Consider the following 115,343-nt stretch of genomic DNA (forward strand, 5'->3'; position numbering starts at 1 on the left):
TGTCCTGTTTTCATGATTGTAGGTTCATTGGGATTGCCTAGAACATAAAAACGGAACTCTTTATCAGTTCGCTTACACTTAATACGAATTGCACCATGTCCACGGAGATAGCCGCCATTAGGGATCAGATCAGTCAACACAACGAATGTGGACTCAATTTTGTCCCACGGGTTATATCCATGAAATTCTTCTTTTTCATTCCGATCAAGAATCTTTTTATATACATCCATACTTCCTTCATCAAAAGTCACAGGTGTATAAATTGGAGTATCAAAAAAGAATTCACTTAATGTCACTTTCATTTTTATCTCATTATTGCGATGGATTCATAACAGCTGTATAGTGCGCATGCGCGTTTTAGTCCTCGGAGGAGTGTAAACACGCATAGCTATCTATTTGTATTGGCTGGATATAATACCATTTAGTCCAAATATCCCTTGCAGCTAAACGCGCATGCGCGGTTTCCAAACCTATTATCTACCAGCTGTATTTTTTAACTTTATGAATTTAAATCTATTTTCTAAAATGTTACAGAAATAACGCGCAAGCTTAGCTGCAAATTCCCGGCATTTTGTCGAGAAGAACAATAATACTGTATAAAAAATCAGTTCTGAGGTGTTTGTCATGAGCGCGCCAAGCCGTACAACCGAGAGCCCTACAACCCAGGCCTTACAAAAAAAGTTAAGTAAAGCCATAGCTACCGCACAAGTCCAAACTCTGCTCATCCCTGAATTCCGCTGAAAACGGAAAAATGCCACTGCCGCCGACTTTGAGCCGCTGAGCTTAAGGAAGCGCTAAAGCTAAGCGGTTGAATTAGTTATACAATACCCAGTACTGAATGTTAAAACAATTAGCCAAAGGTCAAGTTTTTGACAAAGGCCACAAAACCCTGATTTGGCTGATTTTTGCAACAGAATTGACTGACTTTTAAGGCTTGAATCACTTTCTGTGTTAATGGGCCTGATTCAGTCGCGCTGGCTGGTGTCGAGCACACTGGTATTATGGCCTGGAACTTTAGCCTTTAAGCCCGATACGGGCGAAATAGATGGCGGTTTTGCCCTCATGGCTTGAGTAGTACACCAGCTTGAGTTCATCGCCGTCCAGCTCGATACCGGCGTAGCTGGTATCGCCGCCGGATGGCAGGGTTAAGAGCTCGGTGACCTTGGCTGTGGCGCTATCGATTTCCACCAGCGAGGTGCGCACCTTATTGTCATAGAGGCGCACCACGGCCAGCAGGCGGTCGTTATAGAAAAAGGCCACCGGGCCACCGATACGGCAACTGAGCTGCTGCCAGTGCCAGATTTTGAAAGGTGCCTTGGCCTTGCCGAGCAGCCCGGTTTCTTGTGCGTCCCACACAGGATCGCGCCTAAGCAGGCAAAGCACTTCTGTATCTGAAGAGGTTTGAGCAGAGCGAGTCTGCTCGCCGCCCCGAAACAACAGTGATGATTCATTGACATAACCGTCATTTTGCAAGGGGGCCACCCAGGGCGTAAATTGCAGCATGCCGGATTGTGATGCTTGCAGGCGCTCACTGCGATAGAGCCTGACATCACCATCTGCGCCTGGGCGATAACCCACGCCATAGAGGCCATCTTCAGCCTCGGTCACCCGCCATAGCCAGTATCCGGTATCGGCGACTTTTTCGGGGGCCGACCAGTTGATGCCATCCAGCGAGTGCCACATCAAGGACTGCAGCGGCGCCTTGCCATGTTTGGAGGCTGCGCCAAAAAGCCATAAACGGCCGGCATGGGCGAGCAGTTTGCCGTCGCGCAGATCGCCAAGCTCGCTTTGAATAAGCGCCTCGGCCTGCCAGCTTTGGCCATCGTCGGTGGATTTAAGCACTCTCAGCGCACCATCATCAGACACATGGGCCTGGCCCTCCCGAAAGACACAGTAGAGCGCCCCCTGCCAGCGGCATAGATCGCAAAAGGCGTTGTGTTCGCCTTGGTCCCAAATTTTTGTGTGTGAGATCAGCTGCATGCCTTGGCTCCCTGAGTTGCTGTTCCTTTATCTTATACCATTACTTAACTGCGCCAAGGTAAGTGGACTTTTTATCGTAAAAAGTGATGGCAAAAAACTTTGGTAAAAAGCTATGGCAAAAACAACGACAAAAACTATGCAAAAACTATGCAAAAAAGCAGCGAGAAACAGTGCCAAAAAGCTTAGAAAAAGGCCGCCGCGGCGACCTTTCATTGCATTGGAATCACATCTTTAGATGGGATTAGATAGGCTATCGACAAGCTGTAACACACTGCCGATAAAGCCTTGGCAGTATCAGCTGCGCTGCCGGGTTGGCTTGGGCTTGCCCGCCGCCGTCTTGTGTTTACGCACGGCGCGGCGCACCTTGGCACTGCGCACCTTGTTACGGGCCACGCTGTGTTTGTCGGCGCCCAGCATGGAGCGGGTTTCCGGATCCATGCCCGCCAGTTGGCGCAGGTAGTTGACCTGCTCCAGCGGCAGTTCGATCCAGCCGCCACGAGGCAGGCTCTTGGGCAGTTCTATTATGCCGTAACGCACCCGAATAAGGCGGCTCACCTGCACTTCCTGGGATTCCCACAGACGACGCACTTCACGGTTACGCCCTTCGCGTAGGGTAACATGCCACCATTGGTTGATGCCTTCGCCACCGGCGGCCTTGATGTGGTCAAACTGGGCCGGGCCATCTTCCAGCATAACGCCGCTGCGCAGACGCTGCAGCGCCGCTTCCGGCACTTCACCGAAGGTACGCACGGCGTACTCACGCTCCACTTCATTGGAAGGGTGCATCAGGCGGTTGGCCAGCTCACCATCTGAGGTGAACAGCAACAAACCCGAGGTGTTGATATCCAAACGTCCCACTGCAACCCAGCGGCTGTCGCGGGTGCGGGGCAGACGATCGAATACTGTGGGCCGGCCTTCGGGATCTTTGCGCGAGCAGATCTCCCCTTCCGGCTTGTGGTAGGCCAGTACCCGGCAGATCACATCATCGGCAGATTTCAGCGATACCGCACGGCCATCGATACGTACCTTGGCGTCGGCTTCGATGCGATCACCCAGTTTGGCGATTTCTCCGTCAATACTCACGCGACCTGCAGCAATCCATGCCTCCATCTCACGACGGGAGCCATGGCCTGCACGGGCCAAGACTTTCTGCAATTTTTCGCTCATTCAAGTTGACTCTTCTAAGGGTTCCGGCGGTGTTTTCATCCCCGAAAATACCGCCTCTAATGATTCGGCGTCAGACAGAGGCGGCAGATCCGCTATGCTGTCCAGACCGAAGTAAGCCAGAAACTCTGTAGTGGTGGCGTATAACGAAGGCCTTCCCGGCACCTCTTTGTGCCCCACAACGCGGATCCAGCGTCTGTCTGTTAAATTCTTGATAATCTGGCTGCCGACAGCCACCCCTCTGACCAGCTCAATTTCGCCGCGGGTCACAGGCTGACGGTAGGCGATAACCGCCAGGGTTTCCAATGTTGCCCTGGAGTACTTGGGCGCCTGCTCCTGCCACAGAGGTTGCAGCAAGGGGCTGAGGCTGTCGCGGGTCTGAAACCGATAACCGCCGGCAACCTTGACCAGTTGTACTCCACGCTCCTGATAATCCAGGGTCAATTCATCCACCGCGGCGCGAATACGCTCGCGGGAGACACTGAAATCGGCCAGCACGGTTTCTCTCAGCGCCTTCAAGGTCATGGGCTTGGCCAGCACAAACAGGCTGGCTTCGATCAGTTGTTTCAGCTGAAGGTCGTTAATCTTCGCCAAGTCGGCTCCCGTCAGTACGCCTTGAGATAAATTCGCGATAAAGGTTCGGCCTGGATCAGTTCCACCAGCAGTTCCTTTACCAATTCCATCAACGCCAGAAAGCTGACCACCACTCCGGCGCGCCCCTCTTCCACCTTGAACAGGGCTTCAAAAGGGGTGTAATGCTCACTGGAGAGCATGGCCAGAATTTGGCTCATCCGCTCCCGGGTAGAGAGCTGCTCGCGCTGCACCTGGTGAGAAGTGCCGGCTTCCACCCGCTTGAGTACCTCGCCAAAGGCCCGGGCCAGTTCGGCCAAAGACACATCCGGCGGCACCAGCAAGGGCTTGATATCCGGCGCCTTGCCCGCCTTGGCCTGGAATACGTCCCGCTCGAGCCGGGGCAGTTCATCCAGCCGCACCGCCGCCTCTTTGATGGCTTCATAAGCCTTGAGTTGGCGGATCAACACGGCTCTGGGGTCTTCCTCTTCCTCGGCTTCCAGCTCCGGCCTTGGCAACAGCAAGCGCGACTTGATTTCCGCCAATGTTGCCGCCATCACCAGATAGTCGGCCGCCAGCTCTACCCTGGCGCCCTGCAGCAGCTCGATATATTCAAGATACTGGGCGGTGATCCTGTGAATGGGCAGATCTACCACATCCATTTTTTGCTTGCGGATCAGGTACAAAAGCAAGTCGAGCGGCCCTTCAAACGCCTCAAGAAACACCTCAAGCGCCTCGGGAGGAATAAAGAGATCGGCAGGCAGCTCTCTGAGCGCCTCACCCCGCACTACGGCAAGCGGCAGACTCTGTTGAACGCCTTCACTCAAGCCGTTTTCTCTCCTCTGGCAGCATCCTTAAGGCGGCATAGGCCGACCAAACGCGCGATTATACCTTTATTGAGCGGTTAAAGAAATGGGCTGATATCGCCACTGCCTTCACGGACTATGACCATTTCGCCTTCAGACATGTCTATCACTGTGGTGGGCTTTTCGCCCAGGTAACCGCCGTGGAGAATGGCATCTACCTGATGTTCGAGAATATCGCGGATATGCTCGGGATCCGACTCGGTAAAGTCGTTGCCGGGCAGAATAAGACTGGTGGACATCAAGGGTTCACCCAGAGCTTCCAGCAGCGCCAGGGCGATAACATTGTTCGGTACCCGAATGCCTATGGTGCGTTTCTTTTCATTCTGCAGCCTTCTTGGCACCTCTTTGGTGGCCTTGAAGATGAAGGTGTAACAACCCGGCGTGTTGTTCTTCAGAATGCGAAACGCCTGATTATCGACTCTGGCATAGGTCGACAGCTCAGATAAGTCGCGGCACATCAGCGAAAAGTTATGATCATTGTCTATCTGGCGAATTCTGGCGATACGGCTCATGGCGTCTTTATCGCCAATCATACAACCCAGCGCATAGCCGGAATCTGTGGGGTAAACTATGACCCCGCCGCTTTTCAGAATGCTCACCGCCTGGCTTATCAGACGGGTTTGAGGATTCACCTCATGTACGTAGAAAAATTGACTCATTTAGTTATTGTCCATTGCTTGCATTGCCAGACCCAGTTCAATCCCTGGGGCCGATACAGATTCTTGCCCAGTTCCAGCCAGCGGCCGGGAAAGTGGAAATCGGATCCCACCGAGGCGTAGAGGCCGTTGAGAGTGGCCAGCGCCCCTAAATTATTTCTGTCGTCTGTGGTTTGCTGCCCGAGCACCACCTCCATGGCATCACCACCGGCGGCCTTGAACTCACGCACCAGGCGTTTGAGCCACTTGGCCGACAGTTGATAGCCACTGGGGTGGGCCAACACGGCCACTCCACCTGCGTTGTGAATTACCTCTATGGCCGTCGCCATCTCGCCCCAGTTGTTGGGCACATAGCCCGTCTTGCCGCGGCCGAGAAACTTCTTGAACACGCTGGCGCTATCCGGCGCGTGCCCCTGCTCGGCCAGGAAACGGGCGTAATGGCCACGGCTCAGCGCCGCATCACCGGCGAGCGCCCTGGCGCCTTCGTAGGCCCCTGGAATACCGGCCTTTTCAAGCCTTGCGCCTATTTCGCGAGCCCGCTCTTCCCTGAGCTCACGTTGACGCTCAAGAAAGACAAGCAGGTTTTCGTCGTGACGGTCGATATCCAGTGCCACAATATGAATATCATAGGCGTGCCAACGGGTAGAGATCTCAACCCCGTCCACCAGGGTCAAAGGCGCGCTCTGCCCGGCATTGAAGGCATGGGCCTCATCCAGCCCGGCGACTGTGTCGTGATCGGTAATCGCCAGCAGCTCAACCCCCTTTTCCAGGGCGCGTTCGAGCAGCAAAGACGGTGTCAGTTGGCCATCTGAGGCTGTGGTATGGCTGTGAAGATCGGCCAAAGTATTTTCAGTTATCATAGCGCTATTCTACTTGGTTTTGTTGGCAAAATGCGATTTATCTCCGCTGGGCGACGGCAAATTGGCAGAAATTTATCTAAATTAAAAATATTCAATTGACATTGGCGGGCAGCTGGGTTTTTCTATAGGTCAAACGTCGAGAGGACAAATTTTCAATGACACACTTCAACGCTTCACTCAACATCATCTGGTGGTGGCACTTCCCTTAACGCGGGTAGTGTGAAGCGCTGTGCACGATTGAAAATAACGCAGCCAAATTCAACAAAAAGCCCGCAAGAGATTGCGGGCTTTTTTGTGCTTAACGGTCAGGAAAACCCCGCAGCCAGGCTAAACAGCGGAACAACAGGAAGGACAGATGAACAGAATCGAGCCAATCGCCAGAGTACACCGCCAGACGCGGTCACTGCCCTATTACGACGATCCCCTGAAACTGTATCAGCAACTGACGCGGGACAAGCCTCACAGCATGTTGCTGGAGTCGGCCGAAATCGACAGCAAGGATCACCTGAAAAGCATTATCCTCAGCCACGCGGCGCTGGCCATTCGCTGTGACGGGTCGACCTTAAGCTTCGAGGCTTTGACAGACAACGGCGCCGGACTGCTACCCGCCATTCACGACTTCTTTAACTCGCGCGGTGAGGTCAGCCTGGAGCAGCAGAGCCTCAAGGTCGTGCTGCGCCCGATCACTGCCGAGCTGGATGAAGATGCCAGACTCAAGGCAGGCTCGCCGCTCGATGGCCTGAGATTACTGCAGCAGGGTCTGGTTGATGAGAACGAGAGCCAGTTTGAAACTGGTTTTCTGGGCGGCGTTTTAGGGTACGACCTTATCGCCAGCACAGAGCCGCTGCCAAGCGTAAGCCAGGGCGCCAACCACTGCCCCGACTATCTGTTTTATCTGGCTGAAACCCTGATAACAGTAGATCACCAAAAGGGCTGCGCCGAAGCCGTGGTGATGGAGTTTAATGGCAACAGCGAGGTGCAGGCCGAGCTTGGCGCCAGACTGGATGCCATAGAAACCAACTGCCAGCTGCTGGAAGATGTCGCCCCTTTGAGCGGCGTACATGCCGAGGCCAGCGTCAATATCAGCGACGCCGATTTTTGCCGCCAGGTGAGTCGCCTCAAGGAGCATATCTGCGCCGGTGATATCTTTCAGGTTGTGCCATCACGCAGTTTCAGCCTGCCCTGCCCCAATACTCTGGGCGCCTATCGGGCACTGAGACTGACCAACCCCAGCCCCTATATGTTTTACCTGCGCAGCGCCGACTTCACCCTGTTTGGCGCCTCTCCGGAAAGCGCCCTCAAGTATGAAGCCGAGGGCAATCAGGTTGAGGTTTACCCCATCGCCGGTACCCGCAAACGCGGCAAGACCCCAGATGGCGAGATAGATTTCGATCTCGACAGCCGCATAGAGCTGGAGCTGAGACTAGATAAGAAAGAGTTGTCGGAGCACATCATGTTGGTGGACTTGGCCCGCAACGATATCGCCCGCATCAGCCAGAGTGGCAGTCGTAAAGTGGCCGAGCTGCTGAAGGTAGACAGATACTCCCATGTGATGCATCTGGTCAGCCGGGTAACCGGGCAGCTTAGGGAAGATCTCGACGCCCTGCACGCCTATCAGGCCTGCATGAACATGGGCACCCTGGTGGGCGCCCCCAAGGTGCGCGCCGCCCAACTCATTCGTGAAACCGAGCAGCAGCGCCGCGGCAGTTATGGCGGCGCCGTAGGTTATCTCAACGCCCTTGGCGATATGGACACCTGCATAGTGATCCGCTCTGCCTTCGTCAGCGAAGGCATGGCGCACATCCAGGCCGGGGCCGGAGTGGTCTATGATTCAGATCCCCAGGCCGAGGCCGACGAAACCGCGCAAAAGGCGCAGGCAGTGATCAGTGCAATCAAGATGGGAGGTGGCCTGTGAAACTCTATCTATTGGATAACTTCGACTCCTTCACCTACAACCTGGTGGATCAGTTCCGCAGCCTGGGCTTTGAAGTGCTGGTGTACCGCAATAATGTCAGTGCTCAGTTGCTCGCCGAGCGGATGTTGGCGGAGCCGGGTCAGGCGGCGCTTATTCTATCTCCCGGCCCGGGCGCCCCCAGAGAAGCCGGTTGCATGATGGAACTTATTGCGCTGCTGGCCGGCAAACTGCCGATTCTCGGTATCTGCCTTGGTCACCAGGCCCTGGTTGAACATTACGGCGGCAAGGTTGAACGCGCCCCCCAAGTGGTACACGGTAAGGCCAGCCCGGTAGAGCACAACTGCGACGGCCTGTTTGCCAACCTGCCATCTCCCTTGCCTGTGGCCCGCTATCATTCACTGGTGGCAACCAAGGTGCCCGACTGCCTGGAGGTGATTGCCACCACCGAAGGCATGCCTATGGCCATCAGCCATCGCTGTGATGCCGCCGTCGGCTTCCAGTTCCACCCCGAATCGATTCTCACCACCCTTGGCAGCACCTTGCTGGTGCAAACACTGCAATACCTGACCATGAGCCGCGAGGAAACCTGCCATGACTGAACTGCAACCTCTGTTCGACAGCCTGTACCGGGGCGAGTCTTTGAGCCGTAGCCAAGCCGCCAGCCTGTTTGCCGAGCTTATCGACGGCAAGCTCAGTGAAAGCCAGATGGCAGCCATGCTGATCGCGCTCAAGCTCAAGGGCGAAACCATAGACGAGATCAGCGGCGCCGCCGATGCCCTGCTGGCCGCCGCCAAGCCGTTTCCGCACCAATGCCAAAGGGTAGTGGATATTGTCGGCACCGGCGGTGACGGCCACAACACTATCAATATCTCTACCACAGCCGCCTTTGTTGCCGCCGCAGCCGGGGTCAATGTTGCCAAACACGGCAACCGCGGGGTGTCCAGCAAGTCGGGCTCTTCCGATCTGCTGGCACAGTTCGGCATAGACTTGACCATGTCGCCCGAGTGCGCCGCCAAACACCTTGCAGACAACGGCCTGTGTTTTCTGTTTGCACCCCATTATCACGGTGGAGTGCGGCACGCTGTGCCTGTACGCCAGGCGCTCAAGACCCGCACCCTGTTCAATGTACTCGGCCCGCTGATTAATCCGGCTCGCCCCGACTATATGCTGCTCGGGGTCTACAGCCCGAGCTTGGTTCGCCCCATCGCCGAGGTGTTGCGGGCCCTTGGCGTCAAAGGCGCCATGGTCGTTCACGGCAGCGGCCTGGATGAAGTGGCGCTGCACGGCGAAACCCAGGTGGCCGAACTCAAGGGTGCAGAGATAGTGGAATATCGCCTCACCCCGGCAGACTTTGGCGTGCCACAAGCGACGCTGGCCGAGCTGGAAGGCGGCACCCCGGCAGAAAACGCCCTTATTACCCAAGCACTGTTCGCCGGTAAAGGCAGCGCCGCCCAGCGTCACGCCGTGGCCATCAATGCCGCCTGCGTGCTCTATCTCGCCGGAAAGGCTGACAATCTCAGGCAGGCCACCCAACTGGCACTGGCCACCCTGGATGATGGCCGCGCCTGCGCCAAACTCAACGCCCTGGCGGACAAAGCCCACCAAACCCAGACTGAAAACAATGACGCCAACTCACCACAACCCAGCAAGGCAGGAGCTATATCATGAGTAACGTGCTTGAGCGTATCGTCGCCACCAAGCAGCAGCATATTGAAGCCCTCAAGCTGCGTTTTCCCGAAGAGAGCCTGACGCCCAAGACGTCGGATCGCAGCCTGTATCAGGCACTCAGAGCAAAAGGCGCCGGCTTTATTCTGGAATGCAAGAAGGCCAGCCCCTCCAAAGGGCTTATCCGCAAAGACTTCGATCCGGTTGCCATTGCCGATGTTTACAGCCGCTACGCCTCCGCGGTGTCGGTACTGACAGACGAGGCCTTCTTTCAGGGTGACTTTCGTTATTTGCCCAAGGTGCGCGCCAGAATCAAACAGCCGGTATTGTGCAAAGACTTTTTTGTTTCGCCTTATCAGGTTAAGTTGGCGGCCCATCAGGGCGCCGATGCCATCTTGCTGATGCTATCGGTACTCAGCGATGAACAATATAGATTGCTGGCGAGCGAAGCCGAGCAATATGCCCTCGACACCCTCACCGAGGTCTCCAACGAGGAAGAACTCAAGCGGGCGCTGGCTCTGGGTGCGCCGATTATTGGCATCAACAACCGCAACCTCAGGGATCTGAGTACAGATCTGGCGATGACAGAGTACTTAGCTCCCAAGATCCCCGAGGGGACACTGATCATCAGCGAATCCGGGATCTACAGCCGTGAGGATGTGCGCCGCCTCAGCCCGCTGGTCGACGGCTTTTTGGTAGGCAGCTCGCTGATGGCCGAGGCCGATTTGGATCTGGCCTGTCGCCGCCTTATCTATGGCAACAACAAGGTGTGTGGCCTGACCCGGGAGCAGGATCTGCTGGATGCGGCAAAATCCGGTGCCGTCTATGGCGGCCTCATCTTCGCCGCCAAGTCCCCCCGTTGTGTCAGCCGCGCCCACGCCGCCGAGCTGTGCCGTTATAACGCCGAGCAGCCGCGTAAACTGGCGATGGTAGGGGTATTTGTCAATGAATCACCGGCTAAGATGGCCGAGCTGGCCAATGAACTGAAACTGAGCGCGCTGCAGCTTCATGGCAGTGAATCAAGCGAAGATATTGCCAAGCTCAAGCAGCTGCTTGAGCAAAATGGGCACCAGGCCGAGATCTGGAAGGCTGTTCCGGTCAATGTCGACGGCGGCGAGCTGCCAACCTTGCCGGAAGGCGCCGACCGCTATCTCTATGACAGTAAAAGCGGCGACAGCTTTGGTGGTACCGGCAAACATTTCGATTGGCAGCAAGGGCTTGCCCAGCGTGAGCGTGCCATGCTTGCCGGTGGCCTGAGTCCGGACAACGCCGCCTTGGCTGCCACCCAGGGCTTTTTCGGGCTGGACTTTAACTCAGGGGTGGAAAGCGCCCCCGGCATCAAAGACAGAGCAGCACTGCAGGCGGTGTTTAAGCAGCTCAAAGCCTGACAAGAACAACAGTATTTGCCTGTCAGACAGGCGCAACAAGTATCCTAAGGAAAGCAGTATGAGCGAGTTAAAACTCAACCCTTATTTCGGGGAATACGGCGGCATGTATGTGCCGCAGATTTTGATGCCGGCGCTGAAGCAGTTGGAAAGTGCCTTTGTCGAAGCCCAGAATGATCCCGCCTTTCAGGCCGAGTTCACCGAGCTTTTGAAAAACTATGCCGGGCGCCCCACCGCCTTGACCCTGACCCGTAACCTGTCGCCCAATGACAAGGTGAAAATCTACCTTAAGCGTGAAGATCTGCTGCACGGCGGCGCCCACAAGACCAACCAGGTGCTGGGACAGGCGCTACTGGCAAAACGTATGGGTAAAAAAGAAATCATCGCCGAAACCGGCGCCGGTCAACACGGGGTGGCCACCGCCCTGGCCTGCGCCCTGCTGGGCCTTAAATGTAAAATTTACATGGGCGCCAAAGATGTGGAGCGCCAAAGCCCTAATGTGTTCCGCATGCGTTTGATGGGCGCCGAGGTCATTCCTGTCACCTCAGGCTCTGCCACTCTCAAAGATGCCTGCAACGAGGCGATGCGCGACTGGTCCGGCAGCTATGACAAGGCGCACTACCTGTTGGGTACCGCCGCCGGACCTCACCCCTTCCCCACCATAGTCAGGGAGTTCCAGCGCATGATAGGCGCCGAAACCAAGGCGCAGCTCCTTGAGCGTGAAGGCCGACTGCCGGACGCCGTCATTGCCTGTGTTGGCGGCGGCTCCAACGCCATAGGTATGTTTGCCGACTTCATAGATGAAGCCTCGGTGCGCCTCATAGGCGTTGAGCCGGCCGGAAAAGGCATAGATACGCCGATGCACGGCGCGCCGCTGCGGCACGGCAAGACAGGCATCTTTTTTGGCATGAAGGCGCCCTTGATGCAGGACAGCAACGGCCAGATAGAAGAATCTTACTCCATCTCTGCCGGTTTGGATTTCCCCTCTGTGGGCCCGCAACACGCCCATCTCAATGCCACCGGACGCGCCACCTATGAGTCGGCCACCGATGAGGAGGCGCTGGCGGCCTTCCAGTTACTGGCCCGCTGCGAAGGGATTATTCCGGCGCTAGAGTCGGCCCACGCGCTGGCCTATGCCATCAGGCTGGCCAAAGAGTGCCGCGAAGAAACCATACTGGTGGTTAACCTCTCCGGCCGCGGCGATAAAGACATATTTACCGTTTCCGATATCCTGGCAGAGCGCCAGGCTGCATCTGCGCAGTCAGATAAATCACAGGAGTCACAGGCATGAGTACACGTTATCAAACCACTTTTGCCCGGCTGCAGGCCGAAGGCCGCGGCGCCTTTGTTCCCTTTGTGACACTGGGCGATCCCGGCCCTGAGCTGTCGCTGCAGATTATCGACACCCTGATTGCCCATGGTGCCGACGCCCTTGAGCTGGGCTTCCCCTTTTCCGATCCGTTGGCCGATGGCCCGGTGATCCAGGGCGCCAACTTACGGGCGCTGGCTGCCGGCACTACTCCAGCCAAGTGCTTCGAGCTTATCGCCGAGGTACGCAGCCGTTATCCCGAGTTGCCCATCGGCCTGCTGTTGTACGCCAATCTGGTATACGCCAACGGCATCGACAACTTCTATCGCCGCGCCGCCGAGGCCGGGGTGGATTCAGTGCTGATAGCCGACGTGCCGGTCGAGGAAGCCGCACCTTTTATAGAAGCCGCCAAGGCCCATGCCATAGCGCCTATCTTTATTGCGCCACCCAATGCCGATGATGATACCCTCAAGGCGGTGAGTGAAGCCGCTGAAGGCTACACCTATCTGCTGTCCCGCGCCGGGGTAACAGGCGCCGACAATAAGGCCGGTATGCCGGTGGATGAGGTACTGGCCAAGCTCAAAGCCTTCGATGCGCCGCCTCCACTGTTGGGGTTCGGTATTGCCGAGCCGGCTCAGGTCAGCGCCGCAATTGCCGCCGGCGCCGCCGGTGCCATTTCAGGCTCTGCCGTGGTCAGGATCATTGAGCAACACCAAAATGCACCCGATATGCTACTGAGCACTCTGGCCGACTTTACCCGTGCCATGAAGGACGCCAGCTAATCTCAGCCCTCTTTAATCCTCCAGCCAGGGTATTCCCTGGCTTTTTTATGCTTGCCTTACAATGACTTTGCGCTTGCTGCTTGTGTTGGCACAGGGTAACAAGATACCCTTGAATCATTCTCTATGCGGTTGCAAAGAGAAGCATGTAAAACCGAGCCCCTTGTATCAAGCTAATCATCTCGGCTTCAGGGACGAAAGGGACTTTCGGCCGTGCGGTAGCTATTGTCTTAATGCACTATTTTCATGCACTGTTTTAAAGCTGTATTTAAGGCAATAGCTTGGGATAGAGCCGCGCAGCACTCAGATACGCTTCAGGAGCCCAGTCTCAAACCGCGACTGACAACCAACTACACCAAGCGGAACTCAAGTATGAAAAGACTGTTTTGCCTCCCGATAATTCTATTCTCGACTGCCGCTATGGCCTAAACACTGGAAACGGATGGTTATAAAATAGAGATAGAAATCAACTGTGAAAGTGAAATGTTATGTGACGTATATAGGCCAGTCCAAAAAGTCGGGGAATCAAATAAGATTAACCGGCAGAACAGTACACACTATGTGCAATGATGGTGTTACTCCCTGCACCTTCCTGGGCTATGAGTTTCAAAACGGCTCAATCAATTACTTTGTTTCTGTCTTTGGCGAGCTTAGCGTCACCAATCAACATGGCGAGTTGATCCTGGAACAATCCGGGCAATGGCTCGATTAGCATGCTCATCAGCAAATCCAAATTCACTATCAGACTTGATTGTATAAAGGACAGGGAAAGAATAATGATAAAAAGGATGTTAGCTGTTTTTGGGATAAGCTTTTTTATTGTCGGTTGTGCCAATATTCCACTTGGCACCATGCTCAGTCTAAGTTCCTTCGATGAGCAGGATTTTGTTCAATTAAACCCGCAAGTCATCAGATCGCAGATCCTTATCGATGCGCCGGGCAAACTCGACCTTGATACCACTGAACTGACCCTGGAGCTGGATAGCAGTAAGGGAATATCCAGTTATCGTTTCCCGCTCAGACTGGAATCGACTGAGATTATCCCCCAAAACGAGGGACTGTTCAGCACCAGCCCTATGAAACACCATTACCAATTGGCACTCTCTGAAACGGCAATAAGCAGTTTCAGGCAAGTGCAGGCGTTGGTAAATACCGAGACACCCACAGAGTACAGCTTTTCCATCGACGCGGGCCTTGCTGATACAAGCGAACCGTTAAGGGAAGTCACCTTGTCGGTTTTGCTCAAACTGACCGAAGAGCAGGGATATCTGACCTTGATAGATAACGCAACACTCAACCTTGAGCATTAGCCTTGATCTTGGGCCTTGAGCATAAAACGACAGCAGCCTTAACCCCTGATTTGATTAAGACTGGATCCAAAACAACCAACAACAACTGAAGGAAATCGGTATGCAGATTGACCTTTTACAGCAAGTTGATGATGACCTGCAAAATGAGCTTATCGACAAGCTCAGAACCTATAATCACAGCTATATAAACGAAACTAGCCAACCTCTGGCCGCCATAGCCCGCGATTCCGAGGGGCAACTCATTGGTGGCGTGAGTGGCCGCAGCATCTATCGCCAGTTGCTGATTGAGGTGGTTTGGGTCGCGAAGGAGCATAGAGGTTCAGGTCTTGGCAGCCGCTTAATGGCTCTGTGCGAGCAAGAGGCAATCAAACGGGGGTGCCTGGCTGCGCAACTCGACACTTTGTCGTTTCAGGCGCCGGCATTTTATGCCAAACAAGGGTTTGAAGTTGTCGGCTCGGTCAGCGGAATTCCCGGCAGTCCGGACAGGTATTTTATGTGTAAACGCTTCAATGGCTGAAGGCCTGGCCAGGCTGCAATATGCCTTTTCTCCTGAGAGCGTGTTTGCGCCTTGTTCAATTTAGAGACTTGTTTCCATGCACGGACTCATGAGTAACACCAAGTGGCGCAAGGTATTGACTGTTCTGGCCAAGTACCCCGTCTATCTACAGCTCAAACGCTTGCAGGATGAAGACTTTCCACTGGATGTCGAACGCGCCGATCTGATTCTATCTGAGCTGGATGCGACACACTTTACTTATGTCAGATGTTCAGTCAGCTACAACGAGATAGACAAGTTGAAAGTAAAACGTCCAGCCAGAATATCGGCTTGGGGAGCAAACGAGATGACAGATTTATTTTCAGAGCTGAGCACGGAACTGAAAACCCTAGGTCAGCTCCCTTGCCAATTTGGGACCGATACGCTTGTCCTGTTCGGTTATCAACAAAACGTCGACTGAAGAGATATTATTATACTCCCTCCAAAATGACAGAGAACGCCATGACACTGACACAACTCAAGAAACTGTTACAGCAATGCCCCAACGCCACTGCCGACTATCCTTTTGGTCCTGAGGCCAGAGTCTATAAGGTCATGGGTAAGATGTTTGCTCTGCTGGCCGAGCAAGAAACGCCCTCTAGGGTGACACTCAAGGCCAAACCTGCCGACGTGCAGGCACTGATCGATAGCTTTGAGGCGATAGTGCCCGGCTATTACATGAATAAGCAGCATTGGTTCACGCTAACCTTGAATGGTGAGGTCAGCGAGGATATGCTCCGTGACCTGATTGAGGCATCCTACGCTCTGGTTGTCAGTAAACTGACCAAGGCGCAACAAGCCCAGTTGCAACAGCAAAACACCTAAAAATGACTTTTCAGATTGAGGGAACAATCGAGATGCGTGCCAGCCTGCGACAAAAAGTTATCCATGTCTGCCAGCAAAAAATCGCCCAGAAGGGCGAGAATGTTGGCGTCTCCTTCTATGCCTTCTTTGCCAACAAGAATGATGATCCCGAGTTGCTCATGGAGGCCGCTACCTGGTGGATCCAGACCCACAAACTGGATCACTTTGAGAAGGCCCGCAAAATTCTGCAAATGGTGCAAGCCGGGCAATAACCTCAGGGGCTGAGTAGCGCTAACCAGAGCCTAATTAAGCCCATGGATATAAACCATGCAACTGCAGGAAGCGCCGGGGAAAGATGAGCGCATCCTGCTCGGCCTGGCTCTCAAAGAGCACCACAACCCGACCCAGGATTGGAAAACCACAAGATATGAACATTGAAACCCCATCCAGTGCCGACTTTGCTGAGCTGCTGCAAGTCTGGGAAGATTCAGTGCGCGCCACCCACGACTTTATCAGCGAAGCCGATATCGCCTTTTTCAAGCCGCTGATCCTCGATAAGGCCTTCCCGGCGGTGACGCTCAGATGTATACGAGATGAGGCCAAAGCCATTGTCGGCTTTCTGGGCGTAGCAGACGACAAGATAGAGATGCTGTTTGTTCACAGCCGGGCTCGCGGCCAAGGCGTAGGCAGTGCCCTGCTCAAGCATGCCATCGAAGACCTCGGCGCCAACTTGGTCGATGTCAATGAGCAAAACCCACAGGCGGTCGGATTCTACCGGCATCAAGGCTTTAAACAGATCTCCCGCTCGGCACTCGATGCCATGGGTAAGCCCTTCCCTATTTTGCATCTGGCGCTTGATACTTCAGCAAAAAGGATAACTGATTGATGTCCAAGGAAGATGAGTTAAACAAAAAATATCGCGCTCTGCCCCGCGGCGCTCGTTGGCACTTAAAGCTGGATGCCCATGGACGAGCCTACTTTATTGGCAGACAGCAAACCCTGGCTACAATCTGGGGCTTTATCATGCTGGTTCCCCTGTCGGCCTCAAGTTTAATGGCTGTGGTGCTGACAGGAAAATCACAGGTATTTCATGCCGTCTCGGCCTTGCTGTTGTTAACTCTGGCAACTGGCTGTTTGGGGGTAAGAAGGCGTTGGCTGTTTGACCCCAAAAGCGCTGAGATTAAAGAATACACTGGCTGGTGGCGTATAAAAGCCAAACCCAGTAAAACCCTGCCCTACAGTCAACTCTCTATTCATATTACCCCACTGGCGCAAACGCCCAATGGGGTACAGCTGGTGCTGCTCGGACAGCGCCACACCCTGACAGATATGGCTGAGGCGCTGGCATTGATAGGCTTTTTGCGCGGCTGCGCCGGCCCGCTTGCAGTCAATGAACTTGAAGTCTATGAAAAAGTCACTGCCTGGCCCGAGTTGAAAGCCGTGCCCTTTGACACAGCTCCAAGCGACTCGGCGCCGGAGGCCGAGAGCCAGGCCGCAAAATCCCCCCATACCGAAACCAAGCCTCTGAAAGCCGCGACTCAAACTGGCCAATCCATCAGTCAGTACCGGCCCATTTGGGAGCAACACCTGATGTGGAAACTGGCGCTGCCGCTGCCGCTTTTTACCCTGCTCGGACTGCTACTGACACGCTTAGGGAGCTGAGCCATGGCGCACTGGAACAAGTACTCCTCACAAAGGGCCGAGTTGGTGTTTGGCCGCTGGACCTGGTTAATCGGCCTGCCGCTGGCGGCGCTGACTCTGGCACAGGTGTATTTCGGGCTTAACCCTGAATTGCTGCTCGGTTGGGCCATGGGGGCAACACTCGGCTGGCACGCGTTGTTCTGTCGCCATAAAATCTTGATAGACAAAGATACCTGTGTGCTGGTGCACAGTATTCGCAGTATCTACCCCATAGGGCAACTCAAGGTGCCACTGGCCGAAATCAGCGGATTTTGCCTCTGCCCCCATTTCGGCGAACCCAGATACTGGGACTTGATCTTGATGCTCAAGGATGGTCAGAGAGTGACCCTGCTGAAACGTAAGGGCAAGGCCGCAATGCAGGAGCTGGGTAAAGAGCTGGCCGATGTCAGCGGCCTGGCCTATGACGAAGAGTTCAGAGACTGAATCCCGGCTTGCATTAGCATTGAATAACATTCCTAAAGAATCCAATTGTCAAACTGATACCAGACAAGGAGGCTGTATGTCTGTTTATACTTCACCAAACGCCCAAACTCCGAGCGCCAGCTATGGCGCGGCGGACAAGAAACCCACTATCGCCATAGTGGCTTTCGATGAATTTACCGATATCGATCTGTTTTTGATGTGGGACATAGTGGGCCGCATCCAGAATGATTGGCAGGTCAAGCTGCTCGGCAGCAGCAAAAGTCACAAATCGGCATTGGGTCTTGAGATTGAGATGCAGGGCCATATTCGCGAAGCCAACCAGGCTGATGCCGTGCTGTTTATCAGCGGCAAACAGGGGATCCCGCTGGCGCTGCAAGATCCGGACTTTATCAATACTTTTGAGTTGGATCCCAACAAGCAACTGCTCGGCTCTATCTGCGCCGGTTCCTTTATCCTGCAAAGATTGGGGTTACTGGATTGCCGCGCGGCCACCACGCATCCGGATGCCAAAACGGCATTGCAAAAGACAGGTGCCGAAGTACTGGATGAACCTTTGGTGATAAGAGGCAACATAGCTACCGCCGGTGGCTGCCTGTCGGCCATGTATCTGTGTGCCTGGCTGGCCGAACGCCTGCTAGGCGAAGAGAAGCGCCGGGAAATGCTAAGGGAGCTGTTGCCCGCCGGACAACAGCCACAGTTTGAGGCCATTATTGATGCCAGCCTGCAAAGTGCTGCCGAGGCTGCAATCCAAACCGCATGCCAATAACTATTGAGAATAATCGCCTATAGAGGTTCTGTGGCAATAACAGCTTGAGAAATCCGTAGCGCTCCAGTAATTTGGGCCAAGTTTCATTGCTTGGTGCCGTTACCTAGCTTAAGGAGTCGAGATGCAATCTGCACTGGTAAGCAGCGAGTGGTTGGCCGCTCATCTTTCTGATCCCAAGTTGGTCATTTTGGATGCCAGCATGGACAAGGTGATAGGCCGCGAGCCGATAGTCTACGATGAGCCCTGCTTTATTGCCGGTGCCCGGCGGCTGGATCTGGAGCGGGAGTGCACAGATCTGCAATCCAGTGAGTTACACGCCCTGCCGAGTCAGGCCCAATTTACCGAGCTGGTGCAGCGGCTCGGCATCGACCAGGACAGCACTGTCGTCATCTATGACAACCAGGGTATCTACTCATCGCCCCGGGGCTGGTGGTGTTTCAAGGTCATGGGCTTTGAGCAGGTGTTTGTTCTCGACGGCGGTCTGCCCAAATGGCTCAAAGAGCTGCGCCCCTGTGCCGGCAAGTTAGCGACCGAGTTTCAGCGCGGTAACGCCTGTGGGCAATATCAAGCGGAAAAGGTCTGTAACGCCCCCCAGGTATTGGATACCCTGGCAGGCAAGCAGGCCATGATACTGGATGCCAGGGCCAGTTCACGCTTTCTCGGCCAGAGTCCCGAACCCAGAGAAGGCGTGCGCAGCGGCCATATTCCCGGCGCCGTGAATCTGCCGTTTGCCGAAGTGCTGGATGGCGACAGCCTGAAACCTCAGCCGGCACTGGAGCAGATTTTTCTGCATCTGGGTGCCATGGACGCCAGACGCAGCGGCAAACCTTTAATCTTCAGTTGCGGCTCAGGGATCACCGCCTGTATTTTGATCCTGGCGGCCTATCAGGTACGCCTCGACGCCCTGATACTCTACGATGGCTCCTGGGCCGACTGGGGCAGCAAGGCCCATCTGCCGCTGGCAACAAGTTAAGACCAAAGCCGTTATAAACCAAAGCGGTAAAAAATCAGGGCTGTTAAAAACCGGCTCTCGCTTTCAGCACAACGGAAGACGAGCAGCAAACGGTTCTCTAGCTTCACCCTCGAGCTCAATCTCAAGCCTGCTTCCCCAAGCGGGCTTTTTAACATCATAGCCGCCCACCAGCTTGCCCCGCCAAGGCTGCTGCTTATGCTTGTCTAAAGAACAGCCTTAAGCCCTTTCCTTAAGGCGCCGCAATCTTTCAACCTACATGCTTTTCTTTTGAACCCACAAAGTATACGATTCATATATGTTTTATATATAAAGTGTATTTTTGGCATATGGGAATTATCAAGATCTCCGATGAACTCCATGAGGAGCTGCGCAAGGCCAGCGGCCTGATGGCGCGCTCCATCAACGCCCAGGCGGAATTTTGGATCAAGATGGGCATGCTGGCCGAGCTTAACCCCGACCGGAGTTTTAATGAGCTGATGGCCGAGCTGTATCAGCGGGAAGCCATCAAGGTACCAGGAGTGCAAAATGCTTGAACAAAAAAGAAAAATTCATTTAAAAACTGCAGCTGAAGCCGAGCTGATGCGCCGCTCAGGCGCCCTGCTTGCCAAGGTATTTGCCATGTTGGACGACTTTGTTGTTCCCGGCATCTCGACCATGGCCATCAACGACAGAGTAGAAGACTTTATCGTCAACGAGCTTAAGGCGCGCCCGGCCAGCAAGGGCCAATACGGCTATGCCTATGTGCTCAACAGTTCGGTCAATGAAGTCGTGTGTCACGGGGTTCCGTCGGAGCAGCAGTTGCTGAAGGCCAGCGATATTGTCAATCTGGATATCACCCTCGAAAAGGATGGTTTTATTGCCGACTCCAGCAAGATGTACCTGATGCCACAGGCATCGCCTTTGGCCAAACGCCTGGTACAGGCCACTTATGAAGCCATGTGGCGAGGGATCAAGATGGTCAGGCCCGGTGCCCGCCTCGGGGATATTGGCCATGCGATTCAACAGTATGCCGAATCCCAGGGCTACAGTGTGGTCAGGGAATACTGTGGTCATGGCATAGGGCGCGAGATGCACGAAGAGCCCCAGGTGCTGCACTATGGCCGCGCTGCCAGCGGCCTGGAACTGCGAGCCGGTATGTGTTTTACCATAGAGCCGATGATCAACCAGGGCGGCGCCAAAATAAAGACCAAGAAAGATGGCTGGACAGTAGTGACCCGGGATAAAAAACTCTCGGCCCAGTGGGAGCACACCATACTGGTGACAGATACCGGCTATGAAGTGTTGACCCTCAGAGATGAAGAGCGCTGAACCACAGCGCTCATCCCAAACGCTTACGGAACCTCAATGAAGCGAGCAACACGCCTCCCAGGGTGAACGCCCCCAGCCAAAAGGCATCTTTAGCCAACATCAGGATATCGGCCTCACGCAGGACTATGGCGCGCACCATACGCATAAAGTGGGTCGCCGGCAGCGCTTCGGCTATCCACTGCGCCGCAATTGGCATAGCTTCGTAAGGAAACATAAAGCCTGACAACAGAATAGAGGGCAACAGGATAAATACCGTCAGCTGCATCGCCTGCAATTGGGTCTTGGCAATAGTGCTGATCACCAGGCCCAGGCTGAGGCTGGCAAAGATAAACAGCAAAGAGGCCAGCAACAAGCTGTCCAGACCTCCGCGCACAGGCACACCGAACAGGAAGTGGCCCACGCTGAGAATAATACTCACCTGAATAAGCCCCACCAGCACATAGGGGATGATTTTCCCCACCATCAGCTCCATGGGTTTAACCGGGGTGGTGATCAGAAACTCCATATTGCCCTGCTCTCTTTCCCTGACAATGGCAGCAGAGGTGAACATGATCATTGTCATGGTCAAAATCACCGCCAGCAAGCCGGGCACTATGTTAACCACTGTGCGCTGCTCCGGGTTGAAATACTGCACCACCTCAAAGCTTGGCACCCGGTTTTGGCTGCTGAAACCGGCCACCTCATCCAGCGGCATGCTTCTCAGGCTACGAATCGCGGCGGCGATAACCGTATCCGAGCCATCCACCAGCCACTGGGCCACGGGCCGGGTAAGCTGGCTGTCGCTTTGACGACGGTCGAAGGCTGGATGATTCACCAGACGGGCATTGAGATCCGCCGGCAAATAGAGCACGGCGCGCACTTCTCCCGAGGTGATGGCCGCCTCGGCCTGTTCGATAGAGGCGTATGTTGCCTTGAAGTCCACCACCTGGGTGGCCTTTACCGCCTGCACCAAGGCCCGGCTGTAGCTGCTGGCGGACATATCCACCAATCCGGCGGGCAGATGCCTGGCATCGGTATTGATGGCGTAGCCGAACAGCAACAGCTGCACCAGAGGGATCATCACTATCATGCCGAAGGTCATCCTATCCCGCGACAGCTGCCTGAGCTCCTTGAGCATGATTGCCAATATCCTAGCCCACATGTCGACCTCCGGTGCAGGATACAAACACATCTTCGAGACTGGGGCGCGCCATGGCGAGCTTGTGCCCATCGCAATAGGGGCTGAGAAAGGCGATGGGATCTGTGTCATCACGCCGCACCAACACCCTGAGCCGGGTGCCTACCTGAGCGGCAGAAACAACCTCAGGTAAGGCCACCAGCTGCTGCTTGAGCGCCCTTAGCTGCTCACCGCTCACTTCCACCACGCTGGCGCCCATCTGCTGCATCAATTCGGCCGGGGAGCCATCGGCCCGCTTGGCGCCGCGCTCCAGGATTGCCAATGCATGGCAGCGCTCCGCCTCGTCCATGTAGTGGGTTGAAACCAAAATAGTGGTCCCGGCGGCGCAGAGATCGAACAGCCGCTCCCAAAACTCGCGGCGGTTTTCCGGATCGACCGCCGAGGTGGGTTCATCGAGAAACAAGAGCTCGGGGGAGTGCAGTGTGGCGCAGGCCAGTGCCAGACGCTGCTTCTGGCCACCACTCATGGAGCCGGCCAACTGAGACTCCCTGCCCTCTAGGCTATACAGATGCAGTAGCTCTTCAATGCGCGCCTTGCCGCGGCGGCCGAACAGGCCATAAATACTGGCGACAAATCTGAGGTTCTCCAGCACAGACAGATTATCGTAGAGAGAGAACTTCTGGGTCATATAACCTATACGTTGCTTGAGCGCCTCTTCGTTACCGGCAAGCGGCTCTCCCAATACGGTCACCTCACCGGCATCCGGCAACAACAGGCCGGTAAGCAGCCGGATCGCAGTGGACTTGCCGCAACCGTTGGGACCAAGAAAACCGTAAATGCTGCCACGGGGGATGGCAAGACTGAGATTATCCACCGCGGTCAACTCACCAAAGCGCCGGGTCAGTCCGTGAGCTTCAATGGCTAGGGGAGCTTCAATGGCCAGGGAAGAATCAATGGACAAGGTGGCTTGAATGGCCGAAGAAGCACAGGCATCAGCTGACTGAGTCATGGCAGTCGTACCTCCAGCGCCAGCCCTGAGGGCAGAGACTCGGCGCCCTCGACATCGATATCTGTCAGATACATCAATCTGGCACGATCGCGCTCATTAAGGGCATAAAACGGAGTAAAGGCAGGTTGAGAACGGATATTTCTGACAGTGCCGTTGAGCGGCTGCTCCACCCCATCGACCCAGACCTCCAGCTTGTCGCCGCGGGAAAGCTTACTGATGGCCGTTTGCGGCAGATAGACTCTGGCATAGGGTTTATCCAGCGCCAAAAGCGCGACAAGTTGAGTGCCCTGAGCCACTCGATCGCCCCTCTTCCAGGGCAATATGTCCACCTCTGATGCCAGCGGCGCCCTGAGACTGAGGTCGTCCAAGGCTTTCTCCTCGGCCTTGAGCGCCGCTGCTGCGGCAGCCACTCTGGCTTCGGCCTGGACCAGTTGTTCGCTGCGGGTACCGTTTTCCAGTTGCAGCCATTGTTCATTGGCCTGCTCGACCAAGGCCTTGGTGTGATCCCGCTCGGCGATGGCCGCATCCAACTCCGCCTGCCCCACCACTTTGGCGGCAAACAGCTCGCGGGTACGCTGATATCTGAGTCTGGCTTCGGTCGCGGCTGCCGTTGCCGCCTCTATGGCGGCTCTGGCCGCCCGCCGCTCTTCTACCCTGGCACCTTGTTGCAGCTCATCGAGCCTGGCGCCGGCCTCAGCCAGTTCGGCGCGGCGCTGTGCCACTCTGGCTGCCGCGCTGCGGCTGTCCAATTGCAGCAACAACTGCCCCGCCTCGACCTTGTCACCCTCGGCCACATGGATATCGGCTATCTGCTCGGCAACGGGGGCTGAAAGCTGGATACGATCCCGCTCCAGTGTGCCCATGGCGCGGCTTTTGTCGCTGTCGCCACAAGCTTGCAACAGCAATAGTGTCGCTGTCAGTATCAGGGATATCTTGTTCATTGGGGTTCCTCACTGCCTGGGTTGGCGGCAATATCCTGGCGCAATAAGCCTTGATGCAGGACTTTGGCATTGTGCTCTGCCAGCTGTTTGAGCCAGGTTTCGTTCAATTCGACACCGAAGTCCCGCATCAGATGGGCCGGGGCGATCAGCGGAAACACCATCAGGCTGACAAAACTCAGCCGCGCCAAGGTAGGGTCCAGGTTGGGATTAAGGCCTTGATGTTGCCCAAGCTGGCGGATCCACAGCCTCGAGCGGCTGAGCATGTCACTGAATACGCTGGCAAGGGCATCGAAGGCTTCACTGCCTTCTCTGTGATTCAACACCTGGATGATAAGCCCGGGCAAGGCCGGGTTGGCAGCCATGGCGCGGTAATAGACCTGCATCAGCTCAAATGGCCCGCCAAAACCTGGCTCGGGTCTTTTCTTGCTCGAATCAAGACTCATCTTGCTGGGCTCAAGGCTGTTATTACCAAGCTCAAGGCGGCTATTGCTGGGCTCAGGGCTGTTTGCAGAGCCCTCACTGGCAGATTGATGACTTTGCGCGGCATTGTAATGTTTGAAGGCTTCCAGCACTGGAGCGATTGTGTCTCTGACCATGGCCTCAAACAGGCCTGCCTTGGAGCCGAAGTAATAACGGATCATCGCCGCATCCACTCCCGCCTTGCGCGCCAACTCTCGGGTGGAAACCCGCTCATACCCCTTCAGGGTAAAGCAACTGCGCGCGGCTTCTATCAAAGCATCCCTGGCCCCTGAATGGCCTTTAGGACGACCGGCTGTGGCTTTCATCCCCTGCTCCTCAAAAATTCCTCTTGTGATGAATATACTCAGTTTAGTGCTTATATGGCAGTGAGTTAATTCTCCATTCGTGCCTATGTTGGGGAATTTAGTCGGCCCAGTTAAGAGGATATTTGAGCAAGCTTGCTCCACCGTCTTCGACTCCCGTCCTTTACCTCTCCGCCGACGGAGCCAATGGGAATTCCGTCACTCTTGAGCAAATCGCTCTCAACTCAGCCACTCTCAAATCAGTCGCTCCCAATGCTGTAAATGCCGTCTTTATCCGACCAATTTATGGTTATCGGTACAGGCTTCTAATCAGACCAGTTACATCTTTACATAAATCAATTGAGAATCATTTGCATTTGTATTTGAGTGCATGCTAATTTGTCGCCGCTGTCGTTGAGAAACGGATGACAGCAAAAAAGGAATGGCCCAGGGAAAGGCCGAAGTAGTTCCTGTCCCTGGGTGACTTGTCATTGATGACTGACCTCATGTCAGTCGCAAAGGAGGCAAAAGTGACACACCCCAGCATGGAGCCTGAACAGGCGAGCAATGACCCGAGCTATGATGCCGCCGGCCACCTGCCGTTCGCTCCCCACACTGAACTCTTTGGTATCGCACCCGAACACCACTACTCCCGCTTGATGCAACTGGGCATGGATACCCTGAAACACCGCCTTGAACGGCTGGATGGCCCCAGCAGTGGCATTCGCCCCGAAGAGCTGCAAAGCGCATTTTCCGATATCAATCTCGACCGCCCCCTCGGGGACATGAAGCAAGTTCTGGCCGAACTGGACAAGCTCTATCTCAGCCACGCCATCTACTTCCAACACCCTGATTATCTGGCCCACCTCAACTGCCCTGTAATGCTCACATCCTTGTTGGCCGAGCAGTTGAGTTCTGCCATCAATACTGCGGTGGAAACTTGGGATCAGAGCGCCGGCGGGACTCTGATTGAACAGAAGGTTATCGACTGGGCCTGCGAGCGCGTGGGATATCAAGGATTTGCCGACGGTGTCTTCACTACCGGCGGCACCCAGTCCAACCTGATGGCGCTGCTGCTTGCCAGAGAGTTGGCCGGCAGCCTTGAGCCGGGTCACAGAGGCAATGTTCTGGCCGGCCTGGCTGCCAATGCCCGCCGCTACCGCATTCTCTGCTCTGAATTCAGCCATTTCAGCATTCAAAAAGCAGCCGCACTTTTAGGGTTGGGACACGAGGCGGTTGTGAGTGTCGGTTGTGATGCCAATCGGCGCATGGATCCCAAGGCACTGGCGGGCAAACTCAGGCAGCTCAAAGCGGCAGGACTGATCCCCATCGCCGTGGTCGCTACCGCTGGGACCACTGACTTTGGCGCCATAGATCCCATAGCGCCCATTGCTGCCCTTTGCCGCGAGTTCGGCTGTTATCTGCATGTGGATGCGGCCTACGGCGGCGCCTTGTTGCTGTCACGCACTCAGCGCCAACGCCTCGAAGGCATAGAGTTGGCCGACTCTGTCAGCCTGGATTTCCATAAGTCCTTCTTCCAGCCCGTGTGCTGCTCGGCGCTGTTGGTCAAGGACAAAGGCGTGCTCGGTTACCTCACCTACCATGCCGATTACCTCAACCCTGAGTCCCAGGCCCAGGCCGGAGTGCCGGATCTGGTCAATAAGAGCCTGCAAACCACCCGCAGGTTTGATGCCCTCAAGCTGTGGCTGAGCCTGAGAGCCGCCGGGCCGGATGCCATAGGCGAAATGTTCGACACCCTGATTGCCACCACAGCCGAGCTTTATGAAAGCTTTAGCCGTTTCCCCGAGTTGCAGACGGCGCAGCGCCCGTCGCTGACTACCCTGGTGTTTCGCTTCAACGACCCGGCACTCGGCAGCGCCGAATTGGATGAATGCAATCGCCATATCCGTGCCCGTCTGGCCCGTGAAGGCCGCGCCATGATTGCAGCGACCAAGGTGGCCGGCAGCCAATATCTCAAGTTTACCCTGCTCAACCCTCACACCCGTCTCGAGGATATCGAAGCCGTATTAACCGACATCTGCAAAATCGGTCGCGAGCAGGCCCGTCACTACAAGACCAGCGCGCTTTGCAGCGCCTGAGGAGGAACTGATGCAAACCAAAGTCTACGATATCCTGGGCATAGGGATAGGCCCCTTTAACCTGAGCCTGGCGGCCCTGGCCGAGCCGCTTGACGGTCTTGAGTGTCTGTTTGTCGATGCCGGCGCCGGTTTCGACTGGCATCCCGGCATGTTGCTGGAATCGTCCAGATTGCAGACCCCTGTCATGTCGGATCTGGTGACCATGGCCGATCCCACCAGCCGCTACAGCTATTTGAACTTCGCCAAACAAACCGGCCGACTCTACAGTTTCTATATTCGCGAAAGCTTCTTCCTGCCGCGGCAGGAATATAATCTCTACTGCCAATGGGTCTGCGCCGAGCTGAGTAACCTTAAATTCAATTTCAAGGTCACCCGGGTCAGTTTCGATGCCGAAACCGACACTTATCTGGTCAAAGGGCAGGACAGAGTCAGTGGCCAAGAGCAGAGCCTGCGCGCCCGTCACCTGGTGCTGGGAACCGGTACCCAGCCCTGGATGCCCCACTTCTGCCCCGGCGCCGACAAGCGAGTACTGCACTCGGCCAACTATCTGCACCGTAAACAGGCGCTGCAGAGCCAAAATGACATCACCATAGTCGGCAGTGGCCAGAGCGCGGCAGAGATCTTCGAAGATCTGCTGCTGGATATCGACAAATACGGTTATCGCCTGCGCTGGCTCACCCGCTCGCCAAGATTCTTCCCGCTTGAGTACACCAAGCTGACTCTGGAGATGACCTCGCCGGAATATATCGACTATTTCCACGCCCTGCCCGAGGCGCAGCGCCGCGAACTTATCGGCTCACAGAAGAGCCTCTATAAGGGGATCAACGCCGATCTGATCAACAGCATCTATGATCTGCTTTACCAAAAACGCCTGCACTGTGATTTTGATGTACAGCTGCTGACCAACACGGCACTGCAAAGCGTTCACAGCGACGGACAGCAACTGCTGCTGGGTTGCAGACATACAGAACTTGAGCAGGAGTTCGAGCTGACCAGTTCGGCACTGGTGATGGCCACCGGCTACTGCTACCGATTGCCGGACTTTCTCGAGCCGCTCCACTCGCAGCTGCTGTTCGATCAAAAGGGCGATCCCGATGTCCAGCGTCATTATCACATAGACAAGGCCGGGCGAATTTTTGTTCAGAACCTGGGGCTGCACACCCACGGGCTGTGTTCGCCGGATCTGGGAATGGGCTGCTATCGCAACGCCACCATATTGCGGCAGATCCTGGGCAAAGCACCTTACGAGATAGAGCAGCAAATTGCCTTCCAGAGCTTTGGTATTCCCAAGCAAGACGCCAGTGCGCCCAAACGCCGGCACAGCAGCAATCAAGCTCTGCAGCGGGAGGCCAGCTGATGGCCTCTCAAACAGCAGTTAATCCGGCTGCCGACACAGCCGGCTTCAGCGCCAGATACGGCTTTGCGCCGGGCAAGCGCCTCAAGGTCAACGACTTTGATTTTTGTGCCTATCGGGAAAGCGAACACTTTGACACCCTGAGCGACTGGCTCGGCCGCGACTATGCCGCCTTCTGGGGCATGCAATCCTTAACGCCCACCGAGCGCCGCGTTGAGCTCGCCCCCACTGCAGATAAGTTTGGCCTGATGGCCTATCGCGACGCAGAGCCTGTGCTCTATACCGAGCTGTACGATCCCCGCTTTGATGAAGTGGGCCAACACTTTGACTGCCAGCACGGCGATTGCGGCATGCATTTGCTGCTGGCTCCTCCCACTAAGCCGCAGCGCGGTTTCAGCCGCCAGGCCATCACGGCTGTGGTGTCTCTGATACTGCAGCATCTGGGCTTTGCCCGCCTGGTGGTAGAGCCGGATATCAACAACCAAAAGATTCACCCGCTGAACCGTGCGGTAGGCATCTGCTACAGCCACGCCATTCAACTCGAAAACAAACAAGCCATGCTGGGTTTTTGCACCCTGCCTGGGTTCAGTGCCGCACTGGCAACAGGAGCCACACAATGACAGCATCCATTATCGAACAGACTCGTCTCAGCCATCTGACGCCTGCCATCTGGAACCAGGCGAGCCGCCATCTGCTGGCGAAAATTCTCAGTGAATTCAGTCATGAAAAGCTAATAGCGCCAGAGCTGTTATTGCCAGCAGAGGCAGAGCAAGAGGCCTGTTGGCAGCTCAAGCTGGATACCCGGGATGGTCAGCTCTGCTACCGCTTCAGCGGTCGCCGTTATCAGCTGGATCACCTGCAGATAGCGCCGGATTCCATCGAGTGTTTCAAAGATGGCGAGCAGCAACAGCCGGACGCCATGCTGCTTATCATCGCCCTCAAGGAGAGACTCGGCATAAGCGATGCATTGCTGCCCACTTATCTTGAAGAGATCACCAGCACCCTCTACAGCAAGGCCTTCAAACTTCTGTGGCAGGCAAAGCCGGTGCAGGAGCTGGTGGATTGCGACTATCAGCAGATAGAAGCGGCCATGACCGAAGGCCATCCTGTGTTTGTCGCCAACAACGGCCGCATAGGTTTTGATGTCGATGACTGGCGGGCCTTTACGCCGGAGAGCGGTCAACCGTTGCAACTCGAGTGGCTGGCGGTCAGCAGTGAACATACCAGCCTGGCGCTGATAGCCGGGCTCGACTATCGCCAACTGCTGCAAGATGAGTTGGGCGATGCTTTGTTGCTCAGATTTGAGCAGAAGATCCGGCAACAGGGCAAAAACCCGGACGATTATTTTCTGATGCCCGTTCATCCATGGCAGTGGCGCGAAAAGATCAGCCGCATATTTGCCGCCGATCTGGCCCGTGACCGCCTCATTCACCTGGGACAAGGCCGTGATGAATATCAGGTGCAGCAATCCATCCGCACCTTCTTCAACCTGAGCCAACCCAAGCGCTGTTACGTGAAGACGGCGCTGTCGATTCTCAATATGGGCTTTATGCGGGGTTTATCGCCCTACTACATGAGCCGAACCCCGGAGATCAATGCCTTTGTCGCCGAGCTTATCGACAGCGACCCTTTCTTTGCCAATCAAAGATTTGTGCTGCTCAGGGAAATCGCCGCCATAGGCTATCACCACAGATACTATGAGCAGGCGCTGGAGAAAGACACCCCCTACAAGAAGATGCTCTCGGCACTGTGGCGTGAAAGCCCTTATGCTCTCAGCTTCCAGGGCGAGCCTTTGGTAAAACCCGGACAGCAACTGATGACCCTGGCGGCCCTGCTGCACCAGGACAATCAGCAGCAGAGCCTGCTGGCGGCGCTTATCGAGGCTTCCCCCCTGAGTGCCCACGACTGGATGAGCCGGCTGCTGGATCTTTACCTTACCCCCTTGCTGCACGCCTTCTTTGCCTACGATCTAGTGTTTATGCCCCATGGCGAGAACCTTATTCTGGTGCTGGATGACAAGGTGCCTGTCACCATATTGATGAAGGACATAGGCGAAGAAGTCGCAATTCTCAACGGCAGTGCGCCGCTGCCGGGACGGGTGGCGCAACTGGCGGTCTCGCTCGAAGAGGAGATGAAGCTCAACTACATACTGCTGGATATTTTCGACTGCATCTTCCGCTTTATGGCGCCGCTGCTCGATAGCCACACCAGCCTGAGTGAACAGGGATTCTGGAGCCTGGTGGCCGGAAAGGTCCGTGATTATCAGGCTTCCCACCCCCAGTTTGCCGATAAGTATCGCCGCTACGATCTGTTCCAGCCGACCTTTGTCCGCACCTGCCTGAACCGGATCCAGCTCAACAACAACCAGCAGATGATAGATCTCGAAGACAGGGAGAAGAACCTGCGCTTTGCCGGCGATATCGACAATCCGCTGCACCCCTTTGCCGCCAGCCACAGCTTTGGCGTGACACCCACCCAGGCCGAGTGTCTTGCAGACCCGGCCTTGTAAACCTTCCAGGAAGTAACAGGAAAATGGACACAAATATGCAAACCCTTAATGGCTTCAGGCCGACCCCCATCGCCCTTCTCTGTTCTGTGCTATTGAGCGCCCCGGTGTTCGCTGCCGACAAGAGCGAAACACAGGAGAAAGAGATGGAGGTACTGACAGTGGTCGGTGCCAAGAGCCAGCCCATGAGCTACAAGGCAAGTGACATGAGCACGGCCACCGGCATGAAGCTCTCGTTTCTCGAGACGCCGCAGTCTGTCACAGCCGTCACCGCCAAGGCCATTGAAGATCAGCAGCTCAACTCTGTCATTGATGTCATGACCAGTGTCGCCGGAATAAATGCCCGCCCCTCGGACAACGACAGATACTCCATCAGCGCCCGCGGGATCTCGGTCAGCAGCATTCTCTATGATGGCGTGGCAACCACCTATGACACCCGCTTCAACTATGGCGATAACCTGATGGACAGCGCCCTATACGAGCGCATTGAAGTGGTGCGCGGCGCCACCGGCTTGATGCTGGGTGCCGGTAGCCCTTCTGCCGCCATCAATTTGGTGCGAAAACGGCCCACTGCCGAGTTTCAGGGCAGTGTCAGCCTGAGCAGCGGCTCCTGGGACATGCTGCGCGGCGTGGTCGATCTCTCCGGCGGCCTCAATCAGGATGCCAGCATCCGTGGCCGGGTGGTGCTGGCCTATCAGGACAGGGAAAACTGGCAACACAGATATGAGCAGCAGCGGCAAACCCTGTATGGCATCCTGGAAGCGGATCTGGGAACCAATACTCTGCTGACCCTGGGCAGTGATTTCCAGCATACCAGGCCGGAAGGCACCATGTCCGGCGGCTTGCCGCTGTTTGACAGTGACGGCAACCGCACCAATTACGACCGTCATGTATCCACCGCCCCCAGTTGGGCCTCCGCCAAGACAGATGCGCTCAACGGCTTCGTGACTCTGGAGCACCACTTCAACCCGGATTGGAGCCTAAAAGGCAGCTATATCTATGGTGACAACAGCCTGGAGTTTGATGTGCTCTGGCCAACAGGGAACCCGGATCCTGTCACCAATGAGGGCATGGTCCCCGGCTCTTTGGCCTTTATCGACGGCAGTCGCACTCAGCACACCTTTGATCTCAAGCTGAGCGGCAACTTCAACGCCTTTGGCCGTAACCACCAACTGGTGGCCGGTGCCAATCAACAAAAACAGGATTTTGCCAACCCCTACTATGGCGCTCTCGGTGCCAAACCGCCTCTGGGAGACTTCCGCCAGCCCGGCTTTGATTACCCAAAGCCGCAATGGAGCGATCAGGTGCTCTACGGCTCCTGGGGCGAAACCAAGCAACAGTCTGTCTATATCGCTTCCCAGCTTGAGCTGACCGATGCCCTGTCCATGGTACTCGGTGGCCGCCTGGATAACTGGGAAACAGATCAGGATAACTTTGGTGCCAAACATGACTATAAGGTCGATGGTGAGTTCACCGGTTATCTGGGGCTGACCTATGCCCTGAGCGACGAATATGCCCTGTATGCCAACTACACGGACATTTTTACCCCGCAAAGCAAAGTTCAGGCCGATGGTCGTTACCTGGACCCCATCAAGGGCAGCAACTATGAGGCCGGGATCAAAGCCAGCCTGTTCGATGAGGCGCTGGACTTGTCGTTGGCTGCCTTTGAGATCCGTCAGGACAATGTCGGTGAGCAAACCGGCGAAAACCTGCCCAACAGCACTATCCCCATTTACCGCAGTGTCGACGGTACCAAGACTCGCGGCTTTGAGTTTGAGGTCAACGGTTCCATCAATGACAACTGGGATCTTTACCTGGGCTACACCCAGTTTGATACCGAAGATCCCAAAGGGCAAAAGATCAACACCACCAACCCGGAGCGGCAACTCAAGCTCTTTACCACTTATGAATTCGATGGCTGGCTTCACGGATTGCAGCTGGGCGCCGGGGTCAACTGGCAGAGTCGCATCTATAGCCAAGTCTCAAAACCGGACAAGAGTAAAGTCGAAGTGGAACAAGGCAGCTACGCCCTGGTGAAGCTGATGGCGAGATACAAGTTCAATGAACAGTTGAGTCTGAGAGCCAATCTGGATAACGCGCTCGACAAGAGCTATTACAGCCAGCTCGGCTTCTATAACCAATTCCAGTATGGCGCGCCGCGTAACTTCAGCGTCACCCTGGACTACCGTTTCTGAGCCGCGTTATGCCGTGAAACTATCCATAATAAGGAGCGCCCCGCACTGCGGGGCGAATAACAAGTATGTTGTGTGAAGCAAGGCGCCTGTTGGCGCTTGTCGTGTTTCTGAGCCTGGGGCTGACGGGCTGTTATGACCATCCGCAAACCAAAGCCCAAACACCGCCGCAAGACGGTTATCCGGTTTGCATTACCACGGCCCACGGGACCAGCTGCATCGAGTCGCCGCCCAAGCGCGTGGTGACCCTGGGAGCCGGGGCCGAAGACTGGACCCTATCCTTAGGGGTTGTCCCCATAGCCATTGAACCCCATTACTGGGGCGGCGATGCAGAGGGTTATCTACCCTGGTTTCGCCAGGCATTGGAAGCGCAAGAGCTGCCGCTGCCCGCCATCATCAGCAGTTACCCCGAGCTGGATGTGGAGCGATTATTGGCGTTGAAACCGGATCTTATTCTGGCGCCCCAGTCCGGTATCACCCGCGAAAGCTTTTTGCAGCTGAGCGCTCTGGCCCCCGTCATCGCCTATCCGGACAAACCCTGGCTGACACCGGTTAAGCAGCAGGTGGAACTGATAGCCAAGGCACTCGGTAAAGAACTGCAGGCCGAAGCGCTTTTGAAACAGCAACGGGCCTATATCGCCCGAGTCGCCGCCGAAAATCCTGAGTTCAATGGCGTGCGCCTGGCCTATATCAATGCCGCCAGTCGAGTTGGCAATCTCTCGGTTTATGTCACAGGCGATCCCAGAGTGGATCTGCTGTTGGCGCTGGGGTTTGTATTGCCGCCACAACTTTCCGGGCTCAATGCCAGCCGAGGCCACTTCGCCGCCCACATAGGACTGGAGCGCGCCGACATGCTGGACGATGCCGAGCTGCTGCTCAGCTGGTACAGCTCGGACAAGGCCAGAGCCGAGGTAGAAGCCATGGCGGTTATCCGTCGTCTGCCCGCCATGCGCCGCGGTCGGTATCTGGCAATAACCGACCCGGCGCTGGTGATGGCCAGCTCCTACGGCTCGCTGCTAAGCGTTAAATGGGCTATTCCCAAGCTGGTGCCGCAACTGCAACAAACCCTGGCAGAGCAAAAAGAAAACCCTCGCCAATACCGGCATCAAGACACACAGACAGACGCAGATACAGGCGCGCCATCGAATAAAAATGGGAGGCCGGGATGACACACCCAAAAATCTTTCTGCAACATGGAGCTACCCAGTCCCAGAACCGTCTTGGACGTAACGCGGTAACCCTGCTTGGGCTGCTGACGATACTGGCGCTGCTGGTATTGGCCAACCTGCTCTTTGGCGCCCGCACACTACCGCTGACTATGCTGGGCAAGCTCTGGCAACCGGCCGCAGACGATCATCTGTCGCTGGTGTTACAGGCAAGGCTGCCAAGATTGCTGTGCGGCATGTTGGCCGGCATGGCATTGGCAATGGCCGGTTGCGTTATCCAGGCGCTGTGCCGCAACCCCTTGGCGGATCCCGGCCTGCTCGGCGTCAATGCCGGCGCCAGCGCCTCTCTGGTCACTCTGGGGCTATGGAGCGCAACAGCGGGTTTGAGTCTCTTCTGGCAGGCCTTGCCCGGAGCGCTGCTGGCCAGCGCCTTGGTGTATATGATGTCCAGGGCGCAGCAATCCCAGGGGCAATCCGCGGCGGTCAGGCTGATCCTGGCCGGCGCCGCCATCAGCGCCGTGCTCGGGGCCTATGTCCAGGCCAGAGTGTTGCTGAACCCGCAGCTATTTGATGGTTTCAGGTATTGGATGGCGGGCTCCCTGTCCGGGCTGGGCTGGCCGGAGTTTCATGCGCTCTGGCCCTATCTGCTGCCCGCCGCGGTACTCTTGTGGCTGCTGGCGCCGGCGCTGAATCTGATGCTGCTGGATAATCATACCGCCAAAGCGCTCGGTGCCTCCCAGGGCTGGCAGGGGCTGCTCGCCTGGCTGGGTGCCACCTTGCTGTGCGCCGCAGCCACCGCCATTGTCGGCCCGCTGGCCTTTGTCGGCCTGGCCAGTGCCCATCTGGCCAGGCGTTATCTGACACTCAATTTCCGCCTGCTATTACCGGGAGCCGCTTTGATAGGCGGCGCCATGGTGTTATTGGCAGATCTGTTGGCGCGGGTATTGATGCCGCCGGCCGAGCTGCTGACCGGTATCATGGTCGCCCTGCTGGGAGCGCCGTTTCTGTACCTGATGGCCCGAGGGCAAAACCTGAAGGAGGCGTCATGAACCACACCCGTTTTCCCATCTGGCAATGGGGCCCGATAACCTTAAGAGCCCCCTCATCCGGCGCCATTGGAGCCGCCTTGCTGGCCGTAGTCCTGCTTGGCGCTGCACTGCTACTTAGCCTGATGCTGGGACATCAGGGCCTGGCGCCGGTGAGCCTTGCCAAGGCCTTGTTTGCCGAAGCCTCCGACTATGAAAACTGGCTTTTGTGGCAATCACGCCTGCCAAGGGCACTGTGTGCCCTCGGCGCCGGCATGGCGCTGGGGCTCTCCGGCGCCGTGTTTCAAAGCCTGAGCCGTAACCCTCTGGGAAGCCCGGATATTCTCGGGGTCAATGCTGGTGCCAGTGCCGGCGCCGTCCTCTGGTTATTATGGCTGCCGGAACTGCCATTGCTGCCCGGCGCCCTCTTGGGCACTGGGGTTGTGCTCCTGCTGTTTTTCGCAGGGCTCGGACGCCAATGGCAGTTTTCCCGCAATCTGGTGCTGATGGGCATCGCCATCAACGCCTTTGCCATCGCCCTGGTGCAGTTTGTACTGACACTGGTGCAAAGAGAGCAGGCGCAGCAGATGCTGGGGTATCTGTCCGGCAGTCTGGCACACCGCACCTGGGGTGATGTGCTGCTGATAACCTCAGTACTACTGCTGGCATTGCCCGCTCTGTTGCTGCTCTCCCGCCGTCTGTCACTGCTGGCTTTGGGCCAGGAACTGGCTCAGGCGCTTGGTAACCCGGTGCGCCAAAGTCAAACACTGGCGCTGCTGTTTGCCACCTTGCTGGCCCTGGGAGCCGTACTCTGCGCCGGCCCCGTGGCCTTCGTCGCCTTGGTGGCGCCGCATCTGGCCCGCTTTGGCAATCGTCAATTGGCACTGCTGCGCTCGGCGCTGATAGGCGCGCTGTTGCTGCTCGGGGCCGACACCCTCACCTTATTGCTGCCGGGCAACCAAAGGCTGCCGGTGGGCGTATTGACCGCCCTCATCGGCGGCGCCTATCTGGCGCTGCTCTTGAGCCGCGAAATCCGGGGACAACCGCAACTGGCCAAGGGACTAAAAGGAGAAAGATCATGACCCAATACCCTGACTATGACATAGCCCTCAGTGGGCATGAGCTTTATCTCGAGTACGGCCAGCGGCCCATCATAAGCGCCATGAACCTGGCCATCCCCAAGGGTAAGCTGACGGTGATCCTTGGCCCCAATGGTTGTGGCAAGTCGACCCTGCTCAAGTGTTTGAGCCAGGTACTGCCGCCCACACGCGGCCAGGTCATCTTGGGTCACACCCCCTTGGCGCAGTTGAGCAACAAGGCCAGAGCCAGAGAGCTGGCACTACTGGTGCAAAAGCCTGAATTGCCGGAAGGAATAGATGTGCAGGAGCTGGTCAGTCGCGGCCGTTACCCTCATCAGAGCCTGTGGCACCAATGGTCAGAGCAAGATGAACTGGCGGTTTCCCAAGCCCTGGCTGCCACAGGGTTAACCACACTGGCACAAAGGCCGGTGGCCGAGCTCTCGGGCGGCCAGCAACAGCGTGTCTGGCTGGCGATGGTGCTGGCGCAGCAAACCGACTTGCTGCTGCTCGATGAACCCACCTCGTTTCTCGATATCCGCGCCCAGCTGGCAGTACTCGACTTTTGCCGGGCGTTGGTGGATCAGGGTCGCACCTTGGTATTGGTGCTGCACGACATCAACCAGGCTCTGCGCTACGGCGATCACTTGCTGTTGATGCGTGACGGCAAGTTGATTGCCGGCGGTGCGCCTGAATCACTGTTGACCGAGGCCCTGCTGGAACAGGTGTTCGATATCAATGCCAGCATAATCACAGATCCCGAGGCCAACTGCCCGATGATTATCCCAAGACCCAGAGCAAAGCCCAGAGCCGCCGGGCACCATGGCGGGGAGGATTCGACCAACAATGCCACCGGAGGACTGCCGTCATGGGAATGAGTATTGCCAGCGAGCTCAACCAACTATTGGCACAAAAAGCCGCCTTCTATGGCGAGCACTTCAAAGCCATAGAGAGTCTGGAGCAGTTACCCCAAGAAGCCATCAGCTTGAACTCAGTCTTGAGCCAGGCACATTACCCGGCGCTGCTGCAGCAATTTGCCCTGAGTTATCAAGCCAAGGTGTCCACGACTTGTGCCACAAAGCCCGAGATAGACGCCCGGGCACTGCACTCCATGTGGAGCCAGTGGTTTTTCGGTCTGCAACTGCCCCCCCTGCTGCTGTGGCTGTTTGCCAGTCAGCCCGGCAGCGCACTTAACCGCGCCATTGCGGCTGCAGCTTGCAGCGGCAACTGGTACCTTGAACCTTTTGATAACGGCCGGGCGGAAACCTTCTATCTGCTGCTTGATGCAGATGTCAGCCATCCGGCTCCCGCCGGGCAACTTGCCAGTTGGGAAAGCTTACTCGAGCAGTTGCTCATTCCCATTGTCGAGCGCCTGGCAGAGCTGGGCCCAGTGCCATCAAAGCTGCATTTCAGCCATCAAGCCTATATTGTGCATTGGTATCTGGGTGAGTTGTCACTGCCCGTCAGTTGGCGACAACAATTGATAAGAGAGATGTTCGAGCAAGCTGAGCTGCAGCCACGTACCTATGTTACGCCGATTGCCCATCCGTTTTGGCGAAAGCTAAGGCTCAAGCAGCAGCAAAGCCCGCGTATCGCCTGTTGCCTGCGGCACAAGCTTCCCTGCACCCAAATGTGCGCCGATTGCCCGCTGGATAAAGATGGCCGCAAAGGCAAAGGGCAAAAGGCCTGCGGTTAGATTACGGCTCAATGCCTTTTGGTGGTTATCACCTGAGCCTTTCGATGGAGAAATAAAATGTTGGCCAAAAGAAAAGCAGCGACAAGTCGCTGCTTTTCTTATTGCAATCCTGGCTATTTAAAGGATTCAGGCCGGGAGTAGGCCCAGACGCTTAGAGGCTCAGGCTGACACCGACAAAGAAGGCACGGCCTTGCAGTATCATATCGCTGTTGGTGTCTTCCTCGGCCGGTTGCTCGTCGGTAAAGTTGGTTACCCCTGCGCGTAGTTTCAGGTGATCGTTCACCCGATAACTGCTGCCGATATCGAAGCGGCTGTAGCCATCCTGACGCACGGCACTGCTATCCAAATATGAACCGAAATAGTTACCGGCAACATACAGCTGCCAATCGTCGGTGAGATACCAATCCAGTTGCACATTGGCACTCTGGCGTGGACGACCAGTGAGTTCATCACCGTCACCTGTCTCGGTATCGAGATAACTGTAGTTTGCCTTGAGACCGAGATCCGCCGTGATATCCACGCTGGCGGTCAGCTCTACCCCTTGCAAAGTCACCTTGGATTCGTTGTAGTAAGTACGGGTTGGGCTGGAGCCATCCCAAGCCGAAACCGTGATCAGATCTTCCACCTTGTTATGGAACAAGGTTGCAGACAGCTCATAGGAAGGCTGACTCCACAAGGCTGCCAGCTCATAGTTGACACTGGTTTCGGGCTCAAGATCTGCATTGCCCACTACAGTACAAGCGCCGCGGCAACTGACTGAAGAGAAAGTCGGAGATGATTCAAACAGTGCCGGAGCCCTGAATGCCGTGCCGACACCACCTTTGAGCACCAGTGAATCCGAAGCACGGTAAACCAGATACGCCCTGGGGCTGAAATGGCTGCCGTACTTTTCGTTGTCTTCGTAGCGGCCGCCGAGGGTCAGGGTGAAATCATCCAGGAAATCGAACTGATCCTGAATAAACAGCGAGTATTGTTCAACACTGTCACCACCGGTAAGTGGATATTGCACAGGATCGTCGACTTCAGTTTCAAAGTACTCGGCGCCGACTGTCCAGTCCTGCTGCCACAGGTTAAAGAAGGCTGAGCCTCTGAAGGTAGTGTTTTTCTCTTCGATGTCGCGTCCCAGAGGGGGCTGCAGCGAATAGCGACTGTTGTAGTCGTAGATATCCGACTTTTCCAGGTTGGCCAAAAGCTCGGTGCCACCCCAGCTCCACTCGCCTCTGTGAGTCAGAGCAAAGGTGTTGCGCTCTATCTTCTGCTCGCGTTTTGAATTGGCAGCAAAAGTGGTCAAGGGCACCTTGTCATTATCGTATTGATAATCCAAGTCCAGCGATTGATTGTCTGCCAACTGCCAGGTGAGCGAGCCATAGAGCTTGCGGGTCTTGCGCTCTTCTATGGTGTCCTGATTCGGGGTCAGTTCGGGCATCAACCAGGCGTCCTGCTCGGCCACCTCTGCGGTGAACATCAGCCCCAGATTATCTGTGAGTTTGCCCGAGCCAAACAGGTTGGTACGACTGCGATCACCGCCCTCGCCGTCCTGCATCCAACTGTACTCGCTGTCGAGTACCAGTTGCCAGTCATCATCTGGCGCCTTGGTGATCACGTTGATGACCCCGCCAACCGCATCTGAACCATAGAGAGCCGACATGGGGCCGCGGACAATCTCCACCCGGGAGATGGCGTCGATGGGGATAGCGGTCAAGTCAAAGTTACCGCCGCGCCACAGACCATTGGAAGAAGAAACCCGCTTGCCGTTGATCAACATCAGTACATAGTCTTCATCCATACCACGGATATAGATGCTGTTTCGGCCCGAGTCGTTGGTCACCACATTCACACCGACGCTGTTTCTCAGCACATCCCCCAGATCTTTGACCGGCATCAGCTTAATCGCTTCGGCATCGATCACCGAGATTGAGGCAGGTGCAGTGCTGAGTTGCTGATCCTTGGCACTGGCAGTAACGACCATATGCTCCATTTCACCTTCATCTGCCTGGGTATAACCACTGACAGCCATGGCGACCAGGCTCAAGGTAAGCAGTTTGCGGCACTTATCCAGTTTCATTCTATTCCCCCGATTATCGCGGCGACGATTGCGCCTTGTAAGTTATTGCTTTTGGGTAAATCCAGGTAAAGCCCCTGGTTCCATGGCGCGAAAAAGTAGCATAATCTTTACAACATAGGAATGATATTGGTTATCATTTACAATGTAATGATACGAATGTGAGCCAGGCCACTCAAAAGCCCATCAGGGCTGAATTTCAAGCTGAAAATGTCACCTTTACCGAGTAAAAATTTCCATGAAAAAATCACTGTTTATCTCTCTGACGCTATTGTTCGGTCTGCTGGTAGGCTGCAGCGCCCAAAGCCTGGATAAAGAAGCCGCCGGGAAACAACAGCGACTGACGCTGAACTCCAATATATTGGGAGAATCGCGGGAAGTATTGCTGCGTCTTCCCAAACACTGGGACGCCAGGCACAGCAAGAGCTTTGCCCGTTATGTGATCCTGGATGCCGAGCAGCAGTTTGAGCATCTTGCACCCATGCTGGACTATCTGGCTTCCGGGGTTAATCCTGCGATACCTGAAGGCGTCATAGTCGGCATCATCAACCGTAACCGTATTCGTGACTTCACGCCGGTGAAACTGGAAACACTACCCGGTGGTAGACCCGCAGGGCCGCTTTATCAGCAATCGGGCAATGCCGGCGCTTTTCTCGACTTTCTCGACCAGGAACTTAACCCCTGGCTGAATACCAGGCTTGGGCAGCCCGGCCCTACTGTGCTTATCGGTCACTCTTTTGGGGGCTTGTTGGCACTGGAGGCGCTGCGCCGGCAACAGCCTATGTTCAATGCTTACCTGGTGCTGGATGCCAGTCTCTGGTACGACAGCCCGACTTATGCAAATGAGCTCGAGCAGGCACTCACTCAGGGCAAGCTAACAGGCAAGCCCCTGTACATGGCGATAAGTAACCAGGCCACCACCCCCGGACTTGGCCGCAATGACTACCACAAACAGCGAAATCTGGCGCTGGCCAAACATCTGTCGGCGCTGCCGTCTCAGCAACTTATATTTCACAGCGAGTTCTTCAGTGACGAAGATCATCACTCCCTGCCTCACATAGGTGTCTATCAAGGTATTCGCTGGCTGATGCACTCGCAACAGTTGGATATATACGCCGAGGATTTCAGCGTGACTGAAGTGGTCAGTCGCTTCACGCACTTGAGCGAGAGCCAGGGTATTGAAATCAAGCCTCAGTATCATGCACTCAAAGGCTTGCTGCGCCAGGCACAAAGACAAAAGCTTGCTCAACAGCAGCGGATATTGACCCAGCTTATCGAGCATTATTACCCCGGCTCCACCCTCGAATGACTCATCCATCATTCAATGGCAACAAAAAAGCGGCAACCCTGAGGTTGCCGCTTTTTCAAGATTTGAGCTGCCTGGCTGAGGCTTAATCCAAAAACGCTTCTTCGTCTTTCTCTACCGGAAGTGATTCAATCACTTCATCCTGCAGTTGGTAGTAAGCATCTTGGTACTCATGAATTTCCATAACAACTCCAGTCTATTCTGTAGGGTACGGGGCGTATCTTTTTCTTGGATTCCTGTTAAGTTCAGGTTCCGACGACACTTTATGCCCGATTCCGGCTTTTCGGAGCCTTAGGTGTTTCCCCTAAGGCGGCGCCAGTATAACAGGGCTAGAGAAGGAATTACAGAAAACTTTCACTTTCGTTACCCCAAACTGGTAAAACCACCTTCAAAAGCTCAAATACCCACCGGTTATGTAGGAAGCGCTGAAAGACTTTCAGTTTGATATGCCCCTGGGTTCTGAGGCGAAATTTTTTAAACACATTGGGTCTAGCGGCGGGCGCTGCAACTGCTATTGCTTAAAGGAGGCCTCCCCGGCCCGTAAATCAGCAAGAGGACGACGCCATGAATCATATTGTCGACTTTGAAGCACGAACCCTCGCCACCCTGCTGGCCAGTGGCGATATATTGGGAATGCGCATGTTTATGGAAAGGATGCAGATGCCCTTGGATGTCCAGGACAGGCTACTGCATCAGGCATCCGGCTTGAGCAGTTTTGATGTTGAAGGCATAGCCGCCCTGTTGGAAGAAGGCGGCCAATCCCTGATCTCTGAACGCCTCAGTTATTGAGTATCCGAGCCCGGTTCTCCCTCATAGCGATACAGCAACACCTTCAATGCCCTGTCAGGATCCCGGTCTGCAAAGGCCGGTGGGTTATCCAGCTGTTTGACAAACTCAAGTTCTGGTGCGGCGTCACTGACCTGGCTCTGCAAAAACGCTCTGTCCAGCTCAGGCGCATTGAGACAGAGCAACAGCTCGGCGCCCGGGTTCAAGAGTTGCGGCAGATGACGCAGCAATCGCAGATAGTCTTTGGTTGCCACAAAGCTGCCCTTTTGGTTGCTGGGCGGATCGACAATCAGCAAGTCATAGGGCCCGAGTTTTTTAAGTTTGCCCCAGGATTTGAATATATCATGCCCCAGAAAGCGGGCGCCGGCAGTAAGCCCATTGAGCAAATGGTTTTGCTTGCCGATGGCGAGCGCCCCTTTACTCATATCCATATTGACCACCTCATCGGCGCCGCCCTTGAGAGCCGCCACCGAAAACGCACAGGTATAGGCAAACAGATTCAGTACTTTCCGCTGAGCACTGTTGGCCATCACCCACTCGCGGCCGTTTCGCATGTCCAGGAACAAACCATGATTCTGGCCCCGTAACAGATGCAATTGATAACGGCAGCCAAGCTCGCTGGCCAGATGTGGCTCGGGTATCTCGCCGGCAATGAGCTCGGTGCGGGTCTGCCCGGCGGCGCGGTATTGATAGACCAGATTCAGTGCCAGCCCCAAGGCTTGCCAGCGTAATTGCAGACGCTCGGTAACCAGCGCCAGTTCTTCCGGCGTCAGGGGTTTAAAGGCGGTCAGCAACACCACAGGCGCAAACCAATCCAGGCATAAGTGCTCAACGCCTGGATAACGGCCACCGCGACCATGAAACAAACGGCCACACTCATCGCCTGGTGTCAGGTCGATGATGGCTTCCAAAAATAACTGCATGAAATCCTCAACTTCTTATTTCTGCCTTTATTCGGCATCGGATGCCGCTTCTTTATCGGCATTTTCCCGCACGGCAATACTGGCATCGTCCGAGAGCAAGATTGCCAGCCAACTGCCACTCTGGCTCGATTCCAGAGCTATCTTGACTATCATGGTCAGCGGTACGGACAGCAACATGCCGACCGAGCCCAAGAGCCAGCCCCAGAAGATCAACGACAGGAATACCACCAGGGTGGACAGCCCGAGGCCGCGCCCCATGAATCTGGGTTCTACCAGATTGCCCATTACCATATTGGTTGCCAGATACAGGGCGGCAACCCCGCCGGCACCCGCTGTGCCCAGCTGCACAAAGGCCAGCAGTACGGCCGGGATGGCGGCGATGATAGAACCGATATTGGGAATATAATTAAACAAAAAAGCCACTACGCCCCAGAGCAGCGCATAATCCACCCCCATCAGCGCCAGACCGACACCGACAATAACACCGGTTGCCAGGCTGACCAGGGTCTTGATCACCATGTATTGGTTCACTGATTGCAAGAAGCGCTCAATCTGGGATAAACGCATCTCGGGGTCATCCAGCGCCAGATGCACCTTACGCGGCAAAGATTGTGCCTCAAACAGCATAAAGACTATGGTCAGCACGATCAGAAACAGGTTGGCCATGACATTGCCCACGCCGGAAAGCGTATTGGTGGTCAAAGACAAGGCCATGCCGGGGTCCAGATAGGCCAGCACCTTCTCTTTGGAGATGTGAATATTCAGCTCCTTGAGCTTGTCCAATATCCAGGCAAATTGCTCCACCAACTGCGCCCGGTATTGAGGCAATTGCTGGGAAAACTCATTGATGGAACTGCCCACCACAGAGGCCAGCCAAAGCCCAAGTAACAAAATGATCGCCACCAACACAAATACAGCCAGGGCTCGAGGCACGCGGTAACGACTCAGGGCATTGATGGCCGGGCTGCAGATAACCGCAATAAAGGCTGACAACACAAAAGGCACCACTATGGCGCTGGCGGCCTTAATTCCCGCCAGCACTATGACCAGGCAGGCCATGACAGCAAATCCTTTCAACGCCATGGACGGACGATAGGCTGATGACATAATTGAAATTCCTTGTTGATCTCTGTCACAATCAGCCGTTGCATCAACAACAAAAAGTAGTGACATGATGAAACCCGAATTAGCTATTATACGCATTAAAAACCTGCGCTTGCGCACTTTTATCGGTATCAAGGAAGAGGAAATCAACAATCGCCAGGATGTGATCATCAATGTCTGCATCCATTACTGTGCCGACAAGGCGCGTAGAAGTGATGACATGGAGCACGCGCTCAATTATCGCACCATCACCAAGGCGATCATTAACCTGGTGGAAGACAACCGCTTCTCCCTGCTTGAGCACCTCACAGGGAAAGTACTGGAACTGGCCAGCGAGCATGAATGGGTAGAGCACGCCAGCGTGGAAATCGACAAGCCCCACGCCTTGAGATATGCCGACTCGGTTTCACTGCAACTGAGCTACCGTAAGCCGGTGTAAGTCAGTCTATACTCTGGAGAAACCTTCAGTGATTCAGGGAGAAAGCATGAATATTTTGCTCACAGGTGCAACCGGGTTTGTCGGTTCAGAACTGGCGCAGCGGCTGGCAAAACACCATAGGCTGACTATTTTGAGCCGCAACCCCGCGGCGGCCGAACAAAAGCTGGCGTTGGCACAGACTCGTTACATAGATTCGCTGCAAACACCCGGACTGCTTGAGGAGATAGATGCCATCATCAACCTTGCCGGTGAACCCATAGTTGCCAAACGCTGGAGCGATGAGCAGAAACAGCGGATCTGCCACAGCCGCTGGGACATCACAGAGCAGTTGGCCACACTTGTCCGCAACAGCCAAAAGAAACCCCAAGTCTTTCTCAGCGCCTCGGCGGTGGGTTTTTACGGCTGTCAGGGGCCGGAGCCCATAGACGAAAACGCCACGCCCCATGATGAGTTCAGCCACAGGGTCTGTGCCCAATGGGAGCAAAAAGCCCTGGCGGTTGCCGATCTCACTCGGGTTTGTATCTTTCGTATCGGCATAGTGCTTGGCAAAGATGGCGGCGCCTTGGCCAAAATGCTGCCTGCCTTCAAACTGGGCCTTGGCGGCCCGATTGGCCATGGCCGTCAGGGAATGAGTTGGATAATGCGCGAAGACTTGCTGCGCCTTATTGAATTTCTGCTGGAAAATGAAGCCTGCCGCGGCATATACAATGCTACTGCGCCTCAGCCCGTCAGCAATCGCGACTTCAGCAAGGCCCTCGGCAAAGCGCTGCACCGCCCCGCTTGTCTGCCGGCACCGGCATTGGCCCTGCAACTGGCCATGGGTGAGATGTCGACCCTGCTGACCGAGGGTCAGTTTGTATTGCCGGTTCATGCCCAGGCCGACGGCTTTGAATTCAACTATCCGGAAATCAACCACGCCATGAGGACCTTATTCGATAAAGACTAAAAGGTGTGAATAAGTCCCCGTGGTACTCTGGCTACGAGCAATGGCGCTGACCAGGTTTATTACCTGCATAAGCCTGTCATCCGGGGACCAGCGTCCTGAATCTACTTTCGGCGTGACATTGGTCATTTCAATCTCCTCTGACGCTCAAATTTGTTATCGAAGCATCCCAACTTAATGGCAATTCGGTTTATACTCTTAATCCTGCTAATCGTTCTTTCGGGAGAAAACCAATGAAAATCAGTGCACGTAATTGTCTTGGCGGCACCATCAAAGCCATCGAAGAAGGCTCTGTAAACAACGAAGTCATCATTGAACTGGCTCCGGGTGTCGAATTGACTTCCGTGGTCACCAAGGCCTCCTGTGAGCGTTTGGGGCTAAAAGTGGGTGACAGTGCATACGCACTGATCAAAGCCAGCAGTGTGATGCTGGGTGTGGACGAGTAATAGATGAGCAGCGCCGCAAGGCGCTGCTTTTTTAGTTATGCATAAGGACATCAGTTGGGCCGAAGTGCTGGGCCCGGAAAAACAACAAGCCTACTTTCGGGATACTCTGGCCTATATCGACGCCGAGCGCGCCCGGGGAAAGGCCATCTATCCTCCCAAAAACGATACCTTCAACGCCTTGCGTTATACACCACTATCGGCAGTCAAAGTGGTGATCCTGGGGCAAGATCCCTATCATGGTCCAGGGCAGGCCCACGGCCTGTGCTTCTCAGTGCCCAAAGGGGTGATGCCACCGCCATCATTGCAGAACATGTTTCAGGAGCTGGCCAATACAGTCCCAGGCTTCAGCTATCCAAGCCATGGCAATCTTTGCAGCTGGGCCAGTCAGGGCGTGTTGCTGCTCAATACTGTGCTCAGTGTCGAACGTGGTCAGGCACATTCCCACGCCCATCTCGGCTGGGAGCAGTTTACCGACAGAGTGATAGAGGCCATAGATAAATACACAGAAGGCGTAGTGTTTCTGCTTTGGGGTAAGCATGCCGGACTCAAGGCCCAGCGGGTTGACGGCAACAAACACCTTATCTTAAAGGCCCCTCACCCATCTCCGCTCTCGGCTCATAGAGGATTCTTTGGCTGCAATCATTTCAATCAGGCCAACGATTACCTCATAGCCAAAGGCAAGCCCCCCATAGACTGGCGCTTGCCGGATTAACCCGTTTTATCCGCAAGTTCCAGCAGCCAAGTTAACCGCTGGACATAAACGCTGGAGATAAAAAAACCGGTCACTTGGACCGGTTTTTTAACGTTAAATCAATGAGTCAAGTTACTCATCACCTTCTGGATAAATGATCTCGGCCTTGGCCTTCAGCATATCGATAACGGCGCGATAGTCATTCTCACCAAACTGGCTGTTGAGACGTTGCTTGATGGCCGCGACCTGATCGGCAGGTGCGCTTTCAGTGTCATGGATTGCATCCAGTACCACTACCGCATAACCGGTTGCCAGAGACACGGTATCAACACTCAAGCCTTCTTTAGCCTTGGCCATCTGGAATGCCTTACTCACCAAAGCGGAATCTACATCCTGGGTGAAACGTCCCAGGTTGGCGCGGCTTTGCAGCGCAATGTCGGCATTGCCTTCTTTGAGCTTAACCATGTATTCCTGTGCCTTGTCACGGGCAATCTCATTGGCTTTTTGCTGTTTGAGACGCGCTTCAATGGCAGGCTTAACCTCGGCGAATTCCAGCGTACCGGCTTGCTGATGCTCTTTAACGCGAACAACTACGACATGGTTGCGATCCACTTCAAGCAGCTCACTGTTCATGCCCCCCAGTACATCACTGGAGAAGGCTGCCTTGGACAGCTCAGGCTTATCGAAAGGTGCGGGCGCGTTGTCACGACCAAACAGTCGGGTAGTCTTGATCTCTGCACCAACGGCCTTGGCCGCTTCCTGCAGGTTATCAGGAATTTCATAGCTGGTATCGGCCAGTTTCTGCTGCAGGCCATAGAACTGTTTTACAGCTTCTTCCTGCTTGATCTGCTCAACTATCTTGTCTTTCACTTCAGCGAAAGGCGCAGTTTGACCGCTCTGAATATCCAGCAGTTTGATGATATGGAAACCGAAAGGTGTCTTGACCACTTTAGAGATATCACCCTTGTTCAGTGCAAACAGGGCTTCATCGAAAGCGGGATCCATCACACCAGGCTCAAACCAACCCAATTCGCCACCCTTCTCACCGCTCAGGGTATCCTGGGAATCAGACTTGGCCAGCGCAGCGAAATCGGCGCCGTTTTCCAGTTGCTTATGGATATCCTCTGCCTTGGCTTCGGCATTGTCGGTCGAGGCGTCGATCAGAATATGGGCTGCCAAACGCTTTTCTGCGGTCTGGTATTGATTCTGATGCTCATCATAGTAAGTCTTGGCTAGCTCGTCACTGACCTCGATACCATCGACCAGATCGTTGGCGTTAAGCTCGACATATTCCAGGCTGAGCATCTCCGGACGTTCAAATTGAGCCGGATTGGTGTCGTAGAATGACTTGGCTTCCTCTTCGGTCACTGTCGCTTGGCCCAGGAAAGGCTCGGCATCAACCAAGAGATAGCGAATATCACGGGTTTGTCCCTGCAGCTTGGCCAAAGATTCTGCCTCACCATTGAGAACAAACTCACTGCCAATCAAGGCGCTGATCAGCTGACGACGAGTCATGTCCACCCGCATGCTTTCACGGAAAGCAGCTTGCTGATAGCCTAATTGGCGCAGAATGGCCTCGAAGCGATCATTGTCAAACTTGCCTTCAGTCTGGAAAGCAGGCTCTTGTCTAATTGCTTCTATGATTTGGGCATTGGACACTCTCAAGCCCATTTCAGCGGCAGCTTGATCCAGCAACTTTTGCGCTACCAGACGTTCAAGCACGCCTTTTTTGATACTGGCCAGGTAAGCATCATTGGCCGCCAGGGCGTCAAACATCTCACCCAGCTGTTGTTCCAGACGGGCACGCTCGCTTTGATAGGCCTGGTCCAGTTCGGTTGTGGAAATCTCTTCACCATTGACTGTGGCGGCCGGAGCCACTGAGGAGGAACCCAGGTAACTGCTTACACCAGCAAATGCAAAGGAAAGTATCACCAGTACCAAAATACCTTTGGCAATTACGCCCTGTGACCCTTCGCGAATCTTCTCTAACATCAGACGTCTCGCTTATGCGATTAATAGTAAAAAAAGGCGCATCTCTTGTGGGATGCGCCTATCTGTAACATGAATGGAGTCTGCAGACGCTACTTCAGCTTATCCTCACACTCCGAAACGTCGGTTAACCCGGCGCTTCCCAATCCGTAAAAAGCACTGCCAGGCAGTGCTTAGTCTTTACGAAAGCCCTACAAAGGCTGCGATGTTAATTAGTTAACAGCGTCTTTCAGAGCTTTACCTGCTTTGAATGCAGGGATCTTAGCTGCAGCGATTTTGATCTCTTTCCCAGTCTGTGGGTTACGACCAGTACGCTCAGCGCGCTCACGCACTTCAAAAGTACCGAAACCAACAAGAGAAATTTTGTCGCCTTCTTTCAGACCATCAGTCACAGCTGCGATGAAAGAATCCAGTGCACGGCCGGCAGCGGCTTTAGAAATGTCAGCACCAGAAGCGATTTTCTCGATTAGTTCAGATTTGTTCATGTCATCCCCTTGAATGTAGTTTTCGCGCCGCAACCAAATCCTTCTCTAGAGCGGTCTGCGGAGGCTTTTATAACAAGCTTGATACCAAAGTTCAAGCTCAGTTGGAAAACCAAAGAATTTAAATTGGATACAGCTCAAAGCCAGTTGCCCCAAGGGCTTGGCACAACTGGCTCTCCACAGACCTAGGCTACCACAGGTCTGGGTTTTGTTAAGCCCCTTTTTTCACTTTTTTTAGTGGCATAGGACATTTTCTTGCGTTAGCCCAAATTTTTAACCACTTCAAAGCCCTCGACTGGTCGCTCAAGCGCCAGTTGCAGTACTTCATCTATCCAGCGAACCGGACGAATATCCAAGTCTGCCACTACGTTAGCCGGAATTTCTTCCAGATCCCGTTCGTTCTCCTTGGGTATCAACACCAGTTTGATACCACCGCGGTGGGCCGCCAGCAGTTTTTCTTTCAGGCCACCGATTGGCAGCACCTCGCCTCTGAGGGTAATTTCGCCTGTCATGGCAACTTCACCCTTGACCGGGTTACCCGTCAGGCTGGAAACCAACGCGGTACACATGGCGGCACCGGCTGATGGACCATCTTTCGGGGTTGCCCCTTCGGGTACGTGCACATGGATATCACGCTTCTCGTAGAAGTCAGGGTTGATCCCCAACTGCTCGGCGCGCGCCCGAACCACTGTCATTGCGGCCTGGATAGACTCCTGCATCACATCACCCAAAGAACCTGTATAGGTGAGCTTGCCCTTACCGGCCACTGAGGTGGCTTCAATAGTCAGCAAGTCACCGCCCACTTCAGTCCAGGCCAAACCTGTCACCTGACCAATCTGATTCTTGGACTCTGCCTTGCCATAGTCAAAGCGCTGTACCCCCAGGAAAGACTTGAGGTTGTCCTGATTGACATCCACGTGCTTGGTGTCTTTCTCCAGCATGATCTGCTTGACCACTTTACGGCAAATCTTCGACAGCTCACGCTCCAGCGCCCGCACCCCGGCTTCGCGGGTGTAATAACGGATCACCCCGAGAATGGCACTGTCATCAACAGTGATTTCATTCTTCTTCAGGCCGTTACGCTCAATCTGTTTCGGCAGCAAGTGCTGCTTGGCAATATTGAGTTTCTCATCTTCGGTGTAACCGCTAAGACGGATGACTTCCATCCGATCCAGCAAGGGGCCCGGAATATTCATCGAGTTGGAGGTGGCCACAAACATCACATCGGACAGATCGTAATCCACTTCCAGGTAGTGATCGTTAAAGGTCGCATTCTGCTCTGGATCCAACACCTCCAGCAGAGCCGAGGCCGGATCGCCGCGCATGTCCGAACTCATTTTGTCGATTTCATCGAGCAGGAACAGCGGGTTCTTCACCCCGACTTTGGCCATTTTCTGAATAATCTTGCCCGGCATAGAACCTATATAGGTCCGGCGGTGACCACGGATTTCCGCCTCATCACGCACGCCGCCCAGCGCTACCCGCACATATTTACGGCCGGTCGCTTTGGCAATAGATTGCCCCAGGGATGTCTTACCTACCCCTGGCGGGCCAACCAGACACAGGATAGGCCCCTTGAGCTGTTTCACCCGGCTCTGTACCGCCAGATACTCGAGGATACGTTCCTTAACCTTCTCCAGGCCATAGTGATCTGTATCCAGCACCTGTTCGGCCTTGGAGAGGTCACGCTTAATCTTGGAGCGCTGTTTCCAGGGCACAGAGGTCATCCAGTCAACATAGCTACGCACCACAGTGGCTTCGGCCGACATGGGTGACATCATTCTCAGCTTGTTGAGCTCGGCAGACGCCTTGTCTTTGGCCTCTTCCGGCATGCCGGCTTCTTCAATCTTACGGCTCAGACTTTCAAATTCGTCGTGGCCTTCATCGAGATCGCCAAGCTCCTTCTGGATAGCCTTCATCTGCTCGTTGAGATAGTACTCACGCTGGCTCTTTTCCATCTGCTTTTTGACCCGGGAGCGGATACGCTTTTCAACCTGCAGCAGGTCGATTTCCGCTTCCATCATGGCCATCAGATATTCAAGCCGCTCACCGACCTTGACCATCTCCAGCACAGACTGTTTGTCTGCCAGCTTGAGAGGCATATGGGCTGCCATGGTGTCGGCCAGCCGGTCGGCTTCTTCGATACCTGTGAGCGAAGTGAGCACCTCGGGAGGAATTTTCTTGTTCAGCTTGATATAGCCTTCAAACTGACTGATAGCGCTGCGAACCAGCACCTCTTCTTCCCTGTCGTCCAGCGCTTCGGACTCCAGGTAGTGTGCGGTAGCAACAAAGAACTCTTCTTCCTGGGTATAGCGTTCGATGCGGGCGCGCTTGCCGCCTTCGACCAATACCTTGACTGTGCCATCGGGCAGCTTCAGCAGCTGCAAAATGGAAGCGACTGTACCTACGTCGAAAATATCGTCTATGCCAGGCTCGTCCAGATCCGCATCCCGCTGCGCCACAAGAATGATCTGTTTATCCTGCGCCATGGCAGTTTCCAAACAACGGATGGACTTTTCACGTCCTACGAATAACGGAATTACCATATGGGGATAGACCACCACGTCTCTCAGTGGCAGCACGGGCAATTCGATTCGCGCTTCACGCTCTAGGGTCATAGTTCGATTCCGTTTCAGTTAAAGATTACAGAGAGTATATTGGGACGCTTTCCCGGCTTTCAATGGTAAAGACAAAAAAAGGAGCCCTAGTGGACTCCTTAATTTTCAACTTGATAGCTTGTTGCTCAGTTATTGGTCACCGGCAGCAGCCTGGGAGTCATTATTCTCGTAAATAAGAATAGGCGCTGACTCACCTTTCACCACGGATTCATCAATAACCACCTTGACCACGTTATCCATGGACGGCAGGTCATACATGGTATCCAACAGTATCGCTTCAACGATGGAGCGCAGACCACGGGCCCCTGTCTTACGGGACATGGCTTTTTGTGCTATCGCCTTAAGGGCGTCATCGCGAAACTCGAGTTCGACATTTTCCATCTCGAACAAAGTGGCAAACTGCTTGGTGATGGCGTTCTTGGGCTGGGACAGAATCTGAACCAGAGCCGCTTCGTCCAGTTCACCCAAGGTCGCAACCACAGGCAAACGCCCGATAAACTCGGGAATAAGGCCGTATTTGACCAAATCTTCCGGCTCAACCTGCAGCAGAGTATCGGTAATGGTGGCCTTTTCGGCCTGGCCTTTAACCTGGGCGCCAAAACCTATGCCGCTGCCCACATGGGAGCGCTGCTCAATCACCTTCTCAAGGCCTGCAAAGGCACCACCACAGATGAAGAGTATCTTGGAGGTGTCAACCTGCAGGAACTCCTGCTGAGGGTGTTTACGGCCGCCCTGAGGAGGTACGGCGGCAACAGTGCCTTCAATCAGCTTCAGCAGTGCCTGCTGCACCCCTTCACCGGACACATCCCGGGTGATGGAAGGGTTATCTGACTTACGGCTGATTTTGTCAATCTCATCGATATAGACAATACCACGCTGCGCCTTGTCGACATCATAGTCGCACTTCTGCAGCAGCTTCTGAATGATGTTTTCAACGTCTTCCCCCACATAACCGGCTTCGGTCAATGTGGTGGCATCCGCCATGGTGAAAGGCACATTCAGGAACCGCGCCAGGGTCTCTGCCAGCAAGGTTTTACCACTACCGGTTGGACCGATAAGCAGAATATTACTCTTGCCCAGCTCCACACCATCTTTGGGAGTACTGTTTTTCAGTCGTTTGTAGTGGTTATAAACCGCTACAGACAACACCTTCTTGGCCTGCTCCTGGCCGATAACATAATCATCCAGATGAGCACGCAGTTCGTGGGGAGTTGGCAGCTTGTCCTGATCCCGGTTGGGCGAAATCTCTTTTATCTCTTCGCGAATGATGTCATTACACAACTCGACACATTCATCACATACATACACAGATGGCCCGGCGATCAGCTTGCGAACTTCATGCTGGCTTTTTCCGCAGAAAGAGCAATACAGCAATTTGCCGCTATCACCGTTGCCTTTGTTGTCACCCATTACTCTACCTCTTTTGCAGTCTGCTCTACTGCCATACACTTAAGCGTCTTCAATCTGAGCATAGCCCAGCCAAAAGCAAAAATCAGCCTTAACGTTTGGTCAGAACCGAATCCACCAAACCGTATTCCATGGCCTGAGAAGCGCTCATAAAGTTATCTCGGTCGGTATCCCGCTCGATGATTTCCAGCGGTTGACCAGTGTGATCGGCCAACATCTGGTTCAGCTTCTGTTTGATCCCCAGGATCTCTTGGGCGTGGATAGCGATATCCGATGCCTGTCCCTGGAAGCCCCCTAAAGGCTGATGGATCATCACCCGCGAGTTAGGCAGACAGTGACGCTTACCCTTGGCACCACCGGCCAACAGGAAGGCGCCCATACTGGCCGCTTGCCCGATACATACAGTGCTGACATCCGGCTTGATAAACTGCATGGTGTCATAAATAGCCATACCGGCAGTGACAGAGCCGCCTGGTGAGTTGATATAAAGAGAGATCTCTTTATCCGGGTTTTCTGATTCCAAAAACAGCAACTGTGCCACGATCAGATTGGCCATGTGCTCTTCAACCTGACCAACCAGGAAGATCACCCGCTCTTTCAACAGACGTGAATAAATATCGTAAGAGCGTTCTCCCTTGGCAGTTTGCTCAACCACCATAGGAACGAGTGCATTAAGTACTGATTCTGGCGCGTTATGCATCATTAACTTTCCCTAAATAAAAAAACGGCCCGCATGAGGGACCTCATACGAGCCATTATAAATGGCGAACAACCAAGCAAGTCAAGCTTAGGTTATGCGCGGCCGGTAGCCTTGTTCATAAATTCTTCAAAAGCGACATCTTTCTTAGTCACTTTGGCTGATTTCAGAACCGCTTCAACGGCTTGCTCTTCCAGAGCCAGGTTGCGCATGTTCTGCATCAACTCTTCGTTGCCGTTGTAGTATTCGATCACTTCTTTTGGATCTTCGTAGGCAGAAGCCATAGAAGCGATCAACGCCTGTACGCGCTCTTCTTCAGCTTTCAGCTCGTTGGACTTGATCACTTCGCCCAGCAGCAGGCCGACTTTAACGCGGCGCTCGGCTTGTTCAGTGAACAGCTCGGCTGGCAGCTCAGGCATGTTGGCACCTTGGCCACCGAAACGCTGCATGGCCTGGCGACGCAGAACGTTAACTTCACCGTCGATCAGCGCTTTTGGCAGTTCGATTTCGTTGGCAGCCAGCAGGCCGTTCAGCACTTGTTCTTTCACATTGGCTTTCAGAGCTTGTTCCAGCTCACGGCTCATGTTCTTACTGATCTCAGCTTTCAGAGCATCGATGCCACCGTCAGTGATACCGAACAGCTTGGCGAACTCGTCGTTAACTTCAGGCAGGTTGGCACCCTTGACTTCTTTCACTGTGATAGCGAACTTGGCGGCTTTGCCTTTCAGGTTTTCGGCGTGGTATTCCTCAGGGAAAGTCACGTCGATGTCGAACTCTTCACCGGCTTTGTGGCCTTTAACGCCTTCTTCAAAACCAGGGATCATACGACCGCTGCCCAGTTGCAGTTCGAAGTCTTCGGCCTTACCGCCTTCAAACTCTTCACCGTCAACACTACCCACAAAGTTGATAACGACTTTGTCACCGTCTTCGGCAGCGCGCTCAACCGCTTCGTAAGTCGCATGTTGCTTGCGCAGGGTTTCGATCATGTTGTCAACGTCTGCTTGTTGTACTTCGGCAACAGGCTGCTCAACTTCGATACCGTCCAGGCCTTTGATTTCAACTTCTGGATAAATTTCAAAGGTCGCGGTGAACTCAAACTTTTCGGCGTCAGTGGCACCTGGGGTAAAGGTAGGAGCACCGGCAGGGTTCAACTTCTCGGCAATGATGGCCTCAATGAAGTTGCGCTGCATTACTTCACCGGTAATGTCTTGGCGAATCGCTTTGCCATAACGCTTTTCAATCACGCTAGCTGGGACTTTACCTGGACGGAAACCTGGAATACGGGCACGCTTGGCTTCGCGTTGCAGGCTGTCTTTAACCAGTTGTTCGATCTGCTCTGCAGGAACAGAGATGGTCAGGCGACGCTCCAGGCCTTGGGTTGTTTCAACAGAAACTTGCATTGTTTTACCTCGAAATGTGTCTAACGTCCTTTGCAATAGCCGATTGTTTCAACTATTCAGGTATTCGTTTCTTGATCTTTAACTTGACTGAAATGCCCATCAGAAGTGAATTCCGGCACCGGTCGCACATTGTTGATTGTTATCAAGACGCAGCATTATATCGACCGTTCTTAGTGGAGTCGAGCCTCAATGCCACAGAAAAGGGCATAAAAAAAGCGACCTAAGGTCGCTTTTTTTATAAAAGAGTGGGGTGACTGATGGGGCTCGAACCCACGACAACTGGAATCACAATCCAGGGCTCTACCAACTGAGCTACAATCACCACCGAAAGTGGTACGCCCGGCAGGATTCGAACCTGCGACCATCCGCTTAGAAGGCGGATGCTCTATCCAACTGAGCTACGGGCGCAGGATCTGCAAATTCGATTTGCATCCTAAGCGGTACTGACAATGCTATCCACACTGCCCTTGAAATCTGGTCGGTGATAGAGGATTCGAACCTCTGACCCTCTGCTCCCAAAGCAGATGCGCTACCAGGCTGCGCTAATCACCGAAATACTTTCCAACTTTTACCCGACTTTAAGTCAGATAAATCAAATTTGGTCGGTGATAGAGGATTCGAACCTCTGACCCTCTGCTCCCAAAGCAGATGCGCTACCAGGCTGCGCTAATCACCGAAAATTTTCTCCAAGCGCGGTTACAACCGGCTTGCCTCGAGAACGGAGCGCATCTTAGCCCCTCACCCAACAAGCGTCAACGATTTTTTTAAGCGCTTTATCTGCTTGGCGAAATTACGTGCTGCTTTGACGAAATTCTGTGTTCTGGAGCAGGTTTGTCCATGACACTCCCAAGCCTCACTGGTAAAATAGCGCCGTTTTCAACATCGCGCCATACAAAGGATATCCTACACCCATGACAGCCCAACTAATAGATGGCAAAGCGATTGCGCAATCCATAAGACAACAGCTAAAGCAAAAAGTCGCTGCACGTCAAGCAGCGGGACAACGTATCCCAGGCTTGGCTGTTATTCTGGTGGGTGCTGATCCTGCCTCTCAGGTTTATGTCGGCAGTAAGCGTAAAGCCTGTGAAGAAGTGGGGTTCATCTCCCGCTCCTATGATCTGCCGGATTCCACCAGTGAAGAAGAACTGCTGGCCCTGATAGATTCACTCAATGAAGATGCCGCCATTGATGGCATTCTGGTGCAGCTGCCGCTGCCGGAACATATTAAAGAATCCAAGGTGATCGAGCGGATCCGTCCCGACAAAGATGTCGACGGTTTCCACCCTTATAATGTCGGCCGTCTGGCTCAACGGATCCCGGTACTGCGCTCCTGCACTCCCATGGGGATCATGACCCTTATCAAGTCTACCGGTATCGATACCTATGGTCTGGATGCGGTTGTGGTTGGCGCCTCCAATATTGTGGGCCGTCCCATGACTCTGGAGCTGCTGCTGGCCGGCTGCACCACCACGACTTGCCACAGATTCACCAAAGATCTCAAGGATAAGGTCAGCCGCGCCGATCTTCTGGTGGTTGCCGTCGGCAAACCCGGCTTTATCCCCGGTAGCTGGATCAAACCAGGTGCCATAGTCATAGATGTGGGCATTAACCGTCTCGACAGTGGCCGTTTGGTGGGCGATGTTGACTTTGATGTTGCCTGTGAGCGCGCCAGCCATATCACCCCGGTTCCCGGTGGCGTGGGCCCTATGACCATAGCCAGCTTGCTGGAAAATACCCTGTTTGCCGCGGAGCAATATCACGACTAAAGGTCGATTGAAACCAACCTCAGTTTGGTTTTCAATTTCAAGCGATAAAAAACGCCGGCTTCAACAGCCGGCGTTTTTGTTTCGATTATTGGCAAAGAAGGATTACTTCTTGCGCCAGCTGGTCCCCTGTGGGCCATCTTCCAGCACCACACCCAGCTCATTCAGCCTGTCTCGGGCAACATCAGCTGCCGGCCAATCCTTCTCGGCGCGGGCGCGGTTGCGTTCGGCAATAAGTGCTTCGATCTCAGCCACTTCATCGTCGCTGCCCTCGCCTTTGAAGAAGGCTTCAGGTGTAGAGCTGACAATCCCAAGCACTGCGGCCAGTTGTTTCAGTGACACGCCAAGGGCCGAGGCTGCCGCCATATCCACGCCCTTGAGGCGGTTGATTTCACGCACCATCTCAAACAGCACAGAGTAGGCTTCGGGGGTGTTGAAGTCATCATCCATCGCCGCCTTGAAGCGCTCAACATACTCTTCGGCAGGCGCCGCAGTAACACTCAGGTCAAGGCCTTTGAGCGCTGTGTAAATTCGCTCAAGCGCGGCTCTAGCCTGCTTGAGGTTGTCTTCCGAATAATTCAACTGGCTGCGGTAGTGGCCGGACAACAGGAAGTAACGCACGGTTTCGGCATCATAATGCGCCAACACATCGCGAATGGTGAAGAAGTTACCCAGCGACTTGGACATCTTCTCTTTGTCGACCATCACCATGCCGGTATGCATCCAATAGTTCACATAAGGCGTGTCGTGGGCGCAGCAAGACTGGGCGATTTCATTTTCATGATGCGGGAACTGCAGATCGCTGCCGCCGCCATGGATATCGAAATGTAATCCCAGGTGTTTGCTGTTCATGGCAGAGCACTCAATGTGCCAACCTGGACGCCCCGGGCCCCAAGGTGAATCCCAGGTAGGTTCACCGGGCTTGGACATCTTCCACAGCACAAAGTCCATGGGATCGCGCTTGTGCTCGTCCACTTCGACCCGGGCACCGGCCTGCAACTGCTCCAGGTTCTGCCCGGAAAGCTTGCCGTATTCAGGGAAAGAGGCGACGCTGAACAGCACATCGCCATCATCGGCCACATAGGCATGACCACGGGCGATCAGCGCCTCGACCATTTCGATAATCTCGCCAATATGCAGAGTCGCCCTTGGCTCCATATCGGGGCGCAGCATGTTCAGGGCATCAAAGTCTTGGTGCATCTGGCCGATAAGACGCTCGGTGAGGCTATCGCAGCTCTCGCCATTTTCATTGGCGCGCTTGATGATTTTGTCATCCACGTCTGTGATGTTGCGCAGGAAGTTAACCTGGTAACCCGCGTAACGCAGGTAGCGCACTATCATGTCAAAGGAAACAAAAGTCCGGCCATGACCGATATGACACAAGTCGTATATGGTGACACCACACACATACATACCCACTTTACCTGGGTTAATCGGTTTAAATTCCTCTTTTTGGCGGCTCAGACTGTTGTATATCTTCAACATCGACTTTCTCTTCAACAATATAGGATTAGTGGGTAAAACGAATCTGGCAGTTTAGCATTGCCAAAAGCTCTTGAATACTGCCCTTTATAGCCGGAGTCGGATAAGTTAGAATCCGCCAACAAAATTTATCCTGAGGATCCGATCATGATTACACTGCACACCAACCACGGCGACATCAAACTGGCGCTGGATAGTGAAAAAGCCCCCCTGACTGCGGCCAACTTTATCAAGTACGCCCAGGAAGGCTTCTATGACGGCACTATCTTCCACCGCGTTATCGATGGCTTTATGGTTCAGGGTGGTGGCTTTACCGAGCAGATGTCACAGAAACCTACCAATGCCCCAGTGCGTAACGAAGCCAACAACGGCCTGTCAAACAAAACAGGTACCATAGCCATGGCCCGCACTTCCGATCCTCATTCCGCCACGGCGCAGTTCTTTATCAACGTCAACGACAACACCTTCCTGGATTTCAAAAACGAATCCATCCAAGGCTGGGGTTACTGTGTATTCGGTGAAGTGATTGAAGGTATGGACGTGGTCAATGCCATCAAAGGCGTGAGCACGGGCAACCACGGCATGCATCAGGATGTGCCTCTGGAAGCCGTGATCATCGAGAAAGTGACCATAGCAGACTGATAACTTCTGAATGCGCACTCTCTTTATCGGCGATCTGCACCTCAGTGCCGATCGCCAAGATATCCTCAACGCCTTCTATCAATTTCTCGATACCGGTCTTGAACAGGTCGACGCCCTCTATATCTTGGGGGATCTGTTTGAGGTTTGGGTCAGTGATGATTTGGCCGAGCCCTTTGCTCTGGCGCTGGCCGAGCGTCTCTATGAAGTCAGCCGCACCCTGCCGGTGTACTTTATCCACGGCAACCGCGACTTTATGCTGGGGAAAGAATACGCCGCCAAAGCGGGGATAACCTTACTGCCCGAGGTGTATCGACTCGATCTCTATGGCCACAAGACAGTGCTGCTGCATGGCGACAGCCTCTGCACTCTGGACAAGGCATACCAGCGTTTTCGCCGTTTTCGCAATATGGCTTTGCCCCGCTGGATATACCGCCATCTGCCGAAGAAGACCCGCAGCAATATTGCCGCCAAGCTCAGGCAAAACAGCCAGATGCAGAATCAGCTGAAAAGCATTGAGATAATGGATGTTGAGCCGAGCGCGGTGGATGAACTGTTTGCCGGCACTCGCGCCGAGTTGATGATCCACGGTCACACCCATAGACCGGATATCCATCAATTGGCGGGTAATAAGCAGCGCTTGGTGGTGGGAGACTGGTATGAACAGGGAAGTGTCTTGAGCATCAGTGCCGACAACATAGCACTGACCAGCCTGCCTTTCATAGAATAAAGCCAGTAGACTCGGTTTTTATCTGTTTGGCTTGAGTCGGCTCGCATTGAACCTAGCCAGCCCTGATAACCTATAAAACCCTTCCAATCCAGCAGTTGCCGACCCTGTCGGCATCTTTATCTATGTAGGCGCAATATCGAGTAGTTTAAAGCGGCGCCCCGCTGTGAAACCTGAATTCATCATCCGGCGCTAGAATAAGCTCGGCTTCCACCTCGGCAAAATAGGCCACTCTGGCGCTGATATCCTCGCCGGCAATCGCCTCGGCCAATGAAAGATAATCCTGATAGTGGCGCGCTTCAGAGCGCAGCAGTGAAATATAGAAACGTTTAAGCTCATCATCGAGCCAAGGCGCCAGCTTGGCGAAACGTTCACAGGAGCGGGCCTCGATAAAGGCGCCCACTATGAGTTTATCTATCAGAGTCGCAGGTTCATGGGTGCGAACGTGTTTCATCATCCCCTTGGCATAACGGCCGGCGCGGATGTTGCTGTATGGGATATTGCGCGCCAACATCAGTTCCAGCACCTGTTCAAAGTGGTGGAACTCCTCTTTGATAAGGCGGATCATCTTGGCGATAAGTTCAGGGCCATGGGGGAACCCCGCCCTGGGCGTCAACTCACCAATCAACTCGTTCTTCTTCACCTCTCTGGCCAGAAATGCCGCCATATCCCTGTCGTTGTGATAAACAAACTCTTCGTAAGGCTTGGCCCAGGTTAGCAACTGCTCGCCACTTTGCTTGTCCACCGCATACTTGCGGACCAAATACATCGCCGTCTGCGCCGCCTTAAGCTCACAATTACAGTGATCTATCAGCAATTCGGCCAGTCTATGCTCCTCTTTGGCAGCTGCTATCCAGCTGTCAGGGGTTTCACAGGCCAGGAATTCTTTTACAGGGGCGAGTAACTGCTGCATTGAGGTCAAGCTTCCACAAGAGTTTTCAAGGCCGCCAAGTCTACCAGCAAGCCAATGCTATGCCCACAGCCTCTCGGAGTACAAACTTGACGGCCCGCTGTTTTTGTTCAATAAATAGACTCAGAGCGGTAAAACGCTCGTCTGCAGTTTGACGAGCAAAAGTCAAAGCGGAATAAGGATAATTATAATGGTATTGAATCACTTAATGGGGTTGTATACTCATCCCAAACAGGAATGGCAAACCATAGAACAAAACCATGAGGCACTTAAAAGCTGTCTCAGTCACCTGCTACTCATTGCGCTCATCCCTTCTGTCTGTAGTTATATCGCCGCCGTGCATATCGGCTGGAACCCAGGTGCCGGCGACCCCTTGTTTCTAACAGCCCAAAGCGGCTTCATCATGTGCGCAGGCATGTATTGCGGCCTGGTATTCGGTGTGTTCGCCCTCGCCTACCTGGCCTACTGGATGGGACAAACTTTTGATGCCCATCCGGACTTTACCCAGTGCCTGGAACTGGCGTCTTATACTGCCACCCCACTGTTTATGGTGGGACTGGCGGCGCTCTATCCAGAGCTTTGGTTCATTATGGTGATAGGACTGATAGGCCTTAGCTACTCTGTATACCTGCTGTATACCGGGGTCCCTATCATAATGAATATTCCCGAGGAAAAAGGCTTTATCTATGCCAGCTCTGTGGTAACTGCAGGTTTGGTGCTCTTGGTCGCTCTGATGGCCAGCAGCGTGATCCTCTGGAGCATGGGACTCGGCCCAATACTGCAATAATAAAAGCAGTCATCAAAACACCAGAGACGAAAAAGGCGCTCCTTGAGCGCCTTTCTTACGTCCAATTCAGCCCTAGCCATATAGCATCCCCCAACGGAACCCAGGATGTGTTGGGTAAGCAGGAGATATCCGTCATGCAGAACTGCTAAGAAGCCTTACATCTGCTCTGTACAGACTTACAGGCCAAGCCCTAGTTCAGTAATTCCTTTGCAAGCGCGTCATGGCCCAAACGGTCAAATAATGTGACCAACTCAGTTAAATCTATGCTGCTGTTCCTTAAGTCTTCAAAAGCTTGAGCAAATGCTTGCTTGAACTTTTGATCCTCAAGATAAGCTTCAATAAACTTCGCCCAAAAATCTTCCGAATTGATAATGCCGGAGTTAAATCGTTCAACGTAAAAGTGTTTAGCCGCATTGGGTGCATTAATGAAGCAATCCAAATACGCCCATCCATAATCACTGTCCGTCGTTAAGTTCACATCCACATTGAGCTTGTTTATAAACCATAAAATTATTTCGGTTTGATCGGAGTTTTCATGATAACAGGTAGTGACACTGGCATTAACCAAGTAGCCAAAGGCAAGATTAAGCTCTTCGTTGGATACTTGAATATTGGCAATCAAAAACTCAATGGTATCACGACAAATAAAGTTACAGCTCACCTGTAAAACATAACCCCAAGGTATGTCTGCCTTCATATCGAGCATTAATTTGAATAGTTCAACCCTGCCGGGGACTTGGCACATATGATAGAGAGCATCTTCATCGTCAAACTCATAGGATATTCCTTTGTCGAGCGACTTTAAGAAGTTGAGGCACTGGATGGCCGTAGGGGTGATATCAACACCGGCACTCTCGACAACAGCATTAAAAATTAGCTGCTCCATAGGTTCGGTATCTTTAAAATGATTGTAAATTATTTCGATTAGATCAAACCTGTTACTCTCAATTATCGAGGTCAATACCCTAAAGTCCAGATCGTTCCTGATTGATTCTATGTCACCATTATTTATTGCTTCTTCGACTTCATGTGCTTGTTGAATCAACATTTAGATACCTAATATACATCCAAGTTGTTAACGCTTAAATAATCCCTATCACTTCAGCATCTGTTGAAGAATGATTTTGTCTTTACGGATATCAATCGAGACAGCTTAACCAGTTATTCAAGGGAAGGTGCGAACGAGTCCCATATGTGCTCTATATCAGCTCACTGGCCTGGAAACGGTTTAAAGCGCAGAGGGAAATAAGCGGGTTTGTGAAGCCGACGGCTGACTAAGCTTGCGAAAAACAAGTCTAGTCAGCCACAGCTTTACAGAATGGTACTGACTTAAGCGAATGAATCTCTTAATGCCACAGTGCGGTTAAATACCAGCTTATCTGGGCTTGAGTCCTTGCTATCGGCACAGAAGTAACCTTCACGCTCAAACTGATAGGCCTTCTCGGCCTCCGCTTGCACCAGACCGGCTTCAACCAGACCATACTTAACCACCAAAGATTCCGGGTTCAGCACTTCGTCCACAGTTTCAGCCGCGGCCGGATTGGCATCGACAAACAGGCGATCATAGAGGCGGAACTCGGCAGGCACAGCGCTGCTGGCTTCTACCCAGTGGATCACACCCTTAACCTTGCGGCCATCGGCAGGGTTTTTACCCAGAGTCTCTGGGTCATAACTGCAGTAAATGGTGGTGACCTTACCGTCTGCGTCCTTGTCACAACGCTCGGCTTTGATCACATAGGCATTGCGCAGACGCACCTCTTTGCCCATCACCAGACGCTTGTAGTGCTTGTTGGCTTCTTCACGGAAGTCGGCCGCATCGATATATAGCTCACGGCCAAAAGCCAGCTCACGATTACCCAGCTCTTCCTTATTGGGATGCACCGGCGCACTGACATGCTCCAACTGCCCTTCAGGATAGTTCTCAATGATCACCTTAACCGGGTCGATAACCGCCATGGCTCTCGGGGCATTGTCGTTGAGCTCTTCCCGGATACAGGCTTCGAGCATACCCACTTCCACCAGGTTATCCTGCTTGGTCACACCAATGCGATCACAGAACTCACGGATGGAGGCAGGGGTGTAACCGCGGCGGCGCAAACCGGCGATAGTCGGCATGCGGGGATCATCCCAGCCATTGACCAACTGACGTACCACCAGCTCGTTGAGCTTACGCTTGGACATCAGGGTATATTCCAGATTCAGGCGTGAAAACTCATACTGACGGGTACGGTTGGGGATCTTGAAATCATCCAGATTATCCAACACCCAGTCATAGAGGCGACGGTTATCCTGGAACTCCAGCGTACAAAGGCTGTGAGTGATATTTTCCAGCGCATCAGAGATACAGTGGGTAAAGTCGTACATGGGATAGATGCACCACTTATCTCCCGTCTGATGGTGATGAGCGAACTTGATCCGATAGATCACCGGGTCGCGCATACACATGAAAGGTGATGCCATGTCTATCTTGGCCCGCAGTGAACACTCGCCTTCTTTATAACCTCCAGCACGCATTTTAAGAAAATGCACTATATTTTCTTCAACACTGGTATCACGATAAGGGCTATTCTTGCCCGGCTCTTTCAGAGTGCCGCGGTACTCGCGCATCTGCTCGCCATTGAGAAAACACACATAAGCCAGACCTTTTTCAATAAGTTCAAAAGCATAGTTGTAGAGTTTATCAAAATAGTCTGACGAGTAATGAATATCACCGGCCCACTGGAAGCCCAGCCATTGCACGTCCGCTTTAATGGAATTTACATAGTCAATGTTTTCTTTTTCCGGGTTGGTGTCATCAAAGCGCAAGTTGCACTGGCCCTGATAGTCCCTGGCAATACCGAAATTCAAGCAGATAGACTTGGCGTGACCTATGTGCAGGAAGCCATTAGGCTCTGGTGGGAAACGGGTGTGCACATTGGTGTGCTTACCGCTCGCCAAATCTTCATCTATGATATTGCGAATGAAGTTACTTGGACGTACTTCGGTGTCCACATGACTCATGAAATTCCTCTTTGCGAACAATAGCTGTCTAACGAAAAGAGGCATGATCCTACAGATCATGCCCGGTTACAATCCTTCTAGAATAAAAACTGCGGCGCACTTCGTCAAACCCGGCGCCGTGATCAAAAAAGCAGCCAAGATGGCTGCTTTTTATCTGCGACCTTACTCAGTCACTATCTTGATACCCGGAATAATCTCCTGGGTCTTGCGGCCTTTACGCTTCAGCCACATATAGAAACCAATCAGGGCGAGGACAAAGAAGCTTATCCAGGCGCTGGACTGCAATGGATGCTCGGCAAAAGTCGCACCTTGGTAGACCACAGTGGCACTGCCGTAAGCCAGTGCAAAGGTCCAGGTCGCGGCAAAGGTTGCCCAGCGACTGCCAAACTCATTCACCAGTGCACCCATAGCGGCCACACAAGGGGTGTAGAGCAGAATAAACAGCAGATAGGAGAAGGCAGCCAATTGTCCGCTGAATCCTGCCTGCAGCGCACCGAATGTGGACTGATCAACCCCCTGCTCTTCGGCAGCCAGCGTCTTATCCTCAACATGGCCCACAGACAGCTTGAGCGGATCTTCCATCACTATGCCGAACAGGTTGGCCGGAATAGTCGCCAGCGCCTCGGAGAAGCTGTCCATCAATGGAGTAAGCTCGCCATCACCGCTATCAGCCGTGCTATACAGGCTATTGAGCGTACCCACTACCGCTTCTTTGGCGAAGATACCCGTCACTATCCCAACAGTAGCCGGCCAGTTGTCTTCCTCTATCCCCATGGGCGAGAACACCGGAGTGATCTTCTGACTGGCGACACTGAGCAAAGACTCCTGACTGTCTTCATGGCCAAAACTACCATCGACCCCTATGGCATTGATAAAGTTAAGCAGAGTCACTACAACCACAATTGTCTTGCCGGCACCGAGAATAAAGCTCTTGGTACGTTTACCTGTGCGGGAAGCCACCGCTTTGAGCTTGGGCAGTTCATAGCTTGGCAGCTCCATCACTACGGCACTGCTGTTACCGGGCAGCAAGGTCTTGCGCAGCAGCAGGCCTGTGCCTATCGCAGCCAAAATACCTATGAGGTAGAGACCGAACACCAGGTTCTGACCTGAATCAGGGAAAAAGGCCGCCGCAAACAAGGCGTATACCGGCAATCTGGCACCGCAGGACATAAAGGGCGCCATCATACCCGTGACAATACGTTCACGCTCACTGCCCAGTGTGCGGGTCGCCATGATGGCAGGCACAGAGCAGCCAAAACCGACAATCATGGGCACAAAGGCCTTGCCGGGCAGGCCGATACGGCGCATCAGGCCGTCAACCACAAAGGCGGCACGGGCCATATAGCCAGAGCCTTCCAGCACAGATAAAGCCAAAAACAGCGCCGCGATAACCGGAATAAAGGTCGATACCGTCTGAATACCCTGACCTATACCACCGGCCAGCAGAGTCACCAACCAGGCAGGAGCTCCTACATTGGTCAGCAAAGCCCCGAAATGATCGACAAACAGCGCGCCGGCACTGATATCGAAGAAGTCGATAAAGGCACTGCCCACGTTGATGGCAAACATGAACATCAGGTACATCACCAGCAAAAATACCGGAATACCCAACACAGGATGCAATACCAACTTATCGAGCCTGTCACTCAAGGTCAGCTGGCCGTCGGCATTGACCGACCCCTTGTATACACGCTCAACAAAGTCAAAACGTGTGGTGGCCACCATGATCTCTATGTCTTTGCCTTCCAGTGCCAGTTTATCCGTCACTCTGGAGACCTGTTCATCGAGCAAATTGTTCTGGCAAGAACCACAGCCCAAGCCATTGGCCAACATGGCCAGCGCCCGGCCCCGGCTTAATTGACTGTCGCTGCCCATAATGGCTGTGACACCGGTTTCAATGGTGGCGTCATATTGCAGCATCAAAGGCGACTCTGAAACCCGCCCTTCCAGCAGCTCTATCACCTGTTCCTTGACCCGCTCGACGTCTTTGGCTTCTCTTGAAGTCACGCCTATTACGGGGCAACCCAGCTCTCGACTCATGGCTTGGGTATCGACCCGAATGCCGCGCTTGACCGCCGCATCCATTTTGTTGAGCACCACAACCATGGGAATACCCAGCTCACGCAGTTGCACTGTCAGATACAGGTGACGTTCGATATTGGTGGCATCCACCAAGTTGATAATGCCATCTACTTTCTGGTTGGCCAGATACTGCTGGGCAATCTGCTCATCCAGCGAGCAATCACAGTTGCTACCGGCGGGAAGAAGATCGTAAATGCCGGGTAAATCGGTTAGAAAGACATCATCGCCATTAAGCGAAAAGTGGCCGGTCTTCTTCTCGACTGTCACCCCGGACCAGTTACCTACCTGTTGATTGGCACCTGTCAGGGCGTTGAACAATGTCGACTTACCGGCATTGGGATTACCGACAGTGACACAATGGAACTGCTTAGTCATTGGCCTTTTCCACCTCTATAATCTGTGCCAGATCCTGACGCATGCACAACTTGCTGCCGCGAATGTCCAATTCCAACCCGGATCCCATGGGAGCACGGCGGATCAAAGAAAAACAGGTATTGGGGGTGATCCCCATGGACAGGAGCTTGCGTTTGACCACTGCAGGCAGATCCAGATGGCCAACTTCGGAAATCATGGCGCGATCACCGGGTTTCAATTCACTTAACTTCATTGCCTCTACCACTGAAAACAGCATGCAAGCATGCGGGTAATGATTCGATTCTACCTGAAACAGTCAAATAAGAACTTTATCTGGATCAAGCTTTTCAACTGGTAACGATAATAGTTTTCAATTGTGTTGGCTATTATGGGACAAAAGCTAGCTGGAATAAACCGTTTAACTGCAAATAAAAGTAACTGAACCGTGGCTTTTTCTGCGGCGGATCCCAAATTCGAACAAAGACACACCATACCCAAAACGAGGCATGGATCACACTTTGTTGTTTTCTTTTTTAAATCAGCCTTCTTTACCCATAAGCATCATCAAAAAGTTATCGCTTTGTCACTTTTTTGCTCTATTCTTTAACATTAGCAATTCGGTAAATTACTGATGCATGCCTAATAACTATAAATCGGCAATGAACGCGCTCAGGATGGAATGATGAAAATGGATAACTCGAGTAAACCAAGCCTTTGGGGGTTGGGTTGCGCTCTCCCCTTATTGTTATTGTTGGCCTTCCCGGCCAAAGCTACCCCGTGGGACAACCAGGACCCGGCCGAGGTTGAAGCCACACTGGACAAGAAATTTGCCGAAGGCAAATACTCCCCCAAGGGTGCTGACAGCTGCCTGATGTGTCACAAAAAGAACCAGAAGGTAATGGCGCTTTTTGATGGTGTCCACGGCAATCCCAACCTCTCTCAATCTCCTATGGCCGATCTGCAATGCGAAGCCTGCCACGGCCCCATGGGGAAACACAACCGCGGCGGCAAGGAGCCGATGATCACCTTTGGTGCCGACTCGCCGGTACCAGCTGACAAGCAAAACAGCGTCTGCCTCAGTTGCCACCAGGATGAGCAGCGTCTGGGCTGGAGTGCCAGCCACCACGACACGGCCGGAGTTGCCTGTGCCAGTTGTCACCAGGTGCATACAGGCCAGGATCCCATCCAGAGCCGTGAAACCGAAGTCGCCGTTTGCAGCAGCTGTCACTCAGAGCAACGTGCCGACATTCACAAACGTTCCGCGCACCCGATACGCACAGAGCAGATGGTCTGCAGCGACTGCCACAATCCTCACGGCAGTCTGGGGGACGCCAGCCTGAAGCAGATGACGGTCAACGAAAACTGTTACAGCTGCCACGCCGAAAAGCGCGGGCCCAAGCTGTGGGAACACGCCCCGGTTACAGACAACTGCGCCAGCTGTCACAACCCTCATGGCAGCGTCAACGATGCCATGCTGTTGGCCAAACCGCCTCAGCTGTGTCAGCAATGCCATGCTTCCGACGGCCATGCAGCCAGAGCCTACTTCCCGGCCAATGAGCAAACCGGCTTGATGCCCAACGCCTATAACGCCGGCAACTCCTGCCTGAACTGCCACACACAGGTGCATGGTTCCAACCATCCATCCGGCAAACTCTTGCAGCGATAAGGAGCTGAGTATGGTTATCGAGAAACAGACACAGATGAAACTATCACTGCTGGCGCTCACCATAGCCTGTGCACTGCCACCGGCCTGGGCCGGTGGCTATTCGCTGCAACAGGCCAATCGCGCCGAGCTCAAGCAAGACAAGTGGAGTTGCGGCCAGTGCAAGTTGCCACAGGAAAGCCGCGGCACGCTCGAAGCCGGTGTGGCCTACAATGATGGCGACAATGCGGTATTTGCCAACAGTAGTGGCACAGATGCCGATGGCGCCACGGGGCACATTGGCGGCGATGTCGTCTTTTATGGTGAACAGGGTTACCGTACTCACATTGAAGCCGACAAACTGGGCTATGACACCGGCAGCGCCAGCCTGAGTACCGGAAGACCCGGCCAATTTGATATCCGTCTGGGTTATCGCGCCTTGGCCAACTTCGGCCCGGACAATGGCATGAGCCCCTATATCAATCAGGACAACAGACTGATGTTGCCGGACAACTGGCAAGCGGCTGCCCTCACCTCACAAATGCCGGGGCTTTATGACAGCCTGACAAGCCAGCGACTGGAAATGAAGCGGGATCGCTTTACGCTGGATGCCCATTACCTGGGAAGCTTTTATAAGGCGGGGCTCAATTACCGTCACGAGCAACGCGATGGCACCCGCCAAACCAACGGCAACTTTCTTACCAACTCCATGGCATTGGCCACCCGGGTGGATGACAGTACTGACGAGCTGGAAGCCAAACTCTATTTCAAAGGAAAGGGCTGGCTGGCCGGCTTCAATTCGACCCTGAGCCAATACAGCAACGACTATCAGGCACTCTATTGGGAAAACGCCTTCTTTCCCACATTCGGCGCCGCCTATAATGGCCAACTCGCCGACAATCCGGACAACAAGGCGCTGAGGGTCGGTGCCGATCTGCAGTTATCCGAGGCCGGACATCAAATATTGATGCACACGGCATTCACCCGCATGTCTCAGGATCAGGCGCTGTTACCGGCCACCATCAATGGTCCTTCACCCCAGTTGCCCGCAATCGATGGCGACATGCAGGTTGACGTGCTGGAACTCAAACTCAAGTATGCCACCCGCCTCAGCAGAGGCTTGTCGGTTCGCGCCGGCTATGACTATCGCGACCGGGAAAACAAGACACAATTTAAAGAATGGCCACAGGTGAGCAGTGACAGCTGGCACCAGGGCAGCGCCACGCCCGCGGCCTATGACCACACCCGCCAAAGAGCCGATATCGCCTTCAACTACCGTTTTACCCGCGCCCTGTCTCTTGACGCAGGTTACGAGTATGAACACCACAGCTATAGCGATCTGGCGCGCGAATCCCTGTTCCAATCCAGCGTGTTTGCCAAGCTGAACCTGCGTGCCAGCCGCGACTGGCAGTTGTGGTTCAAAGGTGAACTCAGTGAGCGCAGTGGCGGCAGTTATCAGGCATCCGAGCTGAGCCAAAGCCCCAATAATCCCTGGATGCGTCAGTATTGGTTGGCAGATCGCAAGCAAACCCTGTTGCGACTGCAAAACGATTACCGCTTCAGCGATGCCCTGTCGTTCAGCCTGGCGCTGAATCACAAGCAGCAAGACTATGATGAGACGCTTATCGGCCTGGATGAAGTCAGCAGTTGGGGCTATGGCCTCAGTGGCAACTATCAATTCTCAGCCCAGTTTGGCCTCAATGCCTGGCTCAATCAGGACTGGCAGGATACAGATCAAACCGGCTCAGCTTCTTTCGGCCCCAGCGGTTGGTACAGCCGTGCCAGCGACAGCAGCACTGTCGCTGGCTTCGGCATCTACTATAACGAGTTGCTGAATAAACAACTGGATCTGGGCTTCGACTGGCAATACTCAAAAGGCGAAAGCGACACAGATGTCAGCCAGGGGCTCACTCTGGATTACGGCGACTATTATTCACGCCGTCATACCTTCAACGCCTTTGCCAAGTATCACTTCAGCGACAAGATGGCATTGAGGCTGGATTGGTTGTTTGAACACTATCAGGACAGTGACTGGCTCAATCAGGGATTAACCCCGGATAGCATCCCCAACGTACTCAGCTTTGGAGATCTTGGCCAGGACTATAACGCCCACTATCTGGGGCTGACACTGAGTTACTCCCTATAAGAGCAAGAGGCGAAGAGCGATGTCAAAGGAATACACCCCAAAAACTCCCCTGCTTTACCTAGGCGCGCCCCTGCTGACCGCCATGTTGGCTCTCTCAGGTTGCGGTGGTGATGATGGCAACCCGGGAACCCCAGGCGAACCGGGCGGCGAGCCGGCGATGAATATCAGTAAGCTCAATATTGAGGTCAAGGAAACGGCTCTCGAAGAGGGCATTACCCGGGTAGATTACCGGGTCACCAATCAGGATGACGAGCCGGTAGTCGGTATCCCCTCAGGACGCTTCATTGCCGCGCAGTTGTTGCCGGAAGGCACCAGTGGGGCCGGGAACAGCAGTGAGTGGCAGTATTTCACCGCTGAGACCTGCTCCAGCAGCTGCCCTGGCACCTATGTTGACCATAAAAATGGCAACTACTCCTACAGTTTCAGTGCCCCTTTCGACGGGATGAATGAGATAGCTGAAATCGCCGGAGCCACCCACAGAGTGGTGATCAAACTCGGTGGTGATACCTTGGCCGATGGCACCGCATTACCGGTAACCAATGACCATTACGACTGGCAGCCCCCAGGCGGTGCTCCGGCCTACAGCCGGAATATCGTTTCCATCGACACCTGTAACAGCTGTCACAATGACCTGGCGTTTCACGGCGGTAACTATAATCAGGTGGAAACCTGTGTTACCTGCCACAATGCCACTCGGGTCAGCAATCCGGAAAACATCTTCCCACAAATGATCCATGCCAAACACCTGGCCGGATTCCCCAAACCCTTGTCCGACTGTCAGACCTGTCATAAAGAGGATGAAACCCTCAGCGAACAGCACAACTGGTTCCGGGTGCCAACCATGGAGTCCTGTGGCAGTTGTCATAACAATATCGACTTCGTCAAAGGCGAAGGTCATCCGGCGCAAGCGGATAACAGCAATTGTGTCGCTTGCCACAATCCGGATTGGACCCGCGAAGTACATGCCAATCAGGAGAACATGGCGGCCCTCGAGCAATTCAAGGCCGAGGTCACCAACGCCAGTGTCAGCGGCAGCAGTTTGAGCTTCTCGCTCAAGCTGAGTAACCCGCAGACAGGTGCAGCCTATAACGACAGCGCCGACAAGCAGGTGTTTGTCAACGATCTCAGGGTCTATGCCAACTGGGGCACCAGCTTTGATTACGCCACCCGCTCTGCCCGCTCAATTAGGGTACATGAAGTGGTGCCGCTGTCCGGCAGTGATGGTGTCTATCAGTATCAGTTGAATGGACTGACCATTCCCGCCGGCAGTGAAGCCGATGCAGGTACCCTGGCGATTCAGGGCCGAGTCTGTGCCAGCCAAGGCATGCTGGTCGACTGCAGTGACAGCGCCGCCAGTGTGCTGGTTATCAAGTCGAGCCATCAGTCATTCAACATGGCCGGCCTCACCACGGCCGGACGGCGCCAGGTGGTCAGCAACGAAACCTGCGGCAGCTGCCATGGCGATCAACAGTTGAACTTCCACGGCTCTCGCAACGATTTGGCCGGCCAGTGCCAACTGTGCCACAACCCCAATATGCAGGCCGACGCCACTGCTGCCAATCCATCAGCGAGCAGCGCCGACTTCAAGCAGTTGATCCATGCACTGCACTCGGCCAATTTTGAAGGGTTCGAGACGCTGCAATTCCCGGGGAATATAGGCAACTGTGCTCACTGCCACAGCAAAGATGAAAATGGCGTGCTGAGTATGGCACTGCCACTCAGCCCGGCGGTGCAACCCTTGAGTCTGGATGATGGCAGCTTCACCAGCCCCACGGCGGCAGTCTGCAGTAACTGCCACCAGAGCGATAGTGCCCGCAACCATATGACGCAACAGGGAGCCGTGTTCCAAGGCACTGAAGCTGATGCCAAGGCAGGAACAGAAAGCTGCGCCACCTGTCATGGTCAGGGCGGCATGGCCGATGTCACCAAGGTGCATCCTATCGCCCAGTAACAACAATAAGCCGCCCTTTGAGGGCGGCAATTACAGGAACGGGCCGGTCTTCAAAGGCTGGCTCAGTCGTGCAATCAAAGCAATGCAGGGAAATAATGATGAAAAGCTCAAGACTGGTTAAAGGGCATACCCGCCTGGCATTGGCCACTCTGATGTCGCTGACGCTCATGGCATGTGGCAGTGACGGCAAGGATGGCGAAGACGGCAAGGACGGCGTGATCGGAGTGAATATCGATGCCACTCCCACACTCAAGGTCAAGTTTACCGACGCCAAAGTAGAAGCAGGCAAGGTCACGGTCGACTTTATGTTGACCAATGCCAATGGTGTGGCTGTGCTGGGTCTGAACAAAGATTATGACCTCAGATTTGGTATCGCTCAGCTGACCCATGTGACCGAAACCATAGGTGAAGGTGAGGAAGCCAGAGAAGCCGATTGGGGATTCCAATGGCAAGCCTATATCAATAGCCTCAAACAACCGACAACGGTTCCCGACGGGGTGGATAACCTCAGTCCATCGCCTCAGTATCAGGCCGGAGTCGAAGCCGCCAGCGCCTGCGAAACCTGTCTGGTGGACAATGGCGATGGCAGCTATAGCTATAGTTATCAGGTCAATATTGCCGAAGTCACAGAGCCGCTGGCCATAGCTTATGATGCCGATGCCACTCAAAGGGCTACACTGGAGCTGAAACTCCCCCAAGTTACCGCCAATGCCCATTATGATTGGCAACCCTCCAGCGGCAATACAGAAGGTATCCAGACCCGCAATGTGGTCACCATTGATGCCTGTTACACTTGTCACCAACCGGACAGCCTGGAGCTGCACGGCGGACGTCGAATAGCGCTGGAAAACTGCGCTTCCTGCCATACTGCGACTTCTGGAGATCCTGAGTCGGGTAACAGTGTGGAGTTCACCTATCTGATCCACGCCATTCACCGCGGCGCAGAACGGCATACCTATGATGCCGACGGCAATGAAGTGCCGGCGCCATACAAGATTGTCGGTTATGGCGGCAGCGTCCACGACTATGGTGTGGTCGGCTTCCCCCGTAAGCCAGCTTCAGACTGTAGCGTCTGTCACCAGGAAGGCAGTGGTGCTCCCGCCAATGCCGATCTGTTCAAGGCAGAGAAGAGCAATACTGCCTGTGTCGCCTGTCACACGGAAAAGCCTTCATCCCACCACTCCAGCACCGACTGTATGGCTTGCCACAACACGGACAATACCTATCACGGTACCGGCAGCGCAGCCAAGCGCCACGGTGATGTAATGCAAGCCTACACTCTGGCAGCCGAACTGAGCGTCAAGGTGTTGGAGGTCAGCAGCAACGCCGGCAAGATGACCTTTAAAGTGCAGGTGCTGGATAAAGACGGTAACGCCATGGATCAAAGCTTTATCGATCAGGGCAGCCGTATGATAGTGGGCTGGGATGTAGACAAGGACTACCCTGCCTACAACGAAGCCTCCTACAGCCAGCGCCGTATTCGTCTCAGTGAAGGCAGTTTTGACACCACCAGCAAGAGCTATACTCTGACTCCGGCGTTTGATATGCCGGCAAGTCCGGATGGCAAGAGCTTTGAAATCTGGTCGGCACTGGAAGCCTGCTTCAATAACGGCGGTTATGGTGTTGCCGATATTCAATTGACAGACTGCGCAACCGATGGTGTTCGCTCTGTGGCTATCCAGCAGGAGCCCTACCGCTTTGTCTGGGGCAACAATGGTGTCGACAGCGGTATGGATGCCGTGGCCCGCCGAGCCATCATAGATCCGACCAAGTGCCAAAGTTGTCATGGCAAGGAGATCCATCACTATGACAATGGCGTCAACTGCCAGACCTGCCATACACCGGATAAGACACTGCGTAATGACGCCGATTATCCCGGTGGCAAGATCCCCTCAAGCTTTGCCTGGAAGGCACACGAGCGTGAAGGCCACTTCCTCAAGTATGCAGGGCTCCAGTCCGGCACTGTGCTGAAAACCGATTGTGCCACCTGTCATGCCGAGTCTTCCGGCAGCGTCACAGGTATCACTCTGGGTCGTTCACCGGATCGTGTCTGGCGCTATGGTGACATCAGCAATAGCGGCGCGGATATCTGGGTATCCTCAGATGCAGGCTCCTGCTTGAGCTGCCACCAACAGTACCTCAGCGATGCGGCCAAATCGCATATTCAAGCCAACGGCGGTATTCTGGATGGCATGGATGAGACCGATGTCCGTAATCGTGCCAAAGAGGCCTGTGCCACCTGTCATACCCCGGCTCAGCTGATGACTGCACACGGCAATTAACTTGCGTTTTGCTACCAAAGGGAGGCATGTGCCTCCCTTTTTTATGCAGCAAAATTCGTTAAAAACTCTTTCAAAAAACACGTTTTTTTGATCAGGATTAACGTTTTTTGATCTAGCCGTATACCCCTAAAGAAATAGTCGGATCTTAATCACATAACCCATCTAAAGTGACTGCTTAATCCCCACCACTTGGGTAGCCTTAGCCTTGGAAAAATAATTCCACACACTTTCCATGGTTAATGAGATTTATTCTTATTTAACCTCTGGTTAGTGATGATTAAAATCACTTGCAGGGAAATATCATGATGAAACGGTTTAATTTCAATGCCGCGACTAAAGCGATGTTGGGTGCCGGTTTGCTGTCTCTGATGCTGGCCGGTTGTGGCAGCGACGGTAAGGATGGTGAGACTGGTAAGCCAGGTCCTGTCGGCACACCCATAAGCAAAGTCAACACGCTGAAATCCAAGATTAATTCAGCATCTGTAGACACCAACGGCTTCCTGACAATCAACTTCAGCTTGTCCGATGCCAACGGCGCCGCCGTCTTTGGTTTGAAAAACACTGACATAGGTGCAGTCTCCTTCGGCCGTGTCGGCAGCGAAGATGAGATTGAAGGCCTGACCAATGTAGAAGGCCAAGCGAGAGAGATCTGGCTGAGCTACTTCAACAAAGACAAAGGTGACGGCTTCTACACGGGTTCTTCCTACTTCCAGGGTAAAAACTGCGAAGACTGTCTGACCGACAATCAGGACGGCACCTATACACTGAAACTTAACAAAGCCATAGATACTCTGGGTAAATACGACTACAAGGCCGATATGGTCAATGGTATTTACCTGGGCATCAAAACAGCCAATGCGGCCAACGTTAACCTGGTTAACAACAGCTTCTTCTACTGGCAGCCCTCTTCCGATACCACTCAGGCCAAACCCAAGCCGGTTATCGCCGATGAAACCTGCCAAAGCTGTCACAGACCCGGTCATGCCGGTGAACTAGCCATGCACGGCGGCAAACACGTCACTCTGGAAAGCTGTACTTTCTGTCACACCGACTACAACAGCTACATGAAGGATGACAAGGACGAAAATGGCCAAGTGATAGGCAGCCATAAATTTGATGGTTCCATCAAGGCCATGGCCCACGAAGTGCACAGCCATGCCTTCTACAACGGCATTTTCCCGCAATCAGCCAGCAACTGTCAGACCTGTCACCAACCAGATGAAAACCTGGCTATGGCCGATGCCTGGAAAGCCGATCTGGATGCTGCAACCTGTCTGAGCTGCCACAACAGCCAGTATGCCGTACCTTCCTGGCACTGGGATGCAGAAAACAACCAGATTAAAGAAGACAAACTGAACTGTGTCTCCTGTCACAGCGATCCTGATGGCCATGGCCGTGGTGCCGAACGCGCCCACTACAGCAACAACGACAGTGCCCAGTCTGCCAAGACCAGCGTTACTTTCAACAGCATGACTTATGATGAGGCCAGCAAGACCATTAAGGCCAACATGACTGTCAAGCACGGCGACACCAATGTGACACTGGCGCAAATTGACTCCAGCCCATACTCACACGGCGGTTTCACCAGCGCCATCGTCTTCAACGGTGTGGTTAAAGACGACTTCCTGGTTAACTACCAGAAAGTGGGTTACGACCACTTCAGTGAAGGCGCCGACGGCAGCATAGATGTCACCTTCAGCGACGGCGACTTCAAAGTAGCCGAAGTCATGGGTACGCCAGAGGTTAAAGTGGCCTTGAGCAGCCAGCTGCATGTCTGCTTCGATGGCAAAGGCGCTGTAGCCGACTGTAAGCCAGTCGAAGACGGTGTTATCCCTAACTCCGGTCCTTACGTGCCATCTGACACAGCCTACTTCAATGTGGATGGCAGCAAAGTCGACAAGACACCAAGGGTTCAACATGCCGAAATGACCGCTTGTCAGCAGTGTCACACCACAGCCATCAAGCACCGTTTCTCCAACGACATCGACGGCTGTGCCTCCTGCCACAACGGTACCCGCGACAAGAAGGGTGACGGCTCATCCAACCTGGCTTACATAGTGCACTCCAAGCACTACCTGTATGACAGCTCAGGCAACGGCTTCTTCAAGAAGACAGACTGTCAGACCTGTCACGGTAAAGACGGCTTCTCACTGAAGAAAATTGCCGCCGATGCCGCTCCGGTTGCCTTCGGCAAGACTGAAGATGGCATAGAACAGACTCTGGTATCCCCCCAGACTGCCGCCTGCGCCAGCTGTCACCAGCCGCCATACGGCCTGAGTGAAACCACTATCAACCACATAGTGACCAATGGTGGTGTGATAGGTACAGGCCACGGTGTAGCTGCAAGTGATTATGACGCCCAGAAAGGCCAAGAAGCCTGTTCTACCTGTCATACTGATTCCCAGCTGTTGGAAGCTCACTCCAACTGGGGCTTCAGCCACTAAAATTTAACCCTAAAGAGAGGCTTCGGCCTCTCTTTTTTTATCTGCCAAATTGCCAAAATCGAATTAAAAAACAGCGTTTTTTTGATCGAGATTAAGTTTTCCCTACCAGCTCAAATACCTCTTTATAAATAGAAAGATCCAAGTCACACATTAACACCAGTCATGCAGCTTTTCGGCCCTGCTTGAGTTAGCCTTTTCGAGGGAAATCCTATTTCCGGTATCGGGTTAAGGGCCAATTACATAATCAATTTGGTTGAGATGACTCAGCCACTCCCTAAACCAGATACTTCCACTATTGCAGGGAACAAGATGATGAACGCACAAAAAACCAGAATCGCACTGCTGCTGGCAGCCAGTGCAGCTACTCTGGCCTTAGGTGGCTGTGGTGGCGATGATGGCAACGATGGTAATCCAGGTAACCCAGGCGGCGAGCCTGCAGGTGAAATCAAAGAGCTGCATTTCAGCTTTGAGCAAGCTGTTGTCAAAGGCGGTATCCCAACGGTTGAATTTACCGTGACCAACGAAGACGATATGCCGGTAGTTGGCCTGCAGAAGTTCCGCTTTGCCGCCGCTCAGTTGCTGCCGGAAGGCGCAACCGGTGCCGGGAATGCCTCTCAGTGGCAGTATTTCGGCAACGAAGACTGCACTGTAAGCAGCAGCTGCGCAGGTACTTTCGTTGACCACAAAAACGGTAGCTACAGCTACACCTTCAGCAAGACCTTGAATGAGCTGAGTACAGACACTATCAGCTTCAACCCTGAGTTGGCCCAGCGGGTACTGCTGCGCGCTTACAATACGCCTCTGCCTGACGGCACTCTGATCCCCAACAGCAACGCCTTCGTCGACTTCAGTGCCGACTCAGGTGCCTCCGCGGCATACAGCCGTAAGCTGGTGAGTACAGATAGCTGTAATACCTGTCACGGTGATTTGGCCAACGTCAAACACGGCGGCGCCTACTCAGATGTTAACTATTGCGCCACTTGCCACACCTCAGGCAAGGTAAAACCAGGCAATGAATTCAACGCCATGATCCATACCAAGCACAAGGATCTGGGCCTGGATGCGCTTAACAGCTGCCAATCCTGTCACAACGACACCAATGTCGAGTTGACGCCCGATTGGGGCAACTGGTCCAAAGTGCCTACAGCTGCAAGTTGCGGTAGCTGCCACAGCAACATAGATTTTGCTGCCGGTCAGGGCCACAGCCAACAAACCGACAACTCCAACTGTATCGCCTGTCACAACAGCAAGTGGACAGAAGAGCTGCACACAGGTGTAACCGGTGACAAACGTGCCGTTATCGCTCAGCGCGGTCTGGCCGCAGAACTGACCGGCAGCGCCGACAACAGTGCGACTCTGACTGTGACCCTGTTGGACAAGGCCGGCAATGCGCTGGATGCCAACAACGAACTGGCCAAGATCAAGCGTCTGGAAACCATCACCAACGTGGGCCCTAACTTCCCTGTCATGGGCTACAACGTCAGCCCAGGAAGCGGTAAAGCCAAGGTCGCCAAAGATCTGGTTAAAGACGGCCAGCTGCAGGACGCCGTGACTCTGGTTGACGGCAAGCTGCAATTCACCGTTCAGGACCTGCCTTTCGGTGCCGGTGATGCCGATACCGCCTTCAGCTTTATCGGTCTGGAAATGTGCAACCAAGGCAGCGAGCTCATCGCCTGTGCCGATGGCGTTGCCACTACCAGCATGAAAGCTCAACTGGCCTTCGGTACCAAGTCAGGTGATGCACCTAGTCACCGTCATATCGACTCAGTGAACTTCGCTACCTGTCAGGGCTGTCACAGCGACACCTTCGAACTGCACAAAGGCCACCATGCCGGCTTTGTGATGACAGAGCAGCTGGGCCGCGAAGTAAACGGCAAGCTCACGATCGGTGTTGATGGCTGTGTGGCCTGTCATACTCCAGATGGTACTTACGCCAGCGGTGCCAACAAAGGCGCATTGGAGATGAAACTGCACAAGACCCACATTGAAAAGGCTCACGGCCTGATCGGTGGCAACTGTTCAGCCTGTCACAACGACCTGAATCTTGATGCCTTCAAGAACAAGGGTGCTCTGGCAACCTCAGCAGGCATGTACACCACGCCTATCACTGCTACCTGTACTTCTTGTCACACTGTCGGTGGCGACTACATGGTACACACCAAGGAGCAACTGGAAGCCTACGGCGCTGTGGTAGATGGTGATTACACCGCTGCCAACCAGGCTGCGCAGCTGGAAACCTGTTTCTACTGCCACAAGCCAACCGCCGCAGATCACACTCAGGTGAAGATGTAATTTGCCCAGGCCGGGGGAGTCCCCTCCCCCGTCTTTCAAGGGTTTGGACAAATTAAGGATGCCTAATATGAGAATCAGCAAAAATATACCAACACTGCTAAGCGCCCTTCTGGCGACGGCAGTGTTATCTTTTGGTGTCACCCATGCGGCGCACGCCGCCAAGTGGGACGCCAAAATGAGCCCGGAAGAAGTGGAAGCCACCTTGGATCAGAAGTTTGCCGAAGGCAGCTACTCTCCCAAGGGTGCCGACTCCTGTCTGATGTGCCACAAGAAGTCAGAAAAAGTCATGGACCTGTTCAAGGGGGTTCACGGCGCCATCGACTCCAGCAAGAGTCCTATGGCCGGACTTCAGTGCGAAGCCTGTCACGGCCCCATGGGCAAACACAACCGTGGCGGTAACGAACCCATGATTACCTTTGGTAAGGGTTCTACCCTGGCGGCCGACAAGCAGAACAGCGTCTGTCTCTCCTGTCACAAGGATGACAAGCGTATGTCCTGGAACGGCGGTCACCACGACAACGCCGATGTTGCCTGTGCTTCTTGCCACAGCGTGCATACCTCCAAGGACCCTGTGCTCTCCAAGAACACTGAGATGGAAGTCTGCACCAGCTGCCACACCAAGCAAAAGGCTGACATGAACAAGCGTTCCAGCCACCCGCTGAAGTGGGCACAGATGGTGTGCAGCGACTGTCACAACCCTCACGGCAGCACGACCGATGCCGATCTGAACAAGGCGTCAGTCAATGACACTTGTTACAGCTGCCATGCGGAGAAGCGCGGCCCAAAACTCTGGGAGCATGCACCCGTCACTGAGAATTGTGTCACTTGCCACAACCCTCACGGCAGTGTCAACGATGGCATGCTTAAGACCCGCGCTCCGCAACTGTGCCAACAGTGTCACGCCAGCGACGGCCACGCCAGCCGTGCTTATCTGGGTAACACAGGCATGGGTTCTCAGGTCAACGACAACGCCTTTACCGGTGGTCGCAGCTGTCTGAACTGTCACAGCCAGATCCATGGTTCAAACCATCCATCCGGCAAGTTGTTCCAACGCTAAGGAGGCGGGAAGATGAAATTCAAACTTAATTTGATCACCCTGGCTCTGCTGGCTCCTGCCAGTCTGGCGATGGCCGCCGACGGTTATGACCTGGCCAATGCCAATACCGAAAAGGTCAAGTTTTCGGCCTGGAGCTGTAAGGGTTGCGTCAGTGAAACCGGTGTATCCGGTACTATTGGTGCCGGAGTTGGCTATAACGACTCTGACGATATCCGCTCTGCCAACGCCTTTGCCGCCGAAGATGACTTTGCCGGCAAGGTGGACGCCGACCTGAACTATCGCGGTGAAAACGGCTATCGAGCCAGTATCGAAGCCGATAACCTGGGTATGGAAAACGGCCGGGTCGATATCAATGCCGGTAAACTCGGACAGTACAATATCAACCTGAACTACCGTCAGATCCACACCTATAAGACTGACTCTGCCATGAGTCCTTATCTGGGAATTGGCAGCGGCAACCTGACACTGCCGGCCAACTGGCAGACAGCCGGTGGCAGCAACGAGATGCCCATGCTGTATGACAGCCTGAGCCCCCTGGAGCTGTCGCTCAAGCGCAAGCGCACAGGCCTGGGTCTTGAATATCAGGGTGAAGAGCTGTGGAGCACCTACGTCACCTATATGCGCGAAGAAAAAACCGGCCTGAAAACTGCGTCCGGCAGCTTCTTCAACCAGTCAATGATGCTGGCCGAGCCTGTGGACTACACCACAGATACCGTCGAGGCCGGGATCAAACTCAAGGGTGACAACTGGTTTACCGCACTCAACTACAATGGTTCATTCTTCAAGAATGACATCCAGACCTTGAGATTCGACAACACTTTCAACCCAACCTTTGGTGCCCAAAGGGCGGGCTATATGAGCCTAGATCCGGATAACGAGTCTCACACTGTGACCTTGAGCGGCCAATTTGCCCAGAAAGGCGCCGTGGTCAGCGGCCGTTTGTTCGCCGGACAGATGACCCAGGATGAGGCCTTTATCACCTCGGGTTACGGCTATCAATTGCCGCAGGAATCCCTGGATGGCAAAGTCGATATCCTGGGGATGAACCTCAAGGCGGTCAAACGCGCCACCCGCAATCTGCGGATCAGCGGCAGTTATGATTACTACGACAGGGATAACCAAACCCAGATCCAGGAATGGACCCAGATCAGTATCAATAACGTCAGTGGTCGTGTGGCCTACAACACCCCTTATGACAACACCAGTCACAAGGCCAAGTTGGCCATGGATTATCGGATTGCCAACGGCATGAAGTTGGACGCAGGTTATGACTACCGTCGTGATGAACGCAGTTATCAGGACAGGGAAATCACCGACGAGAACAGCGTTTGGGCCCGTTTCAGTCTCAACAGCTTTGAACACTGGAATATGTGGATCAAGGGCAGCTATGGCAAGCGCGATGGCTCAGAGTACGAAGCATCTGAATGGACCTCTTCCGAGTCCAACAAGTTGCTGCGCAAGTACAATCTGGCCGACCGCAAGCGCACTCAGGTTGAAGCCAGGGTGACTCACAGCCCTATCGACACCCTGACCCTGGATTTCGGTGCCCGCTATGCGCTGGATGACTACAACAACACGGTTATCGGTTTGACTGAATCCAAAGACCTCAGCTATGACGCCAGCATCAGCTATTTGCTGACAGACGACCTCAGCCTGAGCGCATTCTACAACCATCAGACCATAGACTCAGATCAGGCCGGCAGCAGCAACTTCAGTACTGTCACCTGGACAGGAACCGTGGAAGACAAGGTGGATGTCATAGGTGCCGGTTTGGCTTACGACAACCTGCTGGAGAAGAAACTGCGTCTGGGGCTGGATTACACCTACTCTGACTCGGACTCCAGCACTCAGGTACGCCAAGGCATCACAGGCGACTATGGCGATTACTACGCCAAAGTGCACAACGTCAACCTCTATGCCCAGTATCAGGCTACTGAGAAAATGGCGCTGCGTCTTGACTACAAGATGGAGAAATACGAGGACAACGACGCAGGTAACGATATCGCCCCGGATGGTATCTGGAACCTGGTCAGCTTTGGTGACAACAGCCATGACTACACGGCTCACCTGATCATGTTGAGCGTCAACTACCGTCTGTAATTCTCGCTCTTAGCTCCCAAAAGCCCGCTTTTCGCGGGCTTTTTTTATCTCTTCCCGCCTTCACCTCAAACCAACAAGCATTCGGTAAAATTCCTCTTGCCAGCGGCCCTTTTTGCAGCTTACACTGCAAAACGTTACATTTTTGTAACAAACATAACAATTAAGACTATATGACCTGAGGACAAAGGCATGAGAATCACTCATACACTACAAGGAATAGCCTTGCTCGCGGCCCTTTCCAGTACCAGCGTGCTGGCCGATGGCATTCGTGCCAGCCTGGAGATGAGCCAGCAGAGCTATAAGGCCAGTGATAACGTGTTGGTCACTGTGACCCTGACCAATGACGCCAACCAGCCGGTAAAACTGCTCAAGTGGTACACAGCCGCTGATGGAGTGGAAGAATCCCTGTTCAAAGTCAATGCCGATGGCCTTGACCGTCACTATCTGGGTGCCCATTTCAAACGCCCGGCTCCCGGCAAACAGGACTATATCAAGCTCAAATCCGGTGAGAGTGTGTCCTATCAGGTAGAGTTGTCCTCACTTTACGACATGAGCAGCAGCGGCAACTACGAGATAAGCTATGATGTCAGTTCGTTGCAACTCTTCTCCCCCAACCCGGGCCAACAAAAGAAGCTGGCCCGCTTAGGGATAGAAGGGATACATTCAGATCCGGTCAGCTTCTATGTGGAAGGCCGTGAATTCAAGTCCGGCGCCAACAAGGGTAAACCCGGCAGTGGCGATGGCGGTACGGCACCCGACGGTATCAGCTTTACCGGCCGTTGCAGCAATTCCCAACAGAGCGATATTCTGGCGGGACTGGACGCCGCCCGCGCCATGGCGGCAGACAGCAAACAATACCTCGCGAGCAACAACACCCCCTCAAGCTCGGTGCGTTATGCCACCTGGTTTGGCAGTTACAACAGCAGCCGCTGGAATAGCGTCAGCAGTAACTTCAGTGCCATAGACTCGGCCTTGAACAATCAGCCACTCACCTTCGATTGCAGCTGCAAGAAGAGCTATTACGCCTACGTTTACCCGACTCAACCTTACAAGATCTACATGTGTAACGCCTTCTGGAGCGCACCGGTATCGGGCACCGACTCCAAGGGCGGCACCATAGTCCATGAAATGAGTCACTTCAATGTGGTGGCGGGAACCGATGACATTGTCTACGGCCAAAGTGGCGCCAAATCGCTGGCCCTGAGTAATCCTGCCCAGGCGATTCAAAATGCCGACAGCCACGAATACTTTGCTGAAAACACCCCCTTTCAAAACTAAGGAAGCTACAGCAGATTAATTTACCTTTCGTGGGCCGGCTCCCCCGGCCCACCTCCCTGTTACCTTGTGAGCTTGGGCGGACGGAACTGCCCCTTTTTTCCTCATAGTCTCAGAGCCATCCCATAACGGCCATCAAGAACTTGCAAGCCTTTCGCCTTTAAGCCAATGTAAGGCGCAACCTTTATGATGAGAATCTATTGATGAAGTTGAAATATCCTTGTGCCTTGGTCGCCCTTTTTCCGCTATCGGCCATGGCCGCACAACCCGACGGTTTAATGGCCGGGGTGTTTACCATACTGGTGCTGGGTGGTTTTACTTTGGTTAACCTGCTACTGCAGCTGGTTTTTTACTTCAACGGCCAATATAGCCGCCCTGAGTTTGTCCGCAGCCATATCTATTGGGCCTTGCCCATTCCACTCATTACCCTGTTACTTGTATTCTGGGATCATGCTTCTATTGCCGATCTCAGTATGAACTTCGGCCTGGTGTTGATAGCCGTGGCGCTGGCGTTGTTGCCACTGCAACTGAAAAACTCGGCCAAGGTCGCCGGGCCTCAGGCCGGTTGGCGCTTGCTGGCAACCTCTGCCTTATTGTTGCTGCTGGCCAATATCATCTGGCCGCTGACTATACCGGCAATGCTTATCGCCTGGAGTGCTCCTGATTGGCAGCAGTGTAAAGAAAACGGCTTTAAGCTCAGCCGGATAGTGTTGCTGCTCGCGGCGCTGGGGCTGACTTTGTATGAAGGCTTTCAGGCCTGGCAACATTTTTTCGGTAGCTGATTTTCGGAGCCTAGTCTTCGGAACCAAGTTTTCGGAGCCTGATTTTCGGAGCCTAGTTTTCGAAGCCTAAGTAGGGTCTGATATCCATCAAAAACCAGGAAATATGATGAAAACTGCCGCTCTGCCCAGTGATTTTCCCCTACTCGATGAGGTGCGAGCCTGCACCCTGTGCCAGGATAAACTACCGCTACCGCCCAAGCCGATACTGCAGGCCCACCCTGACGCCAGGATTTTAATCGCGGGGCAAGCGCCCGGCAGAATAACCCATGAGCGTGGCCTGCCCTTTGACGATGCCAGCGGCGACCGGCTAAGGCAGTGGCTGGGGGTGAGCCGCGAACAGTTTTATGACCCCAGGCGGTTTGCCGTCATTCCCATGGGATTTTGCTATCCGGGAACGGTTGAAAAACAGGGCCGCAAACAGGGTGATATGCCGCCGAGGCCAGAATGCTCAGCCACCTGGCACCCAAGGCTTTTTGCCGCCTTGCCCAATATTGAGCTGACACTGATCCTCGGCAAATACGCCATGGCCTGGCACCTCAATGGCAGTTCGCTGGCCAAGGCGTCCGTCAGTACCGCCGTGGCAGAAGCTGATTCGCTGTGGCCGACAAAACTGGTGCTGCCTCACCCGAGTCCGCGTAATCGCCTCTGGTTTAAACAGCACCCCGAATTTGAGCAAAACCTGTTACCCAGGCTCAGGCAGAGAGTCGCCGAGTTATTAGCACATTAGGGTCTGTTGACCCTTGAAGATGGTTTTTGCAGCTTTTGTCGTTTTTTATACCAAACAACGACAAATGCTACCCAAAGGGCTCGGCTAGACGCGCTTTACTCTTTGTTGCAAGGTATTTACCTAGGCCCCTAGGTTGCATACCTTGCGTCGCGATTAAAATGCGTCTAGTACGAGCAAAATCCAACCATGAAAGGTCAACAGACCCTAGAGGCTCGCATGTATTTTCTCGACGCCGCGACCGCGCAGCAGATAGTGGATCGCACCATGAATATCATCGACCACAATATCAATGTGATGAACAGTCAAGGGGTGATCCTCGGCTCTGGCGACAAGCAGCGACTCAACAGTGTCCATGAGGGCGCCCTTCTGGCCATAGCCCAAAACCGCACTGTAGTGATAGATGAAGGCAGTCGCCACAGCCTGCACGGCGTCAAACCCGGGATCAACCTGCCGCTGCACTATCACGGCAAGATAATCGGCGTTGTCGGCATTACCGGTAATCCGGCAGAGCTGCTGCACTATGGCGAGTTGTTGAAAATGACCGCCGAAATGATGGTCGAGCAAGCCAACTCTCTCGAGCTGGATCTCTGGCATAAACGCCAGCGGGAAGAATTTATTCTGCAACTGCTGAAACGGGACAATTATAGCGAAAGCGATTTTTGTGCCTGGGCTGCCCAGCTGCAGATAGATCTGCAAAAACCCAGAGTTGCTGCCGTGATAGAGCTCGCCAAAGGCGAAAGCAAGGCCACAGATCTCAAGGAGATCCAACGCTTGCTCGAGTATCCCCAAAGGGACAACATGGTGGCCATGACCGCCATGGATCAGTTGGTGATCCTCAAACCCGCCTTTCTCGATGGTCGCAGTTGGGATCCGGCACTTGAGGATCTGCGAATCGAGAAACTGCTTGCCCGTTTGCCGGCCGACACCCAGGGCCGGCTCAAAATCGCGCTGGGGCATTTCTTCCCCGGTGAAGGCGGTATTAGGCGCTCATTTCATACCGCGCTGGAAACCCTGAGATTGGGGAAGAAACGGGCGCCGGAAAAGACCAAATACCTCTATCAGGATCACGCGCTGGCGGTATTGCTGGCCGGACTGGTCGATAGCTGGCGCGGTCAGGAGCTGGCTGCGCCTTTTCGCAAACTGCAGCAGCATGACAAAAAGGGCCTGCTGACCCGCACTCTCAGCGCCTATCTGCAACACTTCGGCGACCAACAACAGTGTGCCAAGGCACTGTTTATTCATCGTAATACCCTGAGATACCGCCTGGAGCGTATCAGTGAAATCACCGGCATAGAGCTGCAAAGCCTGGATGGATTGCTGCAACTCTACCTGGGAGAAGTCCTCAGCCGCCTGGAACACAAATAATTGTGCACACGCACAAAAAACTACCCTCTTTCAGGGGGGAATTCCGTATTTTCCCCTAAAGCCATCACGGCGCGGCAACTGGGATAATAATCGCCAGCCCGCCTTCGCGCCGGCGCCCCAACCCTACACAAATAACGACCCAATAAGGGACACTTATGAGCCTGGTACTAGTACTATTGGCGGTGATCATCTTTATTGTTATCGCCACCTCAACATTTAAACTACACCCCTTTTTGACGCTGCTGCTGGCGTCATTTATCGCCGCCTTCGGATTCGGCCTGCCCGCCGGGGAAATCGCCAAAACCATCAGTGGTGGTTTTGGAGGTATTCTTGGTTACATAGGGCTGGTGATAGTCCTGGGAACCATCATAGGCACAGTGCTGGAAAAGAGCGGCGCGGCCATCACCATGGCCGATGTGGTCATCAAGGTGCTCGGGCAGCGTTTCCCGACCCTGACCATGTCCATCATAGGTTATATCGTTTCCATCCCGGTGTTTTGTGACTCGGGCTTTGTGATCCTCAACAGCCTGAAACAGTCGCTGGCCAACAGAATGCAGGTTTCCAGCGTTGCCATGAGCGTCGCCCTGGCCACCGGCCTCTACGCTACCCATACCTTTGTGCCGCCCACTCCCGGCCCGATTGCCGCCGCCGGTAACCTGCAACTGGAAGCCAGTCTGGGGCTGGTGATTGCCGTCGGCATCCTGGTTTCTGCCGTTGCCGCCTTCGCCGGTTTACTCTGGGCCAACCGCTTTATGAACACCGAGCCGGATGGCGAAGGCGCCGAAGAGCTCAAGGCTTCTGCCGAAGAATTTGAAACACTCAAGGCTGCTTATGGCAAGCTGCCAAGCCCCTTGGCGGCGTTCTCACCTATTTTTGTTCCTATTTTGCTGATCTGCCTTGGCTCTATCGCCGCCTTCCCCTCCAAGCCCATGGGTGAAGGCATGCTGTTCAGCCTGTTCCATTTCCTCGGCCAACCGCTCAACGCCTTGATGATAGGCCTGGGGCTGTCACTCTTGCTGCTCAAGGGCGACAACAAGGTCAAAGAGTTTTCCGATCGTATCTCACAGGGCCTGGCTGTTGCCGCCCCCATACTGCTGATTACCGGGGCCGGCGGCGCTTTTGGCGCTGTGATCAAAGCCACGCCTATCGGTGACTTTATCGGTACTTCACTGTCGGCTCTGGGTATAGGTATCTTTATGCCCTTCCTGGTAGCGGCGGCACTGAAGTCGGCTCAAGGCTCCTCCACTGTGGCGCTGGTAGCCACTTCGGCTCTGGTGGCCCCCATGTTGGGAGATATCGGCCTTGGAAGCGAAATGGGCCGGGTGCTGACCGTCATGGCCATAGGCGCCGGTGCCATGACGGTGTCCCACGCCAACGACAGCTTCTTCTGGGTGGTCACTCAGTTTAGCCGCATGAGCGTAGCCCAGGCCTACCGGGCTCAGACTATGGCGACCCTAATTCAGGGGATCACCGCCATCATCTTCGTCTGGCTGCTTAGCCTGGTTCTGCTCTAAACTCTTCCCTTGCTGCTGCCGGTTTCACCGGCAGCCCGTTGTACAGGAAATCAGATGAAAATAGTGATAGCACCGGATTCCTTCAAGGAAAGCCTGAGCGCCCTCGAAGTGGCCAATGAAATTGAAGCAGGCTTTAAACACAGGCTGCCGGATGCCGAGTACCTCAAAGTGCCGGTGGCCGACGGCGGCGAAGGCACAGTGCAATCTATGGTCGATGCGACCAATGGTCACCTGGTCGAGCTTGAAGTCTGTGGCCCACTCGGACAACCAGTGAAGGCCCATTACGGCATTCTGGGTACAGAAGGTGGCACCAGTGGCATCCGAACTGCAGTTATCGAAATGGCGGCCGCCTCCGGGCTGCATCATGTCAGCCCGGCGCTTCGCAATCCAAGGCTCACCACCAGTTACGGCACCGGCGAGTTGATTGTCGATGCCATGGAACGTGGCATTCGCCACTTCATCATAGGCCTTGGCGGCAGTGCCACCAATGATGGCGGCGCCGGTATGGCCAAGGCGCTGGGCGCCAAACTATTGGATAGTGCCGGGCTGGAAATAAGCCCGGGCGGGGCGGCGCTCGCGGCCTTGGCAACACTGGACTGCAGCCAACTGCATCCGGCGCTCACTGACTGCCATTTTGAAGTGGCTTGTGATGTGGACAACCCTTTATGTGGCGAGCGCGGCGCTTCGGCGGTATTCGGGCCGCAAAAGGGAGCCACTGAGGAAATGGTCGCCGAGCTTGACGCCGCCCTCGGCCACTTTGCCGATATCCTGGCTCAGAGCGGCTTTGAAGATAAGCGCCAGCAAAGTGGTGCCGGCGCCGCCGGTGGCATGGGACTTGGGGTGATGGCATTTCTGGGCGCCGAGCTGCGCCCCGGTATCGACATAGTCATGCAGGCTGTGGGGCTGGATGCCAAACTTGAAGGCGCAGCACTGGTTATCACCGGCGAGGGACGCATAGATGGACAAACCATCTATGGCAAGACTCCTATGGGAGTTTTGCGCCTGGCAAAGGCGCGCAACATTCCCGTGATTGGTATTGCCGGCTGTCTGGGAGCTGGCTCAGAGCTGGTGTTGGAGCAGGGAATGAGCGCCATTTTTGATATCATTCCCTCGGCCTGCGACTTGCCCAAGGCGCTGGCCGAAGCCAGAGCCAATCTGCAGCGTACCTCGAGCAATATCGCCGCTCTGCTGGCTCTGCAACTGAATAACGCCAATTGATTTTTCGCGGGCCAACCTCTGTGGCCCGCCGCTTTTTCGCTTCAGTTTCAACTTGTCTGACCGCAATCCTTGCAGTAAAGTGAGCTGCCATTTCAAGACCTGTGCAGACACAGGCAGATACAGTGTGAGACCAAAGCCCAATGACCGCCAGCAAGCAACGCCAGGCCACCGCCTCAGAAAACTCTCTGATGCGTATCTTTACTGTGCCCGAAGCACCGGAATCGACCCTGAGCCGCATAGAGCAGGCATTGTCTCAAGATCTCGCTGGTTTTCTGACCCAGAATATTGCCGCGCAGGAAAAGCCCCTGAGTGAAATCGAAAAGGATTTCCAGGCCTTTGAAATCCCGCGTCAACCCAGATTTGTTTCTGACTACACAGAAGAGATGATGCAGAATTTAGTGGCGCATTCAGTACACACCGCCGCCCCCAGCTTTATCGGCCATATGACATCGGCGCTGCCCTACTTCGTGTTGCCCTTGTCGAAAATGATGGTGGGCCTGAATCAGAATCTGGTCAAAATCGAAACCTCCAAGGCCTTCACGCCCATGGAGCGGCAGGTGCTGGGGATGATGCATCACCTCATTTATGGCGAAACCACCGACTTCTATCACCAGTGGATGCACAGCGCCAATCATGCTCTGGGAGCCTTCTGCTCCGGCGGCACTGTAGCCAATATCACCGCCCTATGGATTGCCCGCAACCAACTGCTCAAGGCTGACGGTGAATTTCGCGGTATCAATCGTGAAGGCTTAGGCGCGGCGCTCTGCCACTACGGTTGGAAGAGCCTGGCGATACTGGTGTCCGAGCGCGGCCATTACTCTCTGGGCAAAGCTGCCGATCTGTTGGGCATTGGCCGGGATAACATAGTTTCAATCGCGACCGATGCCAACAATAAGGTCGATGTTGACGCCATGCGCGAGGCGGCCACCAAGCTGGCCCGGCAGGGCATCCGAGTCATGGCGATAGTTGGCGTCGCCGGCACCACAGAAACCGGTAACATAGATCCTCTACCTGAGCTGGCCGAGTTGGCAACCGAGCTCAATTGCCACTTTCATATTGATGCCGCCTGGGGCGGAGCCAGCTTGTTATCCAGCAAATATCGCCATCTGCTCAAAGGGATAGAACTGGCAGACTCAGTGACCATAGATGCCCATAAACAGATGTATGTCCCTATGGGGGCCGGTATGGTGCTGTTCAAACAGCCTGAACTGGCCCGGGCAATTGTGCATCATGCCGAATATATTTTGCGTAAAGGTTCCAAGGATTTGGGCAGCCAGACTCTGGAAGGTTCCCGTCCAGGAATGGCCATGCTGGTGCATGCCTGCATGCAGATAATCGGCAAGGAAGGCTATGAAATACTGATCAATAATTCGCTTGAAAAGGCACGCTTCTTTGCCGGCTTGATTGAGCAACACAGCGAATTTGAACTGGTGAGTGCGCCCGAATTGTGTCTGCTCACCTACCGTTGGTGCCCCTCTTGGGCACAAACCGCTCTGAACCGGCAATTGGCACAGGGCAATCTTGAAAAGGTCAAAGAGATCAATGGCATTCTTGATGACCTCACTCGTGCCATTCAGAAAAAACAACGTGAACAAGGCAAGTCTTTTGTGTCCCGCACCCGGATCCAACCCGCCCGATATCACAGAGAAACCGTGACTGTATTCCGGGTGGTGCTGGCCAACCCGCTGACCACAGACACCATACTGGCAGATGTATTAAACGAACAAACTGAGCTGGCAGCTTCTGAAACCGGGCTACTGCAGGTGCTAAAGCAAGCCTGCAACTAAACATTTATTGAGGGCGATGCTGAGTCACGCCCTGCATGCCGTTTTCCCGCACCCGCACGCTTTTGAGCAGCCCCACTATCATATCGGTGGCATTCAAGGGCGCCATTGCAGGAAAGTCCTTGATCTCTATCTTGCCGCTGATCTCCATATGGGCGTAACGGACACTGTTGATTTTGCTGTCGGTGCTGACCCAGGTAAACTCCCGCTGGGTATCCGAGTATTTACCATCACTGATAAATAGCCGTCCTTCCCGCCCGGCCACCTTGGTCTTGCTGCTGGCAAAAAAGGCCATCATGCCGCTGTAGCGGCTCAGCTCCTCTTTCAAGGCTTTTTCTTCACCTTTGCCGTACACATTCACTAACACCTTAAACATTGAGCCTTTGTCTGCACCATTAAAAAACTCTGCCCCATAGTTTTCGTGATAATCTCCGAGTTCGTCTTTGAGTGGCTGAAGATTGGCAACTAATAAATTTCTTTGCAAACAAACGCCCGCTTGCTTATGCGGCCAGGGCTGATATTCAATCTTATCTATCGCCTGACGCATCCATTGCAGCCGCTGCTGCAATATCTCATCCACATTGGGCGCATTGCGGGCAATGAATTCATTGGCACTGCCTTCAACACTGATCCCCAACTGCTGCTGCGGAAAATCCTTGAAAAAGAAGCTGGTAAAAAAATGCTTGGCGTTTGGATCTTTGTTTAACTTTCTGCGGTCTTTATAGTACACCACCGTTTTCAAGTTCGGCTCCAGATCTTTGATAACATATTTGGTCGGATAGTGTTCGGCGTCTTTAATACGCAACTCCTCCACGTAAGCCAGCCATTGCTCAAGCCTATGCTCACCGGTTATCACCCCTTTCTTGCGGTCGGTATTGTTCTGATGATAGATGTTGATAAAAAACTGCGGCTGACCATAACCCGAGGTGAGCAGTTGCATCTCTTGGGGTAACTCAAACTCAAAACGGCCCACACAGTGTTTGGTAAACACCATGCCGGCCGGCCCAGGCGGTATCTCCTCGGCGTACGTCAAAAGGGGAAAACCTGTACAAACCAGGCAACAGGGCCACAGCTTTCGCCGCAGTAAACTTAAGCATCTTCTTATCAACGGTTCCTTCCTTTCACTCCTCGCGTTAGTCCTTCACCCCGACCATGCCGTTTTCCCTAACCCGCACGCTTTTGAGCAGCCCTACTATCATATCGGTGGCATTCAAGGGCGCCATTTGCTGAAAGTCCTTGATCTCTATCTTGCCGCTGATCTCCATATGGGCATAACGGACACTGTTGACCTTGCTGTCGGTACTGATCCAACGAAACTCCCGCTGGGTATCCGAGTATTTACCATCACTGATAAACAGCCGCCCTTCCCGCCCGGCCACCTTGGTCTTGCTGCTGGCGAAAAAGGCCATCATACCGCTGTAGCGACTTAGCTCCTCTCTCAAGCCCTTTTCCTTGCCTTTGCCATACACGTTCACGATGATCTCAAACAGTGAATCCTTTCCGTTAAAAAACTCCGCCCCATAGTTTTCGTGATAAGAGCCTTCCTTATACGCGCTCGTTGGATAAGGCCCTGAAGGGGTTTTCGGTGGCTGGGAATTGGCGATTAAGATATTTCTCGGCAAACAGACGCCCGCCTGTTTATGCGGCCAGGGCTGATATTCAATCTTCTCTATCGCCTGACGCATCCATTGCAGCCGCTGCTGCAATATCTCATCCACATTGGGGGCGTTACGGGCTATAAACTTATCCGCTCGCCCATCAATGCTGATCCCCACCTGCTGCTGCGGAAAATCCTTGAAAAAGAAGCTGGCAAAATGGTGATCTTCGTCTGGACCATATCTTCGGTGATCTGTGTAAAACACTAACGTTTTCAAGTCCGGCTCTAAGTCTTTAACTACTATACTTGGTTGGATGAAGCTCAGCATCTTTTAAGCGTAATTCCTCCACATAGTCCTGCCATTGCTCAAGCCTGTGTTCACCGGTTATCACCCCTTTCTTTTCCGCCTTATCATCCTGATGATAGATATTGATAAAAAACTGCGGCTGACCATAACCCGAGGTGAGCAGTTGCATCTCTTGGGGTAACTCAAATTCAAACCGACCTACACAGTGCTTGGTAAACACCATGCCGGCCGGTCTTGGCGGTATCTCCTTGGCGTACGTCAAAAGCGGAAAACCTGCACAAACCAGGCAGCAGAACCACAGCTTTCGCCGCAGTGAACTTAAGGACTTCTGGCATGCTCTTATCAAAGGTTTCTCCATTTCGCTCCTATCAAGAGTTCCAGCCTTTCATTCTTATAGCTAGTCCTTCACTCCGACCATGCCGTTTTCCCTAACCCGCACGCCTTTGAGCAGCCCTACTATCATATCGGTGGCATTCAAGGGCGCCATCTGCGGAAAGTCCTTGATCTCTATCTTGCCGCTGATCTCCATATGAGCGTAACGGACACTGTTGATTTTGCTGTCAGTGCTGACCCAGGTGAACTCCCGCTGGGTATCCGAGTATTTGCCATCACTGATAAACAGCCGCCCTTCCCGCCCGGCCACCTTGGTCTTGCTGCTGGCGAAAAAGGCCATCATCCCGCTGTAGCGGCTCAGTTCCTCTTTCAAGCCCTTTTCTTCGCCTTTGCCATACACGTTTACGATGATCTCAAACAGTGAATCCTTTCCGTTAAAAAACTCCGCCTGATAGTTTTCGTGATAAGAACCTTCCTTATACGCGCTCGTTGGATAAGGCCCTGAAGGGGTAATCGGTGGCTGGGAATTGGTGATCAAGATATTTCTTTGCAAACAGACACCCGCCTGCTTATGCGGCCAGGGCTGATATTCAATCTTCTCTATCGCCTGACGCATCCATTGCAGCCGCTGCTGCAATATCTCATCCACATTGGGCGCATTACGAGCAATGAATTTGTTAGCACGGCCATCAATGCTGAGCCCCAACTGCTGCTGCGGAAAATCCTTAAAGAAAAAAGTTGCAAAGTAATGTTCTGCGTCCGGTTCTTGCATTAGCCTTCTTCTGTCTTTGTAGTAAACAACCGTCTTCAGCTCAGGTTCCAGTTCTTTTATAACGTATTTGGTTGGATAGTATTTTGTCGTTTCCTTACTACGCAACTCCTCCACATACTCCAGCCATTGCTCAAGCCGATGCTCACCGGTTATCACTCCTTGCTTTTCCGCCTTATCATCCTGATGGTAGATATCGATAGAGAACTGCGGCTGACCATAACCCGAGGTCAGCAGTTGCATCTCTTGGGGTAACTCAAACTCAAAACGGCCCACACAGTGTTTGGTAAACACCATACTCGCCGGCCCTTGTTGTATTTTTTCCGATTGCGCCATCACAGCTTCTCCCTGCCAAAAACAAACCATTGCCAGACTGCCGAGCAGCCCGCGTTTAATCCTCTTGCGATAACCTTCTGCCATCTCTACCCCTTGAATTTCTGGTGAATATCCGGAAGCCAAGACTGAAGCATACCGACCATCAGCTCCCTGACATCGGGGCAATTATAAAATCCTTGGTGATCCTGGGTCGCTATCAAGCCGATAGTCTGCACCCCTTTGGGATACTTGCCCGCGCCTTCATGCACGGTACCATCACCCTTGGCCGTCTCGCTACCCAACCTGAAGCTGGTACTTTGAGCCCTAGGCGGCATGTGGGCATATTGATGACCATAACGGTTCTGTTCCATCCAGCTCTTTAACTTGCGTTCATGCTCGGCCAGCTCACTGCTACTCAGCAGTTTGACTTCGCCCTTGACAGAGAGCCAGTCATGGTTTTCATCGCCTATGACTTGCCAGCGCTCCACCGCCGCAGTCTCCAGCCCTGGGGTCAAGCTGTTCTGCAGCTGCCACTCACAGATATCAAACGCCTTGGTGTCAGGGTTATTGCTGTAGAGCAGTGTGGTCGTTGCGTGAAAGTTAGCCGCCAGTTGGTCATGAAATTCCTCACAGGCATCAATACGAGCTTTAAACGCATCTTTATGCTCTACGAGCTTCTCATCGGCTGGATTGGCCAGCTCAGGTGCTAACAAGGGAGGCTGAACCAGGCTATACCAGGTATCGAAACGGCGGTAGAAGTCATAAATGCCACTGCCATAACCTATCTGCAACAATTCCCGTTTGTCTGTCTGTTTCGCCGGATCCTTATTGACAAACAGCCACTCCCCCTTATTGGCCGCATCCACGTAGAGCTTATTGGGCATCAGTTCCAGCCCGCCCTGACAAAAGCCCAGTATTGCCGTGGTATCGGCGGCGTTCTTGCCCAGCACCATTTTGACGACCTGCCCCAAAGCACCGTGGCCGACGGCGCCGCAGCGAAACTGAAAATAAGTGGAGGGGCTGCCGTGGGTTGGCATGGCGCCATGGATAACGGCTTCGACTTGAGATTCCAAGCCGCTTAAGATAAAGCCGGCGCGGGAGGCGTACCCACCCATTGAGTGACTGATAACCACAAACTTAATATCGTCCTTGGTCAGCCCCAGGTTATCGCCTTCTTTATCTTCCTTGAGTAGCTGTGTCCTGAATTCCTCAAGTTTATCCTTGAGTCGCTTCCCGGCGTATTCATTGCTGCGCATCCAGTTATAGCCTACGGCAAATACCGGGAATTGCAGCCCGGGATACAGGCGTTTAAATAACGGCTCCTTCGACTCAAGATATCTAAGCAGCGGGCCATAGCTGTCCCACAAAACCTCGCCCCAACCCCGACGCTTTTTGAGTTCCATCTGCGACTTGGGTACTGAGGTATAGACCCTGAAATAGTCTTCGGTGCCTGGGTCTTCCACCAATAAATGATCATCCCGATCGATTATCGGATCCCCTTTCTTTTTAGTTTTACCATTAACCAACAAGGCCTTACGCTGCACCGGGCCGGCAAAAATCAAATCTTTGATCCGATGCCACGCGGCGGCTTTGGTTCGGTACTTACGGCCGGTTTCCGCTATTCCGCGTCCCTTTTCCTTTATCCCTATCCACTTTCGATTAAACCATTTACCTATCCCCTCAAAGAAACCATCATCATCGTCCGCCTGCGCCGCAGCAAGCTCGGCTTCACGTTCGGCCTTCAGCTCCATGGCGGTACTGCTGGGACCACTGAACTTTCCCCCGGCAGCAGGATCCCATACTGAGTCGCCACTCTTTTTGTTCATCAATCGGGTGCCCATAATGCCGGGGACGAACACCAGCGCCACAATACCCTTGCGGCATTTACAATCAGCGTTACAGCTCATAACCAGACTCCATGGTAGAAGATTGCTGTTCCTTGGCCCACTGCAACAAGATAGCCGCTCGCCCTGAGGGCAAGCCGGTCTTGGTCACTATGGCACTCACTTTCGGGTCATCGAGTGACACTTGTGCCAAAAACAAGGCCTCGGCAACCAAGCGCAGATGACTCAGCTCGGTGAATCCATATTGATAAGCCTGACTGACTTGCTGTTCGAGCCAGTCATAGCATGCCTGCCCATCTGTTGGTGGACTTTCCAGTGATAACAGGTGACGTGCGAGGGCATGGATCTGGTTTCGCCTTTGCCAGTTTGGCATCGCATCCATGATTTCCTGACTCAGTTCCCAGCTCATTCGCTTCTCCTTAAGACACTGTCAAGGCAGCATCTCCCTGAATGACTTTGCCGCCATGGGCCGTGGACGCACCCTGCAATACCACGGCGATGCCATTGACGGTCAAACTCGGATGTCCCTGAACCAGGGTATCTGGCCCGCCAACCTGGCAGTCACACTTGTGCCCGGTTAAGGCCACAGGAATACCGTTGACCGTCAGAGCACTTTCTCCCTGATTTATCGGTCCACCAACATGAGGGGTATTGCCGCTGAACATAGGGCAAATATGTTGATGTCCTTTCAATGCAACCGGAGTACCCATATTAATCCTCCTTAATCGATATCGCCTGACAGCCGTATCCGTCCGGCTCCCTTTGCCAATTCAGCCAATGGCTATTGAAACGAAAGGGGTTAAGCGATGCATAGAGCACTGACCCCAAAGGCTCAAGAAATGCATCCCTTCTGGCCTGCGTTTCTTCGGTTAAATAGTGATGTAAGACCCTGGGGTCGTAGAAACGAAAACGAGTAGTTTCACCATCAGGCTTGACGGCATACAACCTTTGCCCCAGTGCTTCTTTCAGTGGCTGCAGGGCTAGGTCACTCTTGCACCACAGCGCGCTGTGACCATGGGTGTCTTTCTCCAGCACCAGTTTTATCAGCTCATCCTGTCCCGCAAGATGGAGTAACCAAGGGCCGTTATCCACCAATGCCTGATCCCTGTAATCAAACAGGCTATGACACTCGGCTCCGGCCCCTTTGGCAAACCACAAGGGCTCGGGGCATAGCGCTGCATCCAAGACCAAGTAGTTGGGCCCAAACGCCTTGAGGCTATTTTCTTTCACCATAGTCATACTGTTATTCTCCGCAATCGGGACAAAGATCGACTATCGGGTTGCCCTCTTCTGCGGCACTCTTCAGCGTCGCCAATTGAGGCTTGGCTCCGGTTGTTACAGCCACTGGCCCCTTGAGCTTGATATTGGGAGCTTCGAGAGTGATCCCGCCGGAATCTATGAGTATCTTGCCTCCTGGCCCCTGAATAGTGACTTTCTCCGAGCCATTGAGGGTGAGCGACTTGGTGTGCACCAGTACACTTTCACCGGCTTCCAATAACACCTTTCCCTCAACCTTCTGGGTGTAATGGCCGCCCACTTCCAAATCGTGATTGGCTCTGGAGTACTCGTGACGACGATCCATGACTTCGAGGCGATAATGACGCTTGATCAGGGTTTGCCTGTCTCTGGTCACTTCCAGCTTTTGATCCTGACCAATCAATGCCTGCTGATCTCGACCTATTTCCAGAAACTCATCCTGCCCCACGTTCAGGCGCTGATCCCGTCCTATATGCTTTTCTCTATCGTTACCCACCTGATAGTGCTGGTCGTGGTTGATTTCCAGCTTATGATCTTTCTGGGCATGCAAATAGATGAGCTGATTTTCGGCGGCATCCTCAAAACTCAACTCATTGAATCCCGGCCCCTTGTGGGTTTGGGTCTTGAGCACGGTTTTGGTTTTGTTAGTCGGCAATACATAGGGCACAGGGTTGGCAGCATGGTATGTGCGACCGGTAATGATAGGTTGGTCCGGATCGCCTTCAAGAAAAGAGACTATGACCTCATGACCAATGCGTGGAACCGCCATAAAACCGTACTGACCACCGGCCCACCCCTGGCTGACACGAACCCAACAGCTGCTGTGCTCATCGGCCCGGCCATATCTGTCCCAGGGAAATTGCACCTTGACCCGGCCAAATTCATCACAAAAGATCTCTTCATTATCCGGCCCCACGACAATAGCCATGTGTGGCCCTGTCACCAAGGGTTTGGTGGCCGGAAGCGGTAACCAGGGAAGGTGCCCTTCAATTGCCAATAACTGGTTTTGATACTGAGTCGGGGTGCTACTGTTCCCCTCCTCTGCCGCTGCGCCCTGGATCCCACTGTGTTTTACCCCCACAAGCAACCAATCACGGTTAAACGCCGCATCTGGATGTTCGCCCAAGTTGAACTTGATACCGGCACCGGCATCAGCAATATCGGACATTGCCGATGCCATTTGGGTTTCATTCCGTAACGCCTGCAATCTGGCACGCGTGAAAAGCTCTCCCTGGGCATCATCCTTGTAACGCCCCGGATAATCATAGTGTTCATAAAGCACTTCAGATCCCGCTTGCTGGAAATCGAGCTGATTGGCAATATCATCCTGCAAAAAGCTATAAGCGGGCTTTTTGAAGCTGTAATCCTTGAGTTCGGTCTTGGCACTCGCCAGTTGCTTGGCGTAACTGAAGCTGCGGACAAAAGGCACTTCGCTGTCACCGCCGCTCAAGGCGTTATAGGGGAATAGTTGTTTGGCCGCTGGCAGCTTGCTGGTGGCATCACAGAAAATCAGCGTATGTTTGTCGTCACTGAATTCGAAATACCAAAACACCCCGGCCTCAGCCGCAAGACGGGTGATAAAGTCAAAGTCCGACTCCCGATACTGAACACAGTATTCGCGCTTTTCCGACTCGTAGCGTGCATCCCAACTGAAGGCATAATCACTGATACCCATTTCATCAAGCAGGGTGCTGAAAATCTGTTTGAGGGACTTTTCCTGAAAGATACGGCTGTTTTGTCTCAGCCGCAGCCGCGCCATGGCAGGTTCCATGGTCAGCTTGTATTGGGTCTGTTTATGGCCCGAGTCTTCCTTGGCAAAGCGACTGACTATGCCGTGAAAACTCCTGACTCGAACACCGTCCTGCCAAATACTCAAGACGCCATTCTTATCGACTATCTGCTCGGCAGTAATATCATCCCTGCGGCTCAGTAATATCAACTCTCCCTTGAAGGGCGAAGACAACTGCTCATCAAAATCAAACGACAGCAGGTTGAAACTATCGTCCGCCTCCGCTTCTGCCTTGAAATGAAACCGCAAACCACTGCCAAGATAAAACATAGCCGGTATCCTTGTTCGAGTTCGTCCTGACTCTAATCCGATAGAATCACTCTTTTAATGTCATCGAAAACCTATTTGCAAAACCTTTACATCAGATAACAAGAGGCGCCCGGCTATCAGCCGGAACACCTCTTAGAAAACAGTTGCTGAATGAATTATGCTTCGATGGGCTTGCGCCAATCGTCGGCTCCAGAGGTTCCGGCGCTGACGTGATCCCAGTCTATCTTGCGATAAGCCATGGACACTTCAACCAACTGAGTAAAGTCAGCCTTATTGGGATCCTGGCAGTGAGGCATATTGCAGTTGATATCTATGATAGTGGCGCCTTCCAGCTTGGTCGTGAAGAAATGCTCTTGCTTACCTTCGATAGAAGTGCGGTACCACTTGAGCTCAACCTTGGTCAGTTTCTCACCGGAAGAGAGTGAGTTGTACATCAAGGGAACGGCTTTGTTCAGCGCGACGGTGAACTTGAACGGCTTGTGCACACGCTGACCGGAAGGCATGCCGGACTGAGGGTCGGTTGGCACAGTCACAATGTGGTTGAACTCCTGAACCAGCATCTCGTCTTCATGGCCTTCCACAAAGATGTCACCGACGGATTCCGCAGTAAAGGCGCCGGCAGTGAGGTTGCCCTGAGTTTGGCCTTCGATAGAGATATAACATGGTGTTGGCATGATAAATTCCTTTTTAAAATTCACTGAGGTTTGGATTAACCTTCCTAGCTAAGGCAACCTTCGTGCCAAAATTTAATCAATTGATTTCGTTACTGTTTAAAAAATAGCCTAATTGGCTGGGCAAAAAATTGCCCGAACTTGAGCAAAAAATTGCCCGGCGGGCAAGAAATTGCCCAATCAGTCAGGCATACCTTAAAAACTTATTTTTTGCTGCTTTATGGCGGCTAAGATTGACCGTCGCAATCCCTCACTTACCAGGCACGGGTATGTGTACAGAATATCCAGCGCAAGGTCCCGGGTTAATATGCCGGATAATATGCGAAATAGAGAGGCCGGCAGAGGAATCATGATGACCGCCATAGACATAGGCCTGACCTTGGTGAGCCTTGAACACTGGAGCCTCACCTGCCTCATAGCAACTCAATAGTGTCTGTATCAAGTCAATCATATTTGTTGTGTTACTTCTCTGTCTCGGCCGGTTGATAAGTTAGATGGAAGTAGGAGATTGGACATTTTCATGAGCCAAGATTTGATAATCGGCGAACTTTGGCTATCTAATTCATCATCATAGCCCCTGCAACTGCCGTGCTAAGCTGCCGATTCGCATTGACATTTAGCGAGAAATATAATTTCATACCAACAATCCATCCAATTGTTTTTAAAGAAAAATGATAGAAGTAAAATGTTTTACGTTTTTTGCCACACAGAAATTACACGCATCGGATATAACAAAAATAGTGGAGGATAAACATTACCCAATCATAGAAATTGACGGTTTAGAGCTATCTCCAAGCATAAGACTCACATGTACCAACCCTAATATAAACGAGTTTGATGCTGATGATATGTTAGGAGGATTCTTTTCGGATCTATTTGACTCTATAAATAATGAAATAATAGAAGATGATGGCAATGTAATTATAAAATCCATTTTTGTCCTACAATTCGATGTTGATTGTCCTATATCACTACATGGTGACGAAATAACCTACAAAGAAGGAGAAAGAGATTACTCATATAAAGTATCACCTTCTTTCTGTAGAACAGACTTTCCACCATTGACCGATTCGATAGAGATTAAATCAGAAAAGAAACTCACAATAGAAGAGGCAGTTAAAGAATTGATAATGTAATGAATGGGTTGATGCGCTTATTACCGGGTAAAGACATCTGCAATGAGGTCGCCCTGAGTTTGAGCATCGATATAAGTACAAGATAGATACAAGTTAGAGTTGGTTTGATAAATTTCTTCTTAAAATTTACTGGGGTTTGGATTAACCTTTCAATCCAAAGCAAGCTTTACGCAAAATTTAATCAATTGATTTAGTTACAGTTTAAGACTTGGTCTAACTGTGTGGCCCCTTTTCACTCAATCATACCTTAACACTTATTCTTGTTGCTTCATGGCGGCCAGGATTGGCCATAACAATCCCCGGGGAGTCTTAGCTAATCAACCACTCGCCTGCGTGCAAAAATATCCAAAACAACGCCAGGTAAACTGGTTAATATGCAGGATAGAGAGACTGACAGGGGAATAAAGATGGCCGAAAGCGCCAATGCACAGCAAAGCAAAGCGCTGCGCCACAAGTCCCGCAGGCAAGGGCGGGAACGGGCGACTTATCGTCTGGCCGAAGAACTTGGCGGCCTGGAAACTCTCAGTGCCAGCTATCATCAGCAGAACTTTGGCCGCCACAGTCATGAAGGCTTCACCTTGGGAATCATAGACAGTGGTGCCCAGCGGTTTTTCCGAAGTGGCGGAGATCATGTTGCCCCCAAACACAGCATCATTCTGGTGAATGCAGATGAGGTGCATAATGGCCGTTCGGCAACAGAAAATGGCTGGTCGTATCGGGCACTTTACCCTACCCCTGAGCAGTTTGCCGAACTGGCACTGTGCAGCAAGCAACAGGTGCCCTGGTTTGCCGAGCCTGTGGTACAGGACCCTCTATTGGCGCACCTGATAGCCATCACCCATGAAGCGCTCAACTATTCGAGTAATCGCCTGCAACGGGAAAGCCTCTTGTACGAAACCCTCAGCCTGTTGATGCTGCGTCACGGTCGGCTGAAGCCCGCTGCAGCTGTCCAGGCAGGCCCCCTGCTGAATAGGGCCAGGCAGTTTCTGGAAGACAGTTGCAGCAGTAACATCTCGCTCCAGGAACTGGCCAATCTGGTACAGCTGCCACCTTTTGTGTTACTCAGGCAGTTCAGGGCACAATTTGGTTTAACCCCGCACCAATACCAGACTCAGGTAAGATTAATTCTGGCGCGAAAGTTGTTGCGGCTGGGCGCTTCCCCCATCCAGGTGGCACAGGACTCAGGATTTTGCGACCAAAGCCATTTGAACCGTCAATTCAAACGGGCATTCGGCACCACTCCGGGCCAATTTGTTCAAACAGAAAAATCATCAAGATGGAGTCAAGATTGACCATTCACAATCAGCAATCATCATGCATTCAGGAACTTAACCGGAGCCGCGAATTTTTACGGGGTACCCTGGCGGTAATGCCGCTGACTTTAGCTGTTATCCCCTGGGGAATATTGGCCGGCTCGCTGGCTCTGGAAACCGGCCTCAGCGCCTTAGAGAGTCAAGCCATGAGCCTGTTTGTTTTCGCAGGCTCGGCGCAATTGGTCGCCCTCGGAATGATAAAGGCAGGTTCAGGCCTACTGGCCATTTTGGTTACCACGGCATTGATCACCTCGCGTCATCTGCTGTATGCCATGGCGATGCGTCCAGCCATCAGCCCCTTGCCACTGCGCTGGCGCCTGACACTGGGTTTTCTGCTCACGGATGAACTCTTTGCGGTGGCCAATCAAAGCAAGGAAAGTACCCTTAGGCCCTGGTACGCCCTGGGAGCTGGTTTGAGTTTTTATCTTGGCTGGAATCTGGCAACCCTGGCCGGAATTCTCGCCGGCAGCTCTATGGATAATCTCGGCTCTCTGGGACTGGATTTTGCCATCGCAGCCACCTTTATCGCTTTGGTGGTGCCGAGGATAGTCAATGTTGCCACCGCCTTATGTGTGCTCACGGCCATGTTGCTGAGCGTCCTGTGTGAAGCACTGGCTATTCCGGGAGGTCTGCTGATCGCCGCCGTAACCGCCATGGCTGTGGGGTATATCTATCAAAGCCTCTTGGGCAGCAGTCCAGTTAAACCGGTTGAGACAACACAAGATAAAGGCGAGGAGCAGGCATGATTTGGTTAACCATACTGACAATGGCGCTGTTGGTGATACTCAGCCGTTATTTACTGCTTGAGCCCGGGCTGCCGATACGGCTTGGCAAGAAAACCCAGGCTTTCCTTGGCTTTTCGGCGCCAGCGGTATTAAGCGCCATCTTCGCCCCCATAGTGTTTCTGCGAGACGGCGAGTTGCAACTGAGCCTGAGCAATCCCTACCTCAGCTGTGCCCTGCTGGCTGCCTTACTTGCACTGCTGACCCGCAACACCCTGCTGACCACTATCGTCAGCATGGCGGTATTTTTCTGGATCTACTGAGGTCTCAGTCAATCACGGCTTTGGTGGCGGCCGCTCCCGACCAGGCCCGCAGCTTGTGGCCGGCAACGGCGTAATAAAGGATCATCCCATAGCAGGGAAGGAGGATCCCGTAGGCGCTTTGATGGGGCACACCCTGATGCACCAAGGCGCCATAGAGCAAGGGCAGCAAGGCACCACCGGCTATGCCCATGATGAGCAGTGCCGAGGCCACAGCAGTCAAGCGGCCGAGCCCTTCCAGCGCCAGCGGCCAGACAGCGGGCCAGACCAAGGCGTTGGCAAAGCCGAGTAGCGCAAGGTAAAGCAAGGGATCCGGCAGCGGCATTATCCCCAAAGGTTCGAGCAAGAGACTCGACAGCCGCATGCTGGTTTCATCTCCAAGCATGATCCCCAAAGTAAACACCAACCCAGCCAGTGCCGAGCCCACCAAGGCGCTACGCTGACTCATCACTCTTGGGATCAAGAGTATGCCGAGCAAATAGCCAAGCACCATAAATCCCATGGTGTAGGAGGTCAGAATGCCAAATTCGGCCACTTTAAGATGCTGGCCATAGAGGCCTATGCTGTCACCGGCAATCACTTCGGCACCTATATACATAAAGAGTGTCAGTGCTCCGAGAATAGCCTGGGGATAGGCCAGAATGGCGCGCCAATCCGTTCTCGGTACCAAGCTGTCACAGCTTTTGGCCTGGCTGTCCTGTTCAAGTTGCAGTTCGGGCAGAGGCGAAAATCGCACATACAGCAGCAACAGAGCCAAGACAACCGCCATCGCCAGGTAAGGCTGCACCAAGCGGGCAGACAGTTGCTCCAATGCCGCAGTGCGCTCAAGCTCACTGAGCTGTGCCAACGCTTCCGGCGTAAAAGCATCCATACCTGTCAGCACCCAGGCACTGAACACCAAAGGAACAATAAAACCGGCGCCCTTGTTGACCACGCCCATACAGCTGATCCGCATGGCGGCGCTTTCTCGCGGACCAATGCAAACAATGTATGGATTGGCCGCGGTTTGCAGTATGGTAAGGCCGGTTCCCAGAACAAACAACGCCAGTAAAAACAGGCCAAAGGTGTGGCTCAGCGCCGCAGGGATAAACAGCAGTGCGCCACTCGCCATTACCCCAAGGCCAATCTGTAGCCCGGCACGGTAACCGAAACGGGTCAACAGCCCGGACATAGGCAAGGCCATCACGAAGTAAGCGATATAGAATACAAAGGCCACCAGATAAGCTTGCAGCTCATTGAGTTCACAGGCGATTTTCAGAAAAGGGATCAGTGCACCATTGAGCCAGGTTACGAAGCCGAATACAAAAAAGAGTATTCCAATCAGCACCATGGGCAGTAAAGTGCCGCCTCCTCTATTCAGGGTGTTATTGTCCATTGTCGGCATCTCCTCTTGTTATTGTTATTCTCTGTCAATGATTATCCAGCTGCTGCCAAGGACAGATGTCCCTTGAAGCTGCTATTTTTCAAACGCTTTTGCTGCGAATTTCGGCGCCCGCTGCGAGCCTGCCGCCTTGCCAGCACTTTGACTGATACAGGGCATCGTCAAGCAGCAGCAAGTCAGCCCGCATGCCTTCGGCCAACATACCTCTGTCATTCAGCCCGGCAAAAGCGGCTGGAGTACTGCTGGCCATGGCAACGGCCTGCTCCAGCGGGATCCCCAGCACCTTGACGGCATCGCGAACCGCCGTTGTCATCTCCAATACTGAGCCAGCCAAAGAGCCGTTGAGATCCCTGAGCTCAGTACCGCGGCGCACAACTTTACCACCGAAAAATTCAAACTCCTGCTCTTCAGAGCCCACAGGCGACATGGCATCAGTCACCAGCATCAAACGTCGACTCCCCTTGGCACGCCAGGCGAGAGTGGCGCTGACCGGGTGCAGATGGTGACCGTCGAGAATAATGCCGCAAAATGCCCTTGGGTCACTGAGCGCCGTTCCCACCATGCCGGGGGCACGCGACTCCAGCTGTGACATGCCGTTATAAAGATGGGTAAAGCCGCTGGCTCCGGCATCCAGCGCCGCCATCACGGTTTCGGCGTTGGCATTGGAATGCCCCAACGACACTCTGACACCGAGCGCCACCAGGCGGCGAACATCTTCAGGCCCTACCCTCTCGGGAGCCAGAGTCACCACACAAACACCCAGTTGGGACACAGCCTCGGCGTAGAGCGCCAACTCAATATCGCCAAGCTCCCTTAAGCTGGCTTCACTGTGGCAACCCTTGCGCTCCAGTGACAGATGCGGCCCCTCAAAATGGATCCCGGCTATGCCGTCAAGACCGGCTTCCTTGGCGCTGATGGCCGCCGCAAGTGCCGCTTGCATTACCCTGATATCGTCGCTGATAAGCGTCGGCAACATGCTGGTGGTGCCGAAACGGCCATGGGCGTCCAACATCAGCTTAAGTGTCTCAACGCTGGGCTGCCGGTTGAACATGCGGCCACCACCACCGTTGACCTGAGTGTCGACAAAACCGGGAACCAGAAGGCCTGCATAGTGAGTTGCCGCCTCACCTTCCTTGGGCTCCTTGGCAATGGTATGAATACGGCCATCGACTATCCGCAGCCAAACCTCATTACTGCGGCTCATTTGCGGCCCGAGCAGGGCACCATCGGCACCAATCCAGAACGGGGCCTTGTCAGTGTTGCTGTTCATGCCAGCCTCCGGTTAACAGAGTATCCATATCCGCTACCTGCTCGTTGGCGCTCACGCTATTGCTCTGTTCCACTCTAGTCGCCAGCGCCTTTCCCAGCATGGCGGCGCCGCGAACGCCACTGGCGGCGCCGAATTGAGCGGCGCAAAACTCGGGCAACTGCACCCCATTGAACATATGCCTGGCTGTAGCCTGCGGCAGCGCCGCCAAAATTTCCGGCACTTCGCTCAAACCGCCACCGAAGACAAAGATGTCCGGATCCAGACTGAGGATCTGCCCGGCCAACACACTGCCCAGGGCATCCAGATAAGCATCGAAACTGCGTTTGGCTATGGCATCACCGGCACGCAGCGCCGCCAGCCAAGCGTATGTATCACCCTCGCCGCCAAACGCCCGGTAGATACGACCAAGGCCTGTGCCCGAGACATAGGTTTCGGCGCAGCCTTTGAGGCCACAGCCGCAATCGTAAAGCGGCAAGCCATGGCGCAGCAGCACGCTGGCCGCCATACCCTGATGGCCGAACTCACCGGCCAGACAGTGGGCGCCGGTGATCAGTCGCCCTTCGATACAGATCCCGCCGCCAAGCCCGGTACCGAGTATGAGCCCAAGAACTCTGGCATGATCTTTCCCGGCTCCCAGTAAGGCTTCGGACAGGGCGAAACAACGGCAATCATTGCCAAGGGCCACAGGACGCGACAACAAGGCGCCTAAATCTTCGGCCACTTTACGCTGATTGAGGCAAGGCACATTGCTGGAGACCACAGTGCCATCGGCGCGGATCACCCCGGGCAGGGCTATCCCCACAGTGCCCGGGATGCCGGACTCGGCCGGCCAGCGCCTGTCGGCCTCGCTTATCTGCAAGGCGAGTGAGGCCAGAAAGCTCTGATAATCGTCACCCTGAGTCGCAATGCGCCATTTATCCAACAGACGCAATTGTGGACTGAACACCGCCAGTTCTATCTTGGTACCACCGATATCCACACCGTAGTACATGGCTCAATCCTCTGTGTTATCCAGGCTGCCGGGCCGAGTATAAACCGCAAGCGAATGCAGCTTCACCCCCTGCACCACTCTATTGACCTGGCCGCTGGGACAGGGATTATCCGGTGACACCCCAAGCTCCAACGCCTTGTAAAATGCAAGTAGCTGACAGTAAACAATAAAGGGCAGTGTCAACCAAGCCTCTTCCAGACTGGCCTGACCATCTTGGGCCAGAGCCTCTTCACTCAGATAACAGATATCCAGCGCCCGCTTATCGGCGCGCAGCTCTGCCAGAAGATCCAGATCGTAGGCTCTGGCATAGGGCTCAGAGCTGCCGAGCAGCACTATCTGGGTATCTTCATTTACCAGTGACTTGGGGCCGTGACGAAACCCCAGCGGACTCTCAAAACTGCTGATCACTATACCGGCCGTCAGTTCAAGGTACTTGAGCGCCGCCTCCTGAGCCGCCGCCTTGAGCGGCCCGGCGCCGAGGAACACTATCCGCTTGCAGCAATGGCCCGCGGTTTGCTGCACCCCGTCGAGCCGGGTTTCGAGCAGTTGCTCCGTCAGTGTCAGCACCCTGGATAGCGATTTGTCTTCCTCGGCAAACAACAGCAGGGTCGCCAGATACATACAACTGAAGCTGCTGGTCATGGCAAAGCTGCGGTCGTGGCTATCTTGGGGCATCAACCACAAACAAGCCTTGTGACTGTGTTCGGCCGCATAGCTGGCCAAAGCTCCCTCAGGGTTACAGGTCAGCAGCAGATGACTGACATCTGTCAGCAACTCATCGGCCAACGCCAGCACAGCCAGGGATTCAGGGCTGTTTCCAGAGCGGCCATAGGAGACTATCAGAGTCGGCTGCAATGGGTTGAGATGCAACCTGGGGTGAGAAACAATATCCGTGCTGGACAAGGCTTCCACCCTCTGGCCCGGCAATCTGAGCTGCCGCTGTAAAAAGGCTGCCAACGCCTCGCCGATATAAGCCGAAGTACCGGCGCCGGTGAGAATAATCCGCAGATTGTCCTTGGCCAGCAAGGGATTGAGAAAAGCGCTGAGCTGCGCTTCCCAGTGTTTGAAATCGGCCTGTAATTCGCGCCAGAGAGTTGGCTGCTGGGCTATCTCGGTCGCCGTCCATTTACCACTCTCCGGCGCTTGCCAAAGCGGGTTGGCGGCAGATTTTGGATACAAGTGGGTCTTTGATAGGTCACTGACTTGCATTGATTTATCCTTCGATGGCAGCAGGCTGACAGGCGCTGGCATAACGGCTAAGCACCAGGCCGATATGATGGAGTACCAGCTCAATCGCCGTGGCAGGCAGCTCGCCTCTGACCACGGCCGGATAGGCCAGCGGCAGATATTGGCTGATAAGGGGCTCGGGAATGGGGTTTGCCAGATTGGCCAGCAGCTTGTCTATGGTTAGTGACAATTCGGGCCAGTAGTAGCGGATCCTGTCACTGTAACTGAATCCCAGTTGCCAATCCCGCAGCGCAGGATCTGTATAGAACGACTGCCAGTATTTGGGCTCAGACAGCATCTTCTGCTCACACAGTGCTCTAAGCCCTGAGCGTTTCGCCGCCGGCACCAGCAAGGCCTCTATATGATCCAGGGCAAACAGCCCTTCGCGCAGGGCAAAAGTCAACTGCGGCCCCACCTTGAGAATGGCAAAATGGCCGGCCACCAACTGGGCGTAATGCTCCGGCAATTGATAATCTGTGGAGTGGGCTTCAAACACCAGGTTGGGCTGCTCGCGAATAAAGCGGCTCTGCTCTTTGGTGAGCGTTTCATCATACTGATGTACCCCGGCATTGCCGAACTCCACCCCCGGCTGCACCACCAGCGCAATCACCCGCTGCCAAACCTCTGCCCCAAGCCCCTCGGCGGCAAAGGCCTGTTTGTGGGCGCTAATGGTGTGTTTCATCGCCGCAACCGGGGTGACCTGCAGCCCCTCCTCCAGCGAACTGACACCACCGGGAGCGGGTACTTCAGTGCCTATCACATAACAGAGCTGTTGCCCCGGCGCCTTGGCCGCTTCTGCGGCGCGGCACAGTCTGGCTGCGCGCGCGGCAATCACCTCATCGGCAAGGGGCGTTTGTTCCTGATGACAAGCCATGCTGGCATCCAGATGAATTTTACAAAATCCCGCCTCGACATAGGCCCGCACCATGGCTTCGGCCTCAGCCATCGCCTGCTCGGCAGTCAGGTGCTTCCAGGCCACCGGCCCCAGGTGATCGCCGCCGAACAGCAACTGCGCTTCGGCAACACCTTCACTTTGGGCCAGGCTCTTTACAAAGGCGATAAAATCGGCGGGGGTCATGCCTGTATAGCCGCCGTGCTGATTGACCTGGTTGGCCGTAGCCTCAATCAGCAAGGGCGCCCGTTGCCGCGCCGCATGACGCAGAGCGGCGCGCAGTACCAGTGGCTGGGCCGAACAGACGGAATAAATCCCCGCCTGCTGCCCTGCCTTGTTGGCCTCAATAATGGATTTGAGTGCAGACATGCTTACCTCAACCTACAATGCCAAGCGGTTTGGCGCTCTGCCACACGCCACGGGTAAAGTCGGGGAAGTCCTTGGAGTTACCGCGATCGGCCACTGAAGCCGCCGACAGAGGCTGCACCGCCGACCAGGCCGCACCGTCATACACATCCTGATCCAGCGGCTCGCCGTTACGCAGGCAGTAGATCATCCGCCAGCACATTAAAAAGTCCATGCCGCCATGACCGCCGTTCTTTTCGGCCGCCTCGCCCATCTGCAACCACAGCGGATGGTCATACTTGGCATACCACTGGGTCATATCCTGGTCCCAATGGTGGAAGCTACCACTGCCGCCCTGCTCCAGCGCTATGCGGTTGGGGAAACCGGCAAACACCCCATTGGTGCCCTGAATCAGGTTATGGCGGCTGTAAGGACGCGGCGTTGTGGTGTCGTGTTGCACCATGATGGTTCGGCCTTTAACCGTCTTGATAAGACTGGTATTGATATCGCCGCAGATATAGTTGAGCTTGTTGCGGGCATGGTCGGCGGGGAATTCACGCTTGGCATAGGCTGCGCGCCCAAGCGACGGAGAGCTCATGGAAGTGAGATAGTCGAACCTGTCCCCGCGGTTGATATTCATGTACTGGGACACAGGCCCCAAACCATGGGTAGGATACAGGTTACCGTCAATCAAGGCGTGATACTTGGTGCGCCAAGAGCCCGTCTTGCGATCTATCTCCTTCATCTGCCAGCGCAGCTCGTGAATATAAGCGGCCTCACCGTGCAGCAGTTCACCGAACAGCCCCTGGCGTACCATGTTGAGCACCATCAGCTCGTCGCGACCGTAGCAGACGTTTTCCATCATCATGCAGTTGCGCTGGGTTTGCTCGGCTGTGTCCACCAGATCCCAGAGCTGCTCCATGGTGATCCCCATAGGCACTTCAACAAAGGCGTGTTTGCCGGCCAGCATAGCCTCTTTGGCCATGGGGTGGTGCCATTCCCAAGGTGTGGCAATGACCACTATGTCCACATCCTGGCGTGCCAACAATTCACGATAGGCGTGTTTGCCCTGGGAATAATAACCGGGCTGGGCCAAGCCTGCGTCACTCATTACCTTCTTGGCACGTTCTATGACCAGTGGATCGGTATCGCAGATAGCTGTTACCCTGGCGCCCTCTATGTTGTTGAAATGGTGAATGAACCCCACACCTCGCTCACCGACGCCGATTAGCCCCACCCGCACTTCAGCCATTTTCGGAACCACCAGCCCCATGACAGATCGGCCACTGGCCTTGGGTGCCAGCGCAGATGAACCGGCATTGGCGGCGCAGCCAGCCAGCGCCGAGGCAGCAGCTGTGGCCACCGAAGCTTTCAGAAAGGAACGACGATCAAAACCAGACATAACTTCTCCCCTTGTTATTTATTTTTATCTATCAGGTGCAGCTGCACCCCTTGCTTGGTGAGTTCTTCCACATAGCGCTCGGGAATGCCGCTGTCGGTCACCAGTTGCTGGATCTGCCGACTGGCACAAATGACATGAAACGCCTGTTGGTCGAATTTGGATGAATCGGTAACCACTATGATCTCGCTGGCAATCTCACACATCATGCGGTTGAGACTGGCTTCCTTCTCAAAATGGGTGGTGAGACCTGTCTTGAGATCAAAACCATCCACCCCGAGGATCAGCTTGTTGAAGTTGTAATCCCTGAGGCTCTTCTCGGCGATGGAACCATAGAAAGACATCGACTTCTTACGCAGCAAGCCGCCGGTGAGCATCACCTCAACGTCGTCGGAACGCGCCAGCTCAGTGGCTATGTTAAGGCCGTTGGTCATCACGATAAGATCTTGATGTTCAAGGAGGTTGGCCGCAACTTGCTGGGTAGTGGTGCCCGAGTCCAGCAACAGGCGGTCGCCATCATTAACCAAAGAGGCCGCCACCTTGCCCAGCTCCTGCTTCAGTGCCGAATAGCAGTGGCCCTTCTCTTTCAGTGACAGTTCACGAATAAGGTCGGAGTTGACCATGGCGCCGCCGCGGGAGCGCACCAACAATTGCTTTTGATCCAATACCGCCAGATCCGAGCGTATGGTGACTTCCGAGACCCCGAAGCGATTTGCCAGCTCGGTGACCGACACCTTTCCCTGTTGCTGGGTCAGCCGGACTATCTCCTGCTGCCTCTCAATAGTGTTGAGATTATTCACTGCACTCTTCCTGTTTTGTTTGTTGCGCTCTGGAGCAGGTGAACCTGCACTGGCTTTCGAAAGCTTTCAATCTACTAGCAACGTCGTCAAATCATAACAACAATTCTTATACCACAACTACTTAAGCCAAAACCAACAACAAACTTTCACTTTCAACTAGCTAAACTATGCACCAAACCGAAAACAATTAAAAGACATTTTACATTTTTTTATTGATCATCCAGAGTTTTTAACGCTATAAATAAGCAATCGAAAGTATTTCGCTGTTTCTAATGCTTTCGAAAAACAACAAAAGCGAAAGGCATTAAGCCTGATAAAAACAAACAGCGGGGAACCCATGAAGCTCTTAGCCACCCAACCTGCCCTAATTGCCCTGGCAGTTGCCAGTGCGCTGGCAACACAGCCGGTTACGGCCAATGACGAGTCCGACAAGGAAAACAAGGCTCAAACACAACAAAACTCAGCTCAACAGCAGGATGCCGAGCTGGAAAGAATCCAGGTAACGGGTATCCGATCAGCCATTAAGGAGTCGTTGTTTCTGAAACAGAATGCCACCGCAGTGGTGGATCTTGTGGTGGCCGATGACATAGGCAAGTTTCCGGATGAAAACCTGGCCGAAGCACTGCAACGTATTCCCGGGGTGACCATTACCCGCAACGGCGGCGAGGGACAGAACATACTGATCCGCGGCCTGGGGGACGGCTACAACATCACTACCCTCAATGGCCGCAAACTGGCGTCGGACAATGCCGGGCGGGACTTCAACTTTGACACCATAGCCTCGGAGCTGGTCAATGTGCTGGCGGTTTACAAGTCTCCCGAAGCGCGGCTCACCGAGGGAGGCATAGGGGCAATTGTGGATATTCAGACCCGCAAGCCTTTGGATTTGGACGGTTTTACCCTGCAAGCCTCGGCCAAGGGTATCTATGAGTCGCGCACCGAAGACCTGCACCCGCACGCATCTCTCATCATAGGCGACAAGTCCGATGACGACAGTTTCGGCGCTCTGTTTTCCGCCGTTTACTCCAAGAAAACCCTCAGGGCCGACACCTATTCCGCCGATGGTTTTTTCGATGAAGAGGAAGGCTGGGGTGTCGACAGCGCCGGGGTACCGGTAGACACCAACGGCAATGGTGTGATTGATGAAGGCGAAATCTACGCCTCCAAAATACCCAGTTACATGTACTATGCCAACGCCCAGGACGTACGCGAACGCATCGGTGGCACCCTGGCGCTGCAATGGCGGCCTCTGGATAATCTGGATGTCAATTTCGACGCCCTCTACTCTCGCTACAATACCGATGGACACAAATACCAGATAGGGTTTGTCAACTATGACGAGGAGTGGACACCGGGTACCCCGCTGTTCAGCGATGCGCAGTTCGATGAGCTGGGGCGAGTGGTTTCCATGCGTCAGCAGGGCGACAACACTATGGTGGAGCTGCTTAACCTGAGCACACCACGCAAGACAGACACCTACCAACTGGCACTGAATACGGCGCTGTTTATCACCCCCAATTGGTCGGTCACCGCCGATCTTGCCTACTCGGCCGCCAAAAACAAGAACAAGGGCGACAATCGCTTCATCGTCGCCCGCGGCTTTGTCGACAGCATAGATATCGACTACACCAATGGTCAGATGCTGCCGGATGTGGTGATAGGCCCGGGACTCACCAGCGAGCAGACCTATGGTGCCCACTACAGCCTAAACAGTGGCACTGGCGTGGATGACAAGGTAACGGATCTTAAGCTGATGACCCAGTATTTGCCGGAAAGCGGCTTTATCAGCAAGCTGGATGCCGGGATAAACTATGTCAAGCAGGTCAAGAGCCAGAATGAGTTCAGATCGAAAAACCCCAGCCAATTCAGTCGCGGCGGCTACTATCTAACCCGCGACGGTTATGCTTTTGACGGCTCGGGAGTCTTCACTCAAGGCGAGTTTGAGCTGTTCCAAATTCCGGGTAATGTGTTTGTGCCCGCCAACTTCGATAACTTCCTCGACGGCGAAAACAGCATCTCACCGGATCCCTGGCCCAGCTTTGACTATGACAAGTTGCTGGAATACTACCGCTCCATCAACAGCGATGCCGCCAATGAGGCCATAGTAGCCAGTGCCAATCAGGCCGGTACTTATGAGGTAAGCGAGGCTGTGACCTCGGCCTATGTGCAGATAACTATTGAAGAGCTGCTGTTCGATCTGCCCTATATGCTCAATTTGGGGGTCAGGGCCAGTCGCACCCAAGTCGATTCCGAAGGCTTTGGCTATGACTTGAGCAAGGTAGTGCTGGATGATGCCGGTCAGCCGCTCAACGATGACTGGCGCACTGTCAGCCCGGTAAACTACAGCGACAGCTATACCAACATATTGCCAAGCCTCAACTTCAAGCTGAACCTGCAGGACGATCTGCTGCTGCGTATCTCAGCCGCCGAAGTATTGAGCCGCCCGTCACTCTACTCGCTCAGAGTCTGGGCCGCGCCCAACTTCACCAGTCAGGAGCAGGGCTTGCCAACTCTGGTGCGCGGTAACCCCGGAGTTGAACCCGAGCAGGCCAAACAGGCGGATCTGGCGCTGGAGTGGTATTACGGCGACAGCAGTTCACTGAGCGGCGCCCTGTTCATCAAGGATATCGACTCCTTTATCTCTGATGAAAAGACCCCCATGGAGGTCGATGGCAACCGTTACCTGGTAAGCCAGCCGGTTTCCGGACAGTACGGTGCCAAAGTGCAGGGCTTTGAAATTGCCTGGCAACAATCCCTCGAACAGTGGTTGCCTGAGCCATTCAACGGCTTTGGTTGGCAGCTTAACTACACCTATGTGGACAGCAGTTATGACGATCCTGAGCTGAAAGCCAAGGATCTGCCCTTCAA

General features: G+C 53.9%; 102 protein-coding genes and 4 tRNA genes (1 of these 106 running past the window's edge). 59 read left to right on the forward strand and 47 right to left on the reverse strand.

The features are described 5' to 3' along the window. The 7 genes from N512_RS22755 to rnm form a co-directional block, all read right to left on the reverse strand. The coding region (locus tag N512_RS22755; RefSeq protein ID WP_156029151.1) for a hypothetical protein at window positions 1–302 on the reverse strand (302 nt) is incomplete at its 3' end. A 712-nt stretch (window positions 303–1,014) separates the two neighbouring features. Beyond that, on the reverse strand, window positions 1,015–1,980 hold the full coding sequence (locus tag N512_RS0110065) for a sialidase family protein (RefSeq protein WP_028780245.1): 966 nt from the start codon (window positions 1,978–1,980) through the stop codon (window positions 1,015–1,017). A 294-nt stretch (window positions 1,981–2,274) separates the two neighbouring features. Continuing rightward, complete coding sequence (rluB, locus tag N512_RS0110070; RefSeq protein WP_028780246.1) at window positions 2,275–3,147, reverse strand: 23S rRNA pseudouridine(2605) synthase RluB; 873 nt, start codon at window positions 3,145–3,147, stop codon at window positions 2,275–2,277. Next, window positions 3,148–3,738: an SMC-Scp complex subunit ScpB gene (scpB, locus tag N512_RS0110075; RefSeq protein WP_025010666.1), complete on the reverse strand. Its 591-nt coding sequence runs from the start codon at window positions 3,736–3,738 to the stop codon at window positions 3,148–3,150. It abuts the gene before it with no gap. 11 nt (window positions 3,739–3,749) lie between these two features. Further along, window positions 3,750–4,541: a segregation and condensation protein A gene (locus tag N512_RS0110080; protein WP_025010667.1), complete on the reverse strand. Its 792-nt coding sequence runs from the start codon at window positions 4,539–4,541 to the stop codon at window positions 3,750–3,752. 77 nt (window positions 4,542–4,618) lie between these two features. After that, on the reverse strand, window positions 4,619–5,239 hold the full coding sequence (locus N512_RS0110085; protein WP_025010668.1) for an L-threonylcarbamoyladenylate synthase: 621 nt from the start codon (window positions 5,237–5,239) through the stop codon (window positions 4,619–4,621). After that, window positions 5,236–6,096, reverse strand: coding sequence for an RNase RNM (gene rnm / locus N512_RS0110090; RefSeq protein WP_028780247.1), 861 nt, complete (start codon window positions 6,094–6,096; stop codon window positions 5,236–5,238). The genes N512_RS0110085 and rnm overlap by 4 nt, the downstream gene beginning before the upstream one ends. 355 nt (window positions 6,097–6,451) lie before the next feature. On the opposite strand from rnm, the gene N512_RS0110095 reads away from it, so the two are divergent. The 19 genes from N512_RS0110095 (at window position 6,452) to map (ending at window position 20,969) form a co-directional block, all read left to right on the forward strand. Further along, complete coding sequence (locus N512_RS0110095) at window positions 6,452–8,011, forward strand: anthranilate synthase component 1 (RefSeq protein ID WP_028780248.1); 1,560 nt, start codon at window positions 6,452–6,454, stop codon at window positions 8,009–8,011. Then, window positions 8,008–8,610: an aminodeoxychorismate/anthranilate synthase component II gene (locus N512_RS0110100; RefSeq protein WP_025010670.1), complete on the forward strand. Its 603-nt coding sequence runs from the start codon at window positions 8,008–8,010 to the stop codon at window positions 8,608–8,610. Before N512_RS0110095 ends, N512_RS0110100 begins: the two co-directional genes overlap by 4 nt. Beyond that, entirely contained in the window at window positions 8,603–9,679 is a 1,077-nt protein-coding gene (gene trpD, locus N512_RS22760) for an anthranilate phosphoribosyltransferase (RefSeq protein ID WP_051472749.1), read from the forward strand. The genes N512_RS0110100 and trpD overlap by 8 nt, the downstream gene beginning before the upstream one ends. After that, a complete protein-coding gene (gene trpCF, locus N512_RS0110110) occupies window positions 9,676–11,064 on the forward strand; it encodes a bifunctional indole-3-glycerol-phosphate synthase TrpC/phosphoribosylanthranilate isomerase TrpF (RefSeq protein ID WP_028780249.1) in 1,389 nt (462 codons plus the stop codon). Before trpD ends, trpCF begins: the two co-directional genes overlap by 4 nt. 58 nt (window positions 11,065–11,122) lie before the next feature. After that, a complete protein-coding gene (trpB, locus tag N512_RS0110115) occupies window positions 11,123–12,352 on the forward strand; it encodes a tryptophan synthase subunit beta (protein ID WP_028780250.1) in 1,230 nt (409 codons plus the stop codon). After that, window positions 12,349–13,152: a tryptophan synthase subunit alpha gene (gene trpA, locus N512_RS0110120; RefSeq protein ID WP_081737130.1), complete on the forward strand. Its 804-nt coding sequence runs from the start codon at window positions 12,349–12,351 to the stop codon at window positions 13,150–13,152. The genes trpB and trpA overlap by 4 nt, the downstream gene beginning before the upstream one ends. A gap of 556 nt (window positions 13,153–13,708) precedes the next feature. Then, window positions 13,709–13,861, forward strand: a complete 153-nt coding sequence (locus N512_RS24530) for a hypothetical protein (RefSeq protein WP_197021447.1) — start codon at window positions 13,709–13,711, stop codon at window positions 13,859–13,861. Between the two features lie 76 nt (window positions 13,862–13,937). Then, window positions 13,938–14,459 carry a hypothetical protein gene (locus N512_RS0110130; protein WP_156029154.1) on the forward strand — a complete coding sequence of 174 codons (522 nt, stop codon included), beginning with the start codon at window positions 13,938–13,940 and terminating at the stop codon, window positions 14,457–14,459. A gap of 100 nt (window positions 14,460–14,559) precedes the next feature. Then, window positions 14,560–14,976 carry a GNAT family N-acetyltransferase gene (locus N512_RS0110135; protein ID WP_028780253.1) on the forward strand — a complete coding sequence of 139 codons (417 nt, stop codon included), beginning with the start codon at window positions 14,560–14,562 and terminating at the stop codon, window positions 14,974–14,976. An 88-nt stretch (window positions 14,977–15,064) separates the two neighbouring features. Further along, complete coding sequence (locus N512_RS0110140) at window positions 15,065–15,415, forward strand: hypothetical protein (RefSeq protein ID WP_028780254.1); 351 nt, start codon at window positions 15,065–15,067, stop codon at window positions 15,413–15,415. 41 nt (window positions 15,416–15,456) lie between these two features. Then, window positions 15,457–15,819 carry an MmcQ/YjbR family DNA-binding protein gene (locus N512_RS0110145; RefSeq protein WP_028780255.1) on the forward strand — a complete coding sequence of 121 codons (363 nt, stop codon included), beginning with the start codon at window positions 15,457–15,459 and terminating at the stop codon, window positions 15,817–15,819. A 32-nt stretch (window positions 15,820–15,851) separates the two neighbouring features. Next, complete coding sequence (locus N512_RS0110150; protein WP_028780256.1) at window positions 15,852–16,070, forward strand: DUF6500 family protein; 219 nt, start codon at window positions 15,852–15,854, stop codon at window positions 16,068–16,070. Window positions 16,071–16,225: 155 nt separating this feature from the next. After that, window positions 16,226–16,684, forward strand: a complete 459-nt coding sequence (locus N512_RS0110160; RefSeq protein ID WP_028780257.1) for a GNAT family N-acetyltransferase — start codon at window positions 16,226–16,228, stop codon at window positions 16,682–16,684. Then, window positions 16,684–17,460 (forward strand): hypothetical protein, encoded by a 777-nt coding sequence (locus N512_RS22765; protein ID WP_037474729.1) that lies wholly within the window; start codon window positions 16,684–16,686, stop codon window positions 17,458–17,460. Before N512_RS0110160 ends, N512_RS22765 begins: the two co-directional genes overlap by 1 nt. Window positions 17,461–17,463: 3 nt before the next feature. Continuing rightward, window positions 17,464–17,922: a hypothetical protein gene (locus tag N512_RS0110170; RefSeq protein ID WP_028780258.1), complete on the forward strand. Its 459-nt coding sequence runs from the start codon at window positions 17,464–17,466 to the stop codon at window positions 17,920–17,922. A 76-nt stretch (window positions 17,923–17,998) separates the two neighbouring features. Beyond that, window positions 17,999–18,688 carry a DJ-1/PfpI family protein gene (locus N512_RS0110175; protein WP_081737132.1) on the forward strand — a complete coding sequence of 230 codons (690 nt, stop codon included), beginning with the start codon at window positions 17,999–18,001 and terminating at the stop codon, window positions 18,686–18,688. Between the two features lie 121 nt (window positions 18,689–18,809). Next, window positions 18,810–19,661, forward strand: a complete 852-nt coding sequence (locus N512_RS0110180; protein WP_028780260.1) for a sulfurtransferase — start codon at window positions 18,810–18,812, stop codon at window positions 19,659–19,661. Between the two features lie 326 nt (window positions 19,662–19,987). Next, window positions 19,988–20,194: a ParD-like family protein gene (locus tag N512_RS0110185; RefSeq protein WP_025886768.1), complete on the forward strand. Its 207-nt coding sequence runs from the start codon at window positions 19,988–19,990 to the stop codon at window positions 20,192–20,194. Continuing rightward, window positions 20,187–20,969 carry a type I methionyl aminopeptidase gene (gene map, locus N512_RS0110190; protein ID WP_028780261.1) on the forward strand — a complete coding sequence of 261 codons (783 nt, stop codon included), beginning with the start codon at window positions 20,187–20,189 and terminating at the stop codon, window positions 20,967–20,969. The genes N512_RS0110185 and map overlap by 8 nt, the downstream gene beginning before the upstream one ends. Before the next feature lie 10 nt (window positions 20,970–20,979). On the opposite strand, the gene N512_RS0110195 is transcribed toward map, so the two are convergent. From N512_RS0110195 to N512_RS22770, 4 genes are read right to left on the reverse strand one after another with little or no spacing between them, the layout of a single operon-like run. After that, a complete protein-coding gene (locus tag N512_RS0110195; RefSeq protein ID WP_028780262.1) occupies window positions 20,980–22,110 on the reverse strand; it encodes an ABC transporter permease in 1,131 nt (376 codons plus the stop codon). After that, a complete protein-coding gene (locus N512_RS0110200) occupies window positions 22,100–23,095 on the reverse strand; it encodes an ABC transporter ATP-binding protein (RefSeq protein ID WP_081737133.1) in 996 nt (331 codons plus the stop codon). Before N512_RS0110200 ends, N512_RS0110195 begins: the two co-directional genes overlap by 11 nt. Then, window positions 23,092–24,036 (reverse strand): HlyD family secretion protein, encoded by a 945-nt coding sequence (locus N512_RS0110205; protein ID WP_028780264.1) that lies wholly within the window; start codon window positions 24,034–24,036, stop codon window positions 23,092–23,094. The genes N512_RS0110200 and N512_RS0110205 overlap by 4 nt, the downstream gene beginning before the upstream one ends. Beyond that, complete coding sequence (locus N512_RS22770; protein ID WP_051472752.1) at window positions 24,033–24,821, reverse strand: TetR/AcrR family transcriptional regulator; 789 nt, start codon at window positions 24,819–24,821, stop codon at window positions 24,033–24,035. The genes N512_RS0110205 and N512_RS22770 overlap by 4 nt, the downstream gene beginning before the upstream one ends. Before the next feature lie 506 nt (window positions 24,822–25,327). Between N512_RS22770 and N512_RS22775 the strand changes: the two genes are divergently transcribed. The 10 genes from N512_RS22775 (at window position 25,328) to fhuF (ending at window position 37,911) form a co-directional block, all read left to right on the forward strand. Further along, window positions 25,328–26,896 carry a pyridoxal phosphate-dependent decarboxylase family protein gene (locus N512_RS22775; RefSeq protein WP_197021448.1) on the forward strand — a complete coding sequence of 523 codons (1,569 nt, stop codon included), beginning with the start codon at window positions 25,328–25,330 and terminating at the stop codon, window positions 26,894–26,896. 10 nt (window positions 26,897–26,906) lie between these two features. Further along, on the forward strand, window positions 26,907–28,253 hold the full coding sequence (locus N512_RS22780) for a lysine N(6)-hydroxylase/L-ornithine N(5)-oxygenase family protein (RefSeq protein WP_051472753.1): 1,347 nt from the start codon (window positions 26,907–26,909) through the stop codon (window positions 28,251–28,253). Next, entirely contained in the window at window positions 28,253–28,870 is a 618-nt protein-coding gene (locus N512_RS24055; RefSeq protein WP_025010688.1) for a GNAT family N-acetyltransferase, read from the forward strand. The genes N512_RS22780 and N512_RS24055 overlap by 1 nt, the downstream gene beginning before the upstream one ends. Next, window positions 28,867–30,759 carry an IucA/IucC family protein gene (locus tag N512_RS22790; protein ID WP_081737135.1) on the forward strand — a complete coding sequence of 631 codons (1,893 nt, stop codon included), beginning with the start codon at window positions 28,867–28,869 and terminating at the stop codon, window positions 30,757–30,759. The genes N512_RS24055 and N512_RS22790 overlap by 4 nt, the downstream gene beginning before the upstream one ends. 35 nt (window positions 30,760–30,794) lie before the next feature. Beyond that, the gene (locus tag N512_RS0110235) at window positions 30,795–32,951 is read left to right on the forward strand and encodes a TonB-dependent siderophore receptor (protein ID WP_443018269.1); all 2,157 of its coding nucleotides are present in this window, start codon (window positions 30,795–30,797) and stop codon (window positions 32,949–32,951) included. A 65-nt stretch (window positions 32,952–33,016) separates the two neighbouring features. Beyond that, entirely contained in the window at window positions 33,017–34,117 is a 1,101-nt protein-coding gene (locus tag N512_RS22795) for an iron-siderophore ABC transporter substrate-binding protein (protein ID WP_081737136.1), read from the forward strand. Beyond that, window positions 34,114–35,163 (forward strand): FecCD family ABC transporter permease, encoded by a 1,050-nt coding sequence (locus N512_RS22800; RefSeq protein WP_051472754.1) that lies wholly within the window; start codon window positions 34,114–34,116, stop codon window positions 35,161–35,163. The genes N512_RS22795 and N512_RS22800 overlap by 4 nt, the downstream gene beginning before the upstream one ends. Next, window positions 35,160–36,221 carry a FecCD family ABC transporter permease gene (locus tag N512_RS22805; protein WP_051472755.1) on the forward strand — a complete coding sequence of 354 codons (1,062 nt, stop codon included), beginning with the start codon at window positions 35,160–35,162 and terminating at the stop codon, window positions 36,219–36,221. The genes N512_RS22800 and N512_RS22805 overlap by 4 nt, the downstream gene beginning before the upstream one ends. Next, entirely contained in the window at window positions 36,218–37,093 is an 876-nt protein-coding gene (locus N512_RS22810) for an ABC transporter ATP-binding protein (RefSeq protein WP_051472756.1), read from the forward strand. The genes N512_RS22805 and N512_RS22810 overlap by 4 nt, the downstream gene beginning before the upstream one ends. Further along, window positions 37,084–37,911, forward strand: coding sequence for a siderophore-iron reductase FhuF (fhuF, locus tag N512_RS0110260; protein ID WP_081737137.1), 828 nt, complete (start codon window positions 37,084–37,086; stop codon window positions 37,909–37,911). The genes N512_RS22810 and fhuF overlap by 10 nt, the downstream gene beginning before the upstream one ends. A gap of 151 nt (window positions 37,912–38,062) precedes the next feature. Here fhuF and N512_RS0110265 read toward each other — a convergent pair whose 3' ends face one another. Next, a complete protein-coding gene (locus N512_RS0110265) occupies window positions 38,063–39,976 on the reverse strand; it encodes a TonB-dependent receptor domain-containing protein (protein WP_028780267.1) in 1,914 nt (637 codons plus the stop codon). A 235-nt stretch (window positions 39,977–40,211) separates the two neighbouring features. Between N512_RS0110265 and N512_RS0110270 the strand changes: the two genes are divergently transcribed. Both N512_RS0110270 and N512_RS0110280 read left to right on the forward strand, forming a co-directional pair. Further along, on the forward strand, window positions 40,212–41,282 hold the full coding sequence (locus N512_RS0110270; RefSeq protein WP_028780268.1) for an alpha/beta hydrolase: 1,071 nt from the start codon (window positions 40,212–40,214) through the stop codon (window positions 41,280–41,282). Between the two features lie 561 nt (window positions 41,283–41,843). After that, window positions 41,844–42,068, forward strand: coding sequence for a hypothetical protein (locus N512_RS0110280; RefSeq protein WP_025886758.1), 225 nt, complete (start codon window positions 41,844–41,846; stop codon window positions 42,066–42,068). On the opposite strand, the gene N512_RS0110285 is transcribed toward N512_RS0110280, so the two are convergent. Both N512_RS0110285 and N512_RS22815 read right to left on the reverse strand, forming a co-directional pair. Continuing rightward, on the reverse strand, window positions 42,062–42,988 hold the full coding sequence (locus tag N512_RS0110285) for a class I SAM-dependent methyltransferase (protein ID WP_028780269.1): 927 nt from the start codon (window positions 42,986–42,988) through the stop codon (window positions 42,062–42,064). The genes N512_RS0110280 and N512_RS0110285 overlap by 7 nt on opposite strands. A gap of 27 nt (window positions 42,989–43,015) precedes the next feature. After that, on the reverse strand, window positions 43,016–44,095 hold the full coding sequence (locus tag N512_RS22815) for an AI-2E family transporter (protein WP_037474734.1): 1,080 nt from the start codon (window positions 44,093–44,095) through the stop codon (window positions 43,016–43,018). Between the two features lie 67 nt (window positions 44,096–44,162). Between N512_RS22815 and folX the strand changes: the two genes are divergently transcribed. The 4 genes from folX (at window position 44,163) to ung (ending at window position 46,632) form a co-directional block, all read left to right on the forward strand. Then, on the forward strand, window positions 44,163–44,531 hold the full coding sequence (gene folX, locus N512_RS0110295) for a dihydroneopterin triphosphate 2'-epimerase (RefSeq protein WP_028780270.1): 369 nt from the start codon (window positions 44,163–44,165) through the stop codon (window positions 44,529–44,531). Window positions 44,532–44,577: 46 nt separating this feature from the next. Beyond that, window positions 44,578–45,477, forward strand: coding sequence for a TIGR01777 family oxidoreductase (locus N512_RS0110300; protein ID WP_028780271.1), 900 nt, complete (start codon window positions 44,578–44,580; stop codon window positions 45,475–45,477). A 230-nt stretch (window positions 45,478–45,707) separates the two neighbouring features. Further along, a complete protein-coding gene (locus tag N512_RS0110305) occupies window positions 45,708–45,920 on the forward strand; it encodes a TOBE domain-containing protein (RefSeq protein ID WP_028780272.1) in 213 nt (70 codons plus the stop codon). A gap of 37 nt (window positions 45,921–45,957) precedes the next feature. Further along, on the forward strand, window positions 45,958–46,632 hold the full coding sequence (gene ung / locus N512_RS0110310) for a uracil-DNA glycosylase (RefSeq protein ID WP_028780273.1): 675 nt from the start codon (window positions 45,958–45,960) through the stop codon (window positions 46,630–46,632). Between the two features lie 111 nt (window positions 46,633–46,743). Here the strand turns inward: ung and N512_RS0110315 are convergent, their stop codons facing one another. The 10 genes from N512_RS0110315 to N512_RS0110360 all read right to left on the reverse strand — a co-directional run bounded on the left by N512_RS0110315 (window position 46,744) and on the right by N512_RS0110360 (window position 55,880). Continuing rightward, a complete protein-coding gene (locus N512_RS0110315) occupies window positions 46,744–48,603 on the reverse strand; it encodes a SurA N-terminal domain-containing protein (protein WP_028780274.1) in 1,860 nt (619 codons plus the stop codon). Between the two features lie 209 nt (window positions 48,604–48,812). Then, window positions 48,813–49,085, reverse strand: a complete 273-nt coding sequence (gene hupB / locus N512_RS0110320; protein ID WP_025010704.1) for a nucleoid-associated protein HU-beta — start codon at window positions 49,083–49,085, stop codon at window positions 48,813–48,815. A gap of 257 nt (window positions 49,086–49,342) precedes the next feature. Beyond that, window positions 49,343–51,700, reverse strand: a complete 2,358-nt coding sequence (gene lon / locus N512_RS0110325) for an endopeptidase La (RefSeq protein WP_025886755.1) — start codon at window positions 51,698–51,700, stop codon at window positions 49,343–49,345. Window positions 51,701–51,829: 129 nt separating this feature from the next. Beyond that, window positions 51,830–53,110 (reverse strand): ATP-dependent protease ATP-binding subunit ClpX, encoded by a 1,281-nt coding sequence (gene clpX, locus N512_RS0110330; RefSeq protein ID WP_025010705.1) that lies wholly within the window; start codon window positions 53,108–53,110, stop codon window positions 51,830–51,832. Between the two features lie 88 nt (window positions 53,111–53,198). Further along, window positions 53,199–53,807, reverse strand: a complete 609-nt coding sequence (gene clpP, locus N512_RS0110335) for an ATP-dependent Clp endopeptidase proteolytic subunit ClpP (protein WP_025010706.1) — start codon at window positions 53,805–53,807, stop codon at window positions 53,199–53,201. Window positions 53,808–53,899: 92 nt separating this feature from the next. Beyond that, window positions 53,900–55,204: a trigger factor gene (tig, locus tag N512_RS0110340; protein ID WP_025010707.1), complete on the reverse strand. Its 1,305-nt coding sequence runs from the start codon at window positions 55,202–55,204 to the stop codon at window positions 53,900–53,902. Window positions 55,205–55,450: 246 nt separating this feature from the next. Beyond that, window positions 55,451–55,526 (reverse strand) — tRNA-His (locus N512_RS0110345). Between the two features lie 9 nt (window positions 55,527–55,535). Next, window positions 55,536–55,612 (reverse strand) — tRNA-Arg (locus N512_RS0110350). Between the two features lie 67 nt (window positions 55,613–55,679). Further along, window positions 55,680–55,756: transfer RNA gene (locus N512_RS0110355), tRNA-Pro, on the reverse strand. Window positions 55,757–55,803: 47 nt separating this feature from the next. Continuing rightward, window positions 55,804–55,880, reverse strand: a tRNA-Pro gene (locus N512_RS0110360). 235 nt (window positions 55,881–56,115) lie between these two features. Here N512_RS0110360 and folD point away from each other — a divergent pair. Then, complete coding sequence (gene folD, locus N512_RS0110365) at window positions 56,116–56,970, forward strand: bifunctional methylenetetrahydrofolate dehydrogenase/methenyltetrahydrofolate cyclohydrolase FolD (RefSeq protein ID WP_028780275.1); 855 nt, start codon at window positions 56,116–56,118, stop codon at window positions 56,968–56,970. A 102-nt stretch (window positions 56,971–57,072) separates the two neighbouring features. Here the strand turns inward: folD and cysS are convergent, their stop codons facing one another. Continuing rightward, the gene (gene cysS / locus N512_RS0110370; protein WP_028780276.1) at window positions 57,073–58,452 is read right to left on the reverse strand and encodes a cysteine--tRNA ligase; all 1,380 of its coding nucleotides are present in this window, start codon (window positions 58,450–58,452) and stop codon (window positions 57,073–57,075) included. Between the two features lie 144 nt (window positions 58,453–58,596). Here cysS and N512_RS0110375 point away from each other — a divergent pair, with 144 nt between their 5' ends. Both N512_RS0110375 and N512_RS0110380 read left to right on the forward strand, forming a co-directional pair. After that, window positions 58,597–59,091: a peptidylprolyl isomerase gene (locus tag N512_RS0110375; protein ID WP_028780277.1), complete on the forward strand. Its 495-nt coding sequence runs from the start codon at window positions 58,597–58,599 to the stop codon at window positions 59,089–59,091. A gap of 10 nt (window positions 59,092–59,101) precedes the next feature. Next, on the forward strand, window positions 59,102–59,818 hold the full coding sequence (locus tag N512_RS0110380; protein WP_028780278.1) for a UDP-2,3-diacylglucosamine diphosphatase: 717 nt from the start codon (window positions 59,102–59,104) through the stop codon (window positions 59,816–59,818). Between the two features lie 145 nt (window positions 59,819–59,963). Here the strand turns inward: N512_RS0110380 and miaE are convergent, their stop codons facing one another. Further along, on the reverse strand, window positions 59,964–60,728 hold the full coding sequence (gene miaE, locus N512_RS0110385) for a tRNA isopentenyl-2-thiomethyl-A-37 hydroxylase MiaE (RefSeq protein WP_028780279.1): 765 nt from the start codon (window positions 60,726–60,728) through the stop codon (window positions 59,964–59,966). A 187-nt stretch (window positions 60,729–60,915) separates the two neighbouring features. Here miaE and N512_RS0110390 point away from each other — a divergent pair, with 187 nt between their 5' ends. Further along, entirely contained in the window at window positions 60,916–61,512 is a 597-nt protein-coding gene (locus N512_RS0110390) for a Yip1 family protein (protein ID WP_025010711.1), read from the forward strand. A gap of 190 nt (window positions 61,513–61,702) precedes the next feature. Here the strand turns inward: N512_RS0110390 and N512_RS0110395 are convergent, their stop codons facing one another. The 4 genes from N512_RS0110395 to N512_RS0110410 all read right to left on the reverse strand — a co-directional run bounded on the left by N512_RS0110395 (window position 61,703) and on the right by N512_RS0110410 (window position 67,201). Then, window positions 61,703–62,560 (reverse strand): hypothetical protein, encoded by an 858-nt coding sequence (locus N512_RS0110395; RefSeq protein ID WP_028780280.1) that lies wholly within the window; start codon window positions 62,558–62,560, stop codon window positions 61,703–61,705. Window positions 62,561–62,841: 281 nt separating this feature from the next. After that, window positions 62,842–64,512: a glutamine--tRNA ligase gene (glnS, locus tag N512_RS0110400; protein ID WP_028780281.1), complete on the reverse strand. Its 1,671-nt coding sequence runs from the start codon at window positions 64,510–64,512 to the stop codon at window positions 62,842–62,844. Between the two features lie 162 nt (window positions 64,513–64,674). Further along, a complete protein-coding gene (feoB, locus tag N512_RS0110405; protein ID WP_025886748.1) occupies window positions 64,675–66,969 on the reverse strand; it encodes a Fe(2+) transporter permease subunit FeoB in 2,295 nt (764 codons plus the stop codon). Further along, window positions 66,962–67,201 (reverse strand): FeoA family protein, encoded by a 240-nt coding sequence (locus N512_RS0110410; protein WP_025010714.1) that lies wholly within the window; start codon window positions 67,199–67,201, stop codon window positions 66,962–66,964. The genes feoB and N512_RS0110410 overlap by 8 nt, the downstream gene beginning before the upstream one ends. A 429-nt stretch (window positions 67,202–67,630) precedes the next feature. Here N512_RS0110410 and N512_RS0110415 point away from each other — a divergent pair, with 429 nt between their 5' ends. From N512_RS0110415 to panP, 15 genes are all read left to right on the forward strand, one after another. Then, the gene (locus tag N512_RS0110415) at window positions 67,631–68,614 is read left to right on the forward strand and encodes a DmsE family decaheme c-type cytochrome (protein ID WP_028780282.1); all 984 of its coding nucleotides are present in this window, start codon (window positions 67,631–67,633) and stop codon (window positions 68,612–68,614) included. A gap of 10 nt (window positions 68,615–68,624) precedes the next feature. Beyond that, window positions 68,625–70,736 (forward strand): MtrB/PioB family decaheme-associated outer membrane protein, encoded by a 2,112-nt coding sequence (locus N512_RS0110420; protein WP_028780283.1) that lies wholly within the window; start codon window positions 68,625–68,627, stop codon window positions 70,734–70,736. A gap of 19 nt (window positions 70,737–70,755) precedes the next feature. Beyond that, complete coding sequence (locus tag N512_RS0110425; protein WP_028780284.1) at window positions 70,756–72,687, forward strand: OmcA/MtrC family decaheme c-type cytochrome; 1,932 nt, start codon at window positions 70,756–70,758, stop codon at window positions 72,685–72,687. 95 nt (window positions 72,688–72,782) lie between these two features. Further along, the gene (locus N512_RS0110430) at window positions 72,783–74,969 is read left to right on the forward strand and encodes an OmcA/MtrC family decaheme c-type cytochrome (protein ID WP_044734227.1); all 2,187 of its coding nucleotides are present in this window, start codon (window positions 72,783–72,785) and stop codon (window positions 74,967–74,969) included. 302 nt (window positions 74,970–75,271) lie between these two features. Continuing rightward, window positions 75,272–77,413 carry an OmcA/MtrC family decaheme c-type cytochrome gene (locus N512_RS0110435; protein ID WP_028780286.1) on the forward strand — a complete coding sequence of 714 codons (2,142 nt, stop codon included), beginning with the start codon at window positions 75,272–75,274 and terminating at the stop codon, window positions 77,411–77,413. Window positions 77,414–77,722: 309 nt separating this feature from the next. Next, window positions 77,723–79,705 carry an OmcA/MtrC family decaheme c-type cytochrome gene (locus tag N512_RS0110440; protein WP_028780287.1) on the forward strand — a complete coding sequence of 661 codons (1,983 nt, stop codon included), beginning with the start codon at window positions 77,723–77,725 and terminating at the stop codon, window positions 79,703–79,705. Between the two features lie 67 nt (window positions 79,706–79,772). Beyond that, window positions 79,773–80,762 (forward strand): DmsE family decaheme c-type cytochrome, encoded by a 990-nt coding sequence (locus tag N512_RS0110445; protein ID WP_099049509.1) that lies wholly within the window; start codon window positions 79,773–79,775, stop codon window positions 80,760–80,762. 12 nt (window positions 80,763–80,774) lie between these two features. Then, complete coding sequence (locus N512_RS0110450; RefSeq protein WP_028780289.1) at window positions 80,775–82,862, forward strand: MtrB/PioB family decaheme-associated outer membrane protein; 2,088 nt, start codon at window positions 80,775–80,777, stop codon at window positions 82,860–82,862. Between the two features lie 189 nt (window positions 82,863–83,051). Then, on the forward strand, window positions 83,052–84,140 hold the full coding sequence (locus N512_RS0110455) for a M35 family metallo-endopeptidase (protein ID WP_028780290.1): 1,089 nt from the start codon (window positions 83,052–83,054) through the stop codon (window positions 84,138–84,140). Between the two features lie 200 nt (window positions 84,141–84,340). Next, the gene (locus N512_RS22820) at window positions 84,341–84,919 is read left to right on the forward strand and encodes a hypothetical protein (protein ID WP_051472757.1); all 579 of its coding nucleotides are present in this window, start codon (window positions 84,341–84,343) and stop codon (window positions 84,917–84,919) included. Window positions 84,920–85,025: 106 nt separating this feature from the next. Beyond that, the gene (locus N512_RS0110465; RefSeq protein WP_028780291.1) at window positions 85,026–85,646 is read left to right on the forward strand and encodes a uracil-DNA glycosylase family protein; all 621 of its coding nucleotides are present in this window, start codon (window positions 85,026–85,028) and stop codon (window positions 85,644–85,646) included. Between the two features lie 216 nt (window positions 85,647–85,862). Further along, entirely contained in the window at window positions 85,863–87,011 is a 1,149-nt protein-coding gene (locus N512_RS0110470) for a sugar diacid recognition domain-containing protein (protein ID WP_028780292.1), read from the forward strand. Between the two features lie 155 nt (window positions 87,012–87,166). Continuing rightward, complete coding sequence (locus N512_RS0110475; protein WP_025886739.1) at window positions 87,167–88,525, forward strand: GntP family permease; 1,359 nt, start codon at window positions 87,167–87,169, stop codon at window positions 88,523–88,525. 54 nt (window positions 88,526–88,579) lie between these two features. Continuing rightward, window positions 88,580–89,743: a glycerate kinase gene (locus tag N512_RS0110480; RefSeq protein ID WP_028780293.1), complete on the forward strand. Its 1,164-nt coding sequence runs from the start codon at window positions 88,580–88,582 to the stop codon at window positions 89,741–89,743. Window positions 89,744–89,883: 140 nt separating this feature from the next. Beyond that, window positions 89,884–91,530: a pyridoxal-dependent aspartate 1-decarboxylase PanP gene (gene panP / locus N512_RS0110485; protein ID WP_028780294.1), complete on the forward strand. Its 1,647-nt coding sequence runs from the start codon at window positions 89,884–89,886 to the stop codon at window positions 91,528–91,530. 4 nt (window positions 91,531–91,534) lie between these two features. Here the strand turns inward: panP and N512_RS0110490 are convergent, their stop codons facing one another. From N512_RS0110490 to N512_RS0110535, 10 genes are all read right to left on the reverse strand, one after another. Next, a complete protein-coding gene (locus N512_RS0110490) occupies window positions 91,535–92,560 on the reverse strand; it encodes a hypothetical protein (protein WP_156029157.1) in 1,026 nt (341 codons plus the stop codon). 100 nt (window positions 92,561–92,660) lie between these two features. After that, window positions 92,661–93,401 carry a hypothetical protein gene (locus N512_RS0110495; RefSeq protein WP_156029160.1) on the reverse strand — a complete coding sequence of 247 codons (741 nt, stop codon included), beginning with the start codon at window positions 93,399–93,401 and terminating at the stop codon, window positions 92,661–92,663. Window positions 93,402–93,417: 16 nt separating this feature from the next. Beyond that, a complete protein-coding gene (locus N512_RS0110500) occupies window positions 93,418–93,693 on the reverse strand; it encodes a hypothetical protein (protein ID WP_156029163.1) in 276 nt (91 codons plus the stop codon). A gap of 135 nt (window positions 93,694–93,828) precedes the next feature. Then, window positions 93,829–94,953 (reverse strand): hypothetical protein, encoded by a 1,125-nt coding sequence (locus N512_RS0110505; RefSeq protein ID WP_028780298.1) that lies wholly within the window; start codon window positions 94,951–94,953, stop codon window positions 93,829–93,831. 2 nt (window positions 94,954–94,955) lie between these two features. Next, a complete protein-coding gene (locus N512_RS0110510) occupies window positions 94,956–96,755 on the reverse strand; it encodes a hypothetical protein (RefSeq protein WP_028780299.1) in 1,800 nt (599 codons plus the stop codon). After that, window positions 96,745–97,101 carry a hypothetical protein gene (locus N512_RS0110515; RefSeq protein ID WP_028780300.1) on the reverse strand — a complete coding sequence of 119 codons (357 nt, stop codon included), beginning with the start codon at window positions 97,099–97,101 and terminating at the stop codon, window positions 96,745–96,747. The genes N512_RS0110510 and N512_RS0110515 overlap by 11 nt, the downstream gene beginning before the upstream one ends. Before the next feature lie 10 nt (window positions 97,102–97,111). Then, a complete protein-coding gene (locus tag N512_RS0110520; protein ID WP_025012114.1) occupies window positions 97,112–97,402 on the reverse strand; it encodes a PAAR domain-containing protein in 291 nt (96 codons plus the stop codon). Window position 97,403: 1 nt separating this feature from the next. After that, complete coding sequence (locus N512_RS0110525; protein ID WP_028780301.1) at window positions 97,404–97,931, reverse strand: DUF4123 domain-containing protein; 528 nt, start codon at window positions 97,929–97,931, stop codon at window positions 97,404–97,406. Window positions 97,932–97,935: 4 nt separating this feature from the next. After that, window positions 97,936–100,008 (reverse strand): type VI secretion system Vgr family protein, encoded by a 2,073-nt coding sequence (locus N512_RS0110530; RefSeq protein ID WP_028780302.1) that lies wholly within the window; start codon window positions 100,006–100,008, stop codon window positions 97,936–97,938. 155 nt (window positions 100,009–100,163) lie between these two features. After that, on the reverse strand, window positions 100,164–100,682 hold the full coding sequence (locus N512_RS0110535; protein ID WP_025009852.1) for an Hcp family type VI secretion system effector: 519 nt from the start codon (window positions 100,680–100,682) through the stop codon (window positions 100,164–100,166). Between the two features lie 668 nt (window positions 100,683–101,350). Here N512_RS0110535 and N512_RS0110540 point away from each other — a divergent pair. From N512_RS0110540 to N512_RS0110555, 4 genes are all read left to right on the forward strand, one after another. Continuing rightward, complete coding sequence (locus N512_RS0110540; RefSeq protein ID WP_028780303.1) at window positions 101,351–101,815, forward strand: hypothetical protein; 465 nt, start codon at window positions 101,351–101,353, stop codon at window positions 101,813–101,815. A gap of 407 nt (window positions 101,816–102,222) precedes the next feature. Then, window positions 102,223–103,107, forward strand: a complete 885-nt coding sequence (locus tag N512_RS0110545) for an AraC family transcriptional regulator (protein ID WP_081737140.1) — start codon at window positions 102,223–102,225, stop codon at window positions 103,105–103,107. Then, a complete protein-coding gene (locus tag N512_RS0110550) occupies window positions 103,104–103,874 on the forward strand; it encodes an AzlC family ABC transporter permease (RefSeq protein ID WP_443018270.1) in 771 nt (256 codons plus the stop codon). Before N512_RS0110545 ends, N512_RS0110550 begins: the two co-directional genes overlap by 4 nt. Beyond that, entirely contained in the window at window positions 103,871–104,173 is a 303-nt protein-coding gene (locus N512_RS0110555) for an AzlD domain-containing protein (RefSeq protein ID WP_025009838.1), read from the forward strand. The genes N512_RS0110550 and N512_RS0110555 overlap by 4 nt, the downstream gene beginning before the upstream one ends. 4 nt (window positions 104,174–104,177) lie before the next feature. Here N512_RS0110555 and N512_RS0110560 read toward each other — a convergent pair whose 3' ends face one another. The 7 genes from N512_RS0110560 to agaR all read right to left on the reverse strand — a co-directional run bounded on the left by N512_RS0110560 (window position 104,178) and on the right by agaR (window position 112,475). After that, window positions 104,178–105,545: an MFS transporter gene (locus N512_RS0110560; protein ID WP_037466408.1), complete on the reverse strand. Its 1,368-nt coding sequence runs from the start codon at window positions 105,543–105,545 to the stop codon at window positions 104,178–104,180. A gap of 88 nt (window positions 105,546–105,633) precedes the next feature. After that, on the reverse strand, window positions 105,634–106,755 hold the full coding sequence (gene nagA, locus N512_RS22825) for an N-acetylglucosamine-6-phosphate deacetylase (RefSeq protein ID WP_051472762.1): 1,122 nt from the start codon (window positions 106,753–106,755) through the stop codon (window positions 105,634–105,636). A gap of 49 nt (window positions 106,756–106,804) precedes the next feature. After that, a complete protein-coding gene (locus tag N512_RS22830) occupies window positions 106,805–107,812 on the reverse strand; it encodes an ROK family protein (RefSeq protein ID WP_025886687.1) in 1,008 nt (335 codons plus the stop codon). Window positions 107,813–107,815: 3 nt separating this feature from the next. Then, entirely contained in the window at window positions 107,816–109,021 is a 1,206-nt protein-coding gene (locus N512_RS0110575) for an SIS domain-containing protein (RefSeq protein ID WP_028780307.1), read from the reverse strand. Between the two features lie 4 nt (window positions 109,022–109,025). Beyond that, window positions 109,026–110,300 (reverse strand): class II D-tagatose-bisphosphate aldolase, non-catalytic subunit, encoded by a 1,275-nt coding sequence (locus tag N512_RS0110580; protein WP_028780308.1) that lies wholly within the window; start codon window positions 110,298–110,300, stop codon window positions 109,026–109,028. 7 nt (window positions 110,301–110,307) lie between these two features. Beyond that, window positions 110,308–111,678: a Gfo/Idh/MocA family protein gene (locus N512_RS0110585; RefSeq protein ID WP_028780309.1), complete on the reverse strand. Its 1,371-nt coding sequence runs from the start codon at window positions 111,676–111,678 to the stop codon at window positions 110,308–110,310. Window positions 111,679–111,692: 14 nt separating this feature from the next. Continuing rightward, on the reverse strand, window positions 111,693–112,475 hold the full coding sequence (gene agaR / locus N512_RS0110590; RefSeq protein ID WP_028780310.1) for a transcriptional repressor AgaR: 783 nt from the start codon (window positions 112,473–112,475) through the stop codon (window positions 111,693–111,695). Between the two features lie 337 nt (window positions 112,476–112,812). Between agaR and N512_RS0110595 the strand changes: the two genes are divergently transcribed. Next, on the forward strand, window positions 112,813–115,343 hold the 5' portion of the coding sequence (locus N512_RS0110595) for a TonB-dependent receptor (RefSeq protein WP_028780311.1). The gene runs 313 nt beyond the window's last position; only the first 2,531 of its 2,844 coding nucleotides appear in the window; it begins with the start codon at window positions 112,813–112,815; its stop codon lies off the right edge, out of view.

It is taken from the genome of Shewanella sp. 38A_GOM-205m, assembly GCF_000518445.1.
GTDB lineage: Bacteria > Pseudomonadota > Gammaproteobacteria > Enterobacterales > Shewanellaceae > Shewanella > Shewanella algae.

Coding starts and splice junctions, on each gene's coding strand:
- N512_RS0110065 (WP_028780245.1), bottom strand. CDS start 1,980: ATGCAGCTGATCTCACACACAAAAATTTGGGACCAAGGCGAACACAAC.
- rluB (WP_028780246.1), bottom strand. CDS start 3,147: ATGAGCGAAAAATTGCAGAAAGTCTTGGCCCGTGCAGGCCATGGCTCC.
- N512_RS0110085 (WP_025010668.1), bottom strand. CDS start 5,239: ATGAGTCAATTTTTCTACGTACATGAGGTGAATCCTCAAACCCGTCTG.
- rnm (WP_028780247.1), bottom strand. CDS start 6,096: ATGATAACTGAAAATACTTTGGCCGATCTTCACAGCCATACCACAGCC.
- N512_RS0110095 (WP_028780248.1), top strand. CDS start 6,452: ATGAACAGAATCGAGCCAATCGCCAGAGTACACCGCCAGACGCGGTCA.
- trpD (WP_051472749.1), top strand. CDS start 8,603: ATGACTGAACTGCAACCTCTGTTCGACAGCCTGTACCGGGGCGAGTCT.
- trpCF (WP_028780249.1), top strand. CDS start 9,676: ATGAGTAACGTGCTTGAGCGTATCGTCGCCACCAAGCAGCAGCATATT.
- trpB (WP_028780250.1), top strand. CDS start 11,123: ATGAGCGAGTTAAAACTCAACCCTTATTTCGGGGAATACGGCGGCATG.
- trpA (WP_081737130.1), top strand. CDS start 12,349: ATGAGTACACGTTATCAAACCACTTTTGCCCGGCTGCAGGCCGAAGGC.
- N512_RS24530 (WP_197021447.1), top strand. CDS start 13,709: ATGTGCAATGATGGTGTTACTCCCTGCACCTTCCTGGGCTATGAGTTT.
- N512_RS0110130 (WP_156029154.1), top strand. CDS start 13,938: ATGTTAGCTGTTTTTGGGATAAGCTTTTTTATTGTCGGTTGTGCCAAT.
- N512_RS0110135 (WP_028780253.1), top strand. CDS start 14,560: ATGCAGATTGACCTTTTACAGCAAGTTGATGATGACCTGCAAAATGAG.
- N512_RS0110140 (WP_028780254.1), top strand. CDS start 15,065: ATGAGTAACACCAAGTGGCGCAAGGTATTGACTGTTCTGGCCAAGTAC.
- N512_RS0110145 (WP_028780255.1), top strand. CDS start 15,457: ATGACACTGACACAACTCAAGAAACTGTTACAGCAATGCCCCAACGCC.
- N512_RS0110150 (WP_028780256.1), top strand. CDS start 15,852: ATGCGTGCCAGCCTGCGACAAAAAGTTATCCATGTCTGCCAGCAAAAA.
- N512_RS0110160 (WP_028780257.1), top strand. CDS start 16,226: ATGAACATTGAAACCCCATCCAGTGCCGACTTTGCTGAGCTGCTGCAA.
- N512_RS22765 (WP_037474729.1), top strand. CDS start 16,684: ATGTCCAAGGAAGATGAGTTAAACAAAAAATATCGCGCTCTGCCCCGC.
- N512_RS0110170 (WP_028780258.1), top strand. CDS start 17,464: ATGGCGCACTGGAACAAGTACTCCTCACAAAGGGCCGAGTTGGTGTTT.
- N512_RS0110175 (WP_081737132.1), top strand. CDS start 17,999: ATGTCTGTTTATACTTCACCAAACGCCCAAACTCCGAGCGCCAGCTAT.
- N512_RS0110180 (WP_028780260.1), top strand. CDS start 18,810: ATGCAATCTGCACTGGTAAGCAGCGAGTGGTTGGCCGCTCATCTTTCT.
- N512_RS0110185 (WP_025886768.1), top strand. CDS start 19,988: ATGGGAATTATCAAGATCTCCGATGAACTCCATGAGGAGCTGCGCAAG.
- map (WP_028780261.1), top strand. CDS start 20,187: ATGCTTGAACAAAAAAGAAAAATTCATTTAAAAACTGCAGCTGAAGCC.
- N512_RS0110195 (WP_028780262.1), bottom strand. CDS start 22,110: ATGTGGGCTAGGATATTGGCAATCATGCTCAAGGAGCTCAGGCAGCTG.
- N512_RS0110200 (WP_081737133.1), bottom strand. CDS start 23,095: ATGACTCAGTCAGCTGATGCCTGTGCTTCTTCGGCCATTCAAGCCACC.
- N512_RS0110205 (WP_028780264.1), bottom strand. CDS start 24,036: ATGAACAAGATATCCCTGATACTGACAGCGACACTATTGCTGTTGCAA.
- N512_RS22770 (WP_051472752.1), bottom strand. CDS start 24,821: ATGAAAGCCACAGCCGGTCGTCCTAAAGGCCATTCAGGGGCCAGGGAT.
- N512_RS22780 (WP_051472753.1), top strand. CDS start 26,907: ATGCAAACCAAAGTCTACGATATCCTGGGCATAGGGATAGGCCCCTTT.
- N512_RS24055 (WP_025010688.1), top strand. CDS start 28,253: ATGGCCTCTCAAACAGCAGTTAATCCGGCTGCCGACACAGCCGGCTTC.
- N512_RS22790 (WP_081737135.1), top strand. CDS start 28,867: ATGACAGCATCCATTATCGAACAGACTCGTCTCAGCCATCTGACGCCT.
- N512_RS0110235 (WP_443018269.1), top strand. CDS start 30,795: ATGCAAACCCTTAATGGCTTCAGGCCGACCCCCATCGCCCTTCTCTGT.
- N512_RS22795 (WP_081737136.1), top strand. CDS start 33,017: ATGTTGTGTGAAGCAAGGCGCCTGTTGGCGCTTGTCGTGTTTCTGAGC.
- N512_RS22800 (WP_051472754.1), top strand. CDS start 34,114: ATGACACACCCAAAAATCTTTCTGCAACATGGAGCTACCCAGTCCCAG.
- N512_RS22805 (WP_051472755.1), top strand. CDS start 35,160: ATGAACCACACCCGTTTTCCCATCTGGCAATGGGGCCCGATAACCTTA.
- N512_RS22810 (WP_051472756.1), top strand. CDS start 36,218: ATGACCCAATACCCTGACTATGACATAGCCCTCAGTGGGCATGAGCTT.
- fhuF (WP_081737137.1), top strand. CDS start 37,084: ATGGGAATGAGTATTGCCAGCGAGCTCAACCAACTATTGGCACAAAAA.
- N512_RS0110265 (WP_028780267.1), bottom strand. CDS start 39,976: ATGAAACTGGATAAGTGCCGCAAACTGCTTACCTTGAGCCTGGTCGCC.
- N512_RS0110270 (WP_028780268.1), top strand. CDS start 40,212: ATGAAAAAATCACTGTTTATCTCTCTGACGCTATTGTTCGGTCTGCTG.
- N512_RS0110280 (WP_025886758.1), top strand. CDS start 41,844: ATGAATCATATTGTCGACTTTGAAGCACGAACCCTCGCCACCCTGCTG.
- N512_RS0110285 (WP_028780269.1), bottom strand. CDS start 42,988: ATGCAGTTATTTTTGGAAGCCATCATCGACCTGACACCAGGCGATGAG.
- N512_RS22815 (WP_037474734.1), bottom strand. CDS start 44,095: ATGTCATCAGCCTATCGTCCGTCCATGGCGTTGAAAGGATTTGCTGTC.
- folX (WP_028780270.1), top strand. CDS start 44,163: ATGAAACCCGAATTAGCTATTATACGCATTAAAAACCTGCGCTTGCGC.
- N512_RS0110300 (WP_028780271.1), top strand. CDS start 44,578: ATGAATATTTTGCTCACAGGTGCAACCGGGTTTGTCGGTTCAGAACTG.
- N512_RS0110305 (WP_028780272.1), top strand. CDS start 45,708: ATGAAAATCAGTGCACGTAATTGTCTTGGCGGCACCATCAAAGCCATC.
- ung (WP_028780273.1), top strand. CDS start 45,958: ATGCATAAGGACATCAGTTGGGCCGAAGTGCTGGGCCCGGAAAAACAA.
- N512_RS0110315 (WP_028780274.1), bottom strand. CDS start 48,603: ATGTTAGAGAAGATTCGCGAAGGGTCACAGGGCGTAATTGCCAAAGGT.
- hupB (WP_025010704.1), bottom strand. CDS start 49,085: ATGAACAAATCTGAACTAATCGAGAAAATCGCTTCTGGTGCTGACATT.
- lon (WP_025886755.1), bottom strand. CDS start 51,700: ATGACCCTAGAGCGTGAAGCGCGAATCGAATTGCCCGTGCTGCCACTG.
- clpX (WP_025010705.1), bottom strand. CDS start 53,110: ATGGGTGACAACAAAGGCAACGGTGATAGCGGCAAATTGCTGTATTGC.
- clpP (WP_025010706.1), bottom strand. CDS start 53,807: ATGCATAACGCGCCAGAATCAGTACTTAATGCACTCGTTCCTATGGTG.
- tig (WP_025010707.1), bottom strand. CDS start 55,204: ATGCAAGTTTCTGTTGAAACAACCCAAGGCCTGGAGCGTCGCCTGACC.
- folD (WP_028780275.1), top strand. CDS start 56,116: ATGACAGCCCAACTAATAGATGGCAAAGCGATTGCGCAATCCATAAGA.
- cysS (WP_028780276.1), bottom strand. CDS start 58,452: ATGTTGAAGATATACAACAGTCTGAGCCGCCAAAAAGAGGAATTTAAA.
- N512_RS0110375 (WP_028780277.1), top strand. CDS start 58,597: ATGATTACACTGCACACCAACCACGGCGACATCAAACTGGCGCTGGAT.
- N512_RS0110380 (WP_028780278.1), top strand. CDS start 59,102: ATGCGCACTCTCTTTATCGGCGATCTGCACCTCAGTGCCGATCGCCAA.
- miaE (WP_028780279.1), bottom strand. CDS start 60,728: ATGCAGCAGTTACTCGCCCCTGTAAAAGAATTCCTGGCCTGTGAAACC.
- N512_RS0110390 (WP_025010711.1), top strand. CDS start 60,916: ATGGTATTGAATCACTTAATGGGGTTGTATACTCATCCCAAACAGGAA.
- N512_RS0110395 (WP_028780280.1), bottom strand. CDS start 62,560: ATGTTGATTCAACAAGCACATGAAGTCGAAGAAGCAATAAATAATGGT.
- glnS (WP_028780281.1), bottom strand. CDS start 64,512: ATGAGTCATGTGGACACCGAAGTACGTCCAAGTAACTTCATTCGCAAT.
- feoB (WP_025886748.1), bottom strand. CDS start 66,969: ATGACTAAGCAGTTCCATTGTGTCACTGTCGGTAATCCCAATGCCGGT.
- N512_RS0110410 (WP_025010714.1), bottom strand. CDS start 67,201: ATGAAGTTAAGTGAATTGAAACCCGGTGATCGCGCCATGATTTCCGAA.
- N512_RS0110415 (WP_028780282.1), top strand. CDS start 67,631: ATGAAAATGGATAACTCGAGTAAACCAAGCCTTTGGGGGTTGGGTTGC.
- N512_RS0110420 (WP_028780283.1), top strand. CDS start 68,625: ATGGTTATCGAGAAACAGACACAGATGAAACTATCACTGCTGGCGCTC.
- N512_RS0110425 (WP_028780284.1), top strand. CDS start 70,756: ATGTCAAAGGAATACACCCCAAAAACTCCCCTGCTTTACCTAGGCGCG.
- N512_RS0110430 (WP_044734227.1), top strand. CDS start 72,783: ATGATGAAAAGCTCAAGACTGGTTAAAGGGCATACCCGCCTGGCATTG.
- N512_RS0110435 (WP_028780286.1), top strand. CDS start 75,272: ATGATGAAACGGTTTAATTTCAATGCCGCGACTAAAGCGATGTTGGGT.
- N512_RS0110440 (WP_028780287.1), top strand. CDS start 77,723: ATGATGAACGCACAAAAAACCAGAATCGCACTGCTGCTGGCAGCCAGT.
- N512_RS0110445 (WP_099049509.1), top strand. CDS start 79,773: ATGAGAATCAGCAAAAATATACCAACACTGCTAAGCGCCCTTCTGGCG.
- N512_RS0110450 (WP_028780289.1), top strand. CDS start 80,775: ATGAAATTCAAACTTAATTTGATCACCCTGGCTCTGCTGGCTCCTGCC.
- N512_RS0110455 (WP_028780290.1), top strand. CDS start 83,052: ATGAGAATCACTCATACACTACAAGGAATAGCCTTGCTCGCGGCCCTT.
- N512_RS22820 (WP_051472757.1), top strand. CDS start 84,341: ATGAAGTTGAAATATCCTTGTGCCTTGGTCGCCCTTTTTCCGCTATCG.
- N512_RS0110465 (WP_028780291.1), top strand. CDS start 85,026: ATGAAAACTGCCGCTCTGCCCAGTGATTTTCCCCTACTCGATGAGGTG.
- N512_RS0110470 (WP_028780292.1), top strand. CDS start 85,863: ATGTATTTTCTCGACGCCGCGACCGCGCAGCAGATAGTGGATCGCACC.
- N512_RS0110475 (WP_025886739.1), top strand. CDS start 87,167: ATGAGCCTGGTACTAGTACTATTGGCGGTGATCATCTTTATTGTTATC.
- N512_RS0110480 (WP_028780293.1), top strand. CDS start 88,580: ATGAAAATAGTGATAGCACCGGATTCCTTCAAGGAAAGCCTGAGCGCC.
- panP (WP_028780294.1), top strand. CDS start 89,884: ATGACCGCCAGCAAGCAACGCCAGGCCACCGCCTCAGAAAACTCTCTG.
- N512_RS0110505 (WP_028780298.1), bottom strand. CDS start 94,953: ATGGCAGAAGGTTATCGCAAGAGGATTAAACGCGGGCTGCTCGGCAGT.
- N512_RS0110510 (WP_028780299.1), bottom strand. CDS start 96,755: ATGAGCTGTAACGCTGATTGTAAATGCCGCAAGGGTATTGTGGCGCTG.
- N512_RS0110515 (WP_028780300.1), bottom strand. CDS start 97,101: ATGAGCTGGGAACTGAGTCAGGAAATCATGGATGCGATGCCAAACTGG.
- N512_RS0110520 (WP_025012114.1), bottom strand. CDS start 97,402: ATGGGTACTCCGGTTGCATTGAAAGGACATCAACATATTTGCCCTATG.
- N512_RS0110525 (WP_028780301.1), bottom strand. CDS start 97,931: ATGACTATGGTGAAAGAAAATAGCCTCAAGGCGTTTGGGCCCAACTAC.
- N512_RS0110530 (WP_028780302.1), bottom strand. CDS start 100,008: ATGTTTTATCTTGGCAGTGGTTTGCGGTTTCATTTCAAGGCAGAAGCG.
- N512_RS0110535 (WP_025009852.1), bottom strand. CDS start 100,682: ATGCCAACACCATGTTATATCTCTATCGAAGGCCAAACTCAGGGCAAC.
- N512_RS0110540 (WP_028780303.1), top strand. CDS start 101,351: ATGATAGAAGTAAAATGTTTTACGTTTTTTGCCACACAGAAATTACAC.
- N512_RS0110545 (WP_081737140.1), top strand. CDS start 102,223: ATGGCCGAAAGCGCCAATGCACAGCAAAGCAAAGCGCTGCGCCACAAG.
- N512_RS0110555 (WP_025009838.1), top strand. CDS start 103,871: ATGATTTGGTTAACCATACTGACAATGGCGCTGTTGGTGATACTCAGC.
- N512_RS0110560 (WP_037466408.1), bottom strand. CDS start 105,545: ATGGACAATAACACCCTGAATAGAGGAGGCGGCACTTTACTGCCCATG.
- nagA (WP_051472762.1), bottom strand. CDS start 106,755: ATGAGCCGCAGTAATGAGGTTTGGCTGCGGATAGTCGATGGCCGTATT.
- N512_RS22830 (WP_025886687.1), bottom strand. CDS start 107,812: ATGTACTACGGTGTGGATATCGGTGGTACCAAGATAGAACTGGCGGTG.
- N512_RS0110575 (WP_028780307.1), bottom strand. CDS start 109,021: ATGCAAGTCAGTGACCTATCAAAGACCCACTTGTATCCAAAATCTGCC.
- N512_RS0110580 (WP_028780308.1), bottom strand. CDS start 110,300: ATGTCTGCACTCAAATCCATTATTGAGGCCAACAAGGCAGGGCAGCAG.
- N512_RS0110585 (WP_028780309.1), bottom strand. CDS start 111,678: ATGTCTGGTTTTGATCGTCGTTCCTTTCTGAAAGCTTCGGTGGCCACA.